General features: G+C 34.8%; 102 protein-coding genes, 2 tRNA genes, 3 pseudogenes and 1 other annotated feature (2 of these 108 running past the window's edge). Of the genes and pseudogenes, 93 read left to right on the top strand and 14 right to left on the bottom strand.

What is annotated here, in order from left to right; genetic code table 11:
* From E4Z98_RS05715 to E4Z98_RS05705, 3 genes are all read left to right on the top strand, one after another.
* Positions 1–145 carry the 3' end of a hypothetical protein gene (locus tag E4Z98_RS05715; RefSeq protein ID WP_135253298.1) on the top strand. Its footprint begins 353 nt before the window's first position, so only the last 145 of its 498 coding nucleotides appear in the window; its start codon lies beyond the left edge, outside the window; the stop codon is at positions 143–145.
* Between the two features lie 149 nt (positions 146–294).
* Positions 295–2,664: a DNA translocase FtsK gene (locus tag E4Z98_RS05710; protein WP_135253299.1), complete on the top strand. Its 2,370-nt coding sequence runs from the start codon at positions 295–297 to the stop codon at positions 2,662–2,664.
* A 173-nt stretch (positions 2,665–2,837) separates the two neighbouring features.
* A complete protein-coding gene (locus E4Z98_RS05705; protein WP_135253300.1) occupies positions 2,838–4,019 on the top strand; it encodes an acetyl-CoA C-acetyltransferase in 1,182 nt (393 codons plus the stop codon).
* Between the two features lie 46 nt (positions 4,020–4,065).
* Here E4Z98_RS05705 and E4Z98_RS05700 read toward each other — a convergent pair whose 3' ends face one another.
* Entirely contained in the window at positions 4,066–6,147 is a 2,082-nt protein-coding gene (locus E4Z98_RS05700; RefSeq protein ID WP_135253301.1) for a Na+/H+ antiporter, read from the bottom strand.
* A 163-nt stretch (positions 6,148–6,310) separates the two neighbouring features.
* Here E4Z98_RS05700 and rlmN point away from each other — a divergent pair, with 163 nt between their 5' ends.
* The 14 genes from rlmN (at position 6,311) to E4Z98_RS05630 (ending at position 24,282) form a co-directional block, all read left to right on the top strand.
* Entirely contained in the window at positions 6,311–7,366 is a 1,056-nt protein-coding gene (rlmN, locus tag E4Z98_RS05695; protein ID WP_135253302.1) for a dual-specificity RNA methyltransferase RlmN, read from the top strand.
* Positions 7,367–7,465: 99 nt separating this feature from the next.
* Positions 7,466–8,431 carry a PhoH family protein gene (locus tag E4Z98_RS05690; RefSeq protein WP_241856751.1) on the top strand — a complete coding sequence of 322 codons (966 nt, stop codon included), beginning with the start codon at positions 7,466–7,468 and terminating at the stop codon, positions 8,429–8,431.
* An 18-nt stretch (positions 8,432–8,449) separates the two neighbouring features.
* Positions 8,450–10,609 (top strand): HD family phosphohydrolase, encoded by a 2,160-nt coding sequence (locus E4Z98_RS05685; protein ID WP_241856671.1) that lies wholly within the window; start codon positions 8,450–8,452, stop codon positions 10,607–10,609.
* Positions 10,609–11,076 (top strand): rRNA maturation RNase YbeY, encoded by a 468-nt coding sequence (gene ybeY, locus E4Z98_RS05680; protein WP_135253304.1) that lies wholly within the window; start codon positions 10,609–10,611, stop codon positions 11,074–11,076. Before E4Z98_RS05685 ends, ybeY begins: the two co-directional genes overlap by 1 nt.
* Positions 11,054–11,476 carry a diacylglycerol kinase family protein gene (locus E4Z98_RS05675; protein ID WP_135253305.1) on the top strand — a complete coding sequence of 141 codons (423 nt, stop codon included), beginning with the start codon at positions 11,054–11,056 and terminating at the stop codon, positions 11,474–11,476. Before ybeY ends, E4Z98_RS05675 begins: the two co-directional genes overlap by 23 nt.
* 15 nt (positions 11,477–11,491) lie before the next feature.
* Positions 11,492–12,397 (top strand): GTPase Era, encoded by a 906-nt coding sequence (gene era, locus E4Z98_RS05670; protein ID WP_135253306.1) that lies wholly within the window; start codon positions 11,492–11,494, stop codon positions 12,395–12,397.
* Positions 12,398–12,479: 82 nt separating this feature from the next.
* Positions 12,480–13,289 carry a DNA repair protein RecO gene (gene recO, locus E4Z98_RS05665; protein WP_135253307.1) on the top strand — a complete coding sequence of 270 codons (810 nt, stop codon included), beginning with the start codon at positions 12,480–12,482 and terminating at the stop codon, positions 13,287–13,289.
* A gap of 39 nt (positions 13,290–13,328) precedes the next feature.
* Positions 13,329–13,498 (top strand) — a binding site (T-box leader).
* A gap of 65 nt (positions 13,499–13,563) precedes the next feature.
* Entirely contained in the window at positions 13,564–14,466 is a 903-nt protein-coding gene (gene glyQ, locus E4Z98_RS05660; RefSeq protein WP_135253308.1) for a glycine--tRNA ligase subunit alpha, read from the top strand.
* A 1-nt stretch (position 14,467) separates the two neighbouring features.
* Entirely contained in the window at positions 14,468–16,558 is a 2,091-nt protein-coding gene (gene glyS, locus E4Z98_RS05655) for a glycine--tRNA ligase subunit beta (RefSeq protein ID WP_135253309.1), read from the top strand.
* Between the two features lie 135 nt (positions 16,559–16,693).
* Positions 16,694–17,461 carry a hypothetical protein gene (locus E4Z98_RS05650; protein ID WP_135253310.1) on the top strand — a complete coding sequence of 256 codons (768 nt, stop codon included), beginning with the start codon at positions 16,694–16,696 and terminating at the stop codon, positions 17,459–17,461.
* A 309-nt stretch (positions 17,462–17,770) separates the two neighbouring features.
* Positions 17,771–17,995: a hypothetical protein gene (locus tag E4Z98_RS05645; RefSeq protein WP_135961176.1), complete on the top strand. Its 225-nt coding sequence runs from the start codon at positions 17,771–17,773 to the stop codon at positions 17,993–17,995.
* 180 nt (positions 17,996–18,175) lie between these two features.
* Positions 18,176–20,776 carry an ATP-dependent chaperone ClpB gene (gene clpB / locus E4Z98_RS05640; protein WP_135253312.1) on the top strand — a complete coding sequence of 867 codons (2,601 nt, stop codon included), beginning with the start codon at positions 18,176–18,178 and terminating at the stop codon, positions 20,774–20,776.
* A gap of 141 nt (positions 20,777–20,917) precedes the next feature.
* Positions 20,918–22,741, top strand: a complete 1,824-nt coding sequence (gene lepA, locus E4Z98_RS05635) for a translation elongation factor 4 (protein WP_135253313.1) — start codon at positions 20,918–20,920, stop codon at positions 22,739–22,741.
* A gap of 236 nt (positions 22,742–22,977) precedes the next feature.
* The gene (locus E4Z98_RS05630; protein ID WP_135961175.1) at positions 22,978–24,282 is read left to right on the top strand and encodes an ISL3 family transposase; all 1,305 of its coding nucleotides are present in this window, start codon (positions 22,978–22,980) and stop codon (positions 24,280–24,282) included.
* 198 nt (positions 24,283–24,480) lie between these two features.
* Here E4Z98_RS05630 and E4Z98_RS05625 read toward each other — a convergent pair whose 3' ends face one another.
* Entirely contained in the window at positions 24,481–25,785 is a 1,305-nt protein-coding gene (locus tag E4Z98_RS05625; protein WP_135253469.1) for a hypothetical protein, read from the bottom strand.
* A gap of 267 nt (positions 25,786–26,052) precedes the next feature.
* Complete coding sequence (locus tag E4Z98_RS05620; RefSeq protein ID WP_135253470.1) at positions 26,053–27,600, bottom strand: helix-turn-helix domain-containing protein; 1,548 nt, start codon at positions 27,598–27,600, stop codon at positions 26,053–26,055.
* Between the two features lie 261 nt (positions 27,601–27,861).
* On the opposite strand from E4Z98_RS05620, the pseudogene secA reads away from it, so the two are divergent.
* From secA to E4Z98_RS05500, 25 genes and pseudogenes are all read left to right on the top strand, one after another.
* Positions 27,862–30,232: pseudogene (secA, locus tag E4Z98_RS05615) on the top strand (preprotein translocase subunit SecA); the annotation flags it as partial.
* A 77-nt stretch (positions 30,233–30,309) separates the two neighbouring features.
* Positions 30,310–30,387 (top strand): annotated as a pseudogene (locus tag E4Z98_RS10310) (SEC-C metal-binding domain-containing protein); the annotation flags it as partial.
* 66 nt (positions 30,388–30,453) lie between these two features.
* Positions 30,454–31,558, top strand: a protein-coding gene (prfB, locus tag E4Z98_RS05610; protein WP_135253472.1) for a peptide chain release factor 2 whose coding sequence is annotated in 2 segments (ribosomal slippage) — positions 30,454–30,525 and positions 30,527–31,558 — 1,104 coding nt in all. Because the reading frame shifts where the segments join, the coding sequence is not laid out codon by codon here.
* Between the two features lie 101 nt (positions 31,559–31,659).
* Positions 31,660–32,346, top strand: a complete 687-nt coding sequence (gene ftsE / locus E4Z98_RS05605) for a cell division ATP-binding protein FtsE (protein ID WP_135253473.1) — start codon at positions 31,660–31,662, stop codon at positions 32,344–32,346.
* Positions 32,339–33,226: a permease-like cell division protein FtsX gene (ftsX, locus tag E4Z98_RS05600; RefSeq protein ID WP_135253474.1), complete on the top strand. Its 888-nt coding sequence runs from the start codon at positions 32,339–32,341 to the stop codon at positions 33,224–33,226. Before ftsE ends, ftsX begins: the two co-directional genes overlap by 8 nt.
* Before the next feature lie 395 nt (positions 33,227–33,621).
* Entirely contained in the window at positions 33,622–34,470 is an 849-nt protein-coding gene (locus E4Z98_RS05595; RefSeq protein ID WP_135253475.1) for a phosphate ABC transporter substrate-binding protein PstS family protein, read from the top strand.
* 26 nt (positions 34,471–34,496) lie between these two features.
* The gene (gene pstC, locus E4Z98_RS05590) at positions 34,497–35,417 is read left to right on the top strand and encodes a phosphate ABC transporter permease subunit PstC (protein WP_135253476.1); all 921 of its coding nucleotides are present in this window, start codon (positions 34,497–34,499) and stop codon (positions 35,415–35,417) included.
* Positions 35,417–36,301, top strand: coding sequence for a phosphate ABC transporter permease PstA (gene pstA / locus E4Z98_RS05585; RefSeq protein ID WP_135253477.1), 885 nt, complete (start codon positions 35,417–35,419; stop codon positions 36,299–36,301). The genes pstC and pstA overlap by 1 nt, the downstream gene beginning before the upstream one ends.
* 14 nt (positions 36,302–36,315) lie before the next feature.
* Positions 36,316–37,119 (top strand): phosphate ABC transporter ATP-binding protein PstB, encoded by an 804-nt coding sequence (pstB, locus tag E4Z98_RS05580; protein WP_135253478.1) that lies wholly within the window; start codon positions 36,316–36,318, stop codon positions 37,117–37,119.
* A gap of 12 nt (positions 37,120–37,131) precedes the next feature.
* Positions 37,132–37,878, top strand: a complete 747-nt coding sequence (gene pstB, locus E4Z98_RS05575) for a phosphate ABC transporter ATP-binding protein PstB (protein WP_135253479.1) — start codon at positions 37,132–37,134, stop codon at positions 37,876–37,878.
* 28 nt (positions 37,879–37,906) lie between these two features.
* Entirely contained in the window at positions 37,907–38,578 is a 672-nt protein-coding gene (phoU, locus tag E4Z98_RS05570) for a phosphate signaling complex protein PhoU (RefSeq protein ID WP_135253480.1), read from the top strand.
* 226 nt (positions 38,579–38,804) lie between these two features.
* Entirely contained in the window at positions 38,805–39,296 is a 492-nt protein-coding gene (purE, locus tag E4Z98_RS05565) for a 5-(carboxyamino)imidazole ribonucleotide mutase (protein WP_135253481.1), read from the top strand.
* Positions 39,289–40,407 (top strand): 5-(carboxyamino)imidazole ribonucleotide synthase, encoded by a 1,119-nt coding sequence (gene purK, locus E4Z98_RS05560; RefSeq protein WP_135253482.1) that lies wholly within the window; start codon positions 39,289–39,291, stop codon positions 40,405–40,407. The genes purE and purK overlap by 8 nt, the downstream gene beginning before the upstream one ends.
* 13 nt (positions 40,408–40,420) lie before the next feature.
* Entirely contained in the window at positions 40,421–41,719 is a 1,299-nt protein-coding gene (gene purB / locus E4Z98_RS05555) for an adenylosuccinate lyase (RefSeq protein WP_135253483.1), read from the top strand.
* Between the two features lie 18 nt (positions 41,720–41,737).
* Complete coding sequence (gene purC, locus E4Z98_RS05550; RefSeq protein ID WP_135253484.1) at positions 41,738–42,460, top strand: phosphoribosylaminoimidazolesuccinocarboxamide synthase; 723 nt, start codon at positions 41,738–41,740, stop codon at positions 42,458–42,460.
* Between the two features lie 2 nt (positions 42,461–42,462).
* Positions 42,463–42,720, top strand: a complete 258-nt coding sequence (gene purS, locus E4Z98_RS05545) for a phosphoribosylformylglycinamidine synthase subunit PurS (RefSeq protein WP_135253485.1) — start codon at positions 42,463–42,465, stop codon at positions 42,718–42,720.
* Complete coding sequence (gene purQ, locus E4Z98_RS05540) at positions 42,720–43,394, top strand: phosphoribosylformylglycinamidine synthase subunit PurQ (protein ID WP_135253486.1); 675 nt, start codon at positions 42,720–42,722, stop codon at positions 43,392–43,394. Before purS ends, purQ begins: the two co-directional genes overlap by 1 nt.
* Positions 43,394–45,625 carry a phosphoribosylformylglycinamidine synthase subunit PurL gene (purL, locus tag E4Z98_RS05535; protein ID WP_135253487.1) on the top strand — a complete coding sequence of 744 codons (2,232 nt, stop codon included), beginning with the start codon at positions 43,394–43,396 and terminating at the stop codon, positions 45,623–45,625. Before purQ ends, purL begins: the two co-directional genes overlap by 1 nt.
* On the top strand, positions 45,601–47,025 hold the full coding sequence (purF, locus tag E4Z98_RS05530; RefSeq protein ID WP_135253488.1) for an amidophosphoribosyltransferase: 1,425 nt from the start codon (positions 45,601–45,603) through the stop codon (positions 47,023–47,025). The genes purL and purF overlap by 25 nt, the downstream gene beginning before the upstream one ends.
* A 19-nt stretch (positions 47,026–47,044) precedes the next feature.
* On the top strand, positions 47,045–48,091 hold the full coding sequence (purM, locus tag E4Z98_RS05525) for a phosphoribosylformylglycinamidine cyclo-ligase (protein ID WP_135253489.1): 1,047 nt from the start codon (positions 47,045–47,047) through the stop codon (positions 48,089–48,091).
* A complete protein-coding gene (purN, locus tag E4Z98_RS05520) occupies positions 48,088–48,669 on the top strand; it encodes a phosphoribosylglycinamide formyltransferase (protein ID WP_135253490.1) in 582 nt (193 codons plus the stop codon). The genes purM and purN overlap by 4 nt, the downstream gene beginning before the upstream one ends.
* Positions 48,666–50,207, top strand: coding sequence for a bifunctional phosphoribosylaminoimidazolecarboxamide formyltransferase/IMP cyclohydrolase (purH, locus tag E4Z98_RS05515; RefSeq protein WP_135253491.1), 1,542 nt, complete (start codon positions 48,666–48,668; stop codon positions 50,205–50,207). Before purN ends, purH begins: the two co-directional genes overlap by 4 nt.
* A 12-nt stretch (positions 50,208–50,219) precedes the next feature.
* Positions 50,220–51,488, top strand: coding sequence for a phosphoribosylamine--glycine ligase (gene purD / locus E4Z98_RS05510; protein ID WP_135253492.1), 1,269 nt, complete (start codon positions 50,220–50,222; stop codon positions 51,486–51,488).
* A 141-nt stretch (positions 51,489–51,629) separates the two neighbouring features.
* Positions 51,630–52,253 carry a cyclodeaminase/cyclohydrolase family protein gene (locus E4Z98_RS05505; RefSeq protein WP_135253493.1) on the top strand — a complete coding sequence of 208 codons (624 nt, stop codon included), beginning with the start codon at positions 51,630–51,632 and terminating at the stop codon, positions 52,251–52,253.
* A 22-nt stretch (positions 52,254–52,275) separates the two neighbouring features.
* Positions 52,276–53,955 (top strand): formate--tetrahydrofolate ligase, encoded by a 1,680-nt coding sequence (locus tag E4Z98_RS05500; protein ID WP_135253494.1) that lies wholly within the window; start codon positions 52,276–52,278, stop codon positions 53,953–53,955.
* 45 nt (positions 53,956–54,000) lie between these two features.
* Here the strand turns inward: E4Z98_RS05500 and E4Z98_RS05495 are convergent, their stop codons facing one another.
* The gene (locus tag E4Z98_RS05495; RefSeq protein WP_135253495.1) at positions 54,001–54,912 is read right to left on the bottom strand and encodes a mechanosensitive ion channel family protein; all 912 of its coding nucleotides are present in this window, start codon (positions 54,910–54,912) and stop codon (positions 54,001–54,003) included.
* Positions 54,913–55,071: 159 nt separating this feature from the next.
* On the opposite strand from E4Z98_RS05495, the gene E4Z98_RS05490 reads away from it, so the two are divergent.
* The 5 genes from E4Z98_RS05490 to E4Z98_RS05470 all read left to right on the top strand — a co-directional run bounded on the left by E4Z98_RS05490 (position 55,072) and on the right by E4Z98_RS05470 (position 58,885).
* Complete coding sequence (locus E4Z98_RS05490) at positions 55,072–55,521, top strand: DUF948 domain-containing protein (protein WP_135253496.1); 450 nt, start codon at positions 55,072–55,074, stop codon at positions 55,519–55,521.
* A gap of 25 nt (positions 55,522–55,546) precedes the next feature.
* The gene (locus E4Z98_RS05485; RefSeq protein WP_135253497.1) at positions 55,547–56,128 is read left to right on the top strand and encodes a YtxH domain-containing protein; all 582 of its coding nucleotides are present in this window, start codon (positions 55,547–55,549) and stop codon (positions 56,126–56,128) included.
* Positions 56,129–56,254: 126 nt separating this feature from the next.
* Positions 56,255–57,604, top strand: a complete 1,350-nt coding sequence (locus E4Z98_RS05480) for a Y-family DNA polymerase (RefSeq protein ID WP_135253498.1) — start codon at positions 56,255–56,257, stop codon at positions 57,602–57,604.
* A gap of 20 nt (positions 57,605–57,624) precedes the next feature.
* Complete coding sequence (locus tag E4Z98_RS05475) at positions 57,625–58,014, top strand: hypothetical protein (protein ID WP_135253499.1); 390 nt, start codon at positions 57,625–57,627, stop codon at positions 58,012–58,014.
* 151 nt (positions 58,015–58,165) lie between these two features.
* Positions 58,166–58,885: a GntR family transcriptional regulator gene (locus tag E4Z98_RS05470; protein ID WP_241856669.1), complete on the top strand. Its 720-nt coding sequence runs from the start codon at positions 58,166–58,168 to the stop codon at positions 58,883–58,885.
* Between the two features lie 57 nt (positions 58,886–58,942).
* Here the strand turns inward: E4Z98_RS05470 and E4Z98_RS05465 are convergent, their stop codons facing one another.
* Positions 58,943–59,584, bottom strand: coding sequence for a YigZ family protein (locus tag E4Z98_RS05465; protein WP_135253501.1), 642 nt, complete (start codon positions 59,582–59,584; stop codon positions 58,943–58,945).
* Positions 59,585–59,735: 151 nt separating this feature from the next.
* On the opposite strand from E4Z98_RS05465, the gene E4Z98_RS05460 reads away from it, so the two are divergent.
* Positions 59,736–60,263 carry a hypothetical protein gene (locus E4Z98_RS05460; RefSeq protein WP_135253502.1) on the top strand — a complete coding sequence of 176 codons (528 nt, stop codon included), beginning with the start codon at positions 59,736–59,738 and terminating at the stop codon, positions 60,261–60,263.
* Positions 60,264–60,306: 43 nt separating this feature from the next.
* On the opposite strand, the gene E4Z98_RS05455 is transcribed toward E4Z98_RS05460, so the two are convergent.
* Positions 60,307–61,221 (bottom strand): alpha/beta fold hydrolase, encoded by a 915-nt coding sequence (locus tag E4Z98_RS05455; protein WP_135253503.1) that lies wholly within the window; start codon positions 61,219–61,221, stop codon positions 60,307–60,309.
* A gap of 115 nt (positions 61,222–61,336) precedes the next feature.
* Between E4Z98_RS05455 and E4Z98_RS05450 the strand changes: the two genes are divergently transcribed.
* From E4Z98_RS05450 to ccpA, 22 genes are all read left to right on the top strand, one after another.
* Complete coding sequence (locus E4Z98_RS05450; RefSeq protein WP_167790870.1) at positions 61,337–62,677, top strand: ATP-dependent helicase ComFA; 1,341 nt, start codon at positions 61,337–61,339, stop codon at positions 62,675–62,677.
* A 172-nt stretch (positions 62,678–62,849) separates the two neighbouring features.
* A complete protein-coding gene (locus E4Z98_RS05445; protein WP_167790871.1) occupies positions 62,850–63,347 on the top strand; it encodes a ComF family protein in 498 nt (165 codons plus the stop codon).
* A 119-nt stretch (positions 63,348–63,466) separates the two neighbouring features.
* On the top strand, positions 63,467–64,027 hold the full coding sequence (hpf, locus tag E4Z98_RS05440; RefSeq protein ID WP_135253506.1) for a ribosome hibernation-promoting factor, HPF/YfiA family: 561 nt from the start codon (positions 63,467–63,469) through the stop codon (positions 64,025–64,027).
* Positions 64,028–64,188: 161 nt separating this feature from the next.
* Positions 64,189–64,728 (top strand): 5-formyltetrahydrofolate cyclo-ligase, encoded by a 540-nt coding sequence (locus E4Z98_RS05435; RefSeq protein WP_135253507.1) that lies wholly within the window; start codon positions 64,189–64,191, stop codon positions 64,726–64,728.
* A gap of 16 nt (positions 64,729–64,744) precedes the next feature.
* Entirely contained in the window at positions 64,745–65,503 is a 759-nt protein-coding gene (locus E4Z98_RS05430; RefSeq protein ID WP_135253508.1) for a formate/nitrite transporter family protein, read from the top strand.
* A 23-nt stretch (positions 65,504–65,526) separates the two neighbouring features.
* Positions 65,527–66,375: a bifunctional 5,10-methylenetetrahydrofolate dehydrogenase/5,10-methenyltetrahydrofolate cyclohydrolase gene (locus E4Z98_RS05425; RefSeq protein WP_135253509.1), complete on the top strand. Its 849-nt coding sequence runs from the start codon at positions 65,527–65,529 to the stop codon at positions 66,373–66,375.
* 217 nt (positions 66,376–66,592) lie between these two features.
* On the top strand, positions 66,593–67,066 hold the full coding sequence (rimP, locus tag E4Z98_RS05420; protein ID WP_135253510.1) for a ribosome maturation factor RimP: 474 nt from the start codon (positions 66,593–66,595) through the stop codon (positions 67,064–67,066).
* A gap of 24 nt (positions 67,067–67,090) precedes the next feature.
* Positions 67,091–68,275: a transcription termination factor NusA gene (gene nusA, locus E4Z98_RS05415; RefSeq protein WP_135253511.1), complete on the top strand. Its 1,185-nt coding sequence runs from the start codon at positions 67,091–67,093 to the stop codon at positions 68,273–68,275.
* Between the two features lie 18 nt (positions 68,276–68,293).
* Positions 68,294–68,587: an RNase P modulator RnpM gene (gene rnpM / locus E4Z98_RS05410; RefSeq protein ID WP_135253512.1), complete on the top strand. Its 294-nt coding sequence runs from the start codon at positions 68,294–68,296 to the stop codon at positions 68,585–68,587.
* Positions 68,584–68,889: a YlxQ-related RNA-binding protein gene (locus E4Z98_RS05405; RefSeq protein WP_135253513.1), complete on the top strand. Its 306-nt coding sequence runs from the start codon at positions 68,584–68,586 to the stop codon at positions 68,887–68,889. Before rnpM ends, E4Z98_RS05405 begins: the two co-directional genes overlap by 4 nt.
* A gap of 14 nt (positions 68,890–68,903) precedes the next feature.
* On the top strand, positions 68,904–71,216 hold the full coding sequence (infB, locus tag E4Z98_RS05400; protein WP_135253514.1) for a translation initiation factor IF-2: 2,313 nt from the start codon (positions 68,904–68,906) through the stop codon (positions 71,214–71,216).
* A 25-nt stretch (positions 71,217–71,241) separates the two neighbouring features.
* Entirely contained in the window at positions 71,242–71,595 is a 354-nt protein-coding gene (gene rbfA / locus E4Z98_RS05395) for a 30S ribosome-binding factor RbfA (RefSeq protein WP_135253515.1), read from the top strand.
* A gap of 57 nt (positions 71,596–71,652) precedes the next feature.
* Positions 71,653–72,828 (top strand): MFS transporter, encoded by a 1,176-nt coding sequence (locus tag E4Z98_RS05390; RefSeq protein WP_135253516.1) that lies wholly within the window; start codon positions 71,653–71,655, stop codon positions 72,826–72,828.
* A gap of 135 nt (positions 72,829–72,963) precedes the next feature.
* The gene (gene truB, locus E4Z98_RS05385) at positions 72,964–73,887 is read left to right on the top strand and encodes a tRNA pseudouridine(55) synthase TruB (protein WP_135253517.1); all 924 of its coding nucleotides are present in this window, start codon (positions 72,964–72,966) and stop codon (positions 73,885–73,887) included.
* Between the two features lie 14 nt (positions 73,888–73,901).
* On the top strand, positions 73,902–74,852 hold the full coding sequence (gene ribF / locus E4Z98_RS05380; RefSeq protein ID WP_135253518.1) for a riboflavin biosynthesis protein RibF: 951 nt from the start codon (positions 73,902–73,904) through the stop codon (positions 74,850–74,852).
* Between the two features lies 1 nt (position 74,853).
* Entirely contained in the window at positions 74,854–75,990 is a 1,137-nt protein-coding gene (hemW, locus tag E4Z98_RS05375) for a radical SAM family heme chaperone HemW (protein ID WP_135253519.1), read from the top strand.
* 234 nt (positions 75,991–76,224) lie between these two features.
* Entirely contained in the window at positions 76,225–77,259 is a 1,035-nt protein-coding gene (hrcA, locus tag E4Z98_RS05370; protein WP_135253520.1) for a heat-inducible transcriptional repressor HrcA, read from the top strand.
* 29 nt (positions 77,260–77,288) lie between these two features.
* A complete protein-coding gene (grpE, locus tag E4Z98_RS05365) occupies positions 77,289–77,834 on the top strand; it encodes a nucleotide exchange factor GrpE (RefSeq protein ID WP_425353663.1) in 546 nt (181 codons plus the stop codon).
* Positions 77,835–77,869: 35 nt separating this feature from the next.
* Positions 77,870–79,696, top strand: a complete 1,827-nt coding sequence (gene dnaK, locus E4Z98_RS05360) for a molecular chaperone DnaK (RefSeq protein ID WP_135253522.1) — start codon at positions 77,870–77,872, stop codon at positions 79,694–79,696.
* A 134-nt stretch (positions 79,697–79,830) separates the two neighbouring features.
* Positions 79,831–80,958, top strand: coding sequence for a molecular chaperone DnaJ (dnaJ, locus tag E4Z98_RS05355; protein ID WP_135253523.1), 1,128 nt, complete (start codon positions 79,831–79,833; stop codon positions 80,956–80,958).
* Between the two features lie 103 nt (positions 80,959–81,061).
* A complete protein-coding gene (locus tag E4Z98_RS05350; protein ID WP_135253524.1) occupies positions 81,062–82,042 on the top strand; it encodes a metal ABC transporter substrate-binding protein in 981 nt (326 codons plus the stop codon).
* Between the two features lie 259 nt (positions 82,043–82,301).
* A complete protein-coding gene (gene ccpA / locus E4Z98_RS05345) occupies positions 82,302–83,303 on the top strand; it encodes a catabolite control protein A (protein WP_135253525.1) in 1,002 nt (333 codons plus the stop codon).
* Positions 83,304–83,401: 98 nt separating this feature from the next.
* On the opposite strand, the gene E4Z98_RS05340 is transcribed toward ccpA, so the two are convergent.
* Positions 83,402–84,475 carry an endonuclease/exonuclease/phosphatase family protein gene (locus E4Z98_RS05340; RefSeq protein WP_135253526.1) on the bottom strand — a complete coding sequence of 358 codons (1,074 nt, stop codon included), beginning with the start codon at positions 84,473–84,475 and terminating at the stop codon, positions 83,402–83,404.
* 100 nt (positions 84,476–84,575) lie between these two features.
* Between E4Z98_RS05340 and E4Z98_RS05335 the strand changes: the two genes are divergently transcribed.
* A complete protein-coding gene (locus tag E4Z98_RS05335) occupies positions 84,576–85,166 on the top strand; it encodes an NUDIX hydrolase (RefSeq protein ID WP_135253527.1) in 591 nt (196 codons plus the stop codon).
* Positions 85,167–85,190: 24 nt separating this feature from the next.
* Here E4Z98_RS05335 and E4Z98_RS05330 read toward each other — a convergent pair whose 3' ends face one another.
* Positions 85,191–85,742 (bottom strand): TetR/AcrR family transcriptional regulator, encoded by a 552-nt coding sequence (locus E4Z98_RS05330; protein ID WP_135253528.1) that lies wholly within the window; start codon positions 85,740–85,742, stop codon positions 85,191–85,193.
* Between the two features lie 166 nt (positions 85,743–85,908).
* On the opposite strand from E4Z98_RS05330, the gene E4Z98_RS05325 reads away from it, so the two are divergent.
* Together E4Z98_RS05325 and E4Z98_RS05320 are read left to right on the top strand one after the other, a co-directional pair.
* Positions 85,909–87,036 (top strand): ABC transporter permease, encoded by a 1,128-nt coding sequence (locus E4Z98_RS05325; protein ID WP_135253529.1) that lies wholly within the window; start codon positions 85,909–85,911, stop codon positions 87,034–87,036.
* Positions 87,037–87,048: 12 nt separating this feature from the next.
* A complete protein-coding gene (locus E4Z98_RS05320) occupies positions 87,049–87,741 on the top strand; it encodes an ABC transporter ATP-binding protein (RefSeq protein WP_135253530.1) in 693 nt (230 codons plus the stop codon).
* 45 nt (positions 87,742–87,786) lie between these two features.
* Here E4Z98_RS05320 and E4Z98_RS05315 read toward each other — a convergent pair whose 3' ends face one another.
* Positions 87,787–88,641 (bottom strand): MurR/RpiR family transcriptional regulator, encoded by an 855-nt coding sequence (locus tag E4Z98_RS05315; RefSeq protein ID WP_135253531.1) that lies wholly within the window; start codon positions 88,639–88,641, stop codon positions 87,787–87,789.
* Positions 88,642–88,835: 194 nt separating this feature from the next.
* On the opposite strand from E4Z98_RS05315, the gene E4Z98_RS05310 reads away from it, so the two are divergent.
* On the top strand, positions 88,836–89,870 hold the full coding sequence (locus E4Z98_RS05310) for a Gfo/Idh/MocA family oxidoreductase (protein ID WP_135253532.1): 1,035 nt from the start codon (positions 88,836–88,838) through the stop codon (positions 89,868–89,870).
* Between the two features lie 52 nt (positions 89,871–89,922).
* On the opposite strand, the gene E4Z98_RS05305 is transcribed toward E4Z98_RS05310, so the two are convergent.
* The 5 genes from E4Z98_RS05305 to E4Z98_RS05285 all read right to left on the bottom strand — a co-directional run bounded on the left by E4Z98_RS05305 (position 89,923) and on the right by E4Z98_RS05285 (position 92,849).
* The gene (locus tag E4Z98_RS05305; RefSeq protein ID WP_135253533.1) at positions 89,923–90,105 is read right to left on the bottom strand and encodes a hypothetical protein; all 183 of its coding nucleotides are present in this window, start codon (positions 90,103–90,105) and stop codon (positions 89,923–89,925) included.
* A 420-nt stretch (positions 90,106–90,525) separates the two neighbouring features.
* A tRNA-Gly gene (locus tag E4Z98_RS05300) sits at positions 90,526–90,596 on the bottom strand.
* Positions 90,597–90,709: 113 nt separating this feature from the next.
* A complete protein-coding gene (locus tag E4Z98_RS05295; RefSeq protein ID WP_135253534.1) occupies positions 90,710–90,988 on the bottom strand; it encodes a hypothetical protein in 279 nt (92 codons plus the stop codon).
* A 188-nt stretch (positions 90,989–91,176) separates the two neighbouring features.
* Entirely contained in the window at positions 91,177–92,466 is a 1,290-nt protein-coding gene (locus tag E4Z98_RS05290; RefSeq protein ID WP_135961173.1) for an ISL3 family transposase, read from the bottom strand.
* Positions 92,467–92,777: 311 nt separating this feature from the next.
* Positions 92,778–92,849: transfer RNA gene (locus tag E4Z98_RS05285), tRNA-Arg, on the bottom strand.
* A gap of 72 nt (positions 92,850–92,921) precedes the next feature.
* Here E4Z98_RS05285 and rpoN point away from each other — a divergent pair.
* The 19 genes and pseudogenes from rpoN to E4Z98_RS05190 form a co-directional block, all read left to right on the top strand.
* Entirely contained in the window at positions 92,922–94,250 is a 1,329-nt protein-coding gene (gene rpoN, locus E4Z98_RS05280) for an RNA polymerase factor sigma-54 (RefSeq protein WP_167790945.1), read from the top strand.
* A 72-nt stretch (positions 94,251–94,322) separates the two neighbouring features.
* Positions 94,323–95,534, top strand: a complete 1,212-nt coding sequence (locus E4Z98_RS05275; RefSeq protein ID WP_135254641.1) for a chloride channel protein — start codon at positions 94,323–94,325, stop codon at positions 95,532–95,534.
* 221 nt (positions 95,535–95,755) lie between these two features.
* Positions 95,756–96,793 carry a sugar-binding transcriptional regulator gene (locus E4Z98_RS05270; protein WP_135254867.1) on the top strand — a complete coding sequence of 346 codons (1,038 nt, stop codon included), beginning with the start codon at positions 95,756–95,758 and terminating at the stop codon, positions 96,791–96,793.
* A gap of 42 nt (positions 96,794–96,835) precedes the next feature.
* Entirely contained in the window at positions 96,836–97,834 is a 999-nt protein-coding gene (gap, locus tag E4Z98_RS05265) for a type I glyceraldehyde-3-phosphate dehydrogenase (protein WP_135254642.1), read from the top strand.
* A gap of 92 nt (positions 97,835–97,926) precedes the next feature.
* A complete protein-coding gene (locus E4Z98_RS05260; RefSeq protein WP_135254643.1) occupies positions 97,927–99,108 on the top strand; it encodes a phosphoglycerate kinase in 1,182 nt (393 codons plus the stop codon).
* 27 nt (positions 99,109–99,135) lie between these two features.
* Positions 99,136–99,891, top strand: coding sequence for a triose-phosphate isomerase (gene tpiA, locus E4Z98_RS05255; RefSeq protein WP_135254644.1), 756 nt, complete (start codon positions 99,136–99,138; stop codon positions 99,889–99,891).
* Positions 99,891–101,420 carry a 2,3-bisphosphoglycerate-independent phosphoglycerate mutase gene (gene gpmI / locus E4Z98_RS05250; RefSeq protein WP_135254645.1) on the top strand — a complete coding sequence of 510 codons (1,530 nt, stop codon included), beginning with the start codon at positions 99,891–99,893 and terminating at the stop codon, positions 101,418–101,420. The genes tpiA and gpmI overlap by 1 nt, the downstream gene beginning before the upstream one ends.
* A 97-nt stretch (positions 101,421–101,517) precedes the next feature.
* Positions 101,518–102,816: a phosphopyruvate hydratase gene (gene eno, locus E4Z98_RS05245; RefSeq protein WP_135254646.1), complete on the top strand. Its 1,299-nt coding sequence runs from the start codon at positions 101,518–101,520 to the stop codon at positions 102,814–102,816.
* Positions 102,817–103,002: 186 nt separating this feature from the next.
* Entirely contained in the window at positions 103,003–103,917 is a 915-nt protein-coding gene (locus E4Z98_RS05240) for a tyrosine-type recombinase/integrase (RefSeq protein ID WP_167790927.1), read from the top strand.
* A 522-nt stretch (positions 103,918–104,439) separates the two neighbouring features.
* A complete protein-coding gene (locus tag E4Z98_RS05235) occupies positions 104,440–104,772 on the top strand; it encodes a hypothetical protein (protein WP_135254648.1) in 333 nt (110 codons plus the stop codon).
* Between the two features lie 87 nt (positions 104,773–104,859).
* The gene (locus E4Z98_RS05230) at positions 104,860–105,333 is read left to right on the top strand and encodes a hypothetical protein (protein WP_135254649.1); all 474 of its coding nucleotides are present in this window, start codon (positions 104,860–104,862) and stop codon (positions 105,331–105,333) included.
* 271 nt (positions 105,334–105,604) lie between these two features.
* Positions 105,605–106,765 carry a hypothetical protein gene (locus tag E4Z98_RS05225; RefSeq protein WP_135254650.1) on the top strand — a complete coding sequence of 387 codons (1,161 nt, stop codon included), beginning with the start codon at positions 105,605–105,607 and terminating at the stop codon, positions 106,763–106,765.
* 274 nt (positions 106,766–107,039) lie between these two features.
* Complete coding sequence (locus E4Z98_RS05220) at positions 107,040–108,974, top strand: hypothetical protein (RefSeq protein ID WP_135254651.1); 1,935 nt, start codon at positions 107,040–107,042, stop codon at positions 108,972–108,974.
* A gap of 43 nt (positions 108,975–109,017) precedes the next feature.
* Positions 109,018–109,230, top strand: a pseudogene (locus E4Z98_RS05215) (recombinase family protein); the annotation flags it as partial.
* Between the two features lie 27 nt (positions 109,231–109,257).
* The gene (locus tag E4Z98_RS05210; RefSeq protein WP_135254653.1) at positions 109,258–109,485 is read left to right on the top strand and encodes a hypothetical protein; all 228 of its coding nucleotides are present in this window, start codon (positions 109,258–109,260) and stop codon (positions 109,483–109,485) included.
* Complete coding sequence (locus tag E4Z98_RS05205; RefSeq protein ID WP_135254654.1) at positions 109,422–110,654, top strand: hypothetical protein; 1,233 nt, start codon at positions 109,422–109,424, stop codon at positions 110,652–110,654. The genes E4Z98_RS05210 and E4Z98_RS05205 overlap by 64 nt, the downstream gene beginning before the upstream one ends.
* 48 nt (positions 110,655–110,702) lie before the next feature.
* The gene (locus E4Z98_RS05200) at positions 110,703–111,809 is read left to right on the top strand and encodes an AbiH family protein (RefSeq protein ID WP_135254655.1); all 1,107 of its coding nucleotides are present in this window, start codon (positions 110,703–110,705) and stop codon (positions 111,807–111,809) included.
* Positions 111,810–111,969: 160 nt separating this feature from the next.
* Positions 111,970–113,871, top strand: coding sequence for a DNA/RNA helicase domain-containing protein (locus E4Z98_RS05195; protein WP_167790928.1), 1,902 nt, complete (start codon positions 111,970–111,972; stop codon positions 113,869–113,871).
* 17 nt (positions 113,872–113,888) lie between these two features.
* A protein-coding gene (locus E4Z98_RS05190; protein WP_135254657.1) for a DUF2075 domain-containing protein crosses the window boundary here: on the top strand, positions 113,889–115,343 show its 5' portion. Its footprint extends 210 nt past the window's final position; 1,455 of the gene's 1,665 nt are visible here — the first part of the coding sequence; it begins with the start codon at positions 113,889–113,891; its stop codon lies beyond the right edge, outside the window.

The following is a 115,343-nucleotide window of genomic DNA, read 5'->3' as shown; positions in this document are numbered from 1 at the left end:
TCAAGTCACCTATGATAGCGGTGGTGGTTTGCTAGGTGCGTTTATTAACCAATGCGTCAACTGGTTAAAGTTAGGAATAATCATGCCTTTTTCGGTAATTATTTTCACATTATTAGGTGGGTTACTAATTTTTAAAAAGAAGTAGGAAAGTGACAAGGTATTAAAGGTCACTTTCTTTTTTTGAAAACTTTTTATTCTTGGCTTTTGTACAAGCAAAAGATTGTTTTTAGTGTATAATTATAACGAAAGGTGTTCATCTGTGAACACTATTTATCAAGGTTTAGGAGTGGCTTCATGGCAAACAAAACAAATAAAAAGAAAAAATCATCAAGAAAGACGAAAAAGCAAAAGCAGCAACAAGAGCGTATAGTCTATTTTTTCATTGGCTTATCGTTTGTTTTACTGGGACTATTTGGTATGCTGCATGTTGGGTTTTTAGGCAATTTAATAGCGAATGTTTTTCGTTTATTAGTCGGTAATACTTACCAGTTATTTGGTTTATTATTTATGATTTTTGGTTTCTTGGTAATGATTTCTGGAAATCCTTTAAAAGTAAAAGAGCCTAAGAAGCTAGTAGGGTTATCATTAGTTTATATGGCAGTCTGTTTATTATTACATCTATTACTATTTAGAAAAGGTATTAATGCAGACACCAATATTATTCATGTGACCTGGTCAAAATTACTCCATGATATTCAAAACAGTACAGTGAAATTATCTGTTGGTGGCGGCATGTTAGGAGCCCTAATATATTCAGTCACTTATTTTTTACTTGATCAATTAGGTAGCTATTTACTTATGTTCTTTATGGGGATAGCAGGGGTTATTCTATTTTTTAATATTCAATTAGATGTAATGCTTGATGTTTTAGCTAATGCTAAAGATAAAATCATGTCATATATCGAAGTAGATGATCAAACGTTAGCAGCAAAACAGGCCAAACGTTTAGAAAAGAAGCAGCAAAAAGTATTGGAAAAGCAGCAACGACAAAAAGAAAAACTGGAAGAAAGAGAGACAGCCAATCAACCAGAAGAGCCACAAGTGACGTCTTTATTTGAAATAGACAATTATCAAGCTAGTAATGAGCCTGTCGAAACAGAAATAATTATTGAAGAAATGCAAGTAGAACCACCACAACCCGTTTCTGAAAATCAAGATGAAGAAGAGCATCTCGAATTTGATATTCCGCAAGAAATTGAAAATAGAGATTATCAGTTACCACCTACAACATTACTAGCAGAAATTCCTAAAATTAATCAAAGTGGCGAAAATGAAAAAGTAAAAGAAAATTTACAAATTTTAGAGCGTACTTTTGAAAGCTTCGGCGTTGATGCGAAAGTTGTTCGTGCAAGTATTGGACCATCAGTTACTAAATACGAAATTCAACCAGCAGTTGGGGTGAAAGTTAGTAAAATTGTTAGTTTGACAGACGATCTTGCACTAGCATTAGCGGCTAAGGATATTCGAATGGAAGCGCCAATTCCAGGTAAATCACTAATTGGGATTGAGGTGCCAAATACTAAAATTAGCATGGTTTCATTTAGAGATGTCATCGAATCACAACCTAATCATGATGGTCGTCTTTTAGAAGTGCCGTTGGGACGTGATATTTCAGGTCAAGTCATTTCAGCTGATTTATCCAAGATGCCACATTTACTAATAGCTGGTTCTACAGGTAGTGGTAAATCAGTGTGTATCAATGGTATTATTACTAGCATTCTAATGAACGCCAAACCACATGAAGTTAAGATGATGATGATTGATCCTAAAATGGTAGAACTAAATGTCTACAATGGGGTACCACATTTACTAACACCTGTAGTGACTAATCCACGTAAAGCAGCGCAAGCTTTGCAAAAAGTAGTACAAGAAATGGAAAAACGTTACGAACTATTTGCAGGTTACGGTGTGCGTAATATGACAGGTTATAATGACTTGATTATGAAGCATAATTTAGATGATGGAGAGAATCGTCCCACATTGCCTTATATTGTTGTGATCGTTGATGAGTTAGCTGATTTGATGATGGTTGCAAGTAATGAAGTGGAAGATGCGATTATTCGTTTAGCACAAATGGCTAGAGCAGCGGGTATCCACATGATTCTTGCCACACAACGTCCGAGTGTCGATGTTATTACGGGTATCATTAAAGCCAATGTTCCTTCAAGAATAGCTTTTGCCGTTTCAAGTGGGACAGACTCACGTACGATTATTGACAGTAACGGTGCTGAAAAATTATTAGGTCGTGGAGATATGCTCTTCTTACCAATGGGAGAAAATAAACCTATTCGTGTGCAAGGTGCATTTATTTCAGACGGTGAAGTTGAAGATATTGTTTCTTTCGTGACCACACAGCAAAAAGCTGAATACCGAGAAGATATGATGCCAAGTGATGAACCAACTTCCTCTAATGGAAGTGGGGAATCTCAAGATGAATTATATGATGATGCCGTAACAATGGTAGCAGAGATGGAAGCAGCAAGTATTTCAATGCTTCAACGACGTTTTAGAATTGGGTATAACCGAGCGGCTCGTTTAATCGATGAAATGGAAGCAAATGGCGTAGTTGGTCCTTCTGAGGGAAGTAAACCAAGAAAAGTATTAATTAGTTCCCTTGAGTCAGTAGAAGAATCAGTCACATCAGATGAAGATTTACCATTTTAATTAGTTTTTCTACGAGTAAATCAAATCTTTATAACAAATTAGTTAGAAGATGTTATGACAAAATGTCATAGCATCTTTTTAATTTAATAAATTTAGTTTAAACTATCAAAATTAAGTAGGTATTTAGTCGGTAGTTGGTTATAATGGTGGGAGAATAATTGAGGGGGTCACGTATGAAAAATGTGGTTATTGTAGCAGCACAGCGCACACCCATTGGTAAATTTGGTGGTGCGTTAGCAAATGTTTCAGCCGTTGATTTAGGGATTGTTGCCGGAAAGTCAGCGATTGAAAAAGCAAAACTTAAACCGGAGCAAATTGATGAAGTAATTATTGGCAATGTTTTAAGTGCTGGATTAGGGCAAAATGTTGCTCGTCAAATTGCCTTAGGTTTAGCCGTTCCTGAAGATAGCACAGCCTTTACAGTCAATATGGTGTGCGGATCAGGAATGAAAGCTATTATATTAGGAGCGCAGTCTATTCAAACGGGACAATCTGAGGTTGTTTTAGTAGGTGGAACAGAAAACATGTCGCAAGCGCCTTATTTAGATATGACACGCCGTTGGGGCAGTAAAATGGGATCAGCTGAAATCTATGATAGCTTATTAAAAGACGGCTTAACTGATGCTATGGGGAATTATCACATGGGACTCACAGCAGAAAAATTGAGTGAAAAATATCATATTACAAGACAACAACAAGATGCTTTTGCTGTTGAAAGTCAAAGAAAAGCAATCGAAGCAATCGATTCAGGAAAGTTTATTGATGAAATTTCTCCTGTTGTTGTATCCTCAAAGAAAGGACAAACCCAAACAATTTCTTCAGACGAATACCCAAGAAGAGGTGTAACGGTGGATGCTATTGCGAATATGCGCCCAGCGTTTCAATCTGAGGGTACGGTAACTGCTGCTAATGCATCAGGTATTAATGATGGTGCAGCGATGATGATATTAATGTCGGAAAAAAAAGCGCAAGAATTAAAGATGCCCATTTTAGCAGAAATTGTTTCTTATGCAACAGCAGGTGTCGCACCAGAAGTGATGGGTGAAGGCCCTATTCCTGCAACTAGAAAGGCACTAGAGATTGCTGGTTTATCGATACAAGATATTGAATTAGTTGAAGCGAACGAGGCTTTTGCTGCACAAGCGTTAACGGTGATGGAACAGCTTAACCTAGATCCTCTTAAAACCAATATCAACGGAGGTGCTATTGCATTAGGTCATCCTATAGGTGCAAGTGGCACAAGAATTTTGATAACATTAATTCATGAAATGATGAAAACTAATTATTCTTTAGGATTAGCTACTTTGTGTATTGGTGGAGGTCAGGGTGCCTCGATGATTGTTCGTAAACGTTAATAAATAAAAGAAAAAAAGGCCGAATGTGAAAATTCGGCCTTCTTTTTTAAACAAGTGTTGATTCGTAATAGGTTAATGATTGTCGCAATTTATTAGCTGTAGTTAGTGTGATTTTCCCGGAAGAATATAAATCGTGAATCACTTTACGTTCAGTATAAATGGCTAAATTATAATACTCAGCAAGTTTTTCATTATAATTATCTGCGTGACGTTCATTACCATGTTTAATACGTTGCAGTTTATACTTGTATTCATGTTCTTTTTGATTGATGATTTGTAATTCAAATTGGCCAACTTTAGTAGAAGGGTCTACTTGTTTAGCGTATTGTTTTAATTGGCTAATGGCACCATTTGTTGAAGTGACCTGTGTTTGATAAAACATGGTCTCTTCAATGTTCTTATCTTTAGGCCTACTTGAATGTATAAAAGATGTTAGCCATTTAATCAAACTAACTTTGAAAATATACATTGACTTAATAATATTTGAAGTAAGAGAGTTATCTAGTGCTTTTTCTTTTAATCTAATATTTTTAAGTTGTCGTTTAACAAATTCTTTTTCAGAATCTGTGGTTACGGCTATCTTATTCAATGCGTCTTTTTCACCAGTAAAGGCTACTTTTTGAATTTTCTTTTCGATCTCATGATATTTCTCAGAAGTTTGTTCATCAAGGGATTCTTTATGCAAATGATCTAAACGCATTTGGAATTCATGTAGTAAGTCTGCGGTAATTAACTTATCTTCTCCGACATTAAATTCATTTAGAGATTTAATTACTTGAATGTTCATCAACTGACGTGCTTCCATTTCTGTATACATATCTTCAATATCTTCATTTTTATCAAGCATACGATCATCTGATAAGTCATCTGAACTAGAAAGTAATTTTGAATGATCCTTTGTTAATAAAGGTAGCCCAATAGAGGCAACGATTAAACTCATCATAACCACACCACAAGCGATAGCAATCATAAGAGAGCGCTGTTCAAACACTTCGCCATTATCTAACACAATTGGCATCGACATGATAGTCGCAAGTGTAACAGCACCACGAACGCCCGTCATCCCTGTTAAAAATGAGGTGAGTAGATTAGGTTTTTCAGATTTTTCGCTTTTACGATAGGTCACCATAACAAATAAATACGACCAAACAGTTCTAACAACTAATAAGAACAACCAAGTGATTAAAATATACATCAAAAGTTGAGTGTTTTTAATTTCAGGGTTACGAATCACGTCTTTCATTGCAATCGGCAACTCAGCGCCTAGTAAGACAAAAACTATCCCATTTAAAATATAAATCAAGACATCCCACATGCGTGAGGTAAGTAAGCGAACTTCAGGATAAAAATTCATGTCGATATTTTTTCTTGTCATATTAGTAAATCCAGCAGTTACAACGGCAATAACACCTGACGCATGAAATTCTTCAGCAATCATATAGATGATAAAAGGAGTCAGTAACTGAATCGTTGAATGGAGAATAACATCTTGAATCCCTTCCTTGAATAAACGGAATTTCAAGAAATGAATGATAATCATTAAGATGAATCCAAGAATACCACCAACTATTGCCATGTATAGGAAATTTGTTGCTGCTTCTACAATTGAAAAATACCCTGTCATAAAGGCTACTAGGGCATATTTAAAGGCAATTAATCCACTGGCATCGTTTATTAAACTTTCGCCACTAATTAATCCCATAATTTTTTTAGGGAGTTTCACTTGTTCGGCAATACTTTGAACGGCCACCGGATCTGTTGGAGATAAAACGGCAATCAAGGCCATTGCAAGTGGTAATGGGAAACTAGGAATTAGCCAATGGATAAAGTACCCACCTAAAATAGTGGTAAGAAATACTAATAAAATAGCGTAGCCAAAAATTGGAATACGCAACTCCCACATGTCTTTGTTTGGAAAATGCTTTGCATCATTAAATAGTAAGGGAGCAACAAAAAGTAGCATAAACCAATCTGATTCCCATGTTATATTAATGTTAAAAAATAGAACAACTAACAGTCCTATAGCAATTTCAATTAATGCGGTAGGGATTGAGACTAAGTAATGACTAATTACATTAGAAATAACTACCAATAAAATAATTAAAATCGTTGCTTCGAGTAGTAACATAAAATTCCACCTTTCTTATGTTATAAATTATAGCAAATAATCCATCTATTACAAACAATCATAGGCTAAATGTTGATAAAAAATTTAAAAATTGATTGTGAATTTAATTTCTTTGTTATATAGTTTACAAGTTGAGAGTTGGTTTTTGAAAGGAGAAATAATCGTGACAAAACAAGCAATTTATGGCCTTACTTATGAAAATTTAGAGAACTGGTTAATAGAAAATGGTGAAAAGAAGTTTCGAACTTCACAAGTTTGGGACTGGTTATATGTTAAACGTGTCAACCAATTTGAAGAAATGTCGAATTTGTCGAAAATCTTAATTGAAAAACTTGAAAATAATTTTAGTTTCACTCCGTTAAATCAAGTGGTTGTTCAAGAATCAAAAGACGGTACAGTGAAGTATTTGTTCCAATTAGAAGATAAGCACATGATTGAAACGGTATTAATGAAGCATCATTACGGGTTATCTGTTTGTGTTACGACACAAGTAGGTTGTAATATTGGCTGTACATTTTGTGCAAGTGGTATTTTGAAAAAACAACGCGATTTAACCGCTGGAGAAATTGTGGCGCAAATTATGCAAGTGCAATTTTATCTTGATAGTAAAGGTGAAGGGCAGCGTGTTAGTCATATTGTTGTAATGGGAATTGGAGAGCCGTTTGATAACTATGATAATGTTTTGTCATTCTTATCAATTGTCAATCACACTAAGGGATTATCAATTGGAGCTCGTCATATTACAGTATCAACTAGTGGTTTAATTCATAAAATACGTGAATTTGCCGATGAGCCATTCCAAATTAATTTGGCGATTTCGTTACATGCTCCAAACAATGAGGTACGCACCTCAATCATGCGTATTAACCGTAGCAATCCTATTGAGAAATTGATGGATGCAGTTGATTATTATTTATCAAAAAATAATCGACGTATTACATTTGAATACATTATGTTATCTCATGTCAACGACCGTCCGGAACATGCTCGCCAATTGGCAGAATTGTTAAAAGATAAAAAGAAATTAGCGTATGTAAATTTAATTCCTTATAATCCAGTAAGTGAACATGATCAATATTCTCGTAGTTCTAAGGAAGATGTATTAGCTTTTTATAATATTTTGCAAAAACATGGTGTCAATTGTGTTGTACGTAAAGAGCAAGGATCAGATATAGACGCTGCATGTGGTCAATTACGAAGTAAACAAATGAAAAAATAACTTAAAAAGAATCTACGATTATCGTAGATTCTTTTTAAGTTGCGCTAAATGTGGTATTATTTAACAATAGATATTCTATATAAAGGAGCGAATGCTTTGATAAATATTGAAGAATTTTCAACGGAATTAGTCATACATCATCCAGAAAAAGCCGTGCAATTATTTGGTGCGCATGATGCACATCTAAAACTAATTGAAGAGAATCGTCATGTGGAGATTCATACACGAGGAGAAATGATTCAAATTAACGGTCAAGAAGAAGATGTATTGGCTGTTGAACAAATTATCAAAAAATTAGAAATACTCTTATTAAAAGAAATTCCTATTAGCACACCTGATGTTGTGACGGCACTAAAAATGTCAAAAAAAGGGACATTAGATTATTTTATTGACCTATATGAAGAAGAAATTATCAAAGACAAGAATGGAAAAGCTATTCGTGTTAAAACGTATGGTCAAAAAAAATACATTGAAACAATCAAGAAAAAAGATATCACGTTTGGTATTGGTCCAGCAGGAACAGGTAAAACATTTTTAGCAGTGGTGATGGCGATTGCTGCGCTAAAAAGAGGCGAAGTCAAAAAAATTGTACTGACACGTCCGGCAGTTGAAGCAGGTGAGAATCTTGGTTTTTTACCAGGTGATTTAAAAGAAAAAGTCGATCCCTATTTACGTCCTGTTTATGATGCGCTATATGCTATTTTTGGCATGGAACATACTAATCGTTTGATGGAACGTGGGGTCATTGAAATTGCTCCGCTTGCGTATATGCGTGGTCGAACATTGGATGAAGCTTTTGTCATTTTAGATGAAGCTCAAAATACAACTGTTGCACAAATGAAAATGTTCTTAACGCGTCTAGGCTTTAATTCAAAAATGATCGTAAATGGCGATGTTTCACAGATTGATTTACCAAGAGGGGTCAAGAGTGGGTTAGTCGATGCACAACAAAAATTACATCAGATTAAAAAAATTGGTTTTGTGACCTTTGAATCTAACGATGTGGTGCGTCATCCCGTTGTAGCTGAAATTATCGAAGCTTATAAACAAGAAGAAAGTCATTAACTTAGGAGATGATGGAAAGTGAAAATTAATTTTTCACGATGGCTAGAGAAATTTGATTTAAAATATATAATAACTGCATCGTTATTGTTTGGGTTGGTATTATTTGGCTTGATTTTCTCTAGTTTAAGACAAAAAGACATGGACTATCAAGAAGGTAGTCTTGCTTCTCAAACGATACGAGCTAATAAAACACTTGAGAATAAGTCAGAAACAGAAGAAAAACGCAAATTAGCTGAAAGTGCGATAGTCCCTGCGTATACGTACGATGACCAAATAGGAACTGAACAAATTGAAAAATTAACGCACTTATTTGATTACATTGAACAATCAAAAAAAGAAGTGAATAGTAAATTTTCCGCAGCCAAGGATAAAAAAAATGTTCCTACAGCAGATGACTATCTTGCTAATATCAAAAGTATTTTTGAAAAGTTAGATGAAACTGATATGGATTATTTTACATCAATACCTGATTCAGTTTTAAAGACGATGTTCACACTAAAAGAGGATAATTTATCAGCAGTAAAAGCACAATTATTAACCGTCGTTGGCAATGCAATGGCCAATCATATTCATGAGGAAACCTTGACTGACTACCGTGAAAAAGCCAAAGATAACTTGGATAAAATTGCATTAAATGACCAAGAAATATCACTAGCCAATTCATTGATTCGACTAACTGTTGTGCCAAATGAATTTTTAGATGAAAAGAAAACCGAGGAATTAAAAGCTTCAGCAAGACAAAGTGTTAATCCAGTAATGATCTATCACGGAGAAGTTATTGTTCGTGAAGGCGTTCAAATTGATGCTCGCGCTATGAAAAAATTGGAACTACTTGGTATGGCAGGCAAAGAAACAAGTATCTTCCCATATGTCGCACTTGGCTTGATGATTTTCTTACAACTTGTTTGTTTAATTTGGATTGTCTTGACATCTGAGGATAAATTAAAAGGATTTCGTTTATTTCATGCTTATTTAATCATGATACTTCTGGCAGTAATGATTATGAAAGGATTGTCTTACTTCCAAACAGAGTCTAATCCGTTTATTTCGTTAGTCTTTCCTGTGGCCTTGATGCCGTTTATAATGAATACATTCATTAGCCGTCGTGCCAGCACGTTATTTGCACTATTTCAAGTATCATTTGCTTTATTTATATTTTATAATTTAGCAGGAACTAGTAATTTATTGTTAATTCTTAGTGTGTTGGTTTTTTCAGGTTTAATGGCGACTTTATTAAGTCGGGAGAAATTAGGGCGTCAGCGTATAAAAGGGTTAGTATGGCTCTTTAGTTTCCCTACACTGTTTGTCATTATTTTGGTTATTTATCAAGGGATGCAGATAACGGATAAATCAACGATATCAGCAATTGTCTGTACAATGATTGGTAGCTTGTTGAGCTTTACCCTTGCCATTGGATTACATCCATACATTGATTTGTTATTAAATGATGACAGTATGATTGTCTTAAATGAATTAAGTAATCCTACACATCCATTGTTGAAAAAATTACTTGAGGAAGCACCTGGAACGTATCATCATTCAATGATGGTAGCAAGTTTAAGTGCGAATGCCGTTGCTGCAATAGGTGGCCGTTCATTAGTAACTAGGGTGGCTTGTTATTATCATGATATTGGTAAAATTAAATATGCTAACTTTTTTGTGGAGAATTTGCCAACAGGGGCTGACAATCCTCATGACTTCTTATTGCCTGAAGATAGTAAAGAGATTATTTTTTCTCACGTTACAGAAGGTGTTAAAATGTTAAAAGAGTATCATATGCCAAAAATGGTCATTGATATTTGTCAACAACATCATGGTACTACATTGATGCAATATTTTTATCAATCAGCATTAGAACGCAATCCTGATTTAAAAGAGGCTGATTTCCGTTACCCGGGTCCTAAACCGCAAACCAAAGAAGCAGCGATTGTTAATATAGCGGATACGTGTGAAGCGGGTGTGCGTGCGATGAAGCAACCAACGAAAGAATTAATCACTGAATTTGTTTCAAACACAATTAGTAACCGTATTAAAGATGGACAATTAGATGAATCAGGTATAACATTAGGAGAATTAAATACAGTCAAAGAATCTTTAATCAATGGGTTATGTAGTACATTCCATTCTCGTATTGAGTATCCTAAATTTAAAGATGAAATTGAAGGGAAGTCAAAATAATGGAAATTTATATTGAAGATAAAACAGGTGCAGTTGCACAACAACATTTAGACGATATTGTGGATGTCCTGAATTTTTCAGGGGCACACTTAGATTTAGGCGACGCTACTGAAATGTCAGTCACTATTATGGACAACGAAGCCATTCAAACGTTTAACCGTGAGTATCGTGGTAAAGATGTACCAACGGACGTGATCAGCTTTGCGATTGAAGATGAGCAAGATATCCCTGCTGAACTTCTAGAAGAAATGGGCTTACCACGTAATATTGGCGATATTCTAATTTCAATTGACAAAGCCAAAGAACAAGCGCAAGAGTATGGTCACAGCTTTGAACGTGAGTTAGGTTTCTTAGCTGTTCATGGTTTCCTACATTTGAATGGTTATGACCATATGAATGAAGCAGATGAAAAAGAGATGTTTGGTTTACAAAGAGAGATTTTAGATGCCTATGGATTACAACGATAAGCAAGAAAATAAGCAAATAGAGAAGAATTACCGGTTTTTACAGTCCTTAAAATATGCCATTAACGGTGGTAAAATTGCCTTTGTTGAAGAACGCAATTTTCGTTATCATTGCCTTATTGGGTTACTTGCTGTTATTGTAAGTATCTACTTTAGAATTTCAATAGGTGAGTGGTTATGGATTACATTTGCTATTTTTCAAGTATTGATGATGGAAATGCTGAATACTATTGCTGAGAATTTAGTGGATATGTATACGTTAAGGAATTATCATCCACTTGGTAAAAAGGTAAAAGATATGGGCGCAACCGTCGTACTTATCAGCTCGTTATTTGCGATGGTAGTCGCTGCGTATATCTTTATTCCAAAAGTTTGGCCTATTATCCAAAAAATATTGAATTAAGAAAGAGGAAATAACATGGAAGAAAAAGCATTCCGTTCAGGTTTTGTGGCGATTGTTGGTCGTCCAAATGTGGGAAAATCAACATTATTAAACCGTGTGATTGGCCAAAAAATTGCCATCATGAGTGACAAAGCACAAACAACAAGAAATAAAATTCAAGGAGTCTATACAACTAACGATAGCCAGATTGTCTTTATTGATACACCAGGTATTCATAAACCAAAGCATAAATTAGGGGATTTTATGGTGGAATCTGCTTACAGTGCCTTGCGTGAAGTTGATGCCGTACTTTTCTTAGTAAGTGCCGATCAAAAACGTGGGCCTGGAGATAATTTTATTATCGAACGTTTGAAAAATAATCAAGCGCCTGTTATTTTAGTTATTAATAAAATTGATACCATTCATCCAGATAAATTACTACCAATTATTGAAGATTACAAAGAAGAAATGGATTTTGCGGAAATTATTCCAATCTCTGCTACACAAGGAAATAATGTAGATAGTTTATTAGAAAAACTAACAACTTATTTAGAAGAAGGTCCTCAGTATTATCCAGCGGATCAAATTACAGATCATCCAGAATACTTTGTTGTCTCTGAATTGATTCGTGAGAAAGTGTTGCAATTAACACATGAAGAAGTTCCGCATTCTGTGGCCGTAGTAGTGGACTCAATGACTCGTGATGAAAATGATAAAGTTCATGTTCAAGCGACCATCGTGGTAGAGCGCAATAGTCAAAAAGGTATCTTAATCGGTAAAGGCGGTAAAATGATGAAAGACGTCGGTATTCGCGCACGTAAAGATATCGAATTACTATTAGGAAATAAAGTTTATCTAGAAACATGGGTAAAAGTCGAGAAAAACTGGCGTGACAAACAACGTTACTTAAAAGATTTCGGCTATCGTGAAATGGATTATTAATATACTTAGCACACAACTGTCGTTTGATTAAGAGGTTGTGTGCTATTTATTGCTATTATTAAAGTATCGTGAGGTGAGAGAAATGTCTGAAGTAAATGAGGTTAACGGTTTAATTTTATTTAGTAAAAAGCATCGTGATAAAGATAAACTTGTCAAAATTTTTACCGAGCAACACGGAAAAGTTATGTTTTTTATGCGCAATGCCATGAAGAAAAATAATCCTTTAACAGTTGCGACACAGCCATTTGCTTACGGGACCTATATTGGAAAATTAAATCAAGAGGGTTTGTCTTTTTTGAATGCTTCTAAAAATGTTGGCAGTTTTCGTCATATTCAGCAAGATATTTTTTTAACGGCGTATGCGACTTACATATTGAATTTAGTTGATGTTGCAATAGATGATCAAACGTATGATCCGGCTCTTTATGGTTTTACACGTGATATATTGACATTAATGGATGAGGGTCAAGATCCAGAAATATTAACCAATATTTTTGAAATTCAAATACTTAATCGTTTTGGTTTGGAGTTTGAATGGATTCGTTGTCGTATTTGTGGTCAAACGCAAGGTAAATTTGATTTTTCTTCAGCTTATTTAGGGGTGATTTGTGAGCAAGATTTTCACCGAGATGAACGTCGCTATCACGCATCAGCTAAGGCGATGCATTTTATCCGTATGTTCTCTAGTATTTCGTTAGAACAAATACATTCTATTTCACTCTCGCCTGAAACAAAACGTGAAATAAGACAAACAATAGATATGTTGTATGAAGAATATGTCGGGATTTTTCTAAAAAGTAAAAAATTCATTGATGACATGGTTAATTGGCAAAATATTTTGTTAGACAAACGCGTAGAAAATTCCGATAAAACTAGCAAAGATATTGACTAGTTAATGAATAACGGCTATGATAGACAAGAAGATAATTAAATAGTTGCGAAGAAAAAGAAGAGTAAGATGAATGTTTTTTACAGAGAGGCTGGGGTTGGTGCAACCAGTTAAAGACAATATCTGAAGGGCGCTTTGGAGCAAACACAATGAAGATGCCAAGAACATGTTCTTGGAATTAGGGTGGAACCGCGAAAATTTTCGTCCCTATGTTTAGGCTAATTGTCTAAACATAGGGACTTTTTATTTTACTCAAAAGACGTAAAGGAGATTAATTATGACAACAGGATTAACTGTACAAGAAATGATTTTAACATTGCAAAACTTTTGGTCAGAACAAGGCTGTATGTTAATGCAAGCATATGATACGGAAAAAGGGGCAGGGACAATGAGTCCGTATACGTTCTTGCGTGCGATTGGTCCAGAACCATGGAACGCTGCTTATGTTGAACCGTCACGTCGTCCAGCTGATGGTCGTTATGGTGAAAATCCAAACCGTTTGTATCAACATCATCAATTTCAAGTGGTCATGAAACCATCACCAGATAATATTCAAGAATTATACTTAGAAAGTTTAGAACGCTTAGGTATTAATCCATTAGAACATGATATACGTTTTGTTGAAGATAACTGGGAAAATCCTTCAATGGGGTGTGCCGGTTTAGGTTGGGAAGTTTGGCTAAACGGTATGGAAATTACTCAGTTTACGTACTTCCAACAAGCAGGTGGCTTAGAATGTAACCCAGTGACCGTTGAAATCACTTACGGTTTAGAACGTTTAGCATCATACATTCAATCAGTTGAAAGTGTTTATGATTTAGAATGGAAAAAAGGTGTTAAATACGGTGAAATCTTTATTCAACCAGAGTTCGAACATTCTAAATATTCATTTGAAATTAGTAATCAAGACATGTTATTAACGTTATTTGAGATGTATCAAGCAGAAGCACAACGTTGTATTGATGAAGGATTGGTTCATCCAGCGTATGATTTTGTCTTAAAATGTAGTCATACGTTTAACTTACTAGATGCTCGTGGAGCGGTGTCCGTTACTGAACGTGCTGGGTATTTATCACGTATCCGTAACATGGCAAGACAATTAGCGAAAAAATTTGTTGAAGAACGCGAAAAATTAGGATTCCCATTATTGAACAAACAAACACAAGAGGAGGAAGCATAAAATGGCTAAAACATTTTTATTAGAAATTGGTTTAGAAGAAATGCCTGCACGTTTTGTGACTTCATCCATTAAGCAATTTAAAGCAGCAATGGAGAAGTTTTTAAAAGAAAATCGTCTATCATACAGCGAGGTTCGTACGTATTCAACACCTCGACGCTTAACATTAGAAGTACTTGAATTAGCTGAAAAACAAGAAGATATTGAAGAAGAAGCAAAAGGTCCTGCAAAAAAAATTGCAGTAGATGCTGAGGGCAATTGGACCAAAGCAGCAGAAGGATTTGCACGTGGGCAAGGTGTTTCAACTGACAAATTATTCTTTAAAGACATAAAAGGTGTCGAGTATGTTCATGTTGATAAATTTATTCCTGGTGAATCAGCACAGGCAGTATTAGCGAATGTATTAGAAACATTAAAAGGTATTCACTTCCCAGTAACAATGCATTGGGGAAATCACACAACAGAATTTATCCGTCCTATTCATTGGATTATCAGCTTGTTAGATGATGAATTAATTGACTTACAATTTTTAGATGTGAAAAGTGGTAAAACAACACGTGGTCATCGTTTCTTAGGTCAAGAAACAACCATTAATCATCCGTCTGAATATGTAGAAAAATTAAAAGCACAACATGTGTTGGTCAACGCTGAAGAACGTAAAGCATTAATTGTTAAACAAATCGAAGCTTTAGCAGCTGAAAATAATTGGGTGATGAATCTGGATGAAGTGTTACTTGAAGAAGTTAATAATATCGTTGAGTATCCAACAGCTTTTGCAGGGAAATTCGATGAAAAATATTTAGCTGTACCAGAGGAAGTTTTGATTATTTCGATGAAAGAACATCAACGTTACTTTGAAGTACGTTTCCAAGATGGTAAGTTAGCACCATTCTTTGTGGCCGTACGCAATGGTAACGAAGCGTTTATTCAAAATGTTGTAGCTGGTAATGAAAAAGTATTAGTGGCACGTCTTGAAGATGCGGTATTCTTTTATGATGAAGATCAACAACCAACTATCGCGTCATATGTGGAACGTTTGAAAAAAGTTACCTTCCATGAAAAAATTGGAACAACTTATGAAAAAATGCAACGTGTCGCTAAAATTAGTGAAATATTAGGACAAGCAGTGGGCTTATCAAACGAAGAACAAGCTGACTTAGCACGTGCGGCAGCTATTTATAAATTTGACCTAATGACGGGTATGGTCGGTGAATTCCCAGAATTACAAGGGATTATGGGCGAAAAATATGCGCTATTAAAAGGTGAAAAACCTGCTGTTGCGCAAGCAATTCGTGAACATTACCTGCCTGTTTCTAGTGAAGGAGAATTACCAGAATCATCAGTGGGTGCAGTCTTAGCAATTGCTGATAAATTAGATTCAGTGATGACATTCTTTAACGCTGGAATGATTCCGTCAGGTTCAAATGATCCATATGCTTTACGTCGTCAAACATACGGAATTGTACGTATTATTGAGGATAAAGGTTGGGATTTAGCTATTAGTAAACTATTACCGATAATTAAAGAGGCAATCAATCAAAATGTTGAAACTTATGGAGTAACATTTAAAGAGGACCCTGAAGCGGTTGTTGAATTCTTTAATGCACGTCTTAAACAACTATTAAGTGGCAAAAATATTCGCCATGATATTATTGAAGCAAGCGTCAACGCACAAGCAGCTGATATGAATCAAATCATTGAAGTTGCAAGTTTACTACAAGAAAAACAAACAACTGAACAGTTCCGTCCAACGATGGAAGCATTTATTCGTGTCCTTAACTTAACAAGAAAAGGTCAAGAATTAATCGGTGATACTTTAACAGAAGCAGTTGATGACGACTTATTTGAAACAGCAGAAGAAAAAGAATTAGCGCACGCAGTGACGACAGCACAAGCAACATTTGCTGATTTAACGTTTGCACAAAAATATGAGCAATTAACGGAATTAACACCATTTATTACTAATTATTTCGATCATACGATGATTATGGCCGATAATGAAGAAGTTCGAAATAATCGTCTACGTCAATTAGCAAAAATCGCAGCCATGATATTACCAATGGCTAAAATTGATTTATTAGAAATTAAAAAATAATCAAAAAGACAAAGCTTAAGGATGTTTATTTAAATCCTTAAGTTTTTGTTATAGTTAAGACATAATTATATGTTTTGTCTATTTATTTAGCGAAAACTCTTTATAATAAAGAGAGAACTAAAGGAGGAAAAGATCATGCCATTAATTGGAAGAATTGATTTTAATTATGAAACACCTAATGAAAAAAGTGTTAAAGAAAGTATTCATTGGTTATTAAACGCCATGAAGCGTTTAGAAGGTCCGCTAGGTTTTAAATACGAGGATAAACCAATGGGAGAGAAAAACGACATAGTTTTTAATTTTTCTGGATTGGAACCAAGAAACGTCTATTATAATGTGAATACGTTGCTATATACGTTAACTCGTCCAGAAAATATGGCTAAAGGAGAGACGATTGAAGAGGTAATTAAACACATTAATGTTTTAACTTCTAATAATGTTACTATTACACTAAAATATTATGTTATTGACATGAAACTACAATTTCTTGGACAATATTATGTTGAGACAACATTAAAACAAATGCCAATTAAACGTTTTGATTCACTTGGTCGACGACCGGAGTATAGTGTGGCATTTCATCAAATGATTCAAAGTAGTATTAGTATTCCAACCGAGAACACTACCTACTATCAAAAAACTAACTGGGAAGCTAATGAATTACCATTTGAGTGGAGTGCCATTCGAGAGCAATTGCCTGAGCGTTATGTGTCGGATATGTTTATTGAACTAGTTGCAGAATCAATCAACAATGCTGTTCGTATCCATCATAATCAAGTTAAAAAAGAAAATCCCGAAATAACTGCAGAACAAATTATGGATCAACTAATTGATCAAGGTCAATACGGATTGGGTAAATTCATGATGAGAGAGACATTTAATAACCGCTATTTAGTACAATAATGACGATAAAACAAGAATGTTATGAAGCCGTCCGATATTTATCGAGAGGTCATACATTCTTGTTTTTTGTTATCTAATATAATGCGGATGTCTTAGGCTAAAACAATCTTGCAGGTAAAAACCACTTCATTTCGTGATTATTTTATAAAAGTAAGCGATTAACACCGAATATTAATTATTAATAAAACGAAAACATTCTTGTTTTAATATCATATTATTTGTAATTATAGTTATTTAATGTTAAATTATAACCATACGTTAGGTTTTTTATTAATTTGGAGAGTTTATTAAGAAGAGTAGGAGTTGTTAATGATGAGTAATATTGAAATTGGTCAAGTAGTAGAATTTAAGTCTGACATGTTAAGCTGTCCTGCTATGGGGATTGTAGAAAAGCTTTATGATAACTCATGTATTGTAAGTGTTAAAGAATTTCACCCGGAAGATGATAATAAAATTCATGAATTAATTAGCCGTATTGTTGTCCGATATCGTGATATTCAAGTGCAATCTTCAGAAGTTGCGGTAGTTGCTTAATGAATAAGAAATAAAATCCATAAAAGCATATTGCTAATATAGCAATATGCTTTTATTTGTTAAAAATTCCTTTAAAAACGGGTCTTTTTTATCGTTTTATTTTGAAATTTTTATAAATAGGAATAAAATATAAGTAGGATGGAATGAAAAAAATAGTTGAATGATAGGAGGAGTCTTTTTATGCAACCAGATAAAATGACCACAACAGTACAACAAGCAATTGCCCAAGCGCAACAAATTGCAATGAGACGTAAACATCAAGAAATTGACATTCCACATCTTTGGAAAGCATTAGTTCAACCAGGTAATTTTGCTTATAATTTTTATCAAGATTTAGGGGTACCACTAGATGAGTTTTCTTCCACAATTGAAGCAGAATTAGATCGTTTATCTGTGGTTGAAGGGAATATTCAATATGGTCAAACATTTAGCCGTAATTTATATCAGGTCTTCCAAGAAGGTCAAACATTAATGGAACAATTTCATGATGAATACTTATCGACAGAAATCGTTCTTTTAGCGTTGATGAAATTGAAGAATCACCCATTAACAACGTATTTATCATCTCGCTCTATTAATTTTGATGAAGTAAAAGCACATATTGAAAAAATGAGAGGGGGAGAGCGTGTGACATCTGAAAATCAAGAAGAACAATACGAAGCGTTAGAAAAATATGGAATTGATTTAGTGAAACGTGTCCGTGAAGGCAAACAAGACCCTGTTATTGGCCGTGATGAAGAGATACGTGATGTGATTCGTATTTTATCCCGTAAAACTAAAAATAATCCAGTCTTAATTGGTGAACCTGGTGTTGGTAAAACAGCGATTATTGAAGGTTTGGCGCAACGTATTGTACGCCGAGATGTACCTGAAAATTTAAAAGATAAAACTATCTATTCGCTTGATATGGGGGCTCTTATTGCGGGGGCTAAGTATCGTGGTGAATTTGAAGAACGATTGAAGGCTGTTTTGAAAGAAGTTAAAAAAAGCGATGGTCAAATCATCATGTTTATTGATGAAATCCATACGATTGTAGGAGCGGGTAAAACAGAAGGTAGCATGGATGCAGGCAATTTATTGAAGCCTATGCTTGCACGTGGTGAACTTCACCTAATTGGAGCTACTACGCTAGATGAATACCGTGAATACATGGAAAAAGACAAAGCGTTAGAACGTCGATTCCAACGTGTGATGGTCAATGAACCGACAGTAGAAGATACCATTAGTATTTTACGTGGCTTGAAAGAACGTTTTGAAATTCATCATGGGGTTAATATAAATGATAATGCCCTTGTAGCCGCAGCGACTATGTCTAATCGTTATATTACCGATCGTTTCTTACCAGATAAAGCCATTGATTTAGTTGATGAAGCCTGCGCGACTATTCGTGTGGAATTGAATTCTATGCCAACTGAACTCGATCAAGTCACACGTCGTTTAATGCAGTTAGAAATAGAAGAAGCTGCCCTTAAAAAAGAAAGTGATGACGCAAGTAAAAAACGTCTTGAAATCTTACAAGAAGAGCTGGCTGAATTACGAGAAGAAGCTAATAGCCTAAAAATGAAGTGGGAAACAGAAAAAGAAATCGTCAATACAATCAGTCAAAAACGTGGCGAAATAGAACAAGCAAGACATGAATTAGAAGAAGCGGAAAATAACTATGACTTGGAACAAGCAGCCATTCTTCGTCATGGTAAAATACCTGAATTAGAAAAAGAATTAATGGAATTAGAAAATCAAAATCAAACGTATGATAATCGCTTAGTTCAAGAATCTGTAACCGATCATGAAATTTCCGTGGTAGTGGAACGCTTAACAGGTATTCCTGTTCAACGATTAGTAGAAGGTGAACGAGAAAAAATTCTACGTTTAAATGATACCTTGCATGAACGAGTGATTGGACAAGATACAGCAGTAGATGCTGTTGCAGACGCAGTCATTCGTTCAAGAGCTGGTTTACAAGATCAAAACCGTCCGCTAGGTTCGTTCTTATTCTTAGGACCAACGGGTGTCGGTAAAACAGAATTAGCCAAAGCGTTAGCTGAAAATTTATTTGATTCTGAAGAACATATGGTTCGTATTGATATGAGTGAGTATATGGAAAAACATACCGTGTCACGATTAGTTGGCGCACCTCCAGGCTATATTGGTTACGAAGAAGGTGGGCAATTAACAGAAGCTGTTCGACATAACCCTTATACCATTGTCTTACTTGATGAAATTGAAAAAGCACATCCGGATGTATTCAATATTCTATTACAAGTATTAGATGATGGCCGTTTAACCGATAGCAAGGGCCGTACGGTAGATTTCAAAAATACAGTGATGATCATGACAAGTAATATCGGCTCACAAATTTTATTAGACGGTTTAACTCCAGAAGGAGAATTTGCTGAAAATACAGAAAAAGATGTTCAAACAATGTTACGTGCGCATTTTAAACCTGAGTTTTTAAACCGTATTGATGAAACCATAATTTTTAAACCATTAACCTTAGCTAATATGAAGAATATTGTTGTTAAGATGACTAAAGGATTAGCAGATAAATTAGCAGCACAAGATATCGAGTTAGTTGTTTCAGAAGAAGCGCAAAATTGGATTGCTGAAAATGCTTATGAACCAGCATTTGGGGCACGTCCATTGAAACGATTCATAACAAAACAAGTTGAAACACCACTTGCTAAAGAAATCGTTGCCGCTAAAATTTTGCCAAAACAACGAGTGACTATTACAGTCAAAGATGAAATGTTAGCATTTGAAACGACAGATATAGAAGAATAGTGAGAAGAGGAGACAGTTTTGTCTCCTTTTTCGCTTGTTTTTTGGATATTTGTTGAGGTTTTTACAAAGATTCTTTAAAATGAAGAAGAATCTTGTTATAATAGTAAATGCTGATTGAAATAGAAAGTAGGAACTAAATAAATGGACATTAAAAAATTAAGAGAAAGACAAAGCAAAATTCGTAATTTTTCGATTATTGCCCATATCGACCATGGTAAATCAACATTGGCCGACCGTATTTTACAACAAACAGAAACTGTTTCAAGTCGTGAAATGCAAGATCAATTATTAGACTCGATGGATCTTGAAAGAGAACGAGGCATTACAATTAAATTAAACGCTGTTGAATTGACATATACAGCAAAAGATGGTGAAGATTATATTTTCCATTTAATCGATACACCAGGACATGTCGATTTTACGTATGAAGTATCTCGTAGTTTGGCTGCTTGTGAGGGTGCATTATTAGTTGTGGATGCCGCACAAGGGATTGAAGCACAAACATTAGCTAACGTCTACTTAGCTGTAGATAATGATTTAGAAATTTTACCCATTATTAACAAAATCGATTTGCCAGCAGCAGATCCTGAAAAAGTACGTCAAGAAATCGAAACAGTCGTAGGAATCGATGCATCTGAAGCAGTTCTTGCTAGTGCAAAATCAGGTATTGGGATTGGTGAAATTTTAGAACAAATCGTTGAAAAAGTTCCTGCTCCAGAGGGTGACTTAGATGCTCCATTAAAAGCATTAATTTTTGACTCGGTTTATGATAGCTATCGTGGGGTTATTTTAAATGTTCGTATCGTTGATGGAATGGTAAAACCTGGTGATAAAATCATGTTAATGCAGAATGGTAAAACATTTGATGTCACAGAAGTTGGGATTTTTTCTCCTAAGCCAGTGCCTCGTGACGTGTTATCTGTTGGGGATGTTGGTTATATCACTGCAAGTATTAAAACCGTCCAAGACACACAAGTTGGGGATACCGTGACATTAGCAAATAACCCAGCAAGTGAAGCGTTAGAAGGTTACCGCAAAATGAATCCGATGGTTTACTGTGGATTGTATCCAATTGATACATCAAAATACGTTGAGTTGCGAGAAGCACTAGAAAAATTGCAATTAAATGACTCTGCATTAGAGTTTGAGCCAGAAACTTCTCAAGCTTTAGGCTTTGGTTTCCGTTGTGGCTTCTTAGGATTATTACACATGGACGTTATTCAAGAACGTTTAGAACGTGAATTTAATTTAGAATTAATTACAACTGCTCCGTCGGTAATTTATCATGTCACGAAAACGGACGGCACAGAATTGGTCGTAGATAACCCAGCTGAATTCCCTGAGCAAGGTGTAATTGATCACGTGGAAGAACCTTATGTTAAAGCCTCTATTATGGTGCCAAATGAGTATGTTGGGGCGGTTATGGAACTATCACAACGTAAGCGTGGGGAGTTCATCACGATGGATTATTTAGATGACTACCGCGTTAATGTTGTTTATGAACTGCCATTATCAGAAATCGTCTATGATTTCTTTGATACATTAAAATCAAGCACAAAAGGTTACGCGTCACTTGATTATGATATCATCGGTTACAAACCAAGTCGTTTAGTCAAGATGGATATCTTATTAAATGCTGAAAAAGTCGATGCCTTAAGCTTTATCGTGCATAAAGATTTCGCTTATGATCGTGGTAAAGTGATTGTCGAAAAATTAAAAGCCTTAATTCCACGTCAACAATTCGAAGTGCCTGTTCAGGCAGCCATTGGTCAAAAAATTGTTGCTCGTTCTAACATCAAAGCTTTACGTAAAAACGTATTAGCAAAATGTTATGGTGGAGATGTTTCACGTAAACGTAAATTGTTAGAGAAACAAAAAGAAGGTAAAAAACGTATGAAATCAATTGGATCAGTTGAAGTGCCACAAGAGGCATTTATGGCTGTGCTTAAGATGGATGAGGATTAAGACAATACTATAAATTTAAACAAAAGCTACTCATTGACTATATACTAGTAATAGTCACGCGAGTTCAAAAAAACGTCAGATATGCTATGATTTTAAATAAATGGCTCTATAATAAATAGGACTGATGAAGGTTTATTCCTTCTTCAGCCCTATTTTTGTATTTAATCTTAAAAAAACATATCGCCTTTTGTTAAAATTAAGTTACCACACAAAACAAACAAAAGGAGCGATATGCTATGATTAATGATATCAAAAAAATTTATGGAATTGAAGACTCTAATCTAACAATTTCTAGTGTTTCCGAAGGAACCTATCGTAATAAGCCTGCGAAAATTATAAAAGCGAGCTATAAACCTAAAACGATAGCTTGCCCTAATTGTGACTCTTCTCCAAGAGAATGCGACGGCAAGTACGTTATTGTTAAGAATGGTTCTAAAGAAGTAGAGATTCTATTAACACATGAGAACACAGGAATTGTCTCTATGAAGCTGTCTAAGCAACGCTATCGTTGTCGCAACTGTAATAAGCACTGGACTGCTCAAATTGATTTAGTTAAACCTTGTCACAATGTTTCAAGGATAATTGAAGGCAAAATTATTGAGTTATTAGGTGAAAGAATATCTCTAAAACTAATTGCTAAATTATGTAGTGTTTCAATAAGTAAAGTGATTCAGGTATTAAAATCGTTAGAAACTTACCTTCCTAGTCCCAAAAACCGTTGGTTGCCTGAGGTTTTAATGGTTGATGAATTCCGTTCGCATACAGCCATAGAAGACTCTATGAGTTTTATTTGTGCTGATGGCAATTCAGGGCGATTAGTAGAAATATTGGAAAGTAGACCATTAAATTATCTCATGCCTCACTTTAATGGTTATCCAGATGAAGAACGTTTTAAAGTAAAATACCTTGTGACAGATATGAATGCAGCTTATTTCCAATTAGTGAAGGATATCTTTCCAAATGCTGAATTAATCATTGATCGTTTTCATATTGTTAAACATTTGAATGAAGCCTTTAATAGTTTCAGAGTACGGGAAATGAAAAAACTCAAGGCATCGGGACATAAAGTAGAAGCAAGTAAACTTAAGAAAAATTGGCGCTTCCTACTTAAAAATAGATTAGACATTAATATCTCTGAATACAAAAGATGGCCGAGCTTTCGGTCAAATAAGTATCCTTATTTGACCGAACAGATGATGATTGATCGGTTATTAGATTTTTCCGAACCTCTAAAATTAGCCTATGGCTACTTCCATGATTTATTAGATTCATTTAGAAGAAAAGAATATGAACGATTCTTTGAATTATTGAATACTTTACCAGAAGAATTAGATGAAGAGTTTAAAGGACAAGTACAAAACCTAATACGTCATCAAGAAGGAATTACCAATGCTTTAATACATCCCTATTCAAATGGGAAGATTGAAGCAAAGAATACACACATCAAAACATTAAAACGAGTTTCTTATGGATTCAAATCTTTCAGCAATATGAGGATTAGAATCTTTTTAACCGAAGGTTTGATAGAAGTTAATCATTAAATAACAAAAAACCATGAAATCAGAGAATGTTTTCCCCAATTTCATGGTTGGCTAAAATTACTCATCAGTCCAATTTGACAAAGAGCCGTTTTTTTTTTGAACTGTGGATTTTGAAATGTTTGTCAATAAATAATGTCACATTTTATATGTTAATGGTCTGTGTGATAGATTTTAATATTTATATATACTATTTAGTTGTTATCCAGCAAACCACATGCTTTGTAAAGACCACTCGTTATTAGTTTCACATGTTACGATTGTAATAGGGGCACCTTGGCTGACAGTTAAATTATAAGATTCTCCATTTTGATTATTAACGCCATTACTGTATTTATAAACAGTGTAAGTTTGTCCATCTACTACAATTTTACTCCCAATTTGTAAAGACCATACAGCATTACCAACATCGCTTTGTTTTTCTGCTAGATATAAGTTAGGTAGTTCACTCCAACGATAAATATAAGGGGTCCACGTAGGGACATGAGATCCACCACTTCCACCGAACCAACCAATATCAAAGTGATAACCGTTAAAGTTTATGCCATCAGTTCTAGGAGCAACTTCAACTTCAGGTTCAGGAACAACTTCAGCTTCAGACCTGGTTTCAGTTGAGTTTTCTGTAGTTTGTTCAGATTGAGTATCATTTAAAGTTGTATTTAATTGACTTTCTTTAATTTCTACGTCATTGTTATTCTGATTTTTTTCAGTTTCTAGTTTATCAAGTTCTTGTTGTTTTAATTTGGCTAAACGCTGTTCTTCTTCTTTTTCTTTTTTTATATTTTTAGATTTAATTTTTATTTTATTAATTTGTTTATTTATTTTATTTTCTAGTCTAGGTGATTCAATTAATGCAATGTTTTTTTCGGAATTATCTATAAGTTTATCAAGATAGTTTGTATCATCACTGTTATCTAAAGCGTCTTGAAGTTCGCTTTGATAATTAGTTCTATGGGTGAGAATATTTTCTGAATCAGCAATAAGCTCCTTCAAATTTGTTGCTTGTTGTTTATTTTTTAATGAATGTAATTTTTCTTCAATTTTCTTAAGGTCTTCTTTATTAGCAGTATGATTCAAAGTTGCTTCAGATAAGTTATAATGAATAATTGTTTCGTATTCGAATAAATTAGCTAAAGCTTCGGTAGCTTCGCCTTCATCTATTAAATCATTTGCTTTTTTTAATATTAACTTTTGTTTGTTGAGGATTTTTTTTACATTAGCTTTTAATTTTGAATGGTTTATTTCTGCTTTTGTCTTAGCGCTATCTAAATTAATATGCTTAATTAGTTGGGTGATTTCATGCGTTTTATCGTATTTTATAACCGTTATATCATCGTTGGTGACATAATAAGAATCTAATTGCTGATCTATATAATTGAGATTGTTCATTTTTTCGTGCAATTCTTTTGATATCTTGTTAGTTTCTATTTTCTTTATTCCAGTAAGACTTCCATAGGTTAAGGAAGTTGTTGTAATTAGTAATGTTGTGATTAATTTTAATTTCATGTGTGTTTCTCCTTATAAAAATATTCCGTAGATATCTGTTAATTTTATTAACCAATTCTGTGGGATGTTTTTTTATTATAAGGGGATTAATTGATGATTATTCCTTATTTTTTTACGTTTTATCAACAATTAAAAAAAAGATTAAAAATAATAAGAACTTTAATTTTTAATCTAAATAATTTTTTTAGGAAAGGTTAGTATAGAAACAAAAAAAGTATATAAAAAAACGAAGTATGTTAAATACTTCGAAATTTTATTAGAAAAATATTACTTTTTATAATCTAAAGCTTTTTTGAATCTTAGACTTAATAGTTTACTATTAATCGCATTACTAATTACATTGATAGTTTCGAAATCCATAATATCTTTAATATAGATTCGTTGGTCTGTTGTAAAATGATAAAGGTGATTACAAAAAATTATATCGGCTTCTTCCGGGGTTTCAATAATCTTATAAATGTGAGGCTGATAAATAGATTCTATTTTTTGAATCACAATTTTTTTTGAAATCTCATCTTTTCCAAAGTCAAAATGTAATTTTACAGCTTTCATGGTTATAGGTAAGTGAAGTAAAGACATAATCATGGCTATGGTATTAATGTATAGAATATAATCATCTCTTAGAAGTGTTCCCTTTAAATTGGGTGATTTTTTATTTATGATTGGTAGATATATTTCTACTAGTTCTTGATATCTCTTGCGTTTCCAAGGTAATTGATGCTGACAAATTAGACTTTGAGGGGTATCAAATTGTAAATTTAATAAATGAGTAGTGTTAATCCCTTCAACTAGGCGAGCGAATTTATTATGAATAACGAGATGAAATAGACAAAACTCAAGGGACTCTGATGTAGACTTAAGTTCTAATTTTGTTGTTGCTTCTCTAAGGTAAGTATAAAAACACGTTACAAGCTCATCGGGTTTTTCTAGAAGCTTTTTACCCATTAGTTGAACATCTTTCTCTAGAAATAAATTTGGAAATAGACTGATAATCATAATTTTATAGGTGATTTCTTCGGATTTTCTAATGCCCTCGTTACGGAAATAAGAATCAAAATTAATGATATTTAATTCCTTCCATATTGGAAAGTCTATATCAGGTATAGATGCCAGTTTATCTTCTTCAAAATTCAAAAAATTTCCATATTTAATACGATTTAAAATAATCGCATTAAATTGATGAAAACAAGATTTCATACGTTCAGATTGTTTTTCTAGATGGTCAATTCTCACCAGATGATTTTTTATGGTACTTTTTGAAAAGTTGAAAGGCCAAGTTTCCTCAGGGATAGCATGCATTAATAAATTACATATAAAAATTCGTATATTTAATTCAGGACCACTAATTTTAAATGATCCTATGTCATTTTTTTCTATTTGAAGTCCATAAGTTTTTAGAAAGTTATCTAAATCATTAATTGTTTCATAAACTGGCGTTTTACTCAGGGATAACTCTTCGATAATTAGTTGTATAGATAATTGATCATATTTTACGAATAATAACCCTAATCTGAACATGTTTGAATTATCAAGATATTCTCTGTATATTTTAGTGTATAGATTACCATTTTCTTTAGATAATTCTGTCAAATGATAATCATAGCTATTTTTTTTAATAATAAGCTCTTTTTGTTCACTAACTATAGATACGTCGTGATTTATTTCTTTAATGTGACGTTTAAGAGTAGATGTTGGTATCTCTAAATATTGAGACAAGTCATTAATATTAAAATTTTTGTGTTTGTTTTTAATGAAATATTGAATTATTTTCAGTTTATTGACTTTATTCATCGATAAAAAATTTTTAGTTTTCACAATGCTCCTCCAATTTTTAATAAAAATAATATTACAAGGAATTTTATTTTATTGTATGATTATATAATATTTTACAATAAATAATGTGAAAAAATTATGAAGATTAGGTGAAAAAATATTATAAAGTATAAGAGTTTAATAATCATAAGGATTTATTAATAAAAATATTTCTATTTTCAGCCTATTAATGCTAAAATGAATAATGATACGAATTTAAAGTTATTTTATAAAAAGTGAGTTAGAGAAGGGAACGATAGCTAAATGAATTTCATCAAGAAAATCATTGAGAACGATAAAAAAGAAATTAAACGATTAGAAAAAATTGCTGACCAAATTGATGGATTGGGTGAGCAAACGGCGGCTTTGTCCGATGAGGAATTAAAAGCTAAAACAACAGAATTTAAAGAACGTATTGCTAAAGGAGAAACAGTAGATGATTTATTAGTTGAAGCATTTGCTGTTGTTCGTGAAGCGGCAAAGCGTGTCTTAGGGTTATATCCATACAAAGTGCAAATGATGGGTGGTATCGTCTTACATAACGGTAACATTCCAGAAATGAAAACTGGTGAGGGTAAAACATTAACTGCTACAATGCCTGTTTACTTGAATGCTTTAACAGGTGAAGGCGTACACGTTGTGACGGTTAATGAATATTTATCAACACGTGATGCCAGTGAAATGGGTGAGTTATACAATTTCTTGGGATTAACAGTTGGGTTGAATTTGAACTCAAAAACTTCTGAAGAAAAACGTTTAGCTTATGCTTGTGATATTACTTATAGTACAAACAGTGAGTTAGGGTTTGACTATTTAAGAGATAACATGGTGGTTTACCGTGAACAAATGGTCCAACGTCCGTTAAATTATGCGATTGTCGATGAGGTTGACTCAATTTTAATTGATGAAGCTCGTACACCTTTAATTATCTCAGGTCAAGCAGAGAAATCTACTGCGTTATACACTCGAGCAGATAACTTTGTTAAACGTTTGAAAGCCGAAGAAGACTATAAAATCGATGTGCAATCAAAAACGATTGCGTTTACCGATGAAGGAATTTCTAAAGCCGAAGAGAACTTTGGTTTAGAAAACTTATATGATATTGATAATACAGCGTTAACGCATCATTTAGATAACGCGCTACGAGCAAACTATATTATGTTAAGTGATATTGACTACGTGGTTCAAGAAGGTAAAGTCATGATTGTTGACCAATTTACTGGTCGTATCATGGATGGTCGTCGTTATTCAGATGGCTTACATCAAGCAATCGAAGCCAAAGAAGGCGTTGAAATCGAAGATGAAACAAAAACTATGGCTAATATCACGTATCAGAACTTCTTCCGTATGTACAAAAAATTAGCAGGAATGACAGGGACCGCTAAGACTGAAGAAGAAGAATTCCGTGAAATCTATAACATGCAAGTGATTCAAATTCCAACGAACCGTGTAATTGCTCGTGATGATCGCCCAGATTTATTATATCCAACGCTTGAAAGTAAATTCCAAGCTGTGGTAAAAGATATTAAAGAACGTCATCGCAAAGGACAACCTGTATTAGTTGGTACAGTGGCCGTGGAAACATCTGAATATATTTCACGCTTATTAGAAAAAGAAAATGTACCGCATGAAGTGTTAAATGCAAAAAACCACTTTAAAGAAGCAGAAATTATTTTAAACGCTGGCCAAAAAGGTGCTGTTACAATAGCAACAAACATGGCTGGTCGTGGGACAGATATTAAATTAGGTTTTGGTGTTAAAGAATTAGGTGGACTAGCAGTAATCGGAACAGAACGACATGAATCACGTCGTATTGATAATCAGTTACGTGGTCGTTCGGGTCGTCAAGGAGATCCAGGTGTGTCTCAATTCTACCTATCACTAGAAGATGATTTAATGCGTCGTTTCGGATCTGATCGTGTGAAAATTATGCTAGATCGTTTCAAAATTGAAGGTGAGGACGCAGTAATTCAAAGCGGTATGTTATCAAAACAAGTTGAGGGAGCTCAAAAACGTGTCGAAGGTAACAACTATGATACACGTAAAAATATTTTACAATATGATGACGTCATGCGTGAACAACGTGAAGTTATCTATAAACAACGTCATCAAATCATCACAGAAGATAAAGAATTAAGCGTCATCGTTTTAGGCATGATTGAACGAACAATTGATAGAGTTGTAACCGATCATACGACGGCTGAAAATAAAGCGGACTGGAACTTACAAGGAATCTTAGATTTTGCAAAAGCATGCTTGGTACCAGAAGATTCTATTCAAATGAGTGATATTGAAGCTAAAACACCAGCTGAAATGAAAGACTTCTTGTTTGGTAAAGCTAAAGAAATCTTTGAAGAAAAATCTCAACAGCTAAACGGACCTGATCAATTATTAGAATTCCAAAAAGTAGTTATTCTTAAAGTGGTCGACCAAAAATGGACGGACCATATTGATGCCATGGATCAATTACGTGAGTCGATTGGCTTACGTGCGTACGGTCAAAATAATCCATTAGTTGATTATCAACAAGAAGGTTACATGATGTTTAATAACATGGTGGGAGCAATTGAATATGATGTAACACGTATCTACATGAAAGCTCAAATTCGCCAAAATGTTCAACGTGAAAACACAGCACAACGACCTGTTGAAGTAACTCCTGAACAAGGACGTGTTCAAGGTGGCGAACAAAAACGTCAGCCAGTTACATCTGAAAAAATTGGTCGTAACGATCTTTGTCCTTGTGGAAGTGGGAAAAAATATAAAAACTGTCATGGTTTGACAGACTAATTAATAACGTTAAATGCGGCGAAGAATATTCTTTGCCGTATTTATTATGTAAGGAGACGATTTGGAATGGAACTTTCAGATTTAAAAAATGAACTACAAGCAACTGGTAAAAAAATAGCCGATTTTAGGGGGTCTCTTTGACTTAGATCAACTTGAAGAAATGATTGCTGATTTTGATTATCAAATGGGGCAACCAACTTTCTGGGATGATAATCAGGCGGCTCAAAAAGTGATTAACGCGTCTAACGAATTAAAAGATAAGTATCAAAAATTTATGTCACTTTCAGAAGAACAAGATGAATTGATGATGATGTTAGAAATGATTCAAGAAGAGCCGGATGAAGAAATAAAAACAGAATTAATCGAAAGTCTAGCCACCTATAAACAAAAATTAGCCGCCTATGAATTAGCTCAATTACTAGATGGCCCATACGATAAGAATAATGCCATCTTAGAAATCCATCCTGGAGCAGGTGGAACAGAATCTCAAGATTGGGGCGAAATGCTTTTGCGTATGTATACACGATGGGCAACTCAGCACGACTATAAAGTGGAATACTTAGATTATCAAGCTGGAGATGAGGCGGGTATTAAGAGTGTGACCTTATTAATTAGCGGATTGAATGCCTATGGTTATTTAAAAGCTGAAATGGGTGTTCATCGTTTGGTCAGAATTTCTCCATTTGATTCTAATGCACGTCGTCATACTTCATTTTGTTCTATTGATGTCATGCCGGAACTAAATGATGAAATTGAAATTGATATTAACACGGATGATTTAAAGATAGATACGTATCGTGCTAGTGGCGCAGGTGGGCAACATATCAATAAAACGGAATCTGCCGTTCGTATTACCCATTTACCTACGGGTGTGGTGGTTGCAAGTCAAGCACAACGTTCACAGTTAAAAAACCGTGAGCAAGCAATGGGAATGTTAAAAGCTAAATTATATCAATTAGAATTAGAGAAAAAAGCACAAGAAGAAGCTGAAATAAGAGGGGAAACAAAAGAAATCGGATGGGGTTCTCAAATTCGTTCGTATGTTTTCCATCCGTATTCGATGATTAAAGATCACAGAACGGATTATGAAGTTGGTAATGTTCAACCCGTTATGGATGGAGATTTAGACGGCTTTATTGATGCGTATTTACGTTCTAGTCTTGCAAATTAGTGAAACTGAAATGTAATTGTAATCAAAATATTAAAGTATTACAATATGGTAATGCTATAATGAGTAAAGTCGTTTAGTTTTTATAGATAGGAGTATACTACATGATTGAGATGAAAGAAGTGACCAAAAAGTATTCAAACGGGACCACCGCTGTTCGTAACCTGTCAATTAAAATTGATCAAGGGGAGTTTGTTTATGTTGTAGGTCCAAGTGGGGCTGGTAAATCCACATTTATTAAGTTAATGTATCGTGAAGAAAAAGCAACCAAAGGACAATTAAATGTCGTTGGTTATGATTTAATGAAAATAAAAAATCGTAATGTGCCTTTATTGCGTCGTGAAATCGGCATTGTCTTCCAGGATTATAAACTATTACACCAAAAAACGGTTTACGAGAACGTAGCGTATGCAATGCAGGTTATTGGTAAGAAGCCTCGTGAAATTAAACGTCGTGTAATGGAAGTATTAGATTTAGTAGGATTAAGACATAAAGTACGTGTTTTCCCCAATGAGCTTTCTGGTGGAGAACAACAACGTGTGGCAATTGCTAGAGCCATTGTGAATACACCAAAATTGTTAATAGCAGATGAACCAACAGGTAACTTAGATCCTGAAAATTCATGGGAAATCATGAATTTACTTGAAAAGATTAATATCCAAGGAACAACTGTTGTCATGGCAACACACAATAGTAACATTGTAAACACGATTACTCATCGCGTTATTGCGATTGAAAATGGTCGAATTATCCGAGATCAATTGGAAGGAGAATACGGCTACGATGATTAGAAATTTTTTCCGTCATATTGGCGAAAGTTTTAAGAGTTTAAAACGTAACGGTTGGATGACACTAGCATCTGTAAGTGCAGTGACGGTTACTTTAGTATTAGTAGGAATCTTTTTATCCGTTATTTTGAATGTTTCCAAACTAGCGCAAGATATCGAAAAAGCAGTAGATGTCTCGGTCTTTGTTGAATTGGGAACAGAAGATAAAGGGTTGGATAAACTAGAAAAAGAATTACAGACACTTCCTGGTGTAACGAATGTTAAATTTTCAAGTTCAGAAGAACAATATGAAAAATTAGTTGAAACCATGGGTGACTCTTTTGAAATTTTTAAGGGTGATGAAAATCCTTTATATGATGTTTTTATTGTCAGTGCGAAAACACCTGAAGCAGTAAAGCAAGTACAAAAGAAGGCTGAAACATTAACCAATGTTTATAAAGCAGATTATGGTGGTTTATCGTCCGACAAAATTTTCTCGCTTTCTAAAAATGTTCGCTTCTGGGGCTTGATTGGTATGGCATTATTATTATTTGTCGCTATTTTCTTGATTTCAAATACTATTAGGATAACAATTATATCACGTAAACGTGAGATCCAAATTATGCGACTTGTAGGAGCAAAAAATGCTTATATTAGATGGCCTTTCTTCTTAGAAGGTGCTTGGATAGGGATATTAGGTTCTATTGTTCCTATCTTAACGGTATTATTTGGATATCGTAAGTCTTATCAAGTTATTATGAAGACCTTTATGGCAACAGGTAATTACTCTTTAATACACCCAGATGAATTGACGATGTGGTTAGCATCCCTTGTCTTAATTATCGGGGTAGTCATTGGGTCAATCGGATCAATTTTCTCTATGAGACGATTCTTAAAAATATAACAGTGAAAAGCTATGGAATAGATCATTTCTATTTCATAGCTTTTTTTGAAATGATATGGAAATTTCGAGAAAAAAGGATGATTCTATATAAAAAGAAACTATCTAGGCAATTGACGAATATTCGTAGGTTATTTTAGTCATAATAGAATTCAAAAAGGAACATTTTAGGTAATATTTCATTTATTATTTTTGTTTAGGTGACTCCATAAAAATGATCATTTGTTTTGAAAGAAAAAATAGTTGTATATATAGAAGAAAAAAAACTTTCTTTCAGAAAAAACTTACTTTTTTTAACCGAAAAAACTTGCTTTTTATGAAGGAAACATATATCTTGAAAGAAGGGAACTAACACAAAAAAATGATTAGTTCGTTAATTTTTGAAGGAGGATTTTTAGGTGAAAAAAATCTTGCAACTAGCTCTTGTTTTATCAGGATTATTATTCTTAGCAGGATGTAAAATTGATAAAGGAGAGTCGATCACTGTAGTAGGATCATCTGCTATGCAACCATTAGCGGAGGCGGCAGGGAATGAATTCAGCAGTAACAATCTTGGGAAATTTGTAAATGTTCAAGGAGGAGGAAGCGGCACAGGACTTAGTCAGGTACAATCAGGTGCGGTGGATATCGGGAATTCGGACTTATTTGCAGAAGAAAAATCGGGTATTGATGCGTCAGAATTGGTTAGTTTTAAAGTGGCTGTCGTGGGGATTGCACCGATTGTTAACAAAGAAATTGGGATTAAAGATATTTCTATGGATAACTTACGAGCAATTTTTACCGGTGAATTAACTAACTGGAAAGAATTAGGTGGTAAAGACTTGCCAATCGTGATTATCAACCGTGCAAGTGGTAGTGGAACACGTGCTACTTTTGAGCGTTGGGTCATGAATGGTGAAAAAACCAAGAAAGCTCAAGAACAAGATTCAACAGGAATGGTTCGCCAAATTGTCAGCACTACTCCTGGAGCAATTAGCTACTTAGCATTTTCTTACATTACAAAAGAAGTACAAGAATTATCAATTGATGGTATTCAACCTAAAGATGAAAATGTTACAACTAATCAATGGCCAATTTGGTCATACGAACATATGTATACAAAAGGACAACCAACAGGATTAACCAAAGAATACATCGATTTTGTATTATCTGATGAAATGCAAAATGGCATGATTCCAAAACTGGGCTATATTCCGGTTACTCAAATGGAAGTCGAACGAGACGCTAATGGCGAAATCATTCAGTAATTGAATTGTATAGGAGGACGAAAGTCTTGGAAGAGATTCAAAAGAGTCTATTAACTAAATCTAAAAAAGCAAAATTAGAACAAATCGGTAAAGCGATTAGTTTATTATGTATTGTATTTATTGTCGCAGTAGTAGCAGCTATTTTTTATTTTGTTATGAGTAAAGGATTAGCCACTTTCTTTAAAGATGGCGTTAATGTATTTGATTTCTTATTTGGTACAGATTGGGCACCAGGCACTGTAGGAGATGACGGAAAGCCATTAGTAGGGGCTTTGCCAATGCTGGTAGGTTCTTTCTTGGTGACGTTATTATCTGCGATTGTTGCTACACCATTTGCTATTGGGGCAGCGGTCTTTATGACAGAAATATCGCCTAACTTAGGTAAAAAAGTATTACAGCCAGTTATCGAATTACTTGTAGGGATTCCTTCAGTAGTATATGGTTTTATCGGTTTAACGGTTGTTGTGCCAGCGGTCCGTAATGTGTTTGGTGGCAGTGGTTTTGGTATTTTAGCAGGAACATTTGTGTTATTTGTTATGATTCTTCCAACTGTTACATCCATGACAGTGGATTCTTTAAATGCTGTGCCTCGTCATTATAGAGAAGCTTCTTTAGCCTTAGGTGCAACAAGATGGCAAACAACATACAAGGTGGTACTTAGAGCTGCAATTCCTGGTATTTTAACAGCAGTTGTATTTGGGATGGCAAGAGCTTTTGGTGAAGCATTAGCGATTCAAATGGTTATTGGTAATGCTGCAATTTTACCGGAAAACTTGACCACACCAGCCTCAACATTAACAAGTATTTTAACAATGGGAATCGGAAATACCATTATGGGGACATTAGAAAACAATGTTTTATGGTCTCTAGCATTATTACTATTATTGATGTCACTATTCTTTAATATCATCATTCGTATGATTGGTAAAAAAGGAGAATTTAAATAATGAATTCAAAAAAAGTAGATAAGATTGCAACAAGTGTACTATATGCAATTGCTGCAATTATTGTATTAATTTTAGCGAGCTTAATTGCTTATATTTTAGTTCGTGGTATACCACATATTAGCTGGGAGTTTTTGACACAGCCTGCTAAGACTTTTGAAGTCGGTGGTGGTATTGGTATTCAGTTGTTCAACTCATTTTATTTGTTAATTATTACGATGATAATTAGTGTGCCTATCTCACTAGGTGCAGGGATTTATTTATCAGAGTATGCGAAGAAAAATTGGTTAACAGATTTTATTCGTACGGCAATTGAGATCCTTAGTTCATTGCCTTCTGTCGTTGTTGGTTTGTTTGGTTTCTTAATTTTTGTTGTACAAGCAGGCTTTGGTTTCTCGATTATTTCGGGAGCGCTAGCTTTAACTTTCTTTAACTTACCATTACTAACACGTAATGTTGAAGAATCGTTAAAAGCTGTTCACTATACACAGCGTGAAGCAGGTTTAGCATTAGGATTGTCTCGTTGGGAAACAGTCTTAAAAGTTGTTGTACCAGAGGCTTTACCTGGTATTTTAACGGGTGTGATTTTAGGTGCAGGTCGTATTTTTGGTGAAGCGGCAGCATTAATCTATACAGCTGGTCAGAGTGCACCAGCGTTAGATTTTACAGATTGGAACCCACTAAATATTTCAAGTCCATTAAATATCTTCAGACAAGCTGAAACATTAGCTGTTCATATTTGGAAAGTTAACAGTGAAGGTACCATGCCGGATGGTCCACAAGTTTCAGCAGGTGCTTCAGCTGTGTTAATCTTAGCTGTCTTATTATTTAATATCTTAGCTCGCTTCTTAGGTAAGAAATTACATAAGAAAATGACTTCCGCATAACGAAGGAGTAAACAATGAAAGAGTATAATTTAGAAGATCGTCACATTATTACATTAGATAGTAAATCTGTTGATTTAAAAACCAACGACTTACATGTTTGGTATGGCCAAAACGAAGCAATAAAAGGTGTATCTCTGGAATTTGAAGAGAACAAAATCACTTCGTTAATTGGTCCTTCGGGTTGTGGTAAATCAACGTATTTACGTTCATTAAATCGTATGAACGATGAAATTAATAACACGAAAATTACTGGTGAAATTATTTATCAAGGAATTGATATTAATGCAAGTAACATTGATGTTTATGAAATGCGTAAACATATTGGTATGGTATTTCAACGTCCAAATCCATTCAGTAAGTCTATCTATGAAAATATCACATTTGCATTGAAACAACATGGTATTACAGATAAAAATTATTTAGACGAAGTAGTAGAAACAAGTCTTAAACAAGCGGCATTATGGGATCAAGTAAAAGATAATCTAGGTAAAAGTGCGTTAGCTCTTTCAGGCGGACAACAACAACGTCTATGTATTGCACGTGCTATTGCCATGAAACCAGATATCTTATTATTAGATGAACCAGCTAGTGCGTTAGACCCAATTTCAACAGGTAAATTAGAAGAAACATTATTAAACTTGAAAAAAGATTTTTCAATTATTATTGTGACACATAATATGCAACAAGCATCACGTATTAGTGATTACACAGCATTTTTCTACATGGGGCATGCTATTGAGTATGATACAACCAATAAAATTTTCACTCGTCCTAAAATACAAGCTACTGAAGACTATGTATCAGGACACTTCGGCTAGGGGGAAGAGAATTTGTTAAAATCTAAAGATTTACATTTATTTTATGGCGAGAAAGAAGCGTTAAAAGGGATTGATATTGACTTTAAACAAGGTGAAATTACCGCATTAATCGGTCCATCAGGCTGTGGTAAATCAACTTTTTTAAGAAGTATTAACCGTATGAATGATATGATTCCTGGCGTTACTATTACAGGAAATATTATGTATAAAGATCAAAATATTTATAGCCCACAAACAGACTTAGTAGAGTTACGAAAAAAAATTGGCATGGTTTTCCAACAACCGAATCCTTTCCCGTTTTCAGTCTACGAAAATGTTATTTATGGTTTAAAACTTGAAGGAAAAAAATCAAAACAAGAATTGGATGAAATCGTTGAGAAAAGCTTAAAAGCAGCATCTGTGTGGGATGATGTTAAAGATAAGCTTGATAAAAGTGCATTAGCTTTATCAGGCGGACAACAACAACGTGTGTGTATTGCACGTGTACTAGCAGTTGAGCCAGAGATCATCTTACTAGATGAACCAACTAGTGCGTTGGACCCTGTTTCAAGTGGGAAAATTGAAAATATGTTATATGAGTTAAAAGACAAATATACAATGATTATGGTAACCCATAACATGCAACAAGCGTCTCGAATTTCTGATAAAACTGCTTTCTTTTTAGATGGCAATTTGATAGAATTTGATAAAACGTCAAATATTTTCTTGAATCCTAAGAAACAAGAAACTGAAGATTATATTTCAGGGAAATTTGGCTAAAAAAATAAACAAAGAGAGGTTACTTCTTATGTTAAGAGCTCAATTTGAAAAAGATTTACGTCAATTACACGAAGAATTCCATACAATGGGTGAAGCGGTAAGTTTATCTGTTTATAAAGCGGTTCGTGCTTTTATTAAACAAGATAATGAAATTGCCCAAAGCGTTATTCAAGGCGATTCAAAGATTAATGAATTTGAATCAGATTTAGAGAAAAAAGGGTTAGAAATGATTGCGTTACAACAACCAGTAACGTCTGATTTACGTTTGATTATTACAGTAATGAAAGCTGTGAATGACTTAGAACGAATTGGTGACCATGCCGTGTCAATTTCTAAGGCGGCTATTCGTGTGAACAATACAAAACCTATTTTTGAAATCCAAGAAAAAATTTCAGATATGGCAGATGATGTTCTTAAGTTATTAGATGACGCCTTACATGCTTACACAGAAGGTAATTCTGAAGAAGCTGTTCTGATTGCTGATCGTGACGAAAAAATAAACGATTACTTCAAAGAGATATACGAAATGTGTATTAGAGTGATGAAAGAAGATTCTGATCTTGTTGAGATTGGGACGGACTATTTAAGAGTCGCTCGCTTTTTAGAACGTATTGGAGATTATGTAACCAATATTTGTGAATGGATCATTTACTTAAAAACAGGTAAAATTGTTGAGTTACATTCTTCAAATGATGAATAAAAAAATAGCCTTAGGGCTATTTTTTTTTGCCTAAAAATACATATTGTTTCAAAAAGTTTGATTGATATAGATTATATTGACAATGAAAGAGTAATTTCGATTGTTTGTATAGTTTCGTTAAATAAAAGACGAACATTTTGGAAAAAATAAGTTAAAAATATACGTTTTTTATTGACTTAGAGAAGTGTTGTTGTTAAGATAATCACAAATAGAGAGGAGGGTTTCTATGGAACCTTTAGTTGGTGTTATCATGGGGAGTCAATCGGACTGGGAAACCATGAAAATAGCGTGTGCCTGTTTAGAAGAGTTAAGCGTTCCTTTTGAAAAGCTTGTTGTATCAGCTCATAGGACACCAGATTATATGTTTGAATATGCAGATAATGCTATGGGAAGAGGTCTAAAAATAATCATTGCAGGAGCAGGTGGAGCAGCCCATTTACCAGGGATGGTAGCCTCTAAAACAATTCTTCCTGTTATTGGGGTCCCAGTTAAAAGCCGAACATTGAATGGTGTAGATTCATTATTGTCTATTGTGCAGATGCCTGGTGGTGTTTCAGTTGCTACAATGGCTATTGGAGAGGCAGGAGCAATGAATGCAGGTTTATTAGCCGCCCAAATGCTTGCAATTAGTGACCCTCAGTTAGCGGAACGTCTGATTGAAAGACGTCAGCGATTAACTGAAAAAGTGTTAGAAAGTAGTAGGTTATCAGATGAATAGTCAAACAGTACTACCTGGTTCAACTATTGGTATTATCGGTGGTGGACAACTTGGGCAAATGTTAGCAATGAGTGCCAAAGAAATGGGCTATCGTGTAAATGTGTTAGATCCTAATAAGTATTGCCCCGCAGCTAGCGTGGCTAATCATTTTATCCAGTGTGCGTATGATGATGTGAGTGGCTTAACAGAACTTGCTAAGAAATCAAATCTCCTAACTTATGAGTTTGAGAATGTTTCAGCAAGCGCATTAAAAGATATTCCCATATCTTATTCTTTACCTCAAGGCACAGATTTACTAGAAATCACGCAAGATAGGGTGAAAGAAAAACAATTTTTGGCGCAATTAAAATTACCAATTGCTAGTTTCAGTGTGATTGATACGTTGGAAGATTTGCTAGATGCAATTGAAGTGATTGGTTATCCCTGTGTATTGAAAACAACAAGAGGTGGCTATGACGGAAAAGGACAAGTGGTGATTAAGTCGTTTGCTGATGTTGAAATGGCAAAAGGGCTCTTAATTCAAAAATGTGTGTTAGAGGAATGGTTAACGTTTGATAAAGAACTCTCCGTTATTGTAGCTGGGAATCCTCAAGGGGAATATGTCACATTTCCTTGCGCAGAGAATCTTCACCATCAAAATATTTTACATCAAACCATTGTCCCAGCAAGAGTGTGTCAATCTGTGAGCTCACAAGCGTCTAATTTAGCATTGGAAGTGGCAAAAAAATTACATTTAACGGGTGTATTAGCGATTGAAATGTTTGTTGTTGGTCAAAAAGTCTATATCAACGAATTAGCACCAAGACCTCATAATTCAGGGCACTATTCAATTGAAGCCTGTGATGTTAGCCAATTTGATTTACATATTAAAGGCATCTGTGGCTTACCACTTGCTTCACCTAATTTATTAAGCTCGGTCGTGATGGTGAATGTCCTAGGCCAACATCTTGAAGATTCACTTGAACTAATGCTTCACCATCCTACGTGGCATTTTCATTATTACGGTAAAGAGCAACCTCAATTTGGTCGTAAAATGGGGCATATTACGATACTTAGTGAGGATATTACTTACGTACTCACGGCATTAAAAAAAACTACTATTTGGAATTAAAAGGAGAAAATAAATGATCCCTCGTTATACAAGACCGGAGATGTCTGCATTATGGTCAGAAACGAATCGTTATCAAACATGGCTGGAAGTCGAAATATTAGCAACTGAAGCATGGGCGGAATTAGGTGTGATTCCTAAAGAAGACGTTCGAAAAATTCGTGAAGACGCAACATTTGATAGTTCACGCATTCTAGAAATCGAAAAAGAAACGCGTCATGATGTGGTTGCATTTACTCGTTGTGTGTCTGAATCTTTAGGAGAAGAACGTAAATGGGTACATTATGGTTTAACGAGTACAGATGTCGTGGACACGGCGTATGGTTATCAACTCAAACAGGTAAATGAATTATTAAGACAAGGGTTAGAAGATTTTATTGAAATAGTCGGGAAAAAAGCCTTGGAACATAAAGAGACAGTCATGATGGGACGTACACATGGCGTCCATGCTGAACCAACAACATTTGGCTTGAAACTTGCTACTTGGTACGCTGAAATGACGCGTAACTTGACACGTTTTAATCTAGCAGCTGAAGGTGTTGAAGCGGGTAAAATGTCAGGTGCTGTCGGAACGTTTGCGAATATCCCTCCTTTTGTAGAGGGGTATGTGTGTGACAAATTAGGCATTAGGGCGCAAGATATTTCAACGCAAGTACTGCCAAGGGACCTACATGCTGAATACATGAGTTGTTTAGCATTAATTGCGACAAGCATTGAACGATTTGCTACAGAAATAAGAGGTTTACAAAAGTCAGAGCAACGAGAAGTCGAGGAGTATTTTGCCAAAGGTCAAAAGGGCTCATCTGCTATGCCTCATAAACGTAACCCGATTGGTTCTGAAAATATGTGTGGGTTAGCACGTGTTATCCGAGGGCATATGGTAACAGCTTATGAAAATGTTATTTTATGGCATGAACGTGATATTTCACATTCTTCAGCGGAGCGAATTATTTTGCCAGATAGCACGATTTTACTTGATTACATGCTAGCGCGTTTTGGCAAAATTGTGAAGGAATTGACCGTTTTCCCTGAGAATATGAAGCGTAATATGCATGCGACGCATCAGTTGATTTATAGTCAACAAGTGATGTTACAGCTCGTGACTAAAGGGATGACACGTGAGCAAGCCTATGATTTAGTACAACCACTGACCTCAAAAGCTTGGGATGAGCAAGTTGATTTTAGACAGTTGATCGAAGGAAATGAAACCATTTCGACCGTTTTAACGGCGGATGATATTGCCAGTGCCTTTGATTATCACCACCATTTGAAACAAGTAGACGTTATTTTTGAACGTGTAGGATTGATAGATTAATAAAAGGGGAGCATAACGATGAAACGAAACGGCTTAATTTATGCTGGTAAAGCGAAAAAATTATTTTTAACTGATGATGAGCAAGTATTATGGGTAGAATACCTTGATCAAGCGACGGCGTTAAATGGCTTAAAAAAAGACAAGGTGATTGGTAAAGGACAATTAAACAATAAAATCACTAGTCGTATTTTTGACTATTTAACAGAACAGGGTATTGATCACCATTTTATTCAACAAAAATCACCAACAGAACAAATCATTCAACGTTTACAAATTATTCCGTTAGAAGTGGTTGTTCGAAATGTAGTAGCAGGAAGTTTTGCAAAACGTTTTGGTTTAGAGGAAGGGCAAGAGTTAGAGCAACCAATTGTTGAGTTCTATTTTAAAAATGATGCTTTGGATGATCCGTTCATTAATGATGAACATGTCTTGTTTTTAGAAATTGCAAGCAAAGAAGAAATAGCTGAGTTAAAACAGTTAGCGCTTGAAATTAATCATGTTTTACGACAATTATTTGATCAATTATCGATTCTGTTAGTCGATTTTAAATTAGAGTTTGGTCGTAATAGCCAAGGAAAAATTACCTTAGGAGATGAAATCTCTCCTGATACGTGTCGTTTATGGGATAAAGAAACCAGTCGTCATTTAGATAAAGATGTGTATCGTCGCAATATTGGCGAGATTGTGTCGGTTTATGAGGAAGTATTAGATCGTTTAGAACAATTAAAAGGGGGAAAATAATCATGTATTTTGTCAAAGTATTTGTCACATATAAACCATCAGTTTTAGATCCGCAAGGGGAAGCAGTAAAAGGTGCGATTCATCAGTTGGGGTATGAAAGTATTCAAGATGTTCGTATCGGAAAATATTTTGAATTGAAAGTTCAGTCATCACAAGAACCTGTGGAGACAGTCGTTGAGGCATTATGTGATCAATTATTAGCTAACGTGAATATGGAAACCTACCGTTATGAAATAATTGAGATGGAGGAAGAAGCTTAATGAAATTTGCGGTTGTTGTTTTTCCAGGATCGAATTGTGACAAAGATTTATTGTGGGCGGTTAAAGACTTGATGGGTGCGGAAGCATCTTTTGTTTCACATACGACAACTGATTTAAGTGCGTTTGATGGGGTGTTACTTCCGGGTGGCTTTTCATATGGGGATTACTTAAGATGTGGTGCGATTGCACGCTTTTCAAATGTGATGAAAGAAGTCACGCGTTTTGCTGAAGAAGGTAAGCCGGTTTTTGGGACATGCAATGGGTTTCAAATTTTAACAGAAGCAGGTTTATTACCGGGGACCTTATTACGTAATGAATCGTTGAATTTTATCTGTAAAAAAGTTGCGTTAAAAGTAGTGAATGCCAATACGAACTTCACATCGGAATACTCGCAAGATGAAATCATTCATTTGCCAATTGCTCATGGTGAAGGTAACTACTATTGCGATGAAGAAACCTTAGCACAATTAAAAGCCAATCAACAAATTGTGTTTGAGTATAAAGAAAATATTAACGGTAGTGTGGCAAACATTGCAGGCATTACAAATGAAAAAGGGAATGTTTTAGGCATGATGCCTCATCCAGAGCGCGCGATGGAAAGCTTGCTTGGCTCTGAAGATGGCCGTTTATTCTTTGCTTCAATGATTAAGAACTTTGGAAAGGTGACGAACTAATGACGATGATGACAGAACCAACTCCACAAGAAATTAAAGAGAAACGTTTATATGCTGACTGGGGGATGTCAGATGAAGAGTATCAATCAATTGCGAATGATATTTTAGGTAGATTACCCAACTATACCGAAACGGGGCTTTTTTCGGTGATGTGGAGTGAACATTGTTCTTACAAAAATTCAAAGCCAGTTTTAAGAAAATTCCCAACTGACGGTGAACACGTGTTACAAGGACCTGGTGAAGGGGCAGGGATTGTTGATATCGGAGATAATTTGGCGGTGGTATTTAAAGCCGAGAGTCATAATCACCCTTCAGCTGTTGAGCCTTATGAAGGAGCAGCAACCGGTGTGGGTGGGATTATCCGCGATATCTTCAGTATGGGGGCACGGCCAATTGCGATGCTTGATTCTTTAAGATTTGGCGAATTGAACAACGCACGTACTAAGTACCTGTTAGAAGAAGTAGTAGCAGGAATTGGTGGTTATGGTAACTGTATTGGTATTCCAACAGTCGGTGGCGAGATGGCTTTTGATCCATGTTATGAAGGGAACCCATTAGTGAATGCCATGTGTGTTGGGTTAATCGAACACAAAGACATTCAAAAAGGCCAAGCCAAAGGTGTAGGCAATACTATTATGTATGTAGGTGCAAAAACAGGACGTGATGGTATTCATGGTGCAACGTTTGCTTCAGAAGAATTTACGGATGAAAAAGAGCAACAACGTTCAGCAGTTCAAGTAGGCGATCCTTTTATGGAGAAATTATTAATGGAGGCGTGTCTAGAGTTAATCTTAGATTACTCGGATAGTCTGATTGGTATTCAAGATATGGGTGCGGCTGGCTTGGTTTCTTCAAGTTCTGAAATGGCTTCAAAAGCAGGATCAGGCTTGAAATTATATTTGGATGATGTTCCTCAACGTGAAACAGAAATGACGCCTTATGAAATGATGTTATCAGAATCACAAGAACGTATGCTGTTGTGTGTCAAACAAGGGCATGAACAAGTGATTATTGATTTATTTAAAACGTATCAATTAGACGCGGTAGCGATTGGTGAAGTGACAGATGACGGACGTTATCAGTTGTACCATCATGATCAATTGGTGGCCGATGTCCCTGTAGATGCTTTAGCGGATGAAGCGCCTGTTTATTATAAAGAAATGAAGGAACCTGCTCGTATTCAAGCGTTTAAAGAGCTACCAATGTTCCAACCGACGTGTGATAATCCAACAGAAGTTTTGAAACAATTGTTACAACAACCAACGATTGCGTCTAAAAAATCAATCGTTGAACGTTATGATTCGCAAGTATTAACGAATACGGTTATTGGTCCGGGTAGTGATGCCGCTGTTTTACGTGTGAGAGGGACAAACAAAGCGTTAGCGATGACAACTGATTGTAATGCGCGCTATTTATACTTGAATCCTGAAATTGGTGGACAATTAGCGGTGGCCGAGGCGGCACGTAATATTGTAGCTAGTGGTGGATGTCCGCTTGCTATTACAGATTGTTTAAACTATGGTTCTCCAGATAAACCGGAATGCTTCTGGGAATTATCTACTTCAGCAGATGGTATTGCAGCTGCTTGTCGTCAATTAAACACACCCGTAATTTCTGGTAATGTTTCATTATATAACGAAACAAATGAGGAAGGTATTTATCCAACGCCAACAATTGGGATGGTAGGTTTGGTAGAAGACTTGTCACATATTACCTCACAAGATTTTAAATCAGCTGGTGACGTGATTTATATTATTGGTGAAACACGGGCAGATTTTAATGGTAGTGAAATCCAAAAAATGCAATTAGGCCGTATTGAAGGGGCACTAAGTGCTTATGATTTAGAGCAAGAAGCTAAGCATCAAGCGTTGGTCTTAGAAGCTATCCAAAAAGGGTTAGTGTCAAGTGCTCATGATTGCTCAGAAGGTGGTCTAGCTGTCACGATTGCAGAGAGTGCTTTTGGTAATCTTTTAGGTTGCGATATTACACTTGATTTTGCCAGTGAGCTATTATTTTCAGAGTCACCTTCACGTTTTGTAATAAGCGTGAAGCACACTAATTGTGATGCGTTCGAAATGTTAATGGGTCAAACTGCTCAGTGTGTTGGAGTGGTGACAGCAGGTGGGTTACTTTCAATTCAAACACAAGATGCGATGATTCAATTAGCGACGAAAGAGGCTAAGAAATTATGGGAGGAAGCTATTCCATGTCTTATGAAATCAAAGGACTAAAAGAAGAATGTGGTGTTTTTGGTGTTTGGGGACACGAAGATGCGTCGCGTCTCACTTATTTTGGTTTACATAGTTTACAACATCGAGGCCAAGAGGGAGCGGGTATTGTATCAAACAATCAAGGAACACTCCACTTATATCGTAATCATGGCTTGTTATCGCAAGTTTTTAAAGAAGAAAGCACCTTGAATGAATTACCAGGAAAAGCGGCTATTGGTCATGTTCGCTATGCTACGGCGGGCAATCATTCGTTAAATAATATTCAACCCTTCTTATTTGAATTATCAAATGCTCAAATTGCACTGGCTCACAACGGGAACTTAACGAATGCAACGACGTTAAGAAAACAGCTAGAAGCGCAAGGAACTATCCTTCATTCCAATTCAGATTCTGAAATTTTGATGCATTTAATTCAAAAAAGTGAACAACCTGATTTTGTATCAAAAATAAAAGGGGCGTTGAATACGGTAAAAGGAGCCTTTGCTTATTTAATCATGACAAACGAGTGCTTGTATGCGGCCCTTGATCAGAATGGCTTTAGACCGTTAGCGATTGGCCGCATGTCAAATGGTGCCTATGTGGTGGCGTCAGAAACGTGTGCATTAGAAGTTAGTGGTGCGACATTTGTATGTGATGTGAAACCCGGACAGTTGGTGAAAATTGATGATCAAGGGTTGACGATTGATCAATTTACTGAAGAGACGCAGTATGCGATTTGTTCAATGGAGTTTATATATTTTGCCCGTCCGGATTCTAATATTGCAGGTATTAACGTCCATTCTGCTCGTAAGAAAATGGGGAAACGTCTGGCTCAAGAAGTAACACCCATAGAGGCTGATATGGTCATTGGGGTACCTAATTCTTCTTTATCTGCTGCGAGTGGTTATGCAGAAGCTTCAGGTATTCCCTACGAGATGGGGTTAGTAAAGAATCAATATATTGCACGTACGTTTATTCAGCCAACCCAAGAATTACGTGAACAGGGGGTACGTATGAAGCTATCTGCCGTCCGCGGAGTGGTAGAAGGGAAACGTGTTATTTTGGTAGATGATTCTATTGTGCGTGGAACCACAAGTAAACGCATTGTTCAGCTACTAAAAGAAGCGGGAGCTAAAGAAGTTCATTTACGAATTACTTCACCACCATTAAAATACCCATGTTTTTATGGGATAGACATTCAAGATTCAAAAGAATTGATTGCTGCTAATCATTCGATAGAAGAAATTCGCGAGATCGTGGAAGCCGATAGCTTAGCGTTTTTAAGCGAGACAGGTTTAATTGAATCTATTGGTTTAACATTTGATGCGCCGTACGGTGGCTTGTGTATGGCGTATTTCAATGGTGATTATCCAACGAATTTATATGATTATCAATCTGTATTAGATGAGAAACAAAAATAAAGGGTTCTGGGAGGAAAACATGACGAATGCTTATGGAAAAGCTGGTGTGGATGTCCATGCGGGTTATGAAGTCGTAGAGAGAATAAAAAAACATGTTAGTAAAACACAACGCTTAGGCATGATGGGTGCGATTGGTGGTTTTGGTGGCTTATTTGATTTAAGCCAATTAGAATACACAGAGCCTGTTTTAGTTGCTGGAACGGACGGTGTTGGGACAAAGTTGTTGGTAGCCATTGAAGCTGATAAACATGACACTATAGGTGTCGATTGTGTGGCCATGTGTGTGAACGATATTGTGGCTCAAGGAGCAGAACCGTTATTTTTCTTAGATTATATTGCAACAGGTAAAAATCAGCCTGCACAAATTGAACAGGTTGTGGCTGGTATTGCACGAGGTTGTCAACAAGCTGGTGCGGGTTTAATTGGCGGTGAAACAGCAGAGATGCCTGGTTTGTATGAAGTAGGAGAATATGATGTAGCAGGTTTTACTGTCGGGGTAGTCGAAAAATCTCAGCTAATTACAGGTGAAACGATTAAAGCTGGTGACGTCCTTATCGGCATTGCTTCATCAGGAATTCATTCGAATGGTTACTCGTTAGTTAGAGATATTTTTTTCCAACGTCATGAATTAGCGGTGGATGAAGTAATGGCCGAATTAGGCGGACAACGGTTAGTCGATGTGCTACTAGAACCGACAAAGATTTATGTTAATAGTCTATTGCCTGTTGCAAAAACAGGGAAAGTGAAAGGGATGGCACACATTACAGGTGGCGGTTTTGTTGAAAATATTCCACGTATGTTACCTGAGGGTTTAGCGGCAAATATTAAGCGTGGTTCGTGGCCAATACTGCCTATTTTTGAAGTGTTAGAAAAATATGGTGATATTTTACCTGATGAAATGTATGAAATATTCAATATGGGCATTGGCATGGTCATGGCGGTGAGCTTAGAGGATGTCGTATCCGTACAAAAACAATTGGCGACACTTGGTGAGCCAAGTTATGTAATAGGGGAAGTAGTGAAGCAAACAAGTCAACCTATTGAATGGATGGAAGATGCGTTATGAAAAAAATTGCCATTTTAGCTTCAGGAAATGGTAGTAACTTTGAAGCCATTATGAAAAAAATTCAGAGCAATGACCTTCAAGCTGAGGTAGTTATCGTTTTCAGTGATCAATCGGATGCCTATGTTTTAGAGCGTGCTAAGCAATATGATATTCCGTTTGCCAGTTTTTCGCCCAAAGATTTTGATTCAAAAGTCGCATACGAAGCAGAACTTTTGGCGCTTTTAAGAGCGTATGAGGTCGAATTTGTTGTTTTAGCTGGTTACTTGCGTATTTTAGGTCCAGAAGTTATTCATAATTTTTCTCATTGTATAGTGAATATTCATCCTTCATTATTACCGGATTATCCTGGTCTAAGAAGCATTGAACGTGCCTACCTTGATGGACAGGCCGTAACCGGTGTAACCATTCATTATGTAGATGAAGGGTTAGATACCGGGCCTATGATTCGACAAGCGAGCCTTGCAATTGACCCTGATGACAGTTTAGAGCGTTTGGAAGAACGTGTGCATCAATTAGAACATCAACTATATCCAGAAGTATTACAACAATTACTTAACAAGGAGCTAAATGAATCATGAAAAAACGTGCATTGATTAGTGTGTCAGATAAAACAGGCATTGTCGCTTTTGCTAAAGCGTTAGTAACATTAGGATTTGACATTATTTCTACCGGTGGGACTAAATTGTTATTAGATGAAGCAGGTATTAGCACAATAGCGATTGATGACATCACAGGATTTCCAGAGATGTTAGACGGTCGTGTTAAAACATTACATCCTAATATTCACGGTGGGTTACTTGCTAGACGTGATTTGGTTACACATCTAGAGAAAGTGAAGGAACATCAAATCGAATTGATTGATTTAGTGTATGTTAATTTATATCCATTTAAAGAAACATTAGCTAATCCAGAGGCTACTCATGAAATGATTATTGAAAACATTGATATCGGCGGTCCAAGTATGTTGCGTTCAGCAGCAAAAAATTATGCTGCTGTTACAACGTTAGTATCACCTAATGATTTTGAGCGTGTATTGAATGAACTGAAAGATAATGGAGAAACCACACTTGAAACAAGGGAATATTTAGCAGCTAAAGTATTTGGTCACACGGCTTACTACGATGCAATGATTGCTCATTATATGAATCAAAAAGTGGGGATTGCTACACCAGAGTTGTTAGTCAATGGTTATGAATTACAACAAACATTGCGTTATGGTGAAAATAATCATCAAGCAGCAAGTTTTTATCGTCAACCTTTTACAACAAGTGGTTCGTTAGTTAATGCTACACAGCTTAATGGCAAAGAACTCTCTTACAATAATCTTCGAGATGCTGATGCGGCTGTGAGGATTATTCAAGATTTCGATCAACCAACTGTAGCTGTTCTAAAACATATGAACCCATGTGGGATTGGAACAGGCCAAACAATTGAAGCAGCTTTTGTGTCAGCATATGAAGCAGATCCGGTATCAATCTTTGGTGGTATTGTTGTATTAAACCGTGAAGTAGATTTAGCTACTGCTGAACATTTACATAAGATTTTCTTAGAAATCATTATTGCGCCAAGTTATAGTTCAGAGGCACTTGATCTTTTACGTAAAAAGAAAAATTTACGTGTCTTATCGCTTGATTTAACACGTCTTAAAACTAATCACGAACCAATGGAAGTGACTTCTGTTTTAGGTGGTGTGTTGGTGCAAGAATTAGATAGTATAACTGGTGATGATGAGGTTTGGGAAGTTGTGACAAAGAGACAACCAACTGAAGAAGAAGTTGCAGCTTTAGCCTTTGCTTGGAAAGCTGTGAAGCATGTGAAATCTAATGCGATTGTGATTTCTAATGATACGCGAACACTAGGGGTTGGAGCGGGTCAAATGAACCGTATTGGCTCACTTAAGATTGCGATGGAACAAGCCTCAGATAATTTAGATGGAGTAGTTGTTGGAAGTGATGCTTTCTTCCCAATGAGTGATAGCATTGAGTATTTAGCTAGTCACGGCATTAAAGCAGTGATTCAGCCTGGCGGTAGCATTAAAGATAACGAAGTGATTGTCGCAGCCGATGAGCATGATATTGCTATGATTTTTACTGGTACAAGGCATTTTAAACATTAAGGAGAATATCTAATGAAGTTATTAGTCATTGGTAGTGGCGGACGCGAACATGCGATTGCTAAAAAATTATTAGAAAGTTCAAGTGTTCAAACTGTTTATTGTGCACCAGGTAACCCTGGGATGCGTCAAGATGGGATTGAATGCCTTGATATTAATGAAAATAATCATAAAGGATTGATTCAGTTTGCTAAAGAACAAAACATTCATTGGACATTAGTAGGACCGGAACAGCCATTAATTAATGGTATCGTAGATGAGTTTGAATCAGCAGGATTGAAAATATTTGGTCCTAATCGTTTAGCTAGTCAAATCGAGGGCTCAAAGGCTTTTGCAAAAAAAATAATGACAACGTATGGCATCCCAACTGCTGATTATCAGGTTTTTCATGAGGTGGAAGCGGCTAGAGCATGCGTTAGTCAATCATCATTTCCCGTGGTCATTAAAGCCGATGGATTGGCAGCAGGCAAAGGTGTCGTTATTGCCACAACGCTTGAAGAAGCCTATCAAGCCCTAGAAGAATTACTAGTTCAACACAAGTTTGGAGAAAGCAGTCAAGAAGTGGTTATTGAAGAGTTTTTAGAAGGAGAAGAATTTTCACTGCTATCGTTTGTGAAAAATGAAACCTTTTATCCGATGGTCATAGCACAAGACCACAAACGTGCCTATGATCATGATTTAGGGCCTAATACTGGAGGTATGGGAGCGTATTCTCCTGTTCCGCAAATTCCTCAATCAGTTATTAATCAAGCGGTCATGGAAATAGTGAAACCGACTGTTTTAGGTATGATTGAAAATGGAACGCCGTTTACGGGTATTTTATATACGGGGTTAATTAATACAATAGAAGGGCCTAAAGTTATTGAGTTTAATGCGCGATTTGGAGATCCAGAAACACAAGTGATTTTATCTCGTTTAACAAGTGATTTTGCTAAAATAATCGATAATATATTCAATGATAAAATTCCTGATATTACGTGGTCTGACGATACATGTGTAGGTGTTATATTAGCAGCAAAAGGCTACCCTGAAGCATATAGTACCGGGGTACTTTTACCAGAATTTCCAGATAAAGTGACGACGTTTTATGCTGGTGTGTCTGAACGTGAGAATCAGCTAGTCTCAAATGGTGGACGCGTAATGTTGCTTAATGCTAAAGCGCCTACCTTAGCGCAAGCATTAGAGGAAGTGTATCAGTTTTTGGATCATTATCAAGGGGACGAGCTGTTTTATCGTCATGATATAGCGCATCGTGCAGTGAAATATCTTGAAAGTCATTCATAATATGGGTGACTCCTACTTTTAACTCGAGCTGAAACACGTTATAATAACTAAAGTTAAATCAAACTATCCTCTGGAAAGAGAGCTCGTTAAGAGTGGTTAAGAGTTTTCGGATGTTTGGTATTGTTGAGTGGGGGGACAGACATGATAAATCACAGCATGAATTATTTTATTGAAGCACTAGGATCAAAGCAATCTACACCTGGTGGCGGGTCGGCAGCGGCTATAACAGGCGCCATTGGAATTTCATTAACACAAATGGTAGTCTCTTTAACTACTGGGAAACCACGTTATGAAGCGTATCAACCGTTGTTAGATAGTGTACAGGAGCAGGCAAGTGAATTGACACAACGTTTTGTAGACGGAATGCAAGCTGATATTGACGCTTTTAATGGCGTTATGGAAGCTTACCGAATAAAAGCTACAACGGATGAAGAACAAGTAATTAAACAAGCAAGGATAGAACAAGCCAGTAAACAAGCGACAGTAGCGCCGTTTGAAATGATGGAGGCTTCTATTTTAGCTTTACGTTTATCCAAACAATTGGTCGGTAAGTCTAATCCTAATGTGTTAAGTGATTTAGGTGTTGCCGCGTTAAATTTGAAGGCGACGTTACAAAGTTCTTGGCTAAATGTGTTAATTAACTTGAAAACTATTCAAGATGAAGTGTTCGTTGCTCGCTATAAAGAGCAAGGGGAACAACTGCTTGCGGAAGGTAAACAGTTAGCAGATGAATTATATAACTTAGTTGTAATAGAATTATCTTAAAGCTGAAAATGGGGGCGAAACAATGACAAATAGATTAAGTGATATTGATATTGCAAAAGCAAGTCAAATGAAACCAATTAAAGACATTGGCATGACATTAGGATTAGACGAAGAACAATTAGAGTTTTACGGTAAATATAAAGCGAAACTATCTGCTTTAGAATTAGAAAAACTACAAGATAAAGCTGATGGTAAACTGATTTTAGTGACGGCGATTACCCCAACCCCTGCAGGTGAAGGGAAAACCACGACATCTGTTGGCTTAGCAGATGGCTTGCATGCATTGAATGAACGAGTTGTTTTAGCGTTAAGAGAGCCTTCTCTTGGACCAGTTTTTGGTGTTAAAGGAGGAGCAGCCGGTGGTGGTTATGCGCAAGTTGTACCTATGGAAGATATTAACTTACATTTTACCGGTGATTTTCATGCGATTGGTGCAGCGCATAATTTGTTATCTGCTATGTTAGACAATCATATTCATCATGGTAACCCATTAGGTATTGATTCACGTCGTATTACGTGGAAGCGCGTAGTGGACATGAATGATCGTCAATTACGTTACATTGTAGATGGCCTAAATGGAAAAGTGAACGGTGTGCCAAGAGAAGACGGTTTCGATATTACCGTAGCTTCAGAAATTATGGCGATTTTATGCTTATCTAATAGTTTAGCCGATTTAAAAGATAAGTTAAGTCGTATCATTGTTGCCTATACATTTGATGGTCAGCCAGTAACAGCAGAAGATCTAAAGGCATCTGGTGCAATGGCGGTTCTTCTTAAAGACGCTATTAACCCTAATCTTGTACAAACATTAGAGCATACACCAGCGTTGGTTCATGGGGGCCCTTTTGCTAATATTGCGCATGGTTGTAATAGTATTCTAGCAACTAAGATGGCGATGAAATATGCTGATTATACGGTAACAGAAGCAGGGTTTGGGGCAGATTTAGGTGCTGAAAAGTTCTTAGATATTAAATGCCGTTTAGGTGATTTGAAACCTGACGCAGTTGTATTAGTTGCAACTGTTCGTGCCCTGAAAATGCATGGTGGGGTGGATAAAAAAGAACTATCTACCGAGAATGTGGAAGCTGTTCGCCAAGGCTTACCTAACTTAGAGAAGCATTTAGATAATTTACAAAATGTTTATGGCTTACCAGTTGTTGTGGCGATTAATAAATTCCCAACAGATACAGATGCCGAGTTAGCAGCTGTACAACAAGCATGTGAAGTTCGAGGAGTAGAGGTTTCTTTATCTGAAGTTTGGGAAAAAGGTGGTCAAGGTGGTATTGATTTGGCTAAAAAGGTAATAGCATTAGCCGAGCAACCTGCTGAGCTACAATATGCCTATGAATTAACAGATAGCATCGAGGATAAAATTCAAAAAATCGTTACAAAAGTTTATGGTGGAAAAGGGATTCAATTAACACCACAAGCCAAACGTGAAATAGCAGAGTTAGAAAATTTAGGGTTTGGTCAACTGCCTGTTTGTATGGCGAAAACACAATACTCATTTTCTGATGATGCAACGTTACTTGGTGCGCCAAGTGATTTTGATGTCACGGTTCAACAAGTGAAAGTATCAGCAGGGGCAGGTTTTATTGTAGTCTTAACTGGTGCAGTAATGACGATGCCAGGTCTTCCTAAAGTGCCTGCTGCAGAAAAAATCACTATCTCAGACAGTGGTGAAATTGACGGTTTATTCTAGAAAAATTAAAAGGTTACTGACATTTTTGTCAGTAACCTTTTGTGTTTATTTCTTTATCTCACCTAAATTAACGGGTGATGTTGGTAGTTCTATTCCAGCTTCATTTAGTGCGATTAAGTATTCTTCTAAAAATTTCGTTTGGATTTTGACTTGTTCACCATTGAGTGTGGGAATCACAATTTTTAAAGCTAAATTACCATTACCAATATCAATAATGCCTACAATATTAGGTTCACCTTGGATTTCTGAAAATAATGGCGTTAATAATTGATTAACGGCTGTAATTATTTGCTTGATTTGTTCTAAGTCACTATTTGGGTTAACTCGTAATTGGATCACGGCTAATCGATTGGCTTTTGATAAGTTACTCACGACTAAGATACTACGGTTTGGAATAAAATGAACCACACCATCAATTGATTTTATTTTAGTCGTTCTCAAGCCGACAGACAAAACGGTTCCTTCAGCTTCATTGATAATCACGTAGTCGCCAACTTCAATTTGCTTTTCAAAAATAATGAAAAAGCCGGTGATGAAGTCATTAATAAACCCTTGAGCACCTAATCCAATTGCTACACCAGCAATCCCAGCACCCGCAATTAATGAGCCAACAGGAATGCCAATGATAGTTAAAATGGTGTAAAGGTAGATGAACAACAAAATATAACTGAATATATTTTTGGTCAGGGAGTATAACGTTTCAATTCGATTTTGACCGTGATTTTCAGTGAATTTTTTAGATTGAAAAGACTGCTTGATTAAATGATTACCGATTTTTTTTACTAAAAGAATTAATACAGTAGTGACAATAATGAGTATGCCTTTGTTGATGACAAGAGATAAAATTGACGACCAATCAATTGATTGCCAATAGCTAGCTAATAAGTTTAGTTGTTTAACAGGGTCTTCTTGTAGTAAGATATCAGATGATTCTGTTTGAGTAGTTAAGAATAGCATAGATAGACTCACTTTCTATAAAAATTTTCATAATGTAAGTGTATCAGATTCTTAAGATAATTGTAAAAAATAAACGTGAATAATTGGTAATAGTTGTGAAAAATTGGGCTTAATGTTATGCTAAAAATAGGGAAAATAGAAGGAAAAGAGGTAGATATTATGACAGGAACAGAAGTGGCTGCGCTAATTGCAGCTATAGCATTTGTTATTTTAGTTGTTGTGCTAATCTTCTTTTTAATGACATTATTACCAAAATTAAAAGAAACATTAGATAACGCAAATAAAACGATGAAAAAAACGCAAGATATTGTGGATGAAAGTAATCGTACGTTAAAACTTGTGGCTAAAGATGTTGATGTTTTAAGCCATCAAGTGGAAGAATTATTAATTAAGAGCAATGATTTATTAAATGATGTCAATGGTAAGGTTGAGACTATTCAACCTTTGTTTAAAGCAGCAGCAGATTTGGGGGATAGCGTTTCAAGTATTAACAACTCAAGTCGAAATGTTGCCAATAAACTTGGTGTGATGGGTGGTAATGCAGTGAAAGCATCTGTTGTCACTAAAGTTGGCCAATCAGCTTTTAAATTATTGAGAAAGAAAAAATAACTTATTATTTATAGGAGGGATTTTTATGAGTAAAAAGAATAATGGTGGCTTCTTATTAGGCGCAATTATCGGTGGAGCAGCGGCAGCAGCGGCAGCATTATTGATGGCACCAAAAGCAGGAAAAGAAACTCGTGAAGAATTGTTGGAACAAATGGATGATTTAAAAGCTAAATCATCAGACTATACACAACTAGCAAAAGAAAAAGGTAACAAAGCTCTTTCAAAAGCACAAGATATTAAAGATTCAACATTATCAACATTAAAAAAGAACTCTGAAGAATTAGCAGACGATTTGAAAGAAACAGTTGAAAAATCTGAATGGGAAGAACGTTTAGACAATTTAGTTGACGGCGCTCAAGACATTGTTCTGGATGTCAAAGAAATGTCTGGTAAAGCAGTAGATCATGCCCAAGATATGGCAGCGGATGTTAAAGATGGAGTTAAGTCTGCTTTTGATAAATCTGAAACAGAAGAATTAGTAGCTGATGCTAAGGATACTGTAGATGAAACAGTGGATACAGCAAAAGATGTCGCCGAAGAGGTTGTCACAGCAGCTAAAGAAACAACTGAAGATGTTAAAGACGATATTAATCATCACTTAGGATAATTTCAAAAAAGATATGACCAATTTTGGGTCATATCTTTTTTTGTTTTTACTTGACGAAAAATACGAACGTATGTTCTAATTGAAGTGTGTAAGAACAAATGTTTGCGTGTAAAAGGAGTGGTTATATTGAATGATTGTCAAAAGAATCCGATATTTGATTATGAAAAAGAGCCTTCACGAGATATTTTATGTATTGATTGTAAGTCTTTTTATGCGTCTGTTGAATGTGTTGAACGTGGTCTAAATCCGTTAAAAACCAAGCTTGTTGTCATGAGTTATCCTAGTGATAATCCTAAAGAACGTGGTAGTGGCCTAATTTTAGCCAGTTCTCCTATGGCCAAAAAAGCTTATGGTATTTCTAATGTTTCACGAGCAAGAGACCTACCCTACCCATATCCTGATGACTTAATTATCGCCCCTCCTCGTATGCGTCTTTATATGGAAAAAAATCAAGAAATAAATGCTATCTATAAACAATTTGCTGATGATAACAATCATCATGTTTATTCAGTAGATGAGAGTTTTCTGGATATGACAGAGGGGATGAAAATGTATCATGTTTCCTCAGCTTTTGAAATGGCGCGCTTAATTCAGCGTGAGGTATATATTAAGACAGGTATTTATACGGCAGTTGGGATTGGAGACAATCCATTACTTGCTAAATTGGCTCTAGATAATGAGTCTAAATATTATCGGCATATGAAAGCGGAATGGCGTTATCAAGATGTCCCTAATAAAATATGGAAGATTTCAGATTTAACCGATTTTTGGGGGATTGGCAAACGCACTACGCGTCGGTTACAAGCGTTAAATATTTATAATCTTTATGACTTGGCACATGCTGATTACTATCTGTTAAAAGAAGCATTAGGGGTGATTGGGACACAATTATATGCCCACGCTTGGGGGATTGATCGGACTTTTTTGGGACAAGTATACCATCCTTTATCTAAGTCTATTGGGAATTCTCAAGTATTACCTCGTAATTATCATGATCCTAAAGAGTTAGAAATCGTGATAACTGAGATGGCAGATCAAGTCGGCACTCGACTTAGACGTTTGGGTGCGAAGTCACAGGTGATTTGCTTAACAATAGGTTTTTCTTTAGGCTATCTTAGCGATGATGGTAAAACCGGCTTTAGAAAGCAATTAAAGATTCGTCCAACTAATACAAGTGGCGAGTTAGCTCGCTATTTGTTAGGTATATTCCGTCAGTTTTATCGTTGCGAACATGTAAGAACGGTGGCGATTCAAGCAAGTGACTTAATCTATACGCATGCGTTACAATTGAATTTATTTGAAGAACCAGAAAGCCAAATTAAACGAGTACAAGTGGATGATGTAGTAGATGCTATTAGAAAAAAACATGGCTTTCGAGCACTTATTCATGCCAATAGCTTGCTTGAAGGAGGACGGGCTATTGCGCGTTCTAGTTTAGTTGGAGGTCATGCAGGTGGTATGGGTGGATTAGAATAGAAAGTTAAGGATGAGATGAATTGAAGCGAACTAAAAAGGAATTTATTCCTTATAATGATTATCAAGATCGTCCCTTTGGTTTGAAATGGGGGACTTCTTTTTCAATGGAGGAACTCACGACAAGTATTGAAAAAAATAATCAATTTTCCCAAAAGAAAACTAAAAGTAAACCGTTAATGTCACCCAATGAGATAGATGACGTATTGATAAAAGCATATTTGAAAAATAAGCGAGTAGCCGTTTATTTAAACGCTCGTGATCAATTAGGCCGTTTTGTAGAGCCTGTTGAAGGGCAATTTAAAGGTGAATACTATACAGATTACTTTGTCATAGAGGAGCGCGCCTTTATGTGGGAAGATGTTCGTTATGTTGAATTGATTGAGAAGATAATTGAATCAAAAGAAAATTAGTATAAAATCAAATCATCAGTAAACATGATAAATCGGAGGGTTTTTTAAAAATAGTTGTTTGAAAGATATATACCAGTTATAATGGAATGTGAAGATATTAGAGCTTTAAATAGTTTATAATGTAGACCAATGAGAAAGAATGGTGACTGGTGTGTCTGAAAACAACAATAATATACCAAGATATTTACAAATTCATAATCAATTGAGACAAGAAATTGAAGAGGGAAAATGGCGAATTGGAGATAAATTACCTTCAGAACGTGATTTAGCCCTTCACTTTGATGTGAGTCGCATGACGTTGAGACAAGCAGTTCAAACATTAGCTGACGAAGGAGTTTTGGAAAGAAAGATTGGTTCCGGAACTTATGTGGCGGCTAAAAAAGTACAAGAAACATTAACAGGTACAACAAGTTTTTCAGAAATTGTTCGCTCACAAGGCAAAGAGCCTTCAGCTAAAGCTGTATCGTTTTTTGTTACACAGCCAAGTGCTAGTGAGATGGAAAAATTAAAATTACGTCCAACTGATAAAATTTTGAAATTGGAACGTATTCGCTATGCTAATGAGGTACCCATTTGTTTTGAAGTTATGTCTATTCCATATGAATTGGTAAAAGATTTTAGCAAAGCAGAGATTATTAAATCCTTTTATGAAACGATGCAACTTAAAGGGAATTATCGCATTGGTTACTCAGAACAAAATATTACGGCTACTTTAGCACGAGAGCGCACGGCTGATTTTTTAGATACTAAAAAAGGTGAAGCTATGTTGAAATTAATTCAGGTAACTTATTTAGAAGATGGACGCCCGTTTGAGATGGTACGTTCGTATTATGTCGCTGATCGCTTCGAGTTTGTTTTAGAACGTAGATAAGTGGATATTAAAAAAATAGAGGAGAGATGACTTTTATCGTCGTCTCTTCTCTATTTTTTAATTGGCATTAATAGGTTCTTCAAAATAATTTGTGTCACCAAGTGTTAATTGAATTTGTCCGTTAAGTAAGTTTGTCACAGCTTCTTCAAAAGTGGTAACTTCTGTTTCGTTAACCATCACATGCACGGTGACTTTTTCAGTGAAAGTCGTCTCTGAAATAGCATACTGATGCTGTGTTAAAAAATATTCCAAGGTGCTATGTTGTGAATAGTCAATGGTAAGCATAATTTCCTGTCGCAAAGTACCTTTTACTAAACCAATAGCTAGAACTGCCTCAGATACGGCGCTACTATATGCTCTTATTAACCCGCCAGCACCAAGTTTAGTTCCACCAAAATATCTAGTCACAATCGTTAATGTGTTAATGATGTCTTGCTTTTTAAGGACTTCTAGCATCGGAACACCTGCCGTTCCGCTTGGTTCACCGTCATCGCTACTACGTTGGATTTCTTGTTTGTTTCCTAATACATAGGCGCTGCAGTTATGATTAGCTTTCCAATGCTCTTTTTTGGTCTGCTGGATGATTTCACGTGCCTGCTCTTCTGATTCGATTCTTACCAGTTGCGTAATAAATCGTGATTTTTTTATATCTATTTCGTGTATGCCGTCTTCTTTAATGGTTATATAGTGATTAGTCAATGTTCTTACCTCACTTTCATTTATTAGTATAGAGTTTTTTTGGGCGAATGCAACTATGAAAAAGTGTGATTTTTTTGTGAAAAGTGTTGAAATAAATAAAAAAGAGGAGTAATATACCATGTGAATATAAAAACATAAAGAGGTGCAAGGGATGGATGTTAGAGAACAAGAAGTATTTGATGGTGTACATATCAAGCTTAGTGGGGATGAATTAATTAAGTTGGAAGATGTGAAGAAAGTCACTATTAAATTATTTCCTTATTTAATTTTTCATGTAACAAAGTTAAATGGTGAGGAAAGAGAACGTACATTGATGAAAATTATTGTGCCGTTCACAGGAGATAAACAACCTGATCAGACGACTATTGTTTCAGGAGAAACACGTCCGACACATTCTGTGCATTATATTGACAATGAATCTAAGATGGTTAAACGAAAATTGGATCTATTAAATCCACACAAAGTGGAATTAACTGGACATCGCCACATCGTAATAGAGTTAAAAGATGGTCAGTGTAAGACAGTAGGTTTTGATGGTAATTGTATGAATTTAATTGAAGGAATCGAACAACTTCAAATTGGTGATCATATTGAGCCTGCATCGGAATATTTTGACCGTGCGTCAGAAATATTATCTGTTGCTAAGAAAAATAACATTACTATTATGTCACATATTTAGATAGAAACACGCTTGCTTCCAATTGACAATCGTCAATAGAGAATCAAGCGTGTTTTTCTATCCAACCAAGTAAATCATGCATAATTAACTCGTTTTCTTCTTCATTTAGCAATTCATGTCGTAATTCTTGGTAGAGATGAAGGGTGAGCTTCTGTTTACCGCTTTCTCTTAAATCAAAGGCGACTTTTCGAGGGCCTTTCCCAAAATCACCAACGGGATCCTTTTCACCACTAATAACTAAAATAGGCAAATTTGTACGAATATCATTTGCCCAGTTTTTTTCATTGGCTTGTTTGGTTAATTGAAATAAGGTATAAAATCCGTTGTTTGTAAAAGTGAAACCAGTTAATTTGTCAAGCTCATACTGATGGACATTATCTTGGTTTTTAGATAACCAGTTAAAGGTAGAACTTTCGGGAAAATTTTTATGGAAGCTTCCAAATGCTAATTGGTTCAATCGTATATTTGTTTTTTTAGGTGCTAGACGATTTAATTGCTTAGCTAGTGATAATCCAAAAGTTAAGTCCAATCTTCCTGAAGTAGTACCCATAATAATTGCTGCATCCACGTCACTGCTATAACGTTTTAAATAGTTTCTAGCAATTAAAGACCCCATACTGTGTCCTAAAAGGATAATTTTTGTAGTTGGGAATTTTTCTTTAATAATTTTTGTCATAAGGTATGTATCACTAATCAATACGTCTGCTCCATGATGTTTATCAAAAAAGCCATAATCAGTGTTTCTTTTAACGGATTGTCCGTGACCAAGGTGATCATGTCCTAATATGCCCCAACCATTTTCTATTAGGAAGTTTGCAAAAGGTTCGTAGCGTTCAACATATTCAGCCATGCCATGAACTAATTGGATAATCCCTTTAGGTGGATAATTTGGTAACCAAGCAATAACATGTAAATCGTGCTGTTTATTTGATGATGACACATAAAAATCTTTTCTCATAAATGTCCTCCTCAAGTTGTTGGTAATACTATTATTATAGTGGATGATTAAGTTGTTTTCAATTTTGTTAAACGGAAAAAGCTCTTTGTTTTCGTATATTATAGTGGTGAGAGAAATGTTAGAGAAATTAAAAGGAAAAAAATTGTTAGCCTCAGAATTATTAAGCCAATTAAGTTTTTTTGAAACTAGTGACATCATTCGTTTTCCTGGTATACAGCAGATAAAAGGTGTTGTTCGATGCTTTAGATGTGGACATATGTTAAAGAGAGGGCGCAACCAGCAATTTTTGGAAGGCAATATTATGTATTATTGTAGTCACTGCATTCAGATGGGCAAAGTCGATGAATCCACAGAGCTATATCATCTGCCTAATGATACTAGAGACCAGTTATTAGTGACGTGTACTTGGGAGGGGGAATTAACCATTCATCAACACAAAATTGCAAAACAGCTAGTCAAACACTATCAAGAAGGACACGATACGTTGGTTCATGCGGTAACCGGTGCAGGGAAAACAGAGATGTTATATCCGTTGATTTTGGAAGTGATATCTCACGGCGGAAGCGTGTGTCTAGCCGCACCTAGAACGGATGTTTGTATTGAGTTGTTTAAACGAATTAGTCCGCTGTTTACTTGTGAAAGCTGTTTGATTTATGGTGGGAGCGACAAGCCAAGCAAGTTTGTTCCGTTGATAGTTTGTACAACTCATCAACTATACCGCTATTATCAAGCGTTTGATTGTTTAGTATTAGATGAGGTAGACGCTTTTCCGTTTCGTGGGAACCCTTCTCTAGAATATGCAGTTGATCAATCAGTGAAACTAACTGGCAAACGAGTATTATTAACAGCAACTCCAAGTGCCAAACAATTACATGACGTTAAACAAGGACTACTAAAAAAAGAAACGTTATTTTTGCGTTATCATGGTCGGCCGTTGCCGGTTCCTGATTTTGTTTATTGCCCTAGTTATTTAGGTGGTCAAACGATTCTTCCAAAACAACTTCAACAGTTAATTAATCAACAGCTAACGAATCAACGACGAACATTGATTTTCGTCCCTACCATTGCTACAGGTAAACATTTATCAAAACTATTAAAAAAACATTATCCAACTAGTCGGATAGCTAATGTCTCTTCGGTCGATCATGCACGTCATGAAAAAGTAGAAAAAATGAGAGATAATTATTTTGATTTGTTGGTTACAACGACCATTTTAGAACGTGGTGTGACTTTTAGCGATATTGATGTGATAGTTTTTGGTGCCCATCACCCTATCTATAATACCGCGTCATTGGTTCAAATTGCGGGAAGGGTAGGTAGAAAGAATGAGTTTCCTAATGGTCATGTGTATTATTTACATGAAGGTCAATCATTAGCGATGAAGAAGAGTCGCAAGCAAATCAAACTAATGAACCGAATAGGAGCGTTGATGAATAGTGAATTGTCTGATGTGTGAGCAAAAAATCAGTTATACTCTGAGATTAAATGAATTAATGAGTTTCACTCGTCTATCTCCTTGTTTGTTGTGTGCTACTTGTCAATGTTTAGTTGATAAACAGCGGATTGGTTTGGCCAAGAGGTGTTCTATTTGCCAGATTTTTTGTGAGGATGAAGTGTGTGTAGATTGTTTGTATTGGAAAAAAATAATAGGTAGAGATATTCGACATCATAGTTGTTATTACTATAGTGATTTTTTTTCAGAGTGGTTAGAGAGATTTAAACGACAAGGTGATTATGTTTTAGGTCAGTTATTTGCTAAAGAAATTGCTTATACTATTGAGAGATTAAAGCCGGATATCGTTATTCCTATTCCTAGTTCAACTGAGCATTATCAACGACGCGGTTTTAATCAAGTGGTAGTCATGTTAGCGTTCGCTTCTATTGGATATCAAGAATTGATAGGCATAAAACAGACGCAGCAAGGGGCTCAAGGGTCAAAGTCAAAACAAGAACGTTTAAATGCTGAAATGCCCTTTTTTTTAGAAAAAAACAGTAAAGAACTACTTATTAATCGATCGGTCTTGTTGGTGGATGATGTCTATACAACAGGTAAGACGCTCCACGAAGCGGCTCGTTTGATTATTCCATATGCTAAAACAATAGAAACTTTTAGTTTGTGTCGATAAAAATAAGGAAGTTTGTTTGTAATTATACGCGTCATTCGCTATAATAAAGTTAAGGAAAAAGATAGCGTTTTAATTATCTTTTTCTCCTAATAGATGTTTGATGAAAGGGGCAATGTGTTATGCTAAAATTTAACGTTAGAGGAGAAAATATTGAGGTTACCGAGGCTATTAGAAATTATGTTGAAAAACGAGTTTCAAAATTAGAAAAATATTTCGATAAAAACCAAGATATTGAAGCAACAGCACACGTGAATTTAAAAGTGTATGCTGATAAAGATGCAAAAGTGGAAGTGACCATTCCATTGCCATACTTAGTATTGAGAGCCGAAGAAACATCACATGATTTATACGCAAGTATTGATTTAGTCGTTGATAAATTAGAAAGACAAATCAGAAAATTTAAAACTAAAATTCATCGTAAACAACGTGAGGTATCTGAAAAAGACTTAGCAGCTAAGTTCTTTATCGATACAAAAGACGTAGAAGAAACAGATGAAAATGAAAATGAAATTGTTCGTACAAAACGCTTATCATTGAAACCAATGGATAGCGAAGAAGCTATTTTACAAATGAATATGTTAGGTCACAATTTCTTCATCTTTGAGGATGCTGAAACAAATGGTACAAGCATTGTTTATATCCGTAAAGATGGTAAATATGGTTTAATTGAAACTGATTAATGATAAAAATGTTAAAGAGGAGCAGGTGTTTATCACTTGTTCCTCTTTTTCTACATAAAAATGAAAATAATGATACAGTTTGTGAATAAATTATATTATAATGTCACTTAACCTAGTATTTTTTCATAATGTTTAAATGACTACATGTAAGGGGTTTTCGAATGGGGATAAAAAAGACGTTACGAATGGAACAGCTAGCAAAGCGTAAAGAACTATCGTTAAGCTACCGTCAAACAGCTGAAAAAACGATGTTGACAAAACTAATTGCAATGCCAGAGTACCAAAAATCGGAGATGATTTTCTGTTATATTGGTATGGAAGAGGAAATAAATACGTGGCAATTTATCGAGTATTTTTTGTCGGATAATAAACGTGTTTGTGTACCTAAAGTTGTAGCACCTGATGAGATGGAATTACGTGAAATTATGTGTGATTCGTGTTTGGTTCGTAGTTCGTTTGGTGTGCTAGAACCGACTGAGGAAAATATGTTGGTTAATTCCAAATCGGTTGATTTAGTTCTTGTGCCATGTATCACTGCTAATAGGCAAGGTGATCGATTAGGATACGGTGGAGGTTTCTATGATCGTTTCCTAAAAGAAAGTCAAGCCATGTCGGTTTTATGTATATGGAAAAAAATGCTATTTGATGCAATTCCTGTAGAAGAACATGATGTAAAAGTAAAAAAGGTAATTACAGAGTAAAGGGGTAAATTCAGACATGTATTCACCAGATGAAGTAGTAGAATTAGCGATTAAGAGTGGGGTCAAAAAAGTTAATACTTCACACCGTAACAAGTTAATATTAGGTTTTTTAGCAGGGGCCTTTGTGGCGTTGGGATACATTGCTTATATTAAAGCGGTGGCAGCATTACCACATGCGTATCATTCATTAGTAGGTGGGGCAGTTTTTCCAATTGGACTTATTTGTATTTTATTAGGAGCAGGTGAATTAATTACGAGTAACATGATGACTGTTTCAATAGCTTGGTATGATAAGAAAGTATCAGGTAAAGACATGCTTGTTAACTGGGTGATTGTCACGTTTGCTAATCTTTTAGGCGCGTTATTCATGGCGTATTTCTTTGGGCATATCTTAGGATTAACAGAAGCTGACCCATATTTAGAAACAACACGTGAACTTGCTCACGGAAAAGTAGATATGCCGTTTTTACAAGCATTTGTATCAGGAATTGGTTGTAATTGGATGGTTGGTATGGCAGTATGGATATGTTACGGTGCAAAAGATGCAGCAGGTAAGATTTTAGGTGCGTGGTTCCCAATCATGATTTTCGTATTAATTGGTTTCCAGCATAATGTGGCCAACATGTTTGTTATTCCAGCAGCTATTTTCAATGGAGGAGACATCACTTGGTTACAAATGCTACAAAATTTTGTCCCAGTTTATTTGGGTAATTTAGTAGGTGGAACCATTTTAGTTTCAGCTGTTTTCTACACAACATTAAAAAAGAAAAAATAATGTAATTATTTAGAGGTGAAGTAATGGTTAACATTGTAAAAGGAATTGACATTGTTCGTGAAAAAAAAGAACATTTAACGGCTGAAATCAACGAGTTGACAGTGAAACCTAACCTTACCATTATTCGAGTTGGAGAAGATGCAGATCAATTGTATTATGAGCAAGCTTGTCACCGTATATTAGGTAATATTGGTTTTGATGTGAATAGTGTCGTGTTACCCTCAACTGTTGAGCAAACGGTGTTTGATAAGGCGTTTGAACAAGTGAATGACGATAAAGATGTTCACGGGATTTTACTATTGAAGCCCTTGCCAGAGCATTTGTCTGATGAATACGCGAGTCGTGTGATTCATGAAGCCAAAGATGTTGATTGTTTCGGTCAAACAAACATGTTAAAAATTTATCAAGGTGATTTTTCTGGTTATTTGCCATGTACCGCGCAAGCTTGTTTAGAGATAATCGATTATCTGGAACTGGACTTGAAAGGAATGCGTACAGTCGTTGCGGGTTATAGCATGGTCGTAGGCAAACCTTTGGCGTTAGCATTAATGGCAAGAGGTGCGACTCTCAAAATTTGCCGCAGTACAACTAAAGATTTAGCAAAAGAGTGTCGCGATCAAGAATTGATTATTTCGGCGATGGGACAAGCGCAGATGATTCAAGAAAATTATGTGAACGAAGAAGCCGTAGTGATTGACGTGGGGATTAATCCTACTGAAGATGGAAAAATTGTCGGGGACGTAGCGTTTGAATCTGTACACGAGCAAGTTAAAGCTATCACGCCTGTTCCTGGTGGTGTAGGAACCGTCACGAATTTTGTGTTAGCTAAGCATGTGATGAAAGCTTATAAAATCTTAAACATGTATAAATAAGACAGCAAAAAGATGAGACAGCGATTGTCACATCTTTTTGTTTTATCTCGTGGGCAGTTAAATCGTTGTTAATATAACGGATAATAGGCAATGTTTCTTGAAAATTTCATTTATTTATGTTAGACTACTTATAGATTGATATTGAAGGGAGAGTGAGCGTGACCAACGCTCACTCTTTTTGATGAAATACGGATTTCCGAAAAGGAGGCGAAATTAATTGAGTAGTGTAGTGGAAACAGTTACTGAAGTAGTAACACCAATCCTAGATCAATTGAATTTTGAACTTGTAGACATTGAATTTTTAAAAGAAGGTAAAAATTGGTTCTTACGAGTATATATCGATAAGCCAAATGGTATCGATATTGAAGAATGTGCGATTGTAAGTGAACAATTAAGTGAGAAAATGGACAGCTTAAATCCTGATCCAATCCCTCAAGCGTATTTCTTAGAGGTGTCTTCACCAGGCGTGGAAAGACCGTTGAAAAAAGAAGAAGATTTCCAAAATGCATTGAACGAGTATATTAATGTATCGTTATATTCACCTGTTGAAGGGGAAAAGTCATTTGATGGTTTCTTAATTGATTTAAACGAATCTGAGTTAACATTACGTGTAAAAATTAAAACAAGAGAAAAAGAAATTACTTTCTCAAGAAAAAATATCGCCAAAGCAAGACTAGCAATTCAATTTTAATAATAAACGGAGGCAATAGTAGTCATGGGTAAAGAAATGTTAAACGCTTTAGAAGTGTTAGAAGTAGAAAAAGGCATTTCAAAAGAAATAGTAGTAGAGGCGTTAGAAGCAGCATTAGTTTCAGCTTATAAACGTCACTACGGACAAGCACAAAATGTAGAAGTGGAATTCGATGGTAAAAAAGGGAATATTCACGTATACGCAGTAAAAGAAGTAACAGATTTTGTAATGGACTCACAATTAGAAGTCTCACTTGAAGAAGCAATCAAAATTAATCCCGCTTATGAAGTAGGCGATACCATTCGTTTTGAAGTAACACCAAAAGATTTTGGTCGTATTGCTGCACAAACAGCAAAACAAGTTATTTTACAACGTGTTCGTGAAGCAGAGCGCACAATTATCTATGAAGAATTTTCAGCATACGAAAATGAAATCATGCAAGGGATTGTAGAACGTCAAGATAATCGTTATATTTATGTAAACCTAGGGAAAATTGAAGCAGTATTATCTCGCCAAGATCAAATCCCAAATGAAATGTATCAACCACATGACCGTATTAAAGTTTATGTGTCTAAAGTTGAGAACACATCAAAAGGACCACAAGTCTTTGTAAGTCGTAGCCATCCTGACTTATTAAAACGATTATTTGAACAAGAAATTCCAGAAGTATATGACGGTGCTGTTGAAATTGTTAACATCGCACGTGAAGCTGGAGATCGTTCAAAAGTGGCAGTACGTTCAGAAGATGCTAACATTGATCCAGTTGGAACATGTGTTGGACCACGTGGACAACGTGTACAAGCTATCGTTAATGAATTAAAAGGTGAGAACATGGATATTGTTGAGTGGAATGAAGATCCAGCAATCTTTATTGCCAATGCACTAAATCCAGCACAAGTACTAGATGTGAAATTTTCAGAAGCAGATTCACGTACATGTACAGTGGTTGTACCAGATCACCAATTATCATTAGCAATCGGTAAACGTGGACAAAATGCCCGTTTAGCAGCTAAATTAACTAATCATAAAATCGATATTAAACCTGAATCAGAAATGGCAGTTGCTGAAACTGAAACTATCGAAGTAGCAGAAGAAATGCCAGAAGAAGTTTTATCAACAGAAACAGTAGAAGAAATTGTAACAACTGAACCAACTGAAGTAGCAGTAGTAGCAGTTGAAGAAGAAGAAACAACTACTGAGGAAATTTAATACACGGAGGTAAAATAGATGAAACAACGTAAAGTTCCATTAAGAAAATGCGTCGTCTCTGGTGAGATGAAGGATAAAAAAAGTATGATTAGAATTGTCCGTTCAAAAGAAGGAGAAGTAAGTATCGATCCTTCTGGAAAAATGCCAGGGCGCGGTGCTTACGTATCTATTGAACCTGAAGTGGCAAAAAAAGCTCAAAAGAATGACACACTATCTAAAATCTTAGAGATAAAAATTTCAGATGAGTTTTATCAAGAGTTGGTAGATTATGTCACTCACCAAAAAGCAAGACAGGAATTGTTTGGAAAATGAATAACAAAGAAAAAATATTAAATTTATTAGGAATCGCTCAACGAGCAGGTAAAATTGTTTCTGGTGAAGAATTAGTTTTACAAGATGTGCGTTCCCAAAAAATGAAAATAGTATTTGTTGCAACTGATGCAAGTGATAATACTAAGAAAAAACTCACTGATAAGTGTTCTTACTATGAAGTCCCTTGTATTCTGGAATTTTCACAAGGAGAACTGAGTCATGCTATAGGGAAACATCGTATGATTTGTGGTGTGACAGATGCAGGGTTCGCTAAGAAGCTTAAGGAGTTAATCCAAAGTTAGGAAGGTGATTGTGCATGGGTAAAAAAAGAGTGTATGAAATAGCTAAAGAAATCAATCAATCAAGTAAGGCGGTCGTTGAAAAAGCGCAGTCTTTAGGGATTGATGTGAAAAATCACATGACAACAGTGGAAGCTGCTGATGTGCAAAAAATCAATCAAGCATTTCAATCGAAACCAACGCAGTCCAAACAAATTCCAAAACAACAAGCAAAAGCACCAACATCAACTAATAATCAATCAAAAAATGTGACGAAACCTAAACATTCGACACAAGCAACACCAAATAAGCAGCAAAGTGGCAAAGGAAACTCGCAACAAGCTAATCGTCCACAACAAACGCAGAAACAAGGACAAGCTAACAATGTTGGAGCACGCCCTAAGAAACAAAATGAAGAAAAGAAAGAGCAATCAAACCGAATGAATAATAACAATAATAATGGTAACAAGCGCCCTAACGGTAACTACAATAACCAAGGGAATAAATTTAACAAACGTGGTAAAAAAGGTAAAAATAATCGTCACCAAGCAACAAATAAACCACCAATGCCACAACGTAAGTTCAGAGAATTGCCAGAAGTGTTAGTTTACACAGATGGTATGAACGTAGCTGAAATTTCTAAAAAAATCTATCGTGAACCAGCTGAAATTATCAAAAAACTATTTATGTTAGGTATTATGGTTAACCAAAACCAAGCATTAGATAAAGATACGATTGAATTATTAGCAGCTGATTATGGTATTCAAGCAGAAGAAAAAGTAACAGTTGACGTAGCAGATATTGATAAATTCTTTGAAGAAGATGCAGTAGTAGAAGAAAACTTAGTGACACGCCCGCCAGTTGTTACTATTATGGGACACGTTGACCATGGTAAAACAACATTACTAGATACATTACGTCATACAAAAGTATCATTAGGTGAAGCCGGTGGGATCACTCAGCATATTGGGGCTTACCAAATTGATGTTGATGGCAAAACAATTACATTCTTAGATACACCAGGACATGCGGCCTTTACAAGTATGCGTGCACGTGGCGCAAGTATTACCGATATCACAATTTTAGTAGTAGCAGCAGATGATGGTGTAATGCCTCAAACAATTGAAGCGATTAACCATGCCAAAGCGGCTGATGTGCCAATTATTGTTGCCGTAAATAAAATCGATAAACCAGCTTCTAATCCAGATCGCGTGATGCAAGAATTAAGCGAACATGGATTAATTCCTGAAGCATGGGGTGGCGAAACTATTTTCGTGCCAATTTCAGCTAAATTTGGGGAAAATATTGATGAATTATTAGAAATGATTCTTTTAGTTTCTGAAGTACAAGAATTAAAAGCTGACCCAACACAACGCGCTATTGGGACAGTTATTGAAGCACGTTTAGATAAAGGTAAAGGACCTATTGCAACATTATTAGTTCAACAAGGAACTTTACGAGTAGGAGACCCAATCGTAGTAGGTAATACGTTCGGACGTGTACGTGTAATGGCTAATGATATTGGACGTCGTGTCAAAGAAGCAGGTCCTGCAACACCAGTTGAGATTACAGGATTAAATGATGTTCCTCAAGCAGGAGACCACTTTGTAAACTTTGAAGATGAGAAAACAGCTCGTCAAGCCGGCGAAGAACGTGCCAAACGTGCATTATTAGCTCAACGTAATGCAAGTAGCGTAGTAACATTAGATAACTTATTTGAAAGTCTAAAAGAAGGTCAATTAAAAGACGTTAACGTGATTATTAAAGCTGATGTACAAGGTTCAGCAGAAGCATTAGTCGCTAGTTTAAATAAAATTGACGTTGAAGGCGTTCGTGTTAAGATTGTCCATTCAGCTGTAGGGGCAATTAACGAAAGTGATATTACATTAGCAGCAGCAAGTGGTGCTATTATTGTCGGATTTAATGTTCGTGCAACGCCATTAGCTAAAATGCAAGCAGAACAAGAACAAGTAGATATTCGTTTACACAGTATTATTTACCGTGTGATTGAAGAAATCGAAACAGCGATGAAAGGAATGTTAGATCCAGAATTTGAAGAAAAAATTACGGGTCAAATGGTTGTTCGTGAAACTTATAAAGTTTCTAAAGTTGGAACAATTGCAGGATGTTACGTACTTGAAGGTTCAATTCAACGTGATAGTGGTGTTCGTGTTATTCGTGATGGTATCGTTATTTTTGAAGGCGAATTAGCAAGTCTAAAACGTTTCAAAGATGATGCTAAAGAAGTTAAAATGGGATTTGAATGTGGTGCCATGATTGAAAACTTTAATGACTTACGTGTTGACGATGTGGTTGAAGGATTCGTAATGGAAGAAATTAAACGCGTTTAGTAAATATTGAAAGGGGCCAACGAATATGGCTAATTATCGTTCTCGCCGTGTAGCACAAGAAATTCAAAAAGAAATCAACGATATTTTGCATAAAAAAGTTCGTGATCCTAGAGTTGAGGGTGCAACTATTACTGAAGTATCGGTTACTGGTGATTTACAACAAGCAACTATTTATTATAGTACATTAACAGACGATCCGAGTGATTGGGATGATGTCCAAAAAGGCTTTGATAAAGCAAGTGGCTTAATGCGTAAAGAACTAGGGAGCAGATTACAAATCTATAAAACGCCCGAGCTATTCTTTAAACGTGATGAATCTGTCGCATACGGTAATCGAATTGATGAATTGATTCGAAACATGAACCGTCAGGATTATTAAGAACGAGGGGGCTGTGATATTTATATCACAGCTCTTTTTATATGAAGGAGGAATTGGATGGTTAAAAAAAATCAAATGCTGTACTTAGTTATATTTAATTTATTTTTAGTCTTTTTAGGCGTGGGATTAGTGATACCTGCATTACCACAACTAAAAATTGAAATGGGCTTTTCTGGTACCGTAATGGGTCTGTTAGTCTCTATCTTTGCTTTTGCTCAATTAGTGGTATCTCCAATTTCAGGTCATTTATCTGACAAGTTAGGACGAAAAAAATTAATTGTCTTAGGTATGCTATTATTTTCTATTTCTGAAATTATTTTTGGATTTGCTCAGACTTTGCCGTGGTTTTATTTTTCAAGACTATTGGGTGGAGCATCAGCTGCATTGATAATGCCGTCTGTTACAGCGTTTGTTACGGATTTAACGACAATTGAAGAACGTCCTAAATCAATGGGACTTGTATCAGCAGCTATTAGTGGTGGTTTCATTATTGGGCCAGGTGTCGGTGGAGCATTAACTCACTTTGGCTTGCGTGTGCCATTTTTTGCAGCAGGTTTAGTGGCATTTATCGGTTTTATTATTTCAGCACTTATCTTAAAAGAACCTGAAAAGCATGTTCATTCTGACGAATTAGAACCAACAAATGCTAAAAAAGAAGCCATTAATTTATTGAAGAGTCCAATTTTTAGTATGTTATTTATTATTATTTTTATTTCTTCATTTGGTTTACAGGCATTTGAAGCAATTTACAGTGTAATGGCAACAGAAAATTTTGGGTTTACAGTTGGTCAAATTTCAATAGTTATCACGGTAGGTGGAATTTTTGCTTTAATTTTCCAATTATTTATATTTGAGAAGTTAGTCAACTTGATTGGCGAATTGCGATTAATCCAGTTAACGTTTTTCTCAAGTGCGATTTTTATCGCATTTATTGCTTTTACGAACAAACCATGGGTAGTAGTGGCTTCAACATTTGTTATTTTCTTGTCATTTGACTTGTTTAGACCGGCAGTCACTACGTATCTGTCAAAACATGCGGGAAATAATCAAGGGATGGTTAACGGGTTGAACTCTACCTTTACAAGTGTTGGGAATATCGTTGGACCGATTGTAGCGGGTGCATTATTTGATGTCCATCATCGTTCACCTTACTTTGTATCAGCCATTATTTTACTAGTAACCGGTGTTTTATCCCTAAAATTAAATAGTAAAAAATATCAAGCAGGAGATTAATTCTTCTGCTTTTTTTTGTAGAATAAATAAATTGGAAAAAGGTTAAAAGGCTTGAAATTAGTCGCTTTTTAACCACTTGAAGATAGTAATATGATATAATGACTGAGTTATTATAGATGAGAAGGAGAATGAATCGTGGACGGTATTATTGCATTATGGAAAGAACGTGGTATGACGAGTCATGATTGCGTTTTTAAATTACGAAAAATTTTACACATGAAAAAAATCGGCCATGGAGGCACTCTAGACCCAGATGTTGATGGTGTGTTACCCATTTGTATAGGTAAAGGAACGAAAGTTATTGAATATTTACAAGATAATCATAAAATATACGAAGGTGAAATTACCCTTGGTTTTTCAACAACGACCGAAGATGTTTCAGGTGAGATAGTTGAACAAGTCAATGTAACGGCTCCTTTAACGGTTGAGGTAATTGATCAAGCCATGAGTCAGATGGTGGGCACAATCACTCAAATACCACCAATGTATTCAGCTGTAAAAGTGAAGGGTAAACGTTTATATGAATACGCTCGTGAAGGGTTAGAAGTAGAACGTCCTATGAGAAAAGCGGATATTTTCTCTTTTGAACGCACATCAGTGCCGGTATTTGATGAAGAAAAAGGAACACAATCATGGCGTTTTAAAGTGATTTGTGGGAAAGGAACCTATGTTAGAACGTTATCAGTAGATACTGGTTCAATTCTAGGTTATCCGGCTCATATGTCTGATTTAACAAGAACCGCAAGTGGGGGCTTATCAAAAGAAAATGCTTTAACATTAGATGAAATAAAAACATTGGTAGAGCAAAAATCATTTGAATTTGTTCAACCAATTGAACGTGCGTTTGATGCCTCATTTACTTGTGTGGATCTAAGCGAGGAACAGTATCAATTAGTGAAAAATGGTGTCTTTTTATCAAGAAATCTAATCGATAAGGAAGTAACTGAAGAAGAGCCAATCCCTGTTTTTTATCAAGGGCAAGTAGTGGGTATTTATCAAGTACATCCTAGAAAAAATAATCTGTTAAAACCAACTAAAATTATTAGAAATGATCAGTAAGAGGTAGAAAATTTATGGAAATAATTGAAATACATCACCCGTATGACCCAAATGAAATTCCTAAAGATGAAGTAGTGATGACGCTAGGTTTCTTTGATGGTGTGCATCGTGGTCATCAAGAAGTGATTAAACGTGCAAGAAAAGAAGCTGATGAGCGCCAGTTAAAATTAGCGGTTATGACATTTAACCAACATCCATCGATTGTGTTCCAAAAGATTAATCCGGATACGGTTAAATATTTAACAACGATTGAGCAAAAGGCTCAAATTATGTCAGATCTTGGTGTGGATTTTTTATACGTAGTTGAGTTCACCTCAGCTTTTGCTGGTTTATCGCCTAAAGATTTTGTAGACGAGTATATTGTTGGATTACATGCTAAAGTTGCGGTTGCCGGCTTTGATTATACATATGGTAAGAAAGAAGTGGCTTCAATGGAACACTTACCAGGTTATGCCAATCATCGTTTTGACGTGATTTCAGTTGACCAATTATCTGAAAATAATTTAAAAATTAGTTCTTCTCGTATTCGCGTATATCTTGATGAAGGAAAAATGTCATTAGTTAGTGAAATGTTGGCGTATGATTATGTCACAGGGGGTATCGTGGTTCATGGTGACGCTCGAGGACGCACACTAGGTTTTCCAACAGCCAATGTTAAAACCGCTAGCTCAGTACATTTACCAAAAGATGGCGTATATGTGGTTGAAATAAAAGTGGCAGATACTTGGTACAAAGGGATGGCCCAAATCGGTCATAACATAACATTTGAAGCTAATCGTGATAGAACAGTGGAAGTTTATATTCTAGACTTTGATCAAGATATTTACGGAGAACAAGTAGAAGTGAAATGGCATCACTATTTGCGTGGAGAGATAAAATTTGACGGAATTGATGGTTTAGTTGCACAATTAAATCAAGACAAACAACAAACGGTGCTTTATTTTAAAGAGAGAGAAGGTCTGTAGTATGACGTCAGCTTATATTCATATACCATTTTGTGAGCATATTTGCTATTATTGCGATTTTAATAAGGTAATGTTGGAAGGACAACCAGTTGATGAGTATGTTCAAGCGTTACTAAAAGAAATAAAAATGACGCTAGAAAAATACCCAACGGATAATACCGAAACAATTTATATTGGTGGAGGGACACCTACTTCATTAACTGCAGAACAGCTAGATGTTCTGTTATCAGGTATTCGTGAGCTAATGCCGTTTCAAGATGGAAATGAATTTACAGTTGAAGCCAATCCTGGTGATTTGACACTTGAAAAATTAAATGTCATGTCTTCTTATGGTGTGAATCGTTTATCAATGGGCGTTCAATCGTTTGATGATAAATTGCTCAAAAAAATCGGGCGAAAACATAGCGCGCAAGATGTCTATGATACGATGAAAGTGATCGATAAAGCCGGATTCGGTAATAATGTTAGTATTGACTTAATCTATGCTTTGCCAGGACAAACAATGGCTAGTTTTGAAGACACATTGAAACAAGCCTTGGCGCTTGATTTACCACATTACTCCCTATATTCATTAATATTAGAAAATCAAACGATTTTTTATAACTGGGCACGTCAAGGTCGTCTTGAATTGCCACCAGAAGATGTTGAAGGTAATATGTTTGAACGAGCAGCAGAAGAAATGGAAAAACATGGGAAAAAACAATATGAAATCAGTAACTTCTCTGCACCAGGTAAACAAAGTCAACATAATTTAGTTTACTGGAACAATGAACATTATTACGGACTGGGGGCTGGAGCGAGTGGTTACTTGAATCAAACGCGTTATAAAAACCATGGCCCAATCCAACACTATTTGAAGCCATTAAGAGAGAATCAGCTACCTATCCGTGAAGTTGAAAAGTTATCAACCAAAAACGTTATGGAAGAGCAGATGTTCTTAGGATTAAGAAAATTAGCAGGCATATCTATTAATGAGTTTAATCAGAAATTTGACCGTGATTTTTATGATGTATACGGAAAAGTACTACCGGAATTAGAAAAGCAAGACTTAATTCAAATAAAAGATGATCGTATCGCGTTAACAAAACATGGGTTGATTTTAGGCAATGAAGTGTTTGAAAAATTCCTAATTGATTAATGCTGTGACCATCTGGTGTATTATGACATAGTTGTAAAGGTGTTTCGTGAAAGCGAAATGCCTTTTTTGATAGTCCAAACGAACAATGATAGCTAGGTAGAAACGTGTTTAGCACTCTTGATAAAAGAGTGCTAAAAAATGATGTTTTTCCGTTGACAACTAATAATCTAACTGATATACTTAGTATTGTGATTAGCACTTATATGTTTTGAGTGCTAAAAAGGGGTGGATAGAATGTTATCACAACGACAATTAGATATTTTGCGATTAGTGATTCAATTGAATACTGAAACAGGAGAGCCAATTGGGTCTAAGACGTTAATGAACGCTGGGATTAAGGCAAGTTCTGCAACAATTAGGAATGATTTGGTTGTTTTAGAAAATCAAGGGTTGATAGAGAAACCTCATACATCAGCTGGTCGTGTACCTTCATTGAAGGGGTATCGATTCTATGTGGATCATCTATTACAACCATCACAGATGAGGCAAGAAGACTTAACTAAGATACGCCAATCATTTGGTCAAGAATATACAGCGCTAAATGATATTATGGCACATTCTGCTGAGTTTTTATCTGAATTAACTAGCTACACTGCTATTTCGTTAGGACCGGAGATGAGTAATCGACGGTTGACTGGCTTTCGAGTGATTCCACTTAACAAGCAGCAATTAGTGGCCATTATTATAACAGATAAGGGTAACGTAGAAAGTCGAGTGTTCAAAATGCCAGAACATCTATCTTTTAGCGATATTGAAACCATTGTATCGATTGCTAACGATAAATTAGTTGGTGAACCTTTGTTAACGGTGTACAACAAGTTGAGAACGGAAATTCCTATGATCTTACAGAAATATTTTGTTACAACGCGAGGCGTAATGGATGTTTTTGATACTATTTTATCTGGAACGTTTAAAGACAAAGTGTACATTAGTGGACAAATGAATTTGCTAGGAAATCAATTGATTTCAGATGTTCATCAAATTAAATCTTTCTATTCATTAATGGATAATCAAGAATTATTGTCAACGATGATTTCAACGCCATCTAATGGTATTGAATTCCGAATTGGCTCAGAAAATGATAACGAATTGTTAGCCAATATGAGTATGATTACGGCTTCGTATGAAATAAGTGAATATGGCAATGGAACGATTGCGATTATCGGTCCAACCAATATGGCCTATTCAAAAGTGTTTACATTAATGGATACTTACAGAAAAGAATTAGCGGATTATTTAAGCGATTATTATCGCCTATTAGATTCATAAAAGAAAGGGTGAGCCAGTTGTCAGAAGAAATCAATGAAGAAATGATTCAAGAAGAACAAGCAACTGAAACAACTCAAGCATCTACTGAAGATATGGTAGAGGAAGTTGAAGAAGTCATTGAACTATCAAAAGAAGAAGAACTGGAAGTAAAGGTCAATGAATTAGAGGATCAATTATTAAGAGTTCAAGCAGAAATGATTAATATGCGAAATCGTAATCAAAAAGAGCGTGAACAAGCTGCACGTTACCGTTCACAAGATTTAGCAAAAGAATTATTACCTGCAATTGATAATTTAGAACGTGCATTAGAAACAGAAGTAACCGATGAAAATGGTGAAAGCCTTAAAAAAGGTGTTGAGATGGTAAGAGATAGTTTGTTGAATGCTCTTAAATCAGCAGGTGTTGAAACAATTCCTGCGCTAAATGAAGTGTTTGATCCAAATTTACATCAAGCAGTTCAAACAATGCCTGCTTCAGAAGAACAAGCAGTTGATCAAATTATTCATGAACTTCAAAAAGGTTACAAATTACATGATCGCGTGTTACGACCATCAATGGTTATCGTGGCACAATAATAATATAAAAAGAAAATTAAGGGAGACGATTTAATATGAGTAAAATTATCGGTATTGACTTAGGTACTACTAACTCTGCGGTAGCTGTATTAGAAGGCGGAGAAGCTAAAATTATTCCAAATCCAGAAGGAAATCGTACAACACCATCTGTTGTATCATTTAAAGATGGCGAAATTCAAGTAGGTGAAGTAGCGAAACGCCAAGCTGTAACTAACCCCAACACTATTGCGTCAATCAAACGTCATATGGGTGAAGCTGGTTACAAAGTAGACATCGAAGGTAAATCATACACACCTCAAGAAATTTCAGCCATGACATTACAATACTTAAAAGGTTTCGCTGAAGAATATTTAGGTGAAAAAGTAACAAAAGCAGTTATCACTGTTCCTGCTTACTTCAACGACTCACAACGTCAAGCAACTAAAGACGCTGGTAAAATCGCAGGTTTAGAAGTAGAACGTATCGTTAACGAACCAACTGCAGCAGCATTAGCTTACGGTTTAGATAAAACAGATAAAGAAGAAAAAGTTTTAGTATTTGACCTTGGTGGTGGTACATTTGACGTGTCTATCCTTGAGTTAGGAGACGGTGTTTTTGATGTATTATCAACAGCAGGTGATAACAATTTAGGTGGGGATGACTTTGATAACAAAATCATGAACTACTTAGTAGAAGAATTCAAAAAAGAAAACGGCATTGATTTATCTCAAGATAAAATGGCTGTTCAACGTTTGAAAGACGCTGCAGAAAAAGCTAAAAAAGATTTATCAGGTGTGACAAGCACTCAAATTAGCTTACCGTTTATTACTGCAGGAGCAGCAGGTCCATTACATATGGAAATGACATTAACTCGTGCTAAATTTGATGAATTAACAGCTGACTTAGTTGAACGTACTAAATTACCTGTACGTCAAGCATTAAAAGATGCTGGTTTATCAGCTTCTGAAATTGACGAAGTTATCTTAGTAGGTGGTTCAACACGTATTCCAGCGGTTGTGGACGCTGTACAAAAAGAAACAAACAAAACACCTAACAAATCAGTTAACCCTGATGAAGTAGTTGCAATGGGTGCTGCTATCCAAGGTGGAGTTATTGCCGGAGATGTTAAAGATGTTGTTTTATTAGACGTAACGCCTTTATCATTAGGTATTGAAACAATGGGTGCAGTCTTTACTAAATTAATTGACCGTAACACAACAATCCCAACAAGCAAATCACAAGTATTCTCTACAGCAGCAGATAACCAACCAGCCGTAGATATTCATGTGTTACAAGGTGAACGTCCAATGGCAGCGGATAACAAAACATTAGGACGCTTCCAACTAACAGATATTCCACCAGCTCCACGTGGTGTTCCTCAAATCGAAGTAACATTTGATATTGACAAAGACGGTATCGTAAATGTAAGTGCTAAAGATTTAGGTACTCAAAAAGAACAAAAAATCACAATCAAATCTTCTTCTGGCTTATCAGATGATGAAATTGAAAAAATGGTGAAAGATGCTGAAGCAAACGCTGAAGCAGATAAAGCACGTAAAGAAGAAGCAGACTTACGTAACGATGTAGATGCTTTATTATTCTCAGTTGATAAAACATTAGCTGATTTAGAAGGTAAAGTAGACGAAGCTGAAGTGAAACAAGCAGAAGCAGCTCGCGATGAATTAAAAGCAGCAGTTGAAGCAAATGATTTAGAAGCAATGAAAACTAAACGTGATGCATTGAATGAAATCGTGCAAAACTTAACAGTTAAATTATACGAACAAGCGGCAGCGGCTCAACAAGCAGCTGAAGGTGCTGGCGAAGCACAAGGATCAGCAGATGATATCGTTGATGGTGACTTCGAAGAAGTAAACAAAGACTAGTCAAATTGAAAGCCAGCCACCTCAGGGTAGTTGGCTTTCTCTATGATTACTACTGTTAATGAACGGTTTGCCATTCGTAAATAATATGATATGATAAGAAAGCATTGAAACTAGAGAAGTGTGGAGGTAAACCCATGGCAAAAAAAGATTATTATGAAGTGCTAGGGGTATCGAAAGATGCTTCAGACGATGAAATTAAAAAAGCTTATAGAAAGCTATCAAAAAAGTATCATCCTGATATAAATAAAGAAGCAGATGCTGATGAAAAATTCAAAGAAGTAGCGGAAGCTTATGAAGTGTTAAGTGATGCACAAAAAAGAGCTGCCTATGATCAATATGGTCATGCATCTACAGATCCTAACTTTGGAGCTGGCGGTGGCTTTGGAGGTTTTGGAGGTTTTGAAGACATTTTTGAATCGTTCTTTGGTGGCGGTGGTCGTTCAAGTAATCCAAATGCACCACGTCAAGGATCAGACCTACAATATAGTATTAATTTAACCTTTGAAGAGGCAATTTTTGGTGTTGAAAAAGACATTAGTTACAAACGTGAAGAATCATGTAAGACATGTTCAGGAAGTGGTGCAAAACCAGGGACTCATCCAGAAACATGTAGTCGTTGTCATGGTCAAGGAACTATCAATGTTGAACGTCAAACACCACTAGGCCGTGTGATGAGTCGTCAAGTTTGTCCAGATTGTCAAGGTAAAGGTCAAACAATTAAAGATAAATGTACAGACTGTCACGGTACTGGAAAAATTAACGAAACACATAAAGTGAAAGTTAATGTACCAGCTGGTGTAGAAGATGGTCAACAAATGCGTCTAAGCGGACAAGGTGAAGCTGGAATTAATGGTGGACCATATGGAGATTTATATGTGGTATTCCGTGTTGAAGAAAGTAAAACATTTGAGCGTGAAGGTGCAGATATATTTTATGAACTGCCGGTTAATTTTGTCCAAGTAGGTTTGGGAACTGAAGTTGAAGTGCCAACTGTACATGGAGAGGTTAAATTAAAAATTCCAGCAGGTACCCAAACAGGAACAACTTTCCGTCTAAGAGGCAAAGGGGCACCTAGATTACGTGGTACTGGTAATGGAGACCAACATGTTATTGTTAAACTTGTAACACCTAAAAACCTAAATGATGCTCAAAAACAAGCGTTAAAAGATTTTGCAGAAGCAAGTGGAGAGACGGTTGTTAGTCCGCAAGAAGAAGGTTTTTTCGATAAAGTAAAAGATGCCTTTAATGGGCGTAAAAAATAGTTCAATAAAAAAAGTGTCCGTATGGATGCTTTTTTTATTGCGTAATGAACAAATTCGTGTATAATTTAAATAGTAATCATTACGATTTAACAGGAGGGGAAATATGAAAAAGATAGTATTGGTATTAGCGGGATTGTTTACTGCATTATCAGTGACAGCGTGTGCTAAGAAAAATGATAGCAACAAAAATGATGAAGGATTAAAGGTAGTCACAACGTTTTATCCAGTTTATGATTTTACCAAAAGCATTGTAGGTGATAAAGGTGAGGTTAGCATGTTGTTGAGTGGGGAGATTGAACCTCATGACTACGAACCAAGTGCTAAAGATATTGCTAAAATCCAATCTGCTGATATTTTTGTATATAGTTCCGAAGAAATGGAGACATGGGTATCTTCAGTATTAGCGAATATTGATACAGATAAAACCAAAGTAGTTGAAGCTTCAAAAGGTATCGATTTTTTAGAAGAAGCTGAAGAACATGAGCATGCGCAAGAAGCTGATTCGCATGAACATGAAGACGAACATGATCACGAGGTAGAAGATCACGAAGGTCATCATCATGAAGTTGATCCACATGTTTGGTTAAGTCCTTTATTAGCGAAAAAGCAAGTAGCTACTATTACTAAAGGATTAATTGAAGTAGATGAAAAAAATAGTGATTTTTATCAAGCAAACGCTGATTCATTTAAAACAAGACTAGATGACTTAGATCATGATTTTCATGCGGCGTTCCAAGATGCAACAAACAAAACATTTGTGACCCAACATGCAGCGTTTGGTTATTTGGCAAATGAATATGGTTTAGACCAAGTATCAATCGCAGGTTTAACCCCTGATATTGAGCCAAGCCCTAAACAGTTAGCAGCACTTCAAGACTTTGTTAAGGAATCACATGTTCACTATATTTATGTGGAACAATCAGGCTCAAGTAAATATGCCGATACCATTTCAAAAGCGACCGGAGCGGATGTATTAACTTTATCAACGCTAGAAACCGTTTCGTCAAAAGATATTGAAGATGGAAAAGATTATTTTTCCATCATGAATGATAATTTAGACGCATTAAAACAATCGATTAACTAAAAAAGACCTGAAAAGGTTCTTTTTTTTTTCAAAACAGTTTACAAATCGTTTATTTATTCTTATAATGAAAAAAGTTGAAAATTTACAAAATCATAGAGGAACCTTTGTTTCATAAGAGTTAAAAAAGATGTGTAATGAAAACAAAATTATGTGAACTTCGTTAAAACGCTTGCATAAAGTGCTTACATTTGCTATTCTTATTATGATTAAACATAAGGAAATATTTTTGAATTCTAGATATAGATAGATGGAGGCAATCATGGAAAAACAAACAATTACAATTTATGACGTTGCTCGTGAAGCAAATGTTTCAATGGCAACGGTATCACGTGTCGTTAACGGTAATCCCAACGTTAAACCTGTCACACGTAAGAAAGTATTAGAAGTTATCGATCGCTTGGATTATCGTCCAAATGCAGTAGCACGAGGCTTAGCTAGCAAAAAAACAACCACAGTTGGAGTAATCATTCCAGATATTAGCAATGCTTATTTCTCAGCATTAGCACGTGGGATAGATGATGTAGCGACTATGTATAAATACAATATTATTTTAGCAAGTTCAGATGGACAGCCTGAAAAAGAAGTGAATGTATTAAATACGCTATTATCAAAACAGGTAGATGGTATTGTCTTTATGGGACACCATATTACCGATGAATTAAGAGCAGAATTTTCAAGAGCAAAAACACCTGTAGTGTTAGCTGGTGCAATTGATCCAGATAACCAAGTAGGTTCAGTAAATATTGATTATGCTAAAGCGTGTAAAGAGTCGGTTGAATTACTTGTGAAAAATGGTAACACAAATATTGCTTTAGTCACAGGTTCATTGTTGGACCCAATTAATGGTAAAGAACGTTTAAGCGGTTATAAAGCGGCATTAAAAGAAGCTAATTTACCTTATAAAGAAGGATTAGTGTTTGAAACAGTTTATGATTATAGAGTAGCAGAAGACTTAGCAGAGCGTTTAATTAATAGTGGTGCAACATCTGCTATTGTGACACAAGATGCATTAGCTTTAGGAATCTTAAATGCTATCCAAGATCAAGGGATTAAAGTACCTGATGACTTTGAAATTGTCACATCTAACAATACATTCTTAACAGATGTAGCACGACCAAAAATTACAACAACTAGCCAGCCTTTATATGATATTGGTGCAGTATCAATGCGTTTATTAACTAAATTAATGCATAAAGAAGAAGTTGAAGAAAAACAAATCGTTTTACCTCATGGCTTCAAAATCAAAGGATCAACAAAATAATAGATAAGTTAAAGGCTGAAACGTCACGATGTTTCAGCCTTTTTATGTATAAAAAAAACTCTAAGTAAGCGTGGGTACACCGACTTAGAGTTGTAAGTTTAAGGTTTGAATTCAAATGACAAGGTAATAGGTTGATGGTCAGAATAATTGAAGCTTAAATCTAATACAGTAACGTCTTTAACGTTAATATTATCAGACACAATAAACCCATCAACGATTGAAACAAAAGATTTATCTGCTTTATAAGGCTCTCCGTTAGAACGTACAGATGGGATATTATCCTTGTCTAATGAACCTTTAGGAATCGTGAAGTGTTCTGGTAACAACTCGACTGGGAATGGATGTGTCCATGTTCTAGGAATAGTATCAGTATTAAAAACTTCAGGACTGTTGCCTAACATGTCATGGTTAAAGTCTCCTGCTACAATCACACTTTGTCCTGCTTTATATGCACGCGTCATATATTGTCCTAATTTTTTTATTTGATTATCCAATATAGTAGTATCTTTGGTGAATGCTGATAAATGCACATTAATAAAGGTTAGTGGATGACCATCTAATGTTGTACGAGAAACAGTAAAGGCACGATCTAAATCGAAAAATTTATTAAAGTCTGTTTCAATTGGTAGTGAATAACGGGTACTTTGTTCAATTGGTGTACGACTTAATGAAAGTAGTCCTGATGTTGCAGCGCCTATTGGCTGTGTGATTGGATAAAATAGGTAACTTGAGTCGTAATTTTGTCCGAATACATAGTGATAGGGTGCAAGTTGATTGGTAATATAAGCCACTTCATCAACGTCCATTGAACGATCACCTTTAGTATCCACTTCTTGAAGCATGATAATATCAGAATTCAAGTGACTTAGATTATCGGTGATGCCTTTAAGGTTAGTCATGACGGTTTCTTTATTATAGGCACGAGAATATTTCCCGCCATCCATAAAGAAAGAATAGTCTGCTGGATATGCCGCGTAGCCAATATTAAAGCTAGTCACCTGGTACGCTGTACGTTGGTTTTTTTCTACTTCTGAGTTTTTGCGATTGACGGCTGTTAGTGCTTGGTTATCTGGTAAACGATGATAGTCAATCAATAAATAGCTGACATAGATAAGTACCAATAAACTTAATGCGCCAATAAAGATTAGTGGTAGTTTGATTATTTTTTTCATAAAATCCCTCCGATCAGATTATAACATAAAGGTTTGCAATGTTCGTTTAGAGAAAACTGGTTTTGTGCTATAATTGAGCAAAGAAATAAGAGGTGTTACGATGGATATTAAGAAGCAATTGATGAATTATTTACCTATTAATCAGCAAGAAGTAGAAGATAAAAAGTTAATGTTAGATTTATTAGACACACAAGAGCATCTGTTTACGAGAGTTAATCGTTGTGCGCATTTTACTGCTTCTGCGTGGGTTGTGAATCAAACCAAAGATAAAGTATTAATGGCTTATCATAATTTGTATGACTCGTGGGCTTGGCTCGGTGGACATGCAGATGGTAACAGAAACTTACTAGAGGTGGCAATGAAAGAAGTTAAAGAAGAAAGTAGCCTTCGTGAAGTTCGTCCATTATCAGAAGAGATATTTTCAATGGAAGTATTAACAGTAGATGGTCATGATAAAAGAGGACATTACATACCGTCTCATTTGCACTTGAATGTGACGTATTTATTAGAAGCAGATGAAAAGGAACCGTTAAAGATTAAACCTGATGAAAATAGTCAAGTAGGTTGGTTCAATCTAGATGAGGCGATAGAAGCATCGAACGAAGAGTGGTTTAAAGAGCGAATATATACTAAACTAAACGTGAAACTGCAACGAGAATTTGTAGAAAATAAAACAAATCAAATCAAATAAGCAAGAAGGCATCTGCCTTCTTGCTTATTTTTTGATTATGCCATGTAAAAATATTTTCACAAATTCTTCAATGGGTAATTCAGGTGTCAAGTTTTGTTCGTCTTTATCAACAATATAAGCAGATAAGCCTCTTAAAAAATGAGATGAAATTTGTTTAGGTGATAAGTATAAGTCGTCAATTTGAGCAAATCGTTCAAACAATTGTTCAAAATAAAGGAAATAATTATTATGCCAAATAATAAAGATTTCGCCTTTGGTTTGTTGGTCTAGCTCATGATTCATGTCGTGCATCATCATTGAAAAATTCATTGGATGGCTATCTTTCAAGTAGTGGCAAATTTTGATTAATGCTTCTTCGTTATTAGGTTCAGAATGGATGATTTGGTGGAGTTGAATACCAATTTTATTTGAAAAGTTTTTTAGCACTTCAATATATATTTGCTCTTTATTTTTATAATGATGATATAGGGCAGGTTGTGTGATGTTTAACTCTTTGGCAATTTGTCTAGTAGAAGTCGCTAAGTAGCCTTGTTTCATAAATAATTCGGTTGCTAAGTCAATGATTTTTTGTTTCATGTAGACACCTCTATTCAGTCTAGTTTCATTAGGGTTATTATAACAAAAAAATAGTATAAGCAAAATATTATCTAATCGTATCTTACTCTGTTATAATCTACTTATCAAGTGATAAGTTATGTAGAAGGGAGGACTCAATAGGGTTTGTATCTTATTGGGGACAAATATGTTTTTAGCACTCAAAGAAATAAAAAAAGAAAAAGGACGATTTTTCATGATCGTTATGGTGACCATCTTAATTGCGTATTTAGTTTATTTTTTATCTGGATTAGCATATGGTCTAGCTAAATCAAATACAACATCGATTGATCATTGGAAAAATGCGGAGGGCATTGTATTAACTAAGGCATCTAATCAGAATATTTATTCATCGGCTATTGATGAAGAAGTGGTGAAATCTTTAGGCTTAAAAAATGCAAAAGAGCTAAACGTTGGCTCAACTGTTGTTGAAGTAAAAAATGTATCATCAGATCCGTTAGACCTTGTATTAATGGGGGTTAAACAAAATGATAAAGATTTAATGGCACCTATTACAGAAGGTAAAAAGTTTGCAGCTCAAGATGAAATCGTCTTAAGTGAAAGTTTTAAAGAATTAGTTGATGTTAAGTTGGGTGATACCATTACACTACTTGATACAGATCGTGCCTATAAAGTAGTTGGTTTTACAGAATCATCAAAATATAATACACAACCTGTCGGATACGTTGATTTAGAGATGGCATCTCAAGCCATGATGATTTATTCGCCAACAGAGGAAAATCAAGCTGAAGGGGTAGAAGCGACAACAGGACCAACGCAAAATATGCCTAATCGTATTTCAGCGTTAATTGTTGATGAAAAAGTTGATAAGAAGAAATTAGCAGATAATGATTTGATCTATATGGACAAAAAAGAATTCATTAATTCTATTCCAGGTTATCAAGCACAGGTGTTAACCTTTGGCTTGATGATTGTATCATTAATTTTAATTGCATCAGTTATTATTGGGATTTTCATGTATATCTTAACTATGCAAAAGAAATCAATTTTTGCTATTTTGAAAATTCAAGGAATTAGTAATAAATTTATTAGCCAATCAGTGATTTATCAAACATTGTTAATCAGTATTTTTGGGGCATTAATTGGATTAGCGTTAACGGTTATTACGTTTAACTTCATGCCTGCTGCCGTACCGGTTGCTATTTATTGGCCACTATATTTAGCCATTACAGGATTATTCATTCTATGTGGTTTAATTGGTAGCATTTTCTCTGCAAAGAGTGTTTTAAATATTGATCCATTAGATGCGTTATAGGAGGTCATCAAAATGAATGTCATTGAATTAAATAAAGTAACCAAAAATTTTACTGTGGGTTCAAACGAAGTCACTATTTTAAAAGAAACAAGTTTGACGATTGATGAAGGGAATTTCGTGGCGATTGTTGGACCAAGTGGTAGTGGTAAATCAACATTATTAACTATTATGGGAGCCTTACAATCACCAACTTCAGGAAGCATTTCCATCAATGAAAAGAACGTGTCAAATTTATCAAAAAATGAACTATCTAGTGTGCGCTTCAATGATATTGGCTTTGTTCTGCAAGCCTCCAATTTAGTGCCATATTTGACGCTAAAGGAACAATTTGAATTGAAGTACAAATACAAAAAAGAAAAATATGATAAAGAACGTGTCCAAGAAGTAATGGATAAATTATCGATTACGCATTTAGCAGATAAGTATCCAGATGATATTTCAGGTGGCGAACGACAACGCGCGGCGATTGGTTTAGCTTTAGTATTAAGTCCTAAAATTATTTTAGCAGATGAGCCAACTGCCAGCTTAGATACTGAAAAAGCTTACGAAGTAGTAGAAGTTTTTCAAAAAATATCTCATGAGTCAAACACAACTATTATCATGGTAACGCATGATACAAGAATGTTATCATATTGTGATCGTATTTTAGAAATGAATGACGGTGTGTTAAGTGAAGTAGCTTTAAGTGATGTAAACGCGCATTAATAAAAATAACCTAGTGAAGCAACTGCTTCACTAGGTTATTTTTGACTAAAAGAAGCGATCATTTAAAAAGTTCAATTCAGCGCTAATTCTTTTCTGTTGATTTTTTTCAAAATCTTCTACAAATAGACAAGAATATAAGGTGTTAAGAACGTAATCAATCGCTAATTGAGAAGAAAAGGTTGATTGTTTGACTGATTGGCTTTCTTTATTAGCAATTTGAATAGACAAATCACTTAAAGTAGCAATATGTGAATCCGTATTTGACGTAATAGCGATGATTTTTGTGTGTCGCTGTTTTAATATTTGCGTAATTTCGTACATATTCTTACTTTGCCCGCTATAAGAAAGGACGATAGCGCAATCTTGTGGTGAAAATTGGAAAGCTAGTTGATGCGTTTCACCAGGAATAGGGGTTAGTTCAACTCGTTTACCAATTTTCATCATTTTGTTTTGGAAATTAAGAGCGGGAAGATAGGGGTCTCCGTAACCAAAAATGCCAATTCGTTCTGATTGACTAAGTAGTTCGACAGCCTTATGAATCAAGTCGTCAGTTAAGAGTTGCTCTGTGTATTCCAAAGAAGAAATAGATAGTTTCAAAATCTTTTTTGCGACAGATCTCGTACTATCATCTTTTGTAAATGGAAAATTTGGGTCGACCATGCTAGAAGTCGGAGCTGATTGTAGTTCAGCAGACAATTTTATCTTAAAGTCTTTGTAGCCTTTCAGTCCGATTTTTCGGCATAAACGGTAAATAGTTGAGGTGGCATGAAATGTTTTACCTGACAATTCTTGAATAGAGTCGTCTAAAACATCTTCAGCGTGTTCAAGTATATAATTAGCTAATTCAATTTCTGATGAATTAAAGTTTTTTTGTTCTTTTAAGGCTTCCAATATCAACATATAGCCAACACCTCCATCTTTATTGTCTAAGTAAAATCATTTTTCGTCAAGTGTATTAAATGAAAAGGAAAAATATTCCAGCTTAGTGGCTGTATTGTTATTGATTTTGGAATAATTTGTCAATTTTACTTAAATAGTTTACAGATTCAACGGTCAATGATTAAATGAAGATAAGAATGAACGGAGGAATGAATATGTTAACTATTGCCTATATAGGAAATGGAAAAAGTACGAATCGTTATCACTTACCTTTTGCAACAAAAGTTGAAGGAATTAATGTCAAAAAGATTTACGCACGTAGTCAACCTAAATGGGATGTATTAGAAGGAACTGAATATGTCAATGATCTATCATCAATATGGCAAGATGAGGCATTAGATTTAGTCGTTATTACGACACCACCTTCAAGTCACTATGAACTAGCAAAAGAAGCGTTGAATCATCATAAGAATGTCTTATTAGAAAAACCATTCTGCGAAACAACAGAACAAGCTAAGGAATTATTTAGTTTGGCTAAAGAAAAAGGTCTACACTTAGAGTGTTATCAAAATCGTCGTTATGATTCTGATTTTTTAACAGTTCAACAAGTGATTGAGAGCGGTAAACTAGGGGATATTTTGGAAGTTGAGATGCATTTTGATTACTTCAGACCAGAAGTACCAACTAATAATCATCAGTTAGATGTCATCAATGACTACTTATATAGTCATGCCTGTCACACAGTTGACCAAGTGATTTCATATTTTGGTGAGCCGTTAGATATCCATTACGATGTCCGACAATTATTGGGTCCTAATCGTATGAACGATTACTTTGATTTAGATTTATTTTATCAAAAAGGTTTAAAAGTTTCGGTTAAATCTAGTTTCTTTAGGATTAAAGAACGTCCAAGTTTTGCTGTATATGGAACGAAAGGTTGTTTTATTAAAGCAACTAAGGATCGTCAGGAAGAGCATCTGAAATTGTTTTACATGCCAACTAATACTGATTTTGGGGTGGACTTGCCTGAACATTATGGAGAGCTAACATACATGGACGAACAAGGTGTGTATCACCAAGAGAAAGTCGTCTCTGAAGTTGGTGATTATTCACGTGTGTATCAAGCGCTATACGATGTGTTAATAAACGGTAAAGAAGCAGTTGTTAAGCCGGAAGAAACATTGGCTCAATTAGCTATTTTAGAACAAGGAATCGTAGCTTTACATCAAAATATGCCGAAATATTACTAAAAAAGAAGCTAACACAGTAAAAAATACTGTGCTAGCTTCTTTTTATGTATGATTAAATTTTTCCTAATAATGTTTCTAATCCTTCGATTCTTCCAAGTAAGTGTTGAAGTTGTAATTCATTTTCAATATAGTTGATGGAATTGCCTAAATCTTCTTGGCGACGATTTTCTAAGCGCTCGACCTCTTTTTTATCCTCGTTGATAAGGTGCGTGATTGTTTCTCTATTAATTGTCATATTCAAAACCTACCTTTCTTATATTTATATTTTAACATCGTTTAATGAAAATAAAAAGCGATAAGGCCCGGACGTGACAGCATGATAAAAGGGAGGTAACCATTAAAGTGTTATCTCCCATAAATATTATTCTTAACTAATTAACATGTACAACCATTTTCTTTACTACCGCAATGGACTTGATCTCGACAGAAAGAGCAACGACAAGAACAATTCATAGTATTCTTTTTGACCAACTTAAACAGCTTTTTTCGATTCAATTTCATAATATCAACCTCCATTATCTTGATGGATTGATTATAGCAAATTTATCAAATTAGTAAACAATATTGCTCTTTCCTAGTTACCAACGAAGATAGTTGGATATAAAAAGGACAATGACACTAAATCGTCATTGTCCTTAGTTCAGTATGTTGCAAAAGCGGGTGACGAGAATCGAACTCGCGACAACAGCTTGGAAGGCTGTAGTTTTACCACTAAACTACACCCGCTAATATATAATAATTTTACGCCTAGATAAAAAAATTGTAAAGTAAAAATATATAAAAGAAGAAAAAGAATGAATGAAACAAATAATGTGCTCTTTTTCTTCTTTTGGATGTAGTTATTTTGTTTCAGTGAGTGTGTTACTTGTTTCGTAAGCTTTTAATCCTTGTTTTAGACTGATGACAAATGAACCCGTAACAATTAGTAACATCGGAATAGTTTTGATCAAGTCTCTAAATAACTGATGTTTATCTGAGTAGTAACCATCTGTATAATTCGCTGGGAATAGAATATAAGAGACTGACTCAAATAAAGAATAGAAGTTCATTAAGAACACGACAAAAGAGATAAGTGCAATTAACAACCAAAAAACGACGACAAAGTTAGTTTTTTTCATTATAAAACACCTCCTGATGAAATTATACCTTATAGATGACTATTAAAGAAATATTAGCGTATGTTTAATAAAAGTAATTGGTGCACAACTAGTATATAGGATAAATAAAGGCTCTTCGTCAAATAGTGTTGATGGGCTCAAATTTGCTAAAATAAGTGACTAGGTGAAGTGTAAAAGCTTCACCTTTTTTATATGATATTTTGGAAAATTAATCCTTGCGAAATATAAATTCTATCACGTAAGTTTCTAAAGTTACGATAGCCGTAGGAAACGCGTTTAATTAATTTGATTTTATTGTTGATACCTTCGGTAATACCATTAGAATAAGGCAGAATCAAGGCATTATAAATGCCTTGATTGTGTCGATTGAAGAAGGTTAATTTCTTTCTAAACCAGTTAGGAAGCTCTTTAGATAAGTCATTTATTATATGAAAGAAGTTCTCTACATCGGATTTCTTGCGATAGTGATGTAAGAGCTGGATGGTATCGTATGCTAGTCGTAGACGCTCATCATAAGTTAATAGTTCATCAATAATTTCCTGTTGGAAAAGTTCACGTTTAAACAAATAATGATAATGTGAATGCTTATTATCTAAAGTATCAGTATCTTTTAAAAGGAGTTTCCAGTAACGCTTCAATCTGCGATATTTCTTCATATCTTCTGAATGATGATTTCGGAAGGTATTCATGATATTGATACGTAACTGATTAAAGCTACGGTTAATGTGTTGTACAATATGAAAACGATCCGTGACAATTTCAGCACAAGGAAAAACTTTCTTGATTAGTTGCGCATAGCTACCATTCATATCCATGACTAAGTATTTAACGGATTTGCGTACTTTAAGAGAAAACTTCATGAAATAACTAGCCAACTTCTCCAATCGTCTGTCCTCTAAGAGGACAAACAGCTTATTCCTAACGCCGTCAACGCAAATAAAGCTCATAGAGCCTTCACATGATTTCATTGATTTAAATTCATCAATACATAGAATACTTGGTAGGTGATTGTAGTTAATTGTCCGTTGTTTAGCTAACTCTCTTTGTGTACGTAACACAGTTACATCAGAAACAAAGTACCGTTCCGCAATATCTTTACGAGATACAATACGCTTTAATTCCATCATGATTTGATAGTTTAATTCACGGGAAATATGATGATTGCGTTCAACGATAGGTGTTGAGGCGATAAAAGTAGCACCACAGGTGTAACAACGAAATCTTGAACGATGCAGCTTTAGATACGTCAGTCTATTTCTAAAGGGCGGTAATTGTGTTTTGGTCGTTCTATATCCGTTTTTAACGATTTTTGAGCTATCTAGTTCACCACATTTTTCGCAGCAAGTCGGGCGATAGGTTAATACACCTTCAATAATATAAGCCAGAACATCTTTTTTCTTTTCTTCTTTTAACCAATCTTCTGCAAAATATATATTTTTATCTTCCAATCCAAGTAATTTTCTAGTATGCTTATCCATAAGAGACCCCTCCGATATATTTGGTTTTAGTCGACTTTAATTTTATCAGGTTGAGGTCTCTTTTTTTGTCTAAAAATCAAAAAAAAGTGTTAACAGAAAATCCTAATTGGATTTTCCATCAACACCAAATATTATACAGCCTAAATAAAAAAGACGAACGTGGTTGAGTTCGCCTTTTTTTTGAGCTATACTTTAAAAAGATTATCATGAAGTAATTCATGAAAGACACGTTTGATGTCTAGGTATTTTAAACGATTTAGGAAATGATTAGGGAAAAACGTCCTGAAACGTTGATATATAAGAGAGTTTTACGCACCTTAAGGGAATCGAACCCCTGTTTCAAGAACCGGAATCTTGTGTGATATCCACTACACTAAAGGTGCAAGAACAAGAATAATTTTAGCTAATAAAATAATAAATAGCAAGCTATTAAAGTGAAGAAGGTGAATTATATGTTGAATTTCAGTCATCAATTAAATCAACAACAAAAGCAAACGCAAAAGTTAGCGATGACGCAAGCTTTACAACAATCTATTCAGATTTTGCAATATAATACAGATGATTTATTAGCATTTCTAGAAAATAAGACGCTAGAAAATCCGTTGATGGAACTTGAGGTGACAACGGGCGAGTATGATGAACCGTATGTCAATCGTCAAAGTTATCAAGGAGAGGACGAGCAAAATGTTTTTGCCAATATTGCGGATAACCGTATGTCACTCTTTGAATATTTAATTGACCAGATTCATTTGAATTATCGAGATACCTATTTAAGACAACTGATTATTTTTTTAGTGGAATTTATAGATGTAAATGGCTATTTATCAATTGATTTAAAGGATGCTGCTGAGAAGACAGGTTCAGAATATATTCAAATGCTCGATGCGTTAACGCTTCTTCAACAACTGGATCCGCCAGGTGTAGGAGCTAGAAACCTTCAAGAAGCATTAATGTTACAAATTGAACGAGATGAACATGCCCCAGATATGGCCTATATCGTCATTGAAGAACATTTTGAAACATTTGCTAATAAGAAATGGAAAGAAATCGCATCTGCTTATAAAATTTCGCTTGAAGATATTCAAGAAATATACGATTATATTCAAAACTTAACCCCAAATCCAGGAGCAGGTTTTGGCGAATCATTTGAGCATCAAATCTATCCGGATATTATTGTGAAGCGAGAAAATGACGGATTAAGTGTGCTTTCAACCAAGCGTGGACAGCCTCAAATTGTTTTCCAACAACAATATTTTGATCAAATGAGTCAGAGTGATGACAAAGAAGTCAAACATTACTTGAAAGAAAAACAAGCCGAATTTGAATGGTTACAAAAGAGCGTTGTGCAACGTGGTGAGACGATTTTGAGAGTTGGCGAAGAAATTGTTAAACGCCAGCATGCTTTCTTTACAGATACTAATCGTCCCCTTAAGCCATTGAAATTAAAAGAATTGGCAGAAACGTTATCGGTTCATGAATCAACCATTAGTCGTGCCGTAAATGGCAAATATTTACAAACGGACTTTGGCGTGTTTGAGATGCGCCACTTCTTTACAACAGCTATTTCTCAAACAGATAGTGACAGTGATACGTCAGCCAATGATGTTCAACAGCTACTTCAAAAAATTGTAGACGGCGAAGATAAACGTAAACCTTTATCTGATCAAAAGATTTTAACATTGTTGAAAGAAGAAGGTGTGGCTATTTCTAGAAGAACTGTAGCAAAATATCGTGATATTTTAGGCATTCCTTCTTCTACAAATCGTAAACGTTATGATAATTAGCAGTTAACGATAAAAATTTAATGATTAGGAGGTAGGCAGTAATTGTCTACCTTTTTTGATGAGGAGTATACAATGAATAAAAAAATTGACCTTAGAATCCCTATTTATAGTGCTTTAATTGGTTTAATCGTAGGGTTATTGGACTACGTATTTGGTTCAGTATTATTAAAAATAGGAGACATTAGGACAGATTATTTTTCAAACGTCATTCCGTGGCTACCGGTTGTGGGGCTTATGATTGTTTATTGTTACCAACGTTATGGTAACGAAGTCTCTAAAGGGATGGGCTTACTATTTGATGTCCATCAAGATAAAAAAGAGAACATTCCCCTTATCCTTATTCCATTAATCGTTGTTAGTACGTGGTTAACGCACTTGTTTGGCGGAAGTGCTGGTAGAGAAGGTGTGGCAGTTCAAATTGGAGGAACAGTTGGTAATAAACTTTTTCGTCGCTTTCCACAAGCTGAACAAACAGCAAACTATAAGCAATTATTTTTAATCATTGGAATGGCGGCAGGTTTTGGTGGCTTGTTTCAAACGCCATTAACGGCAACTATGTTTGCTTTTGAAGTATTTCGTACAAAAAAAATTAAACTGATTAATATAATCTATGTCCTTATTGCGGCTTTTATATCATTTTTTACCACTTCTTTTTTAGGTTTAGAAAAATTTGCTGTTCGTCTGTCAAATAGTCAAAACTGGTGGACAACGATGACGTTTGTATCAGTATTTAAATGGTTGTTGTTAATATTAAGTTTATTTGCAATTGGTAAATTATTTGCTTTGTTACTAACAGCGACTAAGCGTTTGTTAAATGATAGATTCCAAAATCCTTATTTGAAAATGACAGTGATGGGAACATTTTTAGCTTTATTACTATTTTTTGGCCATTATGGCCGATACTCAGGCTTAGGCACTAACCTGATTGACTCTTCATTCTTTGGTGTGGTCGCACCTTATGATTGGTTGTTAAAGCTATTGTTCACTATTTTGACACTTTCTATTGGATTTCAAGGGGGAGAAGTGACGCCATTATTTTCAATTGGCGCTAGTTTTGGTTATTTATTTGCAACAGTTTTTGATCTACCTCTTATGCCGGTCGTAGCGCTGGGTTATATTGGCGTGTTTAGTAGCGCCTCGCATACCTTTTTAACGGCGATTTTGTTAGCGTATGAGGTTTTTGGGTGGCAAATGGTACCGCTAGCTATGGTTCAAGCAGTGATTTTTTATTTGTTAAAACAAAACATTTCTATCTATCCAATAAACTCCAGAAGTGTAAAATAAAAATAACAAGAGTAAGAACTTGTAGGAAATCACTTCCACAAGTTCTTTTTAGGTATCTGATACTTGATTTTAAATTTTAGTGGTGCTATACTAATTTTGTGATTGGTAGTGATGACATAGTGTGTTGTTTGTTCTACCAATTTATTTTTAAGAAGCATGGGTCGTTAAGTGACTAGCTTGGGCGAATGTTGTCCCACTGTAAAGGAGAAGTGACAAAACAAATGGAAAATCAGATTAATTTGTTAGAAGCGATTATTCCTGAAGTTTTGGAAATTGTGGAAGAACGTTTTACTATTCTTCGTAATATCCAATGGATGTCTCCGGTTGGACGTAGAACATTGGCACAAAAGTTAAATACCACAGAACGTGCCTTACGTACTGAAACAGATATATTACGTCAGTTACAGCTGATTAATATTTCTAAAAGTGGTATGACGCTTACTGCTGAAGGTGAACGTGTATTACAGGAACTTGAAGAGTTAATGTCTCAAGTATCTGGAATGAAACAAAAAGAACAACAACTAGCACAATTATTCAATATAGGACGTTGTACAATTGTTTCAGGTGATTGTGATCAAGACAGTCAAGTGTTAGAAGAGTTTGGCAAATCTGTTACAGAAGCGTTGAATCAATTATTGCCAGCAAAAGAGAATATCATTGCGGTAATGGGGGGGACAACGATGGCTGGAGTAGCAAGCCAAATGAGCTTACTTGAACCAAAGTTAAGACACAATATATTTGTTCCCGCAAGAGGCGGTGTAGGAGAGTCTATTGACATCCAAGCCAATTCGGTCAGTGAATTAATGGCCAAAAAAACAGGTGGACGTTCTCGCTCACTATTTGTACCAGAACGGGTAAGTCAAGAAACGTATCAATCCTTATTGCAAGAACCAAGTGTTCAAGATGTTCTGCAATTAATCCATCGTTCTACATGTGTCATTCACAGTGTTGGTAATGCCATGCATATGGCCCAACGACGTGGCATGTCTGATGAGGAATTGAGAATTATCACAGAAGGACAAGCCGTTGGCGAATCTTTTGGGTATTTTTTCAATAAAGATGGCGATATCGTTTATAAAATCCCACGTATTGGCTTACAATTAAATGATTTAAAAGAAATACCGTTCATTATTGCAGTGACGGGTGGTAAGGCTAAGAGCCAAGCAATCACGTCCTACATGAATCACGCACCAAGTCAAACGTGGTTGATTACAGATGAAGGTGCAGCTAACGAGATTTTAAAAGGGGTAACCCTTTAAAATAAAAAAATTTTTTCGATTTTCTAAAGGAGGAAATCTCACATGACAGTAAAAGTAGGTATTAACGGTTTTGGACGTATCGGACGTTTAGCGTTCCGTCGTATCCAAGAAGTAGAAGGAATTGAAGTAGTAGCAATCAACGATTTAACAGATGCAGCTACACTTGCTCATTTATTAAAATATGATACAACTCAAGGACGTTTCAACGGTGAAGTTGAAGTAAACGAAGGATTCTTCAAAGTTAACGGTAAAGAAGTTAAAGTATTAGCTAACCGTAACCCAGAAGAATTACCATGGGGCGACTTAGGTGTTGAAATCGTATTAGAATGTACTGGTTTCTTCACATCTAAAGAAGGCGCTGAAAAACACTTAAAAGGTGGCGCTAAACGTGTTGTTATTTCTGCACCAGGTGGAAATGACGTACCAACAATCGTTTACAACACTAACCATGAAATCTTAACTGGTGAAGAAACAGTTATTTCAGGTGCTTCATGTACTACTAACTGTTTAGCTCCAATGGCTAAAACTTTACAAGACAAATTTGGTATTGTTGAAGGATTAATGACAACTATCCACGCTTACACAGGTGACCAAAACACATTAGATGCTCCACACGGTGACTTACGTCGCGGACGTGCTGCTGCAGCTAACATCGTTCCTAACACAACAGGTGCTGCTAAAGCTATCGGTTTAGTAATTCCTGAATTAAACGGTAAATTAGACGGAGCTGCTCAACGTGTTCCTGTTCCAACTGGATCATTAACTGAGTTAGTAACTGTTTTAGACAAACAAGTAACTGCTGAAGAAGTTAACGAAGCGATGAAAGCTGCTGCTAACGAATCTTACGGTTACAACGAAGACATGATCGTTTCTTCTGATATCATCGGAATTACTTACGGATCATTATTCGACGCAACACAAACTAAAGTAATGACAGTTGGCGACAAACAATTAGTTAAAACTGTTGCTTGGTATGATAACGAAATGTCATACACTGCTCAATTAGTTCGTACTTTAGAATACTTTGCAAAATTAGGTTAATATAACCGAAATATAAGCGGGGAAGCTACGCGCTTCCTCGCTTTTCTTTTAAAAAAACAATAGAGGATTTTCCAAGGAGGCGCAATAAATTTATGGCTAAGAAAACTGTTAAAGATTTAGAATTGAAAGATAAAAAGGTACTTGTACGTGTTGATTTTAACGTACCATTGAAAGATGGTGTCATCACTGATGATAACCGTATTGTTGCAGCATTACCAACAATCGAATATATTATCGAACAAGGTGGAAAAGCAATTCTGTTCTCACATTTAGGTCGTGTAAAAACTGAAGAAGATAAAGAAGGCAAATCTTTAGCTCCAGTTGCAGCTCGTTTAGGCGAATTATTAGGTAAAGAAGTAACATTCGTACCTGAAACTCGTGGAGAAGTTTTAGAAACTGCTATTGCTAACATGAAAGACGGCGACGTATTAGTATTTGAAAACACTCGTTTTGAAGATATTGATGGTAAAAAAGAAAGCGGAAATGATCCTGAATTAGGTAAATATTGGGCTTCTTTAGGTGATGTATTTGTAAACGATGCATTCGGAACAGCTCACCGTGCGCATGCTTCAAACGTTGGTATTGCGTCTAACTTAGAAACAGCTGCTGGCTTCTTAATGGAAAAAGAAATTGAATTTATTGGTGGGGCGGTTGATGCACCAAAACGTCCATTCGTAGCAATTTTAGGTGGAGCGAAAGTTTCAGATAAAATTGGTGTAATCGAAAACTTAATCGAAAAAGCTGACAAAATCTTAATCGGTGGTGGTATGTCATATACATTCATGACTGCACAAGGTAAAGAAGTTGGTTTATCTTTAGTTGAAAAAGATAAAGTCGAATTAGCTAAAGAATTATTAGAAAAAGCTGGCGACAAATTAGTATTACCTGTTGATTTTGGTGTAACTAAAGAGTTTGCTGATATTCCTCCAACATACGTTTCAGAAATTCCAGCTGATCAAGAATCATTAGATATCGGACCAAAAACAATCAAATTATATACTGAATTATTAGCTGGTGCTAAAACAGTTGTATGGAATGGACCTATGGGCGTATTTGAAATGTCTAACTACGCTAAAGGTACGGTTGGTGTTTGTGAAGCGATTGCTAATTTAGAAGACGCTACAACAATCATCGGTGGTGGAGATTCAGCTGCAGCTGCTATCCAATTAGGATACGCTGACAAATTCTCACACATTTCTACAGGTGGAGGAGCTTCATTAGAATACTTAGAAGGTAAAAAATTACCTGGTGTTGAAGCTATCTCAAATAAATAATTAAAAATTACTAGGAGGCATATGCAAATGCGTAAACCTATTATTGCAGGAAACTGGAAAATGAATAAAACTTTAGCAGAAGCTGTTAGCTTTGCTGAAGCAGTGAAAGGTAATGTACCATCAAACGATGTGGTAGACGCTGTTATCGGCTCACCAGCATTATTTTTAGCACCATTAGCATCAAGCTTAGAAGGAACTGATGTTAAATTAGCAGCACAAAACACTTACTTTGAAAATGCTGGAGCATTCACTGGTGAAAACTCACCAGCAGCAATCGCTGACTTAGGTGTTCAATATGTGATTATTGGACATTCAGAACGTCGTGAATACTTCCACGAAACAGACGAAGATATTAACAAAAAAGCGAAAGCTATTTTTGCTAATGGTATGACACCAATCTTCTGTTGTGGTGAATCTTTAGAAACTTACGAAGCTGGTCAAACAGCTGAATGGATCGAAGGACAAATCACAAATGGTTTAGTTGATTTAACTGCTGAGCAAGTAAGCTCTATGGTTATCGCTTATGAACCAATCTGGGCTATTGGAACTGGTAAATCAGCAGATGCTAACATTGCTGATGAAATCTGTGGCGTTGTACGCGCAACTGTTGAAAAATTATACGGTTCTGACGTAGCATCAAAAGTACGCATTCAATACGGTGGTTCAGTTAAACCTGAAAACATCGCTGAATACATGGCTAAAGAAAACGTAGACGGTGCCCTAGTAGGTGGCGCTAGTTTAGAAGCTGAGTCATTCTTAGCATTATTGGAGGCAGTAAAATAATGAGTAAAGCGCCAGTAGCAATCATTATCTTAGACGGTTACGGTGTACGTGACGAAGTCGTAGGTAATGCAGTAGCACAAGCGAACAAACCAAATTATGATCGCTACATGGCTGAATTCCCTCATAGCACAATGAAAGCTGCAGGATTAGACGTAGGTCTTCCTGAAGGTCAAATGGGGAACTCAGAAGTAGGTCATACCAACATTGGTGCAGGTCGTATTGTGTATCAAAGTTTAACAAGAATTGATAAAGCTATCCAAGATGGTGAATTTCAAACAAATCCAGTCTTACTTTCAGCAATGGATAATGCCATTGAAAAAGGAACAGACTTACATTTATTCGGCTTATTATCTGATGGTGGTGTACATAGTCATCAAAATCATTTATATGCCTTATTAGAAACAGCTAAAGATCGTGGAGTTAAAAATACTTACGTACATGCCTTCATGGATGGACGTGACGTATCACCAACTTCAGGTTTAGGCTTCATGGAACAATTAGTTGCTAAAATGGAAGAGTTAAACTACGGTAGCGTAGCGACTGTTTCAGGACGCTTCTATGCAATGGACCGTGACAAACGTTGGGAACGTGTTGAAAAAGCATACAAAGCAATCGTTGACGGAGAAGGCGTAAAAGCAACTAATCCAGTTCAAGCAGTTAAAGATTCTTACGAAAACAACGTAAATGATGAATTTATCGTACCTGTTGTCATCGAAAAAGATGGCCAACCAGTAGCGACAGTTAAAAATGATGATTCTATTATCTTCTTTAACTTCCGTCCGGACCGTGCGATTCAATTATCTAACGCCTTTACTGATGAAGAGTGGGAACATTTCGCTCGCGATAACCACCCAACAGTAAAATTCGTTACAATGACATTATATAATCCAAGTATTGTAGCTGAAGTTGCTTACCCACCAATTGAAATGAAAAATGTTCTTGGTGAAGTACTTTCAAATGCTGGTTTATCACAATTACGTATTGCGGAAACTGAAAAGTATCCTCACGTAACGTTCTTTATGAACGGTGGACGTAACGAAGAATTCCCAGGTGAAAGTCGTATTTTAATCAACTCACCTAAAGTTGAAACATACGATTTAAAACCTGAAATGAGTGCTTATGAAGTAACGGATGCATTAGTCGCTGATATTGAAGCTGACAAACATGATGCAATCATTTTAAACTTCGCTAACCCTGATATGGTTGGTCACTCAGGAATGTTAGAACCAACAATCAAAGCGATTGAAGCTGTAGACGAAAACTTAGGTCGTGTTGTAGATGCTATCCTTGAAAAAGGTGGTTATGCAGTGATTTTTGCCGATCATGGTAACTCAGAAACAATGTGTACACCAGAAGGTAAACCTCATACTGCTCACACAACCGTACCTGTACCAGTTATCGTAACGAAAAAAGGCGTTGAACTACGTAATGACGGTCGTTTAGCTGACGTTGCGCCAACAATGCTTGATTTATTAAATATTGAGAAACCAGCAGAAATGACTGGTGAATCATTAATTATTAAGAAATAATCACTGAAAACCAAGGTTATCATTGAAAGTTTCATAAAAAACAACTAAAATAGACTAGGGATTAATCCCTAGTCAACAACTCAAAGGAGAGAATAATATGCCAATTATTACAGACGTATACGCACGCGAAGTCTTAGACTCACGTGGTAACCCAACAATCGAAGTAGAAGTATTCACAGAAAGTGGTGCTTTCGGACGCGGAATGGTTCCTTCAGGAGCTTCAACTGGTGAATACGAAGCAGTTGAATTACGCGATGGCGACAAAGGTCGTTACTTAGGTAAAGGTGTACAAAAAGCTGTAGACAACGTTAACAACGTAATCGCTGAAGCTATCATCGGTTTTGACGTTCGTGACCAAATGGGAATCGACCGCGCTATGATCGAATTAGACGGTACTCCAAACAAAGGTAAATTAGGAGCTAACGCTATTTTAGGTGTTTCTATTGCTGCTGCACGTGCTGCTGCTGACTACTTAGAAGTTCCTTTATACCACTACTTAGGTGGATTCAACACTAAAGTATTACCAACTCCAATGATGAACATCGTTAACGGCGGATCTCACTCAGATGCTCCTATCGCATTCCAAGAGTTCATGATCTTACCAACTGGAGCACCAACATTCAAAGAAGCTTTACGTTGGGGTGCTGAAATCTTCCACGCGTTATCAAAAATCTTACACGAACGTGGATTAGTAACTGCTGTAGGTGACGAAGGTGGTTTCGCTCCTAAATTTGAAGGTACTGAAGACGGCGTTGAAACAATCTTAGAAGCTATCAAAGCTGTAGGTTTAGAGCCAGGTAAAGATGTATTCTTAGGATTTGACTGTGCATCATCAGAATTCTACGAAGACGGCGTTTACAACTACGCTAAATTCGAAGGTGAAGGCGCTGCTAAACGTACTTCAGCTGAACAAGTTGACTACTTAGAAGAATTAGTTAACAAATACCCAATCATCACTATCGAAGACGGTATGGATGAAAATGACTGGGATGGTTGGAAATTATTAACTGAACGTTTAGGCGACAAAGTTCAATTAGTAGGTGACGATTTATTCGTAACTAACACAACTAAATTATCAGAAGGTATCGAAAAAGGTATCGGTAACTCAATCTTAATCAAAGTTAACCAAATCGGTACTTTAACTGAAACTTTCGAAGCTATCGAAATGGCTAAAGAAGCTAACTACACTGCAGTTATCTCTCACCGTTCAGGAGAAACAGAAGATTCAACAATCGCTGACATCGCTGTTGCAACTAACGCTGGCCAAATCAAAACAGGTTCATTAAGCCGTACTGACCGTATCGCTAAATACAACCAATTATTACGCATCGAAGACCAATTAGGTGACGTTGCTGTATACAAAGGAATCAACTCTTTCTACAACTTAAAAAAATAAGCTTGTAAGAAGTTAAATTCTAACTATACCAATTACTAATATTACATACTTTCTGTAAAAAATTGCTGAAAAAGTGTTTCTATTTAGCAATACATGACCAGTAATTTTTTGCGGATATGTTATGTAATAATTGGAAAAGCTCTCTGTTTTTAATTGTTAAATACAATTAGAAAGGAGGGCTTTTTTGTGTTGTCTACAGAATTACTTGAAGAATTTATCCTAGATTGTCAAATTAGAAATTTATCCAAAAGAACAATTGAAACATATGAGATTAATATTAATATATTTTGGAGATGGGTGAATCAAAGCTGTGACTTTCAAGAAGTTAGTGAGATTAAGAAAATACATTTTAAGCGTTTTGTATTATCAATGCTAGATAAAGGATATAAAGAGACCTACATCAATACTATCCTTAAAGCGCTAAAAGCATTTTATTACTACTTATTTTCGGAAGAATATATTAAAGAAAATTGTATAACTAATATTAAGCTGTTGAAAGAGCCAACAATGGTAATTGAGACTTTTAATGATGATGAAATAAAAATATTACTCTCATACTTTAATAAAAAGGACTATTTGAGTATAAGAAACAGACTGATTGTCTATATGTTGCTAGATACTGGTTTAAGATGCTCGGAATTAAGGTCTATAAAAGTTAATCATGTATATGATAACTATCTTAAAGTTTGTGGAAAAGGAAATAAGTGGCGTGTAATACCAACTAGCAAGCAACTTCAAAAGGAAATTTTAAAGTATCGAAAAGCAAGGGATAGTTATATAAAAAAAATTAGAAGTAATGATATTGGAGACACCTTATTTTTAACAAAAAAAGGTAATAACATTTCTACAAACGCAACAATAGAGCTTATTTTTAAAGAGATAACCGTTAATACTAATATAAGGGATACTATACGATGCAGTCCACATACTTGCAGGCATTGGTTTGCTAAAACAAGCATCAAAAACGGACAAGATATTTATACTTTATCTAAAATTCTAGGACATTCTAATATTAAGATAACTCAACGTTACTTAGAATCGATGTCATCGGATGAAATAATTCAGAAAGGACTACTTACCACTCCGTTATCTGTTTTGTGATAATTATGGTTCAGTAAAATATTAATAATATTAGCTATTCTTATATTATCGTATTTATCAGATTAACTTTCTTTGCTGGTAGTGTGAGTAATAATCTAAATTAGTAGAAAGTAGTCGAAAATCAAAAGAAACTCATATGATTGATACAAAAACTAAATTAGTATCTCGTGATAAAAGGTGCATAAATGCACTAGAATTTCTACAGACTCAATGGAACTGCTAAACTATTCGAAAATTAAACTAGCTAATTAAGCACAATAGGATTCATCTCACTGTGGTTATAGAGTCACTAGTAGGGAGAATAACAGGTTCTAAGAAACATATAGTACTTCATTCTTGAAGATGAACATATTCGAAGTTGTTGAAATATTTACTTTGCTAGAGAATATAATAACGATTATCTGTTGAAACTTACTTAAAAAGAGAGGGGGTGTTTTCTACCAAATATGATGAATGAAAAAACAGAAAAAGCCATTACCACATTTACCGTTCTACTAAAATAAAATTAAGGAGATAGTAACGATGCAAAAAAATTACGGTTTAAATTCAATCAAATTTTATAAAATGGTGGGAATTATTACTCCTATACTAATTTTTATAGGATACTTCATCCTATATACATCATCTGTCGAAACAGAATATATATACTCAATAGAAATTGAAGAACGAAAGTCTATTTACTTGGTACAAGGAGCTATTTATGCAGGGCTGTTCTTTATTTTTTATCAAATGTTCTTGAGATTATTTCTTAATATTGCGATTCTTGCTAAGAATGTAGATAAATTAGGTATTGATAAAAAGATATCAGATATACCTATATTCGAGCCACAATTAACAAAAGAAGAAAATGAATAAAAATTGACTTACATATACAAAACTCAATCTAACTGTTAGAGATGTTGTAAAGAATAGTTACAAACTAATATAAGGGAGAAAGAAATAATGAAAAAAATAATAAGTGGGTTAATTATTATTGGGATATTGGCTTTTACGATGGTGGGATGCGGAGCTTCAGGTCAGAAAGAACCTGTTCCCTACAGTAAAATGACTGAATTTGATACTGATACCATCGGTTCTTCAAAGGATTTAATAAAAGAACTTGGTAATCCTAAAACAATAATAACTGAAACCAAAGATATGGAGGCGATTATTGAAGGTGTCATTCAAAATTTAGAACTACCAAGAAAAACAGGAGATATTTCTAGAGATGCTGTTAATGAGGTGGGGTACTCACAATTTATTGAAATTGCAGAGGACAGATTAGAAACAGTATCTTCACTTGAAGGAAATGAAAATTTTAAGGTTTTGGAGTACAGAACAATAAGTAGTAAAAATGAAGAGTATAGTAATTACTTCATTTTTGATAACGAGGAGTATATTACAACTTTTTGGGATATGAGTCCCTATATCTACTAAGATAAAAGGATAGTGAAAGCTTTGATTTTGGACTGGTTGCTCCCCACTATTTTAAAAAAGTGACCTACGTATATATACGCTATAAAAAGTATAATTACTTTTGAACCGTATTTATAGATAATAAAGTGCTAAAAATCTTAGATAATAATAGTAGGGTTCAAATTTAGAACACGTCAATGATTATATGACGTGTTTTTTTAGGTTATCGTTTTCATTTCAATGTAGGTCTTTGGTATAATAAAGATAGTTATGTATTTTGTGGAGGTGAGAAATGTTTAATACAAAGGTAAAAGTTTTAAAGAATATAGAATTTGATACGACTAATATTTTACAATTACATGATTCTGTTGTGATTGAGGTTATCAGAGGAAAAAACCAATTAAAATTTGAATCAGTCAATAATTATTTTAATAGCAGTAAAGAACACTCGGATTATTTTATTGATTTATTGCTTACATACAAAAATAGCTTACTTTATACTGCTACAGATGAAAATTATTGGTGTCCTACATGTGAAAGAATGATTAGAAAACATTTCAATTCTTCTAGTACCGTTGAAATAAAAAGTATTATGACGTCTTATAGAGAGGCAATGAATAATGAAAGTATAAGCCTTAATGAATTGGTAGAAGTTAATGTTCCTATTTTATCATTATTACCAAGTGCGAAGTACATTGTATCTTTAAGATATATTTTTCTAACATTTGGTGAAAATATGGTTTTTTCTGAATTTACTGATAAACCGTTAACTGCTTCTTCGGACAGTTACTATAGAGCTCTAGGAGGCTATGATGGAATAATCTCAGTAGATGCATCAACAAGTTACATGCTACCAACTCAAGCATCTGAACTGTATTCAAAGGATACTTTAGGTGACTATAGGCAACAAGCTTATCTTGGGCGTGGATTAGTTATTAATTTTTCAGGTTTTCTAGGATGTCTATTGGATGGGCATCACAAAGCTACTATAGCATATGAAAGAAAGCAACCACTAGAATGTTTTGTTATTGAACCATACAAAGAAAACAATGTGTACAAAGGGTTTAATAGTAATTTTAATAATTTAACTATAAATAAAATCCCTTCTATTGATGAGTTCTGTTACGTGCAAAGTTTTTTAGAAAAATATGATATTACTGATATAGAAATATTAACTAGATTAACAAGTGAAGTATTATTAGATAATAATTATTTTGAAGATATGGAGCAGTTTATCATAACTTTATGTATATATAAGGAAGAATTATTAATAGATTTATACTCCATATTGACAGAGAATTATTTATATAAAGAATTAAGATTAAGCTATTTTGAATATTTATCATACATGGAACGAAGTGACGAAATAGAAGAGTTAATGTTAGACTTTTTAATTAATGATAACTATGAAAATAAACAATTAACGAGGTTATGTGAAGACTATTTCAGATAATGTTAGTATGTGTTTATAAATACTTATTTATCAAAGGAAAAGACAAACCCAAAAGACTCCGTCTCTAAGCTCAACGCGAAGACCGCGCGTTAAGTTTAGAGCCGCGCGAAAACGATTACGCGCAAAAATCGCGCATAATCATTTTCCGCAATCAAAAACATCTTCAAATTAAATTAGGGAAATACTAACACTGTATATATATTTACAACATTAACATCCTAATAATATTATTTATTATATAGAGAAATTATGAGGATAGAGGAGGTCTTATTAAATGGACGAAAAAAAGAAGGTAGTAAAAGAATGTATAGGGTATTTAGAAGAGCTGAATATTAAGTTGAATTTAGATTCGTTTGAACAATGTGTAGAATCATATTACGATTTTATTAATATTAATAATAATAATAATAATAATATAGTTCTAGATGCAAAACCAGGTCATGGGAAAACAACCGCGTTATATTGCTTTGTAAACTATTTGATAAATAATACCAAAGAATCTTTACTACTAGTGTTTAAAGAAATTGAACAACAATATTTGATGGAAGAATTTTTATTAAATTTGAACTCAAAAAAAGTAGTAAAAAGAAAGCTATTGAACGTAAACCAAGAGAATCAAAATATGAACTCAACAAGTAAATATCAACAAATTATTACTATTACACATGCAAGATTAGAAAATTTGATTCTAAATAAACAGTTTGGATTAAAAAAGTCAGATTTAGAAATAAAAAAATTACTTGAATTAGATTCGATAGAAAAAAGAAAAATAATCATAGATGAAGAACCCAATTTATTTTACTATGAAGAATTTAAAGTTGATGATAATTCGTGGATTGATGAACAAAAAATTAAGAAAGCATATGATTACTCTAAGGAAACGTCCTATCAAATAAAAATGCCCTATAAGGAAGGCTATACGTCTAATATAATTCTTTATCAAACATTTATTAGATGTATGATACAGATGTTGATTATTCAAGAACAATTGGCGAATACCAGTTGCGAAACCAAAGCTTTAATTAACCATCAAACGAAAGAAGATAGGGAATCATTCAATACGTTCTTTGAAAAAATTGAAAAGAAAATAGAAAGTGGAGAGATTTTTGAAAGAGAGTTTATAAAAAGATTTATGTGTTTTAAGGCTTTATACTATCATGATAATGTAGGTTTTTTTACACCAGAACAAGATAGTAACCCCAAAACAATAATAGTAGCCAATAAAATAGATTTTAATATATTAGGTAGTGATATATTAATTATGGATGGAACGGCTAGTTACTTCACGGAAAAATACCGCCAGCTAGGCTTTGTTATAAAGCAAGTGGCAGACTCTATTAACTATAAGAGAGCTGATATAATAATACGAAATATTAATTCATCAGCTTCTCGTCGTGATACAAAGAAAATACTATATTCAAAACAAATTCTTCACGATATTTCTGAAGTGAAAAACGACTTTAAGTTAAGAGACGTACCATTAATTCCAAAAAAATCTGATGCTGAAGCATTTAAGATTAAGATTGACAGGAATCAAAACTACAATGATATTGAATATGTGTCTAAACATATATTTAATACTAGAGGAAGTAATGAATTGAACAGTTTAACATCCATATATATAACTTCACTACCGATAAAGCCCCCCAATTATTATCGGGCATTTGCAAGTGTGCTCTACAGTAAACGTTTAGACTATAGGCTTAGAGAGCTAATAAATCAAGAAAACTTAGAAAATTCAGGTTGGTTTGTAGATGAAAAGCTACAAAAAATATATATGAGGGAGATACTAAACGAATTAATACAAATTATTATGCGAACAGATTTGAGAAATTTACAATCTGAAGAAAAAATATATATATTTATTGCTACTATACTTGTAGATTTAATACAAAATGCGTTTGAAATAACAAAGTTTAAAGTTATACAACCCAAAGCCAATTCTACAACAATTAAAATGCAAATGAAAATAAAAGAAAAATGCAAAGAAATCAGAAAGTTTTTTGATAATGAGATAGTGGAAACTAAGTTATCAATTGGACGAATAGGGAAAGGTAAGTCTATTCAAAGTTTTATTAATAATCAATATGATAATAACAAAGAGTATTTTGATAAAAAACTAAATGAGTATGGTTTAGAGATGGTTATAGAATTGCATGGAACGCAAAAAAGAAAGTACATAAAAAAAGTAAGAGCTATTGATGAGTAACTGAAATAAATGTCTATTAAATTATTGGTTTATACACATATTATTAGGACGAAATAATAAAGAAATTACTAGTATTATGAATCAGGTACAAGATAAAGGTGCAACTCTTGAAATCCTTAATTTGCCATCTCTAAACGGAATACAGGACGATAACTTGAGAAGGTTACTAAATAACTTAATCATTGAATTGTTTAAGTATACAGCTGAGAATGAGCGTAAACAGATATGTGAAAGGCAAGGTATTGAGTTGGCGAAATAAAAAGGTAAATACAAAGGTCGTCCTTTGGCTTATAGTGCTGATTCAACAGATAAACAAAAACGTGTAACGTATGAAAAGATTGTTGAGATATTGGAGAAAGATGCTCCTATAACACAGATTTCTAAAGAGTTGGATGTGGCGAGAAATATGATTTATAGAATTAGAGATGAAAAAGGAGAGAGATTAAAGTGGCCAAAAAGAAAAAATTTTATATCTGTTTTTATGATGAAGCATTTCATGATAGAAAAATAACCGAATCTAAAGAAAAAGGACAAATGAATATTGAACAAAAAGAGAATGGAGATAATTTTTTCACTGCTAAAATTATTTTTTTAGAGCATCAACATGAAAAATATATTAGGCTTTTTAATGAATTTGAAAATCAAGCAAAAGAAATTCTAGGAATTGATAGTTCTGCTATGTTTAAAGGAACAACAATAAATAAACCTAATTTTAAAAACGGAGTATCATCATTTAATGAAAAAACGCTAGAAATATATAATAATTTTTTTGATTTGATTGATAATAATTGGATTTTTCAAATTTCAGTAATGAATAAATTAGAGCATGTAATCAATTCTATTTTTTCAAATAGTAGTATTTCTTTGATAGCTGATGAGCAAGCTTTTAGATATTCATTAAGTAAATTTTTAAATCATTATAGAAATGAAGAGTTAATATCAGTATTGTTCGATTCAGATTCGACAATATCTGATATTTATAATTGTATTATGAATCTATTAGATGATGTTGAGAATAATATTTCAGGAATAAAACGAAAAGAAAAAGAGGAGAGGGCCATTCGAGAAATAAGGACTATTTTGTCAAATAGTTTATTAAATTTAAAATCAAAAGAAAAATATGAGTGGGACTACAGTCACTCTTTAAATGGACTGGTCTTTTTACTTGAGGAGAAGAAAATAAAAATTAAATCCGTTAATTTAATTATAGATAGAGAAGAGAGAACTGAAGCAGTTGCAAAACGGTTTTTCAATTTTAAAAGTGTAAAAAGTGTAAAATCTAAAGATTGTTCAGGTGTAAGAATAGCGGATATTTTTAGCAATTTTGTAGGTAGATTCGTAAAAGCTATAGAAGATGAGTATCTTGAAGATTGGGATAATCCTGATACTAAAGCTAAACTAGCTGAGAGAAGAATTTTAAACACAGAATGGTTTAATTTAACTAATGAGCAATTTGATTTATACGTTAAAATAGCTAACGTATTTTATGATAGAAAAGATATTTTCTGGACTGTACAAACAGGTCTTTATTGGGGGCATTTTGGTGTGTTTATATCTTTACTATATTATTTTTTAACATATGACAATTTTGATGAATATCAAAGCTATAGTTATGAGGAACATAGAGAACAGTTTAATTTGTTTTGTTTACAAAGAGAGGAACAAATGCATCAAAGATAAGACTAAAACCAAATAAAATTCTTATTTTAAAGAAAGAACTGGAATCTAATGAAAAATAAATTAGCAATAATTGGAAATGGATTTGATATATCTCACGGGCTTAAAACAGGATATTTAGATTTTGCAAATACGTTACCGATAGATATTAAGAAAGAATGGGAAAAAATACTTATTGAAAGTGAAGTTCATCCAAAAACGTGGTATTCATTTGAAGATGCAATAGATAAAATTACAGCAAAATGGCAAGAACAATATTTTAATACTATTATAAAAAGGGACGATGAATTTACCGAAGAAGTTCTTCTAAAAAAAATAGAAGAAATAAACACGATATTTTTTAAAATGAATACCTTATTGATGGAATATCTTTTGGGAGAAGACTATAAAACTATAGAGTTAAAAAGTAGTGTAAAAAAAATCCTAGATTTTGATACAAATATAATAAATTTTAATTATACAGGTACAGTTGAAAAGTATGTAAAAAGCTGCATTTATTATGTTCATGGTTCATTAATGGAATCTGAAATAGTACTAGGATATAAGCAACGTGTCGAACAAACGGGTATCATGTCAGAAGCGACGGTTTTTGATAAAAAGAAATTAAGAGAACAACTAAATTTTAAACGATATCTTATTAGCCTTGGACTAAGTAAAAAAGCTTTAGAAAAAGAGATGAGTGAATTTAAATCTCATGTAAGACGAATGTTTAGTGGTAGAGGAGGATATGTATTTGATTATTCACCAGCACTTAATAAAGAATTTTTTGATTATATTAATGAATGGTATAAAGAAAAAGGATGGTCTACATTTAATAGATTTAGAAAAGTAGACCCCATTATTTATCCCCTCTTGTTGGATGAACAATTAAGGAATGAAAGACTTCAACAAATATCACCAATTATTAATGATTATGGTGAAATAAACAATTTCAGTCCAGCACCAATTAGTATGAATATTGACTTTACTAATGTTAAAGAGTTGATTATTTTAGGTCATAGTTTAGAGGCCGATGAAGAACTGATTGTAGATATTATCAACGAATTAGATAATTTAGAAAAGATTAAACTATTTGTTTACAGTGGGGAGGATTATTCAAATAAAATAAATTTTTTGAATAATGTATCAGAAATAAAGGCTCAAATAGTATATTATTAACTACAAAATGAATCCTAGTCAGTAATACATAATATTCTATTTTTAAGAATGTTGATAAAAAACTCCTGATATTTCAGGAGTTTTTTGTTTTATAATTATACGATTTTTTGTAGCTATTATGATACAATTATTACTATATTAGATGTGGGTGGTAATAATTATGTTGTATTTTTATGATAAAGTTTCTAGCTTAATAAATTTGTCTAAGGAAGAATTGGCTGAAAAGATGTTGATGAAATTTAAATCATTTGAAGAGACTATTATTGAATTTAATGATAATGAAATATTATCATGGAAAAATTCATTGCCTATTCTGATTAATCTAATTAATGAAGCAGGATTAACAAATTTGGATTTAATATTAGAATATGAAACACCTCTAAATTCAAGGATTGATGCGTTATTAGTTGGGTTACATAAAGAAACTAATCGACCAACTGCGATGATAATTGAACTAAAGCAGTGGCAATCAATCGATACAAATTATAAGGATTCTAGCACATCTGTGAAGCTTTCTAATGTTGATGAAGAAATAAGTGTTAGGAGTCATCCAATCGCTCAAACACATACCTATAGAAATCATTTGAAGTGTAATCATTCAAATTTAGGAAACAATCAGGTAGAAATTATGGAGGTACAGTATCTTCATAATTTCCAAAATAAAGAGGAGTTATTTGCTAATCAGTATAGTATCTATAACTCGAAAAAGAGCAATTGTTTTGTTAAGGGTGAAGACAACCAGTTAGTAAAATTGTTAGCTGATACGTTTGAAAATAGTGATTCTACGACTATTACAAACTTAATCATTAGTGGTCAGTATTCAATGGAAAAACAAGGGTATGAAAATTTGGTAAAAGCATTAAATTCAGATGAAATTAGCCCTCTCTTGGATGAGCAAAGAGACGTTTCTGTTAGAGTTTCTGACATTTTTAGAGAAAAAAATCAGAAACACTTGATAATAATAAGTGGTGATTGTGGAACTGGAAAAACCTACTTAGGTTTGTATTTGCTTAAGCGCTATATTGACTTAACTAAGTCAAAATCAGTTGCTTTTGCGGTAACCAGTCGTATATTAAATGCTATCATTAGTGGCCATACTGAAACATATATGCCTTATGTCAATAACTTAAGTGGTCAATTTGATTTAGTAATTATAGATGAAGCTCATAGATTACAAAATTTAAATCAAGTTTTAGATAATTTATATATTAAGAATAATGTGAAATTTGTTATTGTTCTTCAAGATGACAGACAACGAGTAAGAATTAATGAAGAAGGGCTGATAGACAATTTTTATGAGTATGTTCAGAGCAGTCAAATGGACATTAGATTGCACCAAGAATACCTGTCTATACAAAAGAGGTCTTTGTATCAAAGTAGTTATGTGGATAGGATAAATGATTTATTCAATTTGAATCCTGTAGCTAATGAATATGAAGACATTAGTGGTTATGACATAAGAGTTTTAAATAGTCTGAATGATATTGATATGATGTTAGAACATCATATAATTAATTATGAAAAAGCTCAGTGGTTTGCTCCATTTTGTTGGGAATGGACTAAGAATGTTAATAAAAATGATGTCATCATCTCTAAAGAAAACTTTTCTAAACCTTGGAATCCTATTAAAGAACAATTTGAATGGTATTCAGAAATTGAAATACATCATAAAGATAGAATCGGCTGTATTTATACAGCACAGGGACTTGATTTTGATTATGTGGGTTATATTTTTTGGAATGACTTAATTTGGTCACCCCAAAAAAATGATTGGATAGTTGATTTGAATAAAAGTCAGGATTTTCAATTCATTAGGGAAATAGTTCAACAATATGAAGGGATTTTAAAAAAATATGATAGGTTAAAGGGGCATTGGATAGTTCAAAAAGATGGTAAAGACTATAATATAAATGAGTTTATCCCTAAATTTGGGAATCCAGTGGAAGTTAAGGAACTAGTTTTAAATACTTATAGAGTATTGATGACTCGTGCAAGGAAAGGTATATACATCTGGTTTAAAGATAATACAACAAAAGAAAAAGTAATGGAATTTCTAAATTAATAGTTGGAGTGATGGAAATGGCAAATTATAGAGTTTTAAATTTAACCCTTAAAGATGGTGAAATAGTTAGTAAGCTAGATAAAATTCATGCTAATGTACTTGATAATAATCCTGTTACTTATATTTATTTTAATATTAAGAAGAAAAAGGTTTACGTTGGTGAAACAAACGGTTTCACTAGAAGACACAATGAGCATTTAGCTGAGTTGAATCCTAAAGTAGATTATAGAGACTATACAGATTGTTTGGTAATATATTCTAACCTATTTGATAAATCAGCTATTTTGGATTTGGAGTCATTAATTCTAAATTATATGATTGCAGAAGCTAATACTACTAAGTTTGTTTTTGCAAATGGTAATAACGGACAGAGTGAGTTGGTGTATAAAAATAAAGAAATGATTTTAACAGAAGTGTTCTTTAATTTATGGCATAATGAACTTTACAATTTAAAATTAGTTCATAATCCTAATATTGAAGAGTTAAGAGAAAGTCTATTATTTAAGTATTCACCATTTAAACAGCTATCACCAAAGCAGAAAGAAATTGTTAATGAAATTGAAACAGATATAACAAAGAAATATTTAGTTGAAGCACCAGCAGGTTCAGGTAAATCTGTCTTATTTACAAATCTAGCTTTTTCTTTAGCTGAAAAATACGCTGATTTAAGAATAGGCTTAATTACCACAGGAAATTTAACTAAGCAATTTAATTTGATATTTAAATCAATAGGATTAAGTGGTAGATTATCCGTTAAAACAGGTTCTCAGCTGATTATGGATGCAAAAAATAATGATGAGCAGTTTGATATCATCATAGTTGATGAAGCGCATAAATTGAAACAACACTATCGTAAAGGGCATCCCAATGCAAGAAGACATTTGGGTGAAGGTGATGAGGAAATAACACTTCTCGAAGAAATAACTGATGGGTTAGTTTTGTTATATGACCCTTATCAAGGTATAAAACCACAAAATATTAGACCATCAGAGATAAGAAATCTTACAAAGGATTATAAAAAACTTTTGTTAATGCAACAGTTTAGAATTGGTGGAAATGGAGATTTTTCAGGAGAAGATTTCTTGAAGGGGATTTTATATGCGCTTCAACTAAGTGAAGATAAAGAGTTTAATTCTAATGTTTTTAAAGATGACTATTTCAAAATTGTAGATACATTTAATGATGTTGTTGATTATGTAGATGAATACTCTCATGCATATCCCAAAACAACTAATAGAGTGATTGCAGGTTATTGCAGAGAATGGCTATCCAATATTGGGAAAAAAGATAACAAGGGTAAAAAAAGCGAAGAATTACCTTACGATTGGAATGTGGATGGTATTCAAAAGAGATGGAACTCAACTTATGAAGATTGGGTGAAAAAACCAAACTCAGAAAATGAAATTGGTTCTATTCATGCTATTCAAGGCTATGATTTAAATTATTCAGGAGTTATTATTGGAAATGATTTA

The sequence above is a fragment of the Vagococcus xieshaowenii genome (genome assembly GCF_004792515.1).
In the GTDB taxonomy this organism is placed as follows: domain Bacteria; phylum Bacillota; class Bacilli; order Lactobacillales; family Vagococcaceae; genus Vagococcus_A; species Vagococcus_A xieshaowenii.
This window is presented reverse-complemented; position numbering and strand designations above follow the sequence as displayed.

Coding starts and splice junctions, on each gene's coding strand:
- E4Z98_RS05710 (WP_135253299.1), top strand. CDS start 295: ATGGCAAACAAAACAAATAAAAAGAAAAAATCATCAAGAAAGACGAAA.
- E4Z98_RS05705 (WP_135253300.1), top strand. CDS start 2,838: ATGAAAAATGTGGTTATTGTAGCAGCACAGCGCACACCCATTGGTAAA.
- E4Z98_RS05700 (WP_135253301.1), bottom strand. CDS start 6,147: ATGTTACTACTCGAAGCAACGATTTTAATTATTTTATTGGTAGTTATT.
- ybeY (WP_135253304.1), top strand. CDS start 10,609: ATGGAAATTTATATTGAAGATAAAACAGGTGCAGTTGCACAACAACAT.
- E4Z98_RS05675 (WP_135253305.1), top strand. CDS start 11,054: ATGCCTATGGATTACAACGATAAGCAAGAAAATAAGCAAATAGAGAAG.
- era (WP_135253306.1), top strand. CDS start 11,492: ATGGAAGAAAAAGCATTCCGTTCAGGTTTTGTGGCGATTGTTGGTCGT.
- recO (WP_135253307.1), top strand. CDS start 12,480: ATGTCTGAAGTAAATGAGGTTAACGGTTTAATTTTATTTAGTAAAAAG.
- glyQ (WP_135253308.1), top strand. CDS start 13,564: ATGACAACAGGATTAACTGTACAAGAAATGATTTTAACATTGCAAAAC.
- glyS (WP_135253309.1), top strand. CDS start 14,468: ATGGCTAAAACATTTTTATTAGAAATTGGTTTAGAAGAAATGCCTGCA.
- E4Z98_RS05650 (WP_135253310.1), top strand. CDS start 16,694: ATGCCATTAATTGGAAGAATTGATTTTAATTATGAAACACCTAATGAA.
- E4Z98_RS05645 (WP_135961176.1), top strand. CDS start 17,771: ATGATGAGTAATATTGAAATTGGTCAAGTAGTAGAATTTAAGTCTGAC.
- clpB (WP_135253312.1), top strand. CDS start 18,176: ATGCAACCAGATAAAATGACCACAACAGTACAACAAGCAATTGCCCAA.
- lepA (WP_135253313.1), top strand. CDS start 20,918: ATGGACATTAAAAAATTAAGAGAAAGACAAAGCAAAATTCGTAATTTT.
- E4Z98_RS05630 (WP_135961175.1), top strand. CDS start 22,978: ATGATTAATGATATCAAAAAAATTTATGGAATTGAAGACTCTAATCTA.
- E4Z98_RS05625 (WP_135253469.1), bottom strand. CDS start 25,785: ATGAAATTAAAATTAATCACAACATTACTAATTACAACAACTTCCTTA.
- ftsE (WP_135253473.1), top strand. CDS start 31,660: ATGATTGAGATGAAAGAAGTGACCAAAAAGTATTCAAACGGGACCACC.
- ftsX (WP_135253474.1), top strand. CDS start 32,339: ATGATTAGAAATTTTTTCCGTCATATTGGCGAAAGTTTTAAGAGTTTA.
- pstA (WP_135253477.1), top strand. CDS start 35,417: ATGAATTCAAAAAAAGTAGATAAGATTGCAACAAGTGTACTATATGCA.
- pstB (WP_135253478.1), top strand. CDS start 36,316: ATGAAAGAGTATAATTTAGAAGATCGTCACATTATTACATTAGATAGT.
- phoU (WP_135253480.1), top strand. CDS start 37,907: ATGTTAAGAGCTCAATTTGAAAAAGATTTACGTCAATTACACGAAGAA.
- purE (WP_135253481.1), top strand. CDS start 38,805: ATGGAACCTTTAGTTGGTGTTATCATGGGGAGTCAATCGGACTGGGAA.
- purK (WP_135253482.1), top strand. CDS start 39,289: ATGAATAGTCAAACAGTACTACCTGGTTCAACTATTGGTATTATCGGT.
- purB (WP_135253483.1), top strand. CDS start 40,421: ATGATCCCTCGTTATACAAGACCGGAGATGTCTGCATTATGGTCAGAA.
- purC (WP_135253484.1), top strand. CDS start 41,738: ATGAAACGAAACGGCTTAATTTATGCTGGTAAAGCGAAAAAATTATTT.
- purS (WP_135253485.1), top strand. CDS start 42,463: ATGTATTTTGTCAAAGTATTTGTCACATATAAACCATCAGTTTTAGAT.
- purQ (WP_135253486.1), top strand. CDS start 42,720: ATGAAATTTGCGGTTGTTGTTTTTCCAGGATCGAATTGTGACAAAGAT.
- purL (WP_135253487.1), top strand. CDS start 43,394: ATGACGATGATGACAGAACCAACTCCACAAGAAATTAAAGAGAAACGT.
- purF (WP_135253488.1), top strand. CDS start 45,601: ATGTCTTATGAAATCAAAGGACTAAAAGAAGAATGTGGTGTTTTTGGT.
- purM (WP_135253489.1), top strand. CDS start 47,045: ATGACGAATGCTTATGGAAAAGCTGGTGTGGATGTCCATGCGGGTTAT.
- purN (WP_135253490.1), top strand. CDS start 48,088: ATGAAAAAAATTGCCATTTTAGCTTCAGGAAATGGTAGTAACTTTGAA.
- purH (WP_135253491.1), top strand. CDS start 48,666: ATGAAAAAACGTGCATTGATTAGTGTGTCAGATAAAACAGGCATTGTC.
- purD (WP_135253492.1), top strand. CDS start 50,220: ATGAAGTTATTAGTCATTGGTAGTGGCGGACGCGAACATGCGATTGCT.
- E4Z98_RS05505 (WP_135253493.1), top strand. CDS start 51,630: ATGATAAATCACAGCATGAATTATTTTATTGAAGCACTAGGATCAAAG.
- E4Z98_RS05500 (WP_135253494.1), top strand. CDS start 52,276: ATGACAAATAGATTAAGTGATATTGATATTGCAAAAGCAAGTCAAATG.
- E4Z98_RS05495 (WP_135253495.1), bottom strand. CDS start 54,912: ATGCTATTCTTAACTACTCAAACAGAATCATCTGATATCTTACTACAA.
- E4Z98_RS05490 (WP_135253496.1), top strand. CDS start 55,072: ATGACAGGAACAGAAGTGGCTGCGCTAATTGCAGCTATAGCATTTGTT.
- E4Z98_RS05485 (WP_135253497.1), top strand. CDS start 55,547: ATGAGTAAAAAGAATAATGGTGGCTTCTTATTAGGCGCAATTATCGGT.
- E4Z98_RS05460 (WP_135253502.1), top strand. CDS start 59,736: ATGGATGTTAGAGAACAAGAAGTATTTGATGGTGTACATATCAAGCTT.
- E4Z98_RS05455 (WP_135253503.1), bottom strand. CDS start 61,221: ATGAGAAAAGATTTTTATGTGTCATCATCAAATAAACAGCACGATTTA.
- E4Z98_RS05450 (WP_167790870.1), top strand. CDS start 61,337: ATGTTAGAGAAATTAAAAGGAAAAAAATTGTTAGCCTCAGAATTATTA.
- hpf (WP_135253506.1), top strand. CDS start 63,467: ATGCTAAAATTTAACGTTAGAGGAGAAAATATTGAGGTTACCGAGGCT.
- E4Z98_RS05435 (WP_135253507.1), top strand. CDS start 64,189: ATGGGGATAAAAAAGACGTTACGAATGGAACAGCTAGCAAAGCGTAAA.
- E4Z98_RS05430 (WP_135253508.1), top strand. CDS start 64,745: ATGTATTCACCAGATGAAGTAGTAGAATTAGCGATTAAGAGTGGGGTC.
- E4Z98_RS05425 (WP_135253509.1), top strand. CDS start 65,527: ATGGTTAACATTGTAAAAGGAATTGACATTGTTCGTGAAAAAAAAGAA.
- nusA (WP_135253511.1), top strand. CDS start 67,091: ATGGGTAAAGAAATGTTAAACGCTTTAGAAGTGTTAGAAGTAGAAAAA.
- rnpM (WP_135253512.1), top strand. CDS start 68,294: ATGAAACAACGTAAAGTTCCATTAAGAAAATGCGTCGTCTCTGGTGAG.
- E4Z98_RS05405 (WP_135253513.1), top strand. CDS start 68,584: ATGAATAACAAAGAAAAAATATTAAATTTATTAGGAATCGCTCAACGA.
- infB (WP_135253514.1), top strand. CDS start 68,904: ATGGGTAAAAAAAGAGTGTATGAAATAGCTAAAGAAATCAATCAATCA.
- rbfA (WP_135253515.1), top strand. CDS start 71,242: ATGGCTAATTATCGTTCTCGCCGTGTAGCACAAGAAATTCAAAAAGAA.
- E4Z98_RS05390 (WP_135253516.1), top strand. CDS start 71,653: ATGGTTAAAAAAAATCAAATGCTGTACTTAGTTATATTTAATTTATTT.
- ribF (WP_135253518.1), top strand. CDS start 73,902: ATGGAAATAATTGAAATACATCACCCGTATGACCCAAATGAAATTCCT.
- hemW (WP_135253519.1), top strand. CDS start 74,854: ATGACGTCAGCTTATATTCATATACCATTTTGTGAGCATATTTGCTAT.
- hrcA (WP_135253520.1), top strand. CDS start 76,225: ATGTTATCACAACGACAATTAGATATTTTGCGATTAGTGATTCAATTG.
- dnaK (WP_135253522.1), top strand. CDS start 77,870: ATGAGTAAAATTATCGGTATTGACTTAGGTACTACTAACTCTGCGGTA.
- dnaJ (WP_135253523.1), top strand. CDS start 79,831: ATGGCAAAAAAAGATTATTATGAAGTGCTAGGGGTATCGAAAGATGCT.
- E4Z98_RS05350 (WP_135253524.1), top strand. CDS start 81,062: ATGAAAAAGATAGTATTGGTATTAGCGGGATTGTTTACTGCATTATCA.
- ccpA (WP_135253525.1), top strand. CDS start 82,302: ATGGAAAAACAAACAATTACAATTTATGACGTTGCTCGTGAAGCAAAT.
- E4Z98_RS05340 (WP_135253526.1), bottom strand. CDS start 84,475: ATGAAAAAAATAATCAAACTACCACTAATCTTTATTGGCGCATTAAGT.
- E4Z98_RS05335 (WP_135253527.1), top strand. CDS start 84,576: ATGGATATTAAGAAGCAATTGATGAATTATTTACCTATTAATCAGCAA.
- E4Z98_RS05330 (WP_135253528.1), bottom strand. CDS start 85,742: ATGAAACAAAAAATCATTGACTTAGCAACCGAATTATTTATGAAACAA.
- E4Z98_RS05325 (WP_135253529.1), top strand. CDS start 85,909: ATGTTTTTAGCACTCAAAGAAATAAAAAAAGAAAAAGGACGATTTTTC.
- E4Z98_RS05320 (WP_135253530.1), top strand. CDS start 87,049: ATGAATGTCATTGAATTAAATAAAGTAACCAAAAATTTTACTGTGGGT.
- E4Z98_RS05315 (WP_135253531.1), bottom strand. CDS start 88,641: ATGTTGATATTGGAAGCCTTAAAAGAACAAAAAAACTTTAATTCATCA.
- E4Z98_RS05310 (WP_135253532.1), top strand. CDS start 88,836: ATGTTAACTATTGCCTATATAGGAAATGGAAAAAGTACGAATCGTTAT.
- E4Z98_RS05305 (WP_135253533.1), bottom strand. CDS start 90,105: ATGACAATTAATAGAGAAACAATCACGCACCTTATCAACGAGGATAAA.
- E4Z98_RS05295 (WP_135253534.1), bottom strand. CDS start 90,988: ATGAAAAAAACTAACTTTGTCGTCGTTTTTTGGTTGTTAATTGCACTT.
- E4Z98_RS05290 (WP_135961173.1), bottom strand. CDS start 92,466: ATGGATAAGCATACTAGAAAATTACTTGGATTGGAAGATAAAAATATA.
- E4Z98_RS05275 (WP_135254641.1), top strand. CDS start 94,323: ATGAATAAAAAAATTGACCTTAGAATCCCTATTTATAGTGCTTTAATT.
- E4Z98_RS05270 (WP_135254867.1), top strand. CDS start 95,756: ATGGAAAATCAGATTAATTTGTTAGAAGCGATTATTCCTGAAGTTTTG.
- gap (WP_135254642.1), top strand. CDS start 96,836: ATGACAGTAAAAGTAGGTATTAACGGTTTTGGACGTATCGGACGTTTA.
- E4Z98_RS05260 (WP_135254643.1), top strand. CDS start 97,927: ATGGCTAAGAAAACTGTTAAAGATTTAGAATTGAAAGATAAAAAGGTA.
- tpiA (WP_135254644.1), top strand. CDS start 99,136: ATGCGTAAACCTATTATTGCAGGAAACTGGAAAATGAATAAAACTTTA.
- gpmI (WP_135254645.1), top strand. CDS start 99,891: ATGAGTAAAGCGCCAGTAGCAATCATTATCTTAGACGGTTACGGTGTA.
- eno (WP_135254646.1), top strand. CDS start 101,518: ATGCCAATTATTACAGACGTATACGCACGCGAAGTCTTAGACTCACGT.
- E4Z98_RS05235 (WP_135254648.1), top strand. CDS start 104,440: ATGCAAAAAAATTACGGTTTAAATTCAATCAAATTTTATAAAATGGTG.
- E4Z98_RS05230 (WP_135254649.1), top strand. CDS start 104,860: ATGAAAAAAATAATAAGTGGGTTAATTATTATTGGGATATTGGCTTTT.
- E4Z98_RS05225 (WP_135254650.1), top strand. CDS start 105,605: ATGTTTAATACAAAGGTAAAAGTTTTAAAGAATATAGAATTTGATACG.
- E4Z98_RS05220 (WP_135254651.1), top strand. CDS start 107,040: ATGGACGAAAAAAAGAAGGTAGTAAAAGAATGTATAGGGTATTTAGAA.
- E4Z98_RS05200 (WP_135254655.1), top strand. CDS start 110,703: ATGAAAAATAAATTAGCAATAATTGGAAATGGATTTGATATATCTCAC.
- E4Z98_RS05195 (WP_167790928.1), top strand. CDS start 111,970: ATGTTGTATTTTTATGATAAAGTTTCTAGCTTAATAAATTTGTCTAAG.